109 protein-coding genes, 2 tRNA genes, 1 rRNA gene, 5 pseudogenes and 1 other annotated feature (1 of these 118 only partly in view) are annotated in these 113,240 nt (G+C 36.1%); of the genes and pseudogenes, 70 read left to right on the plus strand and 47 right to left on the minus strand.

The features are described 5' to 3' along the window. Nucleotides 1–329: the final stretch of an ABC transporter permease gene (locus A9178_RS12760; protein ID WP_068675896.1), read on the plus strand. It extends 439 nt beyond the left edge of the window; the window shows 329 of its 768 coding nt (coding positions 440–768); its start codon lies beyond the left edge, outside the window; the stop codon is at nt 327–329. A gap of 19 nt (nt 330–348) precedes the next feature. Continuing rightward, a complete protein-coding gene (locus A9178_RS12765; protein ID WP_068675898.1) occupies nt 349–1,347 on the plus strand; it encodes an ABC transporter substrate-binding protein in 999 nt (332 codons plus the stop codon). A 62-nt stretch (nt 1,348–1,409) separates the two neighbouring features. Here A9178_RS12765 and tadA read toward each other — a convergent pair whose 3' ends face one another. Further along, nucleotides 1,410–1,892 (minus strand): tRNA adenosine(34) deaminase TadA, encoded by a 483-nt coding sequence (tadA, locus tag A9178_RS12770; RefSeq protein ID WP_068675900.1) that lies wholly within the window; start codon nt 1,890–1,892, stop codon nt 1,410–1,412. Nucleotides 1,893–2,028: 136 nt separating this feature from the next. Between tadA and A9178_RS12775 the strand changes: the two genes are divergently transcribed. Continuing rightward, nucleotides 2,029–3,321: a glycoside hydrolase family 18 protein gene (locus A9178_RS12775; RefSeq protein ID WP_068675902.1), complete on the plus strand. Its 1,293-nt coding sequence runs from the start codon at nt 2,029–2,031 to the stop codon at nt 3,319–3,321. A 359-nt stretch (nt 3,322–3,680) separates the two neighbouring features. Here the strand turns inward: A9178_RS12775 and A9178_RS12780 are convergent, their stop codons facing one another. Next, entirely contained in the window at nt 3,681–4,115 is a 435-nt protein-coding gene (locus tag A9178_RS12780; RefSeq protein ID WP_068675904.1) for an Rrf2 family transcriptional regulator, read from the minus strand. 141 nt (nt 4,116–4,256) lie between these two features. Here A9178_RS12780 and hmpA point away from each other — a divergent pair, with 141 nt between their 5' ends. Next, the gene (gene hmpA / locus A9178_RS12785; RefSeq protein ID WP_068675906.1) at nt 4,257–5,483 is read left to right on the plus strand and encodes an NO-inducible flavohemoprotein; all 1,227 of its coding nucleotides are present in this window, start codon (nt 4,257–4,259) and stop codon (nt 5,481–5,483) included. 929 nt (nt 5,484–6,412) lie between these two features. Here the strand turns inward: hmpA and acsA are convergent. Both acsA and A9178_RS12795 read right to left on the minus strand, forming a co-directional pair. Further along, nucleotides 6,413–8,122 (minus strand): acetate--CoA ligase, encoded by a 1,710-nt coding sequence (acsA, locus tag A9178_RS12790; protein WP_068675908.1) that lies wholly within the window; start codon nt 8,120–8,122, stop codon nt 6,413–6,415. 168 nt (nt 8,123–8,290) lie between these two features. Further along, a tRNA-Arg gene (locus tag A9178_RS12795) sits at nt 8,291–8,363 on the minus strand. Nucleotides 8,364–8,493: 130 nt separating this feature from the next. On the opposite strand from A9178_RS12795, the gene A9178_RS12800 reads away from it, so the two are divergent. Both A9178_RS12800 and A9178_RS12805 read left to right on the plus strand, forming a co-directional pair. Next, nucleotides 8,494–9,135 carry a deoxynucleoside kinase gene (locus A9178_RS12800; protein ID WP_068675910.1) on the plus strand — a complete coding sequence of 214 codons (642 nt, stop codon included), beginning with the start codon at nt 8,494–8,496 and terminating at the stop codon, nt 9,133–9,135. A 6-nt stretch (nt 9,136–9,141) separates the two neighbouring features. Then, on the plus strand, nt 9,142–9,837 hold the full coding sequence (locus tag A9178_RS12805) for a deoxynucleoside kinase (protein WP_068675912.1): 696 nt from the start codon (nt 9,142–9,144) through the stop codon (nt 9,835–9,837). A 60-nt stretch (nt 9,838–9,897) separates the two neighbouring features. Here A9178_RS12805 and proC read toward each other — a convergent pair whose 3' ends face one another. Both proC and A9178_RS12815 read right to left on the minus strand, forming a co-directional pair. Beyond that, nucleotides 9,898–10,710: a pyrroline-5-carboxylate reductase gene (proC, locus tag A9178_RS12810; RefSeq protein ID WP_068675914.1), complete on the minus strand. Its 813-nt coding sequence runs from the start codon at nt 10,708–10,710 to the stop codon at nt 9,898–9,900. Nucleotides 10,711–10,938: 228 nt separating this feature from the next. Beyond that, nucleotides 10,939–11,031 (minus strand) — tRNA-Ser (locus A9178_RS12815). A gap of 297 nt (nt 11,032–11,328) precedes the next feature. Here A9178_RS12815 and A9178_RS12820 point away from each other — a divergent pair. The 6 genes and pseudogenes from A9178_RS12820 to A9178_RS18995 form a co-directional block, all read left to right on the plus strand. After that, nucleotides 11,329–11,784 (plus strand): YrvL family regulatory protein, encoded by a 456-nt coding sequence (locus tag A9178_RS12820; RefSeq protein WP_068675916.1) that lies wholly within the window; start codon nt 11,329–11,331, stop codon nt 11,782–11,784. A gap of 342 nt (nt 11,785–12,126) precedes the next feature. Continuing rightward, complete coding sequence (locus A9178_RS12825; protein WP_068675918.1) at nt 12,127–12,456, plus strand: PadR family transcriptional regulator; 330 nt, start codon at nt 12,127–12,129, stop codon at nt 12,454–12,456. Beyond that, a complete protein-coding gene (locus A9178_RS12830; protein WP_068675920.1) occupies nt 12,453–12,851 on the plus strand; it encodes a permease prefix domain 1-containing protein in 399 nt (132 codons plus the stop codon). The genes A9178_RS12825 and A9178_RS12830 overlap by 4 nt, the downstream gene beginning before the upstream one ends. Nucleotides 12,852–12,863: 12 nt before the next feature. Beyond that, entirely contained in the window at nt 12,864–13,490 is a 627-nt protein-coding gene (locus A9178_RS12835; RefSeq protein WP_068675922.1) for a hypothetical protein, read from the plus strand. A 63-nt stretch (nt 13,491–13,553) separates the two neighbouring features. Next, a complete protein-coding gene (locus tag A9178_RS12840; protein WP_068675924.1) occupies nt 13,554–14,606 on the plus strand; it encodes a serine hydrolase domain-containing protein in 1,053 nt (350 codons plus the stop codon). Nucleotides 14,607–14,634: 28 nt separating this feature from the next. Continuing rightward, nucleotides 14,635–14,784 (plus strand): annotated as a pseudogene (locus A9178_RS18995) (penicillin-binding protein); the annotation flags it as partial. A gap of 221 nt (nt 14,785–15,005) precedes the next feature. On the opposite strand, the gene serS reads toward A9178_RS18995, so the two are convergent. The 3 genes from serS to guaB form a co-directional block, all read right to left on the minus strand. Next, the gene (serS, locus tag A9178_RS12845) at nt 15,006–16,280 is read right to left on the minus strand and encodes a serine--tRNA ligase (RefSeq protein ID WP_068675926.1); all 1,275 of its coding nucleotides are present in this window, start codon (nt 16,278–16,280) and stop codon (nt 15,006–15,008) included. 47 nt (nt 16,281–16,327) lie between these two features. Further along, nucleotides 16,328–16,551 (minus strand) — a binding site (T-box leader). 56 nt (nt 16,552–16,607) lie between these two features. Continuing rightward, the gene (locus A9178_RS12850) at nt 16,608–17,936 is read right to left on the minus strand and encodes a D-alanyl-D-alanine carboxypeptidase family protein (RefSeq protein ID WP_068675928.1); all 1,329 of its coding nucleotides are present in this window, start codon (nt 17,934–17,936) and stop codon (nt 16,608–16,610) included. Nucleotides 17,937–18,117: 181 nt separating this feature from the next. After that, nucleotides 18,118–19,590, minus strand: a complete 1,473-nt coding sequence (guaB, locus tag A9178_RS12855; protein ID WP_068675930.1) for an IMP dehydrogenase — start codon at nt 19,588–19,590, stop codon at nt 18,118–18,120. A 183-nt stretch (nt 19,591–19,773) separates the two neighbouring features. On the opposite strand from guaB, the gene A9178_RS12860 reads away from it, so the two are divergent. Continuing rightward, entirely contained in the window at nt 19,774–20,730 is a 957-nt protein-coding gene (locus A9178_RS12860) for a YaaC family protein (RefSeq protein ID WP_068675932.1), read from the plus strand. A gap of 49 nt (nt 20,731–20,779) precedes the next feature. On the opposite strand, the gene A9178_RS12865 is transcribed toward A9178_RS12860, so the two are convergent. From A9178_RS12865 to dnaA, 8 genes are all read right to left on the minus strand, one after another. Further along, the gene (locus tag A9178_RS12865) at nt 20,780–21,877 is read right to left on the minus strand and encodes an HD-GYP domain-containing protein (protein ID WP_068675934.1); all 1,098 of its coding nucleotides are present in this window, start codon (nt 21,875–21,877) and stop codon (nt 20,780–20,782) included. 268 nt (nt 21,878–22,145) lie between these two features. After that, nucleotides 22,146–24,665: a DNA gyrase subunit A gene (gyrA, locus tag A9178_RS12870; RefSeq protein WP_068675936.1), complete on the minus strand. Its 2,520-nt coding sequence runs from the start codon at nt 24,663–24,665 to the stop codon at nt 22,146–22,148. A 218-nt stretch (nt 24,666–24,883) separates the two neighbouring features. Further along, nucleotides 24,884–26,803, minus strand: coding sequence for a DNA topoisomerase (ATP-hydrolyzing) subunit B (gyrB, locus tag A9178_RS12875; protein ID WP_231889850.1), 1,920 nt, complete (start codon nt 26,801–26,803; stop codon nt 24,884–24,886). A gap of 99 nt (nt 26,804–26,902) precedes the next feature. Next, a complete protein-coding gene (gene remB, locus A9178_RS12880; protein ID WP_068675941.1) occupies nt 26,903–27,184 on the minus strand; it encodes an extracellular matrix regulator RemB in 282 nt (93 codons plus the stop codon). Nucleotides 27,185–27,301: 117 nt separating this feature from the next. Further along, entirely contained in the window at nt 27,302–28,414 is a 1,113-nt protein-coding gene (gene recF, locus A9178_RS12885) for a DNA replication/repair protein RecF (protein ID WP_068675943.1), read from the minus strand. A gap of 6 nt (nt 28,415–28,420) precedes the next feature. Then, nucleotides 28,421–28,642: a S4 domain-containing protein YaaA gene (yaaA, locus tag A9178_RS12890; protein WP_068675945.1), complete on the minus strand. Its 222-nt coding sequence runs from the start codon at nt 28,640–28,642 to the stop codon at nt 28,421–28,423. Between the two features lie 436 nt (nt 28,643–29,078). Next, nucleotides 29,079–30,215, minus strand: coding sequence for a DNA polymerase III subunit beta (gene dnaN / locus A9178_RS12895; RefSeq protein WP_068675947.1), 1,137 nt, complete (start codon nt 30,213–30,215; stop codon nt 29,079–29,081). A gap of 191 nt (nt 30,216–30,406) precedes the next feature. After that, nucleotides 30,407–31,747 (minus strand): chromosomal replication initiator protein DnaA, encoded by a 1,341-nt coding sequence (gene dnaA, locus A9178_RS12900; protein WP_068675949.1) that lies wholly within the window; start codon nt 31,745–31,747, stop codon nt 30,407–30,409. A gap of 1,123 nt (nt 31,748–32,870) precedes the next feature. Here dnaA and rpmH point away from each other — a divergent pair. The 14 genes from rpmH (at nt 32,871) to A9178_RS12970 (ending at nt 45,316) form a co-directional block, all read left to right on the plus strand. Further along, nucleotides 32,871–33,005: a 50S ribosomal protein L34 gene (gene rpmH, locus A9178_RS12905; protein ID WP_010094630.1), complete on the plus strand. Its 135-nt coding sequence runs from the start codon at nt 32,871–32,873 to the stop codon at nt 33,003–33,005. Nucleotides 33,006–33,186: 181 nt separating this feature from the next. Then, nucleotides 33,187–33,528, plus strand: a complete 342-nt coding sequence (rnpA, locus tag A9178_RS12910; protein WP_068675952.1) for a ribonuclease P protein component — start codon at nt 33,187–33,189, stop codon at nt 33,526–33,528. An 89-nt stretch (nt 33,529–33,617) separates the two neighbouring features. Beyond that, a complete protein-coding gene (gene yidC, locus A9178_RS12915) occupies nt 33,618–34,397 on the plus strand; it encodes a membrane protein insertase YidC (RefSeq protein ID WP_068675954.1) in 780 nt (259 codons plus the stop codon). Next, nucleotides 34,394–35,011, plus strand: a complete 618-nt coding sequence (jag, locus tag A9178_RS12920) for an RNA-binding cell elongation regulator Jag/EloR (protein WP_068675956.1) — start codon at nt 34,394–34,396, stop codon at nt 35,009–35,011. Before yidC ends, jag begins: the two co-directional genes overlap by 4 nt. A gap of 151 nt (nt 35,012–35,162) precedes the next feature. Next, nucleotides 35,163–35,441, plus strand: coding sequence for a hypothetical protein (locus A9178_RS12925; RefSeq protein WP_068675958.1), 279 nt, complete (start codon nt 35,163–35,165; stop codon nt 35,439–35,441). After that, nucleotides 35,434–35,616, plus strand: coding sequence for a YozQ family protein (locus A9178_RS12930; RefSeq protein WP_068675960.1), 183 nt, complete (start codon nt 35,434–35,436; stop codon nt 35,614–35,616). The genes A9178_RS12925 and A9178_RS12930 overlap by 8 nt, the downstream gene beginning before the upstream one ends. Before the next feature lie 25 nt (nt 35,617–35,641). Continuing rightward, nucleotides 35,642–35,890, plus strand: a complete 249-nt coding sequence (locus tag A9178_RS12935) for an alpha/beta-type small acid-soluble spore protein (protein WP_068675962.1) — start codon at nt 35,642–35,644, stop codon at nt 35,888–35,890. A gap of 934 nt (nt 35,891–36,824) precedes the next feature. Then, nucleotides 36,825–38,201, plus strand: a complete 1,377-nt coding sequence (gene mnmE, locus A9178_RS12940) for a tRNA uridine-5-carboxymethylaminomethyl(34) synthesis GTPase MnmE (protein WP_068676104.1) — start codon at nt 36,825–36,827, stop codon at nt 38,199–38,201. A gap of 181 nt (nt 38,202–38,382) precedes the next feature. Beyond that, a complete protein-coding gene (mnmG, locus tag A9178_RS12945) occupies nt 38,383–40,269 on the plus strand; it encodes a tRNA uridine-5-carboxymethylaminomethyl(34) synthesis enzyme MnmG (RefSeq protein ID WP_068675964.1) in 1,887 nt (628 codons plus the stop codon). 201 nt (nt 40,270–40,470) lie between these two features. Continuing rightward, nucleotides 40,471–41,184, plus strand: coding sequence for a 16S rRNA (guanine(527)-N(7))-methyltransferase RsmG (gene rsmG / locus A9178_RS12950; RefSeq protein ID WP_068675966.1), 714 nt, complete (start codon nt 40,471–40,473; stop codon nt 41,182–41,184). 379 nt (nt 41,185–41,563) lie between these two features. Further along, nucleotides 41,564–42,421, plus strand: a complete 858-nt coding sequence (gene noc / locus A9178_RS12955; RefSeq protein ID WP_068675968.1) for a nucleoid occlusion protein — start codon at nt 41,564–41,566, stop codon at nt 42,419–42,421. Nucleotides 42,422–42,681: 260 nt separating this feature from the next. Beyond that, on the plus strand, nt 42,682–43,455 hold the full coding sequence (locus A9178_RS12960) for a ParA family protein (RefSeq protein ID WP_068675970.1): 774 nt from the start codon (nt 42,682–42,684) through the stop codon (nt 43,453–43,455). Beyond that, nucleotides 43,436–44,275: a ParB/RepB/Spo0J family partition protein gene (locus tag A9178_RS12965; RefSeq protein ID WP_068675972.1), complete on the plus strand. Its 840-nt coding sequence runs from the start codon at nt 43,436–43,438 to the stop codon at nt 44,273–44,275. The genes A9178_RS12960 and A9178_RS12965 overlap by 20 nt, the downstream gene beginning before the upstream one ends. A 336-nt stretch (nt 44,276–44,611) precedes the next feature. Continuing rightward, nucleotides 44,612–45,316: a DUF554 domain-containing protein gene (locus A9178_RS12970; RefSeq protein WP_068675974.1), complete on the plus strand. Its 705-nt coding sequence runs from the start codon at nt 44,612–44,614 to the stop codon at nt 45,314–45,316. Nucleotides 45,317–45,668: 352 nt separating this feature from the next. On the opposite strand, the gene yyaC is transcribed toward A9178_RS12970, so the two are convergent. Beyond that, nucleotides 45,669–46,289 carry a spore protease YyaC gene (gene yyaC / locus A9178_RS12975; RefSeq protein WP_068675976.1) on the minus strand — a complete coding sequence of 207 codons (621 nt, stop codon included), beginning with the start codon at nt 46,287–46,289 and terminating at the stop codon, nt 45,669–45,671. An 87-nt stretch (nt 46,290–46,376) separates the two neighbouring features. Between yyaC and A9178_RS12980 the strand changes: the two genes are divergently transcribed. From A9178_RS12980 to rpsR, 6 genes are all read left to right on the plus strand, one after another. Further along, on the plus strand, nt 46,377–47,408 hold the full coding sequence (locus A9178_RS12980; protein ID WP_068675978.1) for a YkvI family membrane protein: 1,032 nt from the start codon (nt 46,377–46,379) through the stop codon (nt 47,406–47,408). A gap of 232 nt (nt 47,409–47,640) precedes the next feature. Continuing rightward, nucleotides 47,641–47,841 (plus strand): DUF951 domain-containing protein, encoded by a 201-nt coding sequence (locus tag A9178_RS12985; protein ID WP_068675980.1) that lies wholly within the window; start codon nt 47,641–47,643, stop codon nt 47,839–47,841. 326 nt (nt 47,842–48,167) lie between these two features. Continuing rightward, complete coding sequence (ychF, locus tag A9178_RS12990) at nt 48,168–49,268, plus strand: redox-regulated ATPase YchF (RefSeq protein WP_068675982.1); 1,101 nt, start codon at nt 48,168–48,170, stop codon at nt 49,266–49,268. 178 nt (nt 49,269–49,446) lie between these two features. Beyond that, nucleotides 49,447–49,734, plus strand: a complete 288-nt coding sequence (gene rpsF, locus A9178_RS12995; RefSeq protein ID WP_068675984.1) for a 30S ribosomal protein S6 — start codon at nt 49,447–49,449, stop codon at nt 49,732–49,734. An 18-nt stretch (nt 49,735–49,752) separates the two neighbouring features. Further along, nucleotides 49,753–50,244, plus strand: coding sequence for a single-stranded DNA-binding protein (gene ssb, locus A9178_RS13000; protein WP_068675986.1), 492 nt, complete (start codon nt 49,753–49,755; stop codon nt 50,242–50,244). A 47-nt stretch (nt 50,245–50,291) separates the two neighbouring features. Then, a complete protein-coding gene (gene rpsR, locus A9178_RS13005; protein ID WP_068675988.1) occupies nt 50,292–50,522 on the plus strand; it encodes a 30S ribosomal protein S18 in 231 nt (76 codons plus the stop codon). Nucleotides 50,523–50,605: 83 nt separating this feature from the next. Here the strand turns inward: rpsR and A9178_RS13010 are convergent, their stop codons facing one another. Continuing rightward, nucleotides 50,606–51,088, minus strand: a complete 483-nt coding sequence (locus tag A9178_RS13010) for a DUF1189 family protein (protein WP_068675990.1) — start codon at nt 51,086–51,088, stop codon at nt 50,606–50,608. A 310-nt stretch (nt 51,089–51,398) separates the two neighbouring features. Here A9178_RS13010 and A9178_RS13015 point away from each other — a divergent pair, with 310 nt between their 5' ends. From A9178_RS13015 to dnaB, 4 genes are all read left to right on the plus strand, one after another. After that, complete coding sequence (locus tag A9178_RS13015) at nt 51,399–52,343, plus strand: YybS family protein (RefSeq protein ID WP_068675992.1); 945 nt, start codon at nt 51,399–51,401, stop codon at nt 52,341–52,343. 141 nt (nt 52,344–52,484) lie between these two features. After that, entirely contained in the window at nt 52,485–54,458 is a 1,974-nt protein-coding gene (locus A9178_RS13020) for a DHH family phosphoesterase (RefSeq protein WP_068675995.1), read from the plus strand. After that, on the plus strand, nt 54,455–54,901 hold the full coding sequence (gene rplI / locus A9178_RS13025) for a 50S ribosomal protein L9 (protein ID WP_068675997.1): 447 nt from the start codon (nt 54,455–54,457) through the stop codon (nt 54,899–54,901). Before A9178_RS13020 ends, rplI begins: the two co-directional genes overlap by 4 nt. Nucleotides 54,902–55,039: 138 nt before the next feature. Next, nucleotides 55,040–56,410, plus strand: coding sequence for a replicative DNA helicase (gene dnaB / locus A9178_RS13030; protein ID WP_068675999.1), 1,371 nt, complete (start codon nt 55,040–55,042; stop codon nt 56,408–56,410). 115 nt (nt 56,411–56,525) lie between these two features. Here dnaB and cdaS read toward each other — a convergent pair whose 3' ends face one another. After that, nucleotides 56,526–57,140, minus strand: a complete 615-nt coding sequence (gene cdaS / locus A9178_RS13035; protein WP_068676001.1) for a sporulation-specific diadenylate cyclase CdaS — start codon at nt 57,138–57,140, stop codon at nt 56,526–56,528. A 167-nt stretch (nt 57,141–57,307) separates the two neighbouring features. Here cdaS and yycF point away from each other — a divergent pair, with 167 nt between their 5' ends. From yycF to A9178_RS13065, 6 genes are all read left to right on the plus strand, one after another. Further along, nucleotides 57,308–58,012 (plus strand): response regulator YycF, encoded by a 705-nt coding sequence (yycF, locus tag A9178_RS13040; protein ID WP_068676003.1) that lies wholly within the window; start codon nt 57,308–57,310, stop codon nt 58,010–58,012. Between the two features lie 6 nt (nt 58,013–58,018). Continuing rightward, nucleotides 58,019–59,854: a cell wall metabolism sensor histidine kinase WalK gene (walK, locus tag A9178_RS13045; RefSeq protein ID WP_068676005.1), complete on the plus strand. Its 1,836-nt coding sequence runs from the start codon at nt 58,019–58,021 to the stop codon at nt 59,852–59,854. Beyond that, nucleotides 59,851–61,110: a YycH family regulatory protein gene (locus A9178_RS13050; protein ID WP_068676007.1), complete on the plus strand. Its 1,260-nt coding sequence runs from the start codon at nt 59,851–59,853 to the stop codon at nt 61,108–61,110. The genes walK and A9178_RS13050 overlap by 4 nt, the downstream gene beginning before the upstream one ends. A gap of 57 nt (nt 61,111–61,167) precedes the next feature. Next, nucleotides 61,168–62,106 (plus strand): two-component system regulatory protein YycI, encoded by a 939-nt coding sequence (locus A9178_RS13055; protein ID WP_068676009.1) that lies wholly within the window; start codon nt 61,168–61,170, stop codon nt 62,104–62,106. Beyond that, nucleotides 62,103–62,888, plus strand: a complete 786-nt coding sequence (locus tag A9178_RS13060; protein WP_068676011.1) for an MBL fold metallo-hydrolase — start codon at nt 62,103–62,105, stop codon at nt 62,886–62,888. The genes A9178_RS13055 and A9178_RS13060 overlap by 4 nt, the downstream gene beginning before the upstream one ends. A 75-nt stretch (nt 62,889–62,963) precedes the next feature. Further along, nucleotides 62,964–64,184: a S1C family serine protease gene (locus tag A9178_RS13065; protein ID WP_068676013.1), complete on the plus strand. Its 1,221-nt coding sequence runs from the start codon at nt 62,964–62,966 to the stop codon at nt 64,182–64,184. Between the two features lie 426 nt (nt 64,185–64,610). Here A9178_RS13065 and A9178_RS13070 read toward each other — a convergent pair whose 3' ends face one another. From A9178_RS13070 to A9178_RS13100, 8 genes and pseudogenes are all read right to left on the minus strand, one after another. Then, nucleotides 64,611–64,961, minus strand: a complete 351-nt coding sequence (locus tag A9178_RS13070; RefSeq protein ID WP_060668977.1) for a DoxX family protein — start codon at nt 64,959–64,961, stop codon at nt 64,611–64,613. 267 nt (nt 64,962–65,228) lie between these two features. Next, on the minus strand, nt 65,229–65,417 hold the full coding sequence (locus tag A9178_RS13075; RefSeq protein WP_047186199.1) for a hypothetical protein: 189 nt from the start codon (nt 65,415–65,417) through the stop codon (nt 65,229–65,231). A gap of 447 nt (nt 65,418–65,864) precedes the next feature. Continuing rightward, nucleotides 65,865–66,065 (minus strand): hypothetical protein, encoded by a 201-nt coding sequence (locus A9178_RS19185; protein ID WP_047186171.1) that lies wholly within the window; start codon nt 66,063–66,065, stop codon nt 65,865–65,867. 97 nt (nt 66,066–66,162) lie between these two features. Next, nucleotides 66,163–66,471: a hypothetical protein gene (locus tag A9178_RS13085; protein WP_068676015.1), complete on the minus strand. Its 309-nt coding sequence runs from the start codon at nt 66,469–66,471 to the stop codon at nt 66,163–66,165. Between the two features lie 309 nt (nt 66,472–66,780). Next, on the minus strand, nt 66,781–67,497 hold the full coding sequence (locus A9178_RS13090; RefSeq protein WP_047186169.1) for a ferredoxin reductase domain-containing protein: 717 nt from the start codon (nt 67,495–67,497) through the stop codon (nt 66,781–66,783). Nucleotides 67,498–67,687: 190 nt separating this feature from the next. Continuing rightward, a complete protein-coding gene (locus A9178_RS18690) occupies nt 67,688–67,888 on the minus strand; it encodes a hypothetical protein (protein WP_052771776.1) in 201 nt (66 codons plus the stop codon). A 294-nt stretch (nt 67,889–68,182) separates the two neighbouring features. Next, nucleotides 68,183–68,308, minus strand: a complete 126-nt coding sequence (locus tag A9178_RS19505) for a hypothetical protein (protein WP_255376722.1) — start codon at nt 68,306–68,308, stop codon at nt 68,183–68,185. A 232-nt stretch (nt 68,309–68,540) separates the two neighbouring features. Then, nucleotides 68,541–69,277: pseudogene (locus tag A9178_RS13100) on the minus strand (GTP pyrophosphokinase). A gap of 283 nt (nt 69,278–69,560) precedes the next feature. Here A9178_RS13100 and A9178_RS13105 point away from each other — a divergent pair. The 8 genes from A9178_RS13105 to A9178_RS13140 all read left to right on the plus strand — a co-directional run bounded on the left by A9178_RS13105 (nt 69,561) and on the right by A9178_RS13140 (nt 79,389). Continuing rightward, nucleotides 69,561–69,902 carry a YqzG/YhdC family protein gene (locus A9178_RS13105; RefSeq protein WP_068676017.1) on the plus strand — a complete coding sequence of 114 codons (342 nt, stop codon included), beginning with the start codon at nt 69,561–69,563 and terminating at the stop codon, nt 69,900–69,902. A 644-nt stretch (nt 69,903–70,546) separates the two neighbouring features. After that, the gene (gene dacB / locus A9178_RS13110) at nt 70,547–72,040 is read left to right on the plus strand and encodes a D-alanyl-D-alanine carboxypeptidase/D-alanyl-D-alanine endopeptidase (RefSeq protein WP_068676019.1); all 1,494 of its coding nucleotides are present in this window, start codon (nt 70,547–70,549) and stop codon (nt 72,038–72,040) included. Nucleotides 72,041–72,193: 153 nt separating this feature from the next. Next, nucleotides 72,194–73,363 (plus strand): TraB/GumN family protein, encoded by a 1,170-nt coding sequence (locus tag A9178_RS13115; RefSeq protein ID WP_068676021.1) that lies wholly within the window; start codon nt 72,194–72,196, stop codon nt 73,361–73,363. A gap of 93 nt (nt 73,364–73,456) precedes the next feature. Beyond that, nucleotides 73,457–74,677 (plus strand): hemolysin family protein, encoded by a 1,221-nt coding sequence (locus A9178_RS13120; RefSeq protein ID WP_068676024.1) that lies wholly within the window; start codon nt 73,457–73,459, stop codon nt 74,675–74,677. Between the two features lie 56 nt (nt 74,678–74,733). Then, a complete protein-coding gene (gene rlmH, locus A9178_RS13125) occupies nt 74,734–75,213 on the plus strand; it encodes a 23S rRNA (pseudouridine(1915)-N(3))-methyltransferase RlmH (RefSeq protein WP_068676026.1) in 480 nt (159 codons plus the stop codon). A gap of 270 nt (nt 75,214–75,483) precedes the next feature. Continuing rightward, nucleotides 75,484–76,170: a response regulator transcription factor gene (locus A9178_RS13130; protein WP_082918198.1), complete on the plus strand. Its 687-nt coding sequence runs from the start codon at nt 75,484–75,486 to the stop codon at nt 76,168–76,170. Further along, nucleotides 76,157–78,232, plus strand: a complete 2,076-nt coding sequence (locus A9178_RS13135) for a HAMP domain-containing sensor histidine kinase (RefSeq protein ID WP_231889851.1) — start codon at nt 76,157–76,159, stop codon at nt 78,230–78,232. The genes A9178_RS13130 and A9178_RS13135 overlap by 14 nt, the downstream gene beginning before the upstream one ends. A gap of 269 nt (nt 78,233–78,501) precedes the next feature. Continuing rightward, nucleotides 78,502–79,389 (plus strand): hypothetical protein, encoded by an 888-nt coding sequence (locus A9178_RS13140; RefSeq protein WP_068676032.1) that lies wholly within the window; start codon nt 78,502–78,504, stop codon nt 79,387–79,389. 197 nt (nt 79,390–79,586) lie between these two features. Here the strand turns inward: A9178_RS13140 and A9178_RS13145 are convergent, their stop codons facing one another. The 8 genes from A9178_RS13145 to A9178_RS13180 form a co-directional block, all read right to left on the minus strand. Further along, entirely contained in the window at nt 79,587–80,591 is a 1,005-nt protein-coding gene (locus tag A9178_RS13145; protein ID WP_068676034.1) for a hypothetical protein, read from the minus strand. Between the two features lie 163 nt (nt 80,592–80,754). After that, nucleotides 80,755–81,495, minus strand: a complete 741-nt coding sequence (locus tag A9178_RS13150) for a hypothetical protein (RefSeq protein ID WP_068676036.1) — start codon at nt 81,493–81,495, stop codon at nt 80,755–80,757. Nucleotides 81,496–81,541: 46 nt separating this feature from the next. Then, nucleotides 81,542–82,813 (minus strand): hypothetical protein, encoded by a 1,272-nt coding sequence (locus A9178_RS13155; protein ID WP_068676038.1) that lies wholly within the window; start codon nt 82,811–82,813, stop codon nt 81,542–81,544. A gap of 174 nt (nt 82,814–82,987) precedes the next feature. Beyond that, nucleotides 82,988–83,539, minus strand: coding sequence for a hypothetical protein (locus A9178_RS13160; RefSeq protein WP_068676040.1), 552 nt, complete (start codon nt 83,537–83,539; stop codon nt 82,988–82,990). A 559-nt stretch (nt 83,540–84,098) separates the two neighbouring features. Next, nucleotides 84,099–85,103: a FecCD family ABC transporter permease gene (locus tag A9178_RS13165; RefSeq protein WP_068676042.1), complete on the minus strand. Its 1,005-nt coding sequence runs from the start codon at nt 85,101–85,103 to the stop codon at nt 84,099–84,101. Then, nucleotides 85,100–86,110 carry a FecCD family ABC transporter permease gene (locus A9178_RS13170; RefSeq protein ID WP_068676044.1) on the minus strand — a complete coding sequence of 337 codons (1,011 nt, stop codon included), beginning with the start codon at nt 86,108–86,110 and terminating at the stop codon, nt 85,100–85,102. The genes A9178_RS13165 and A9178_RS13170 overlap by 4 nt, the downstream gene beginning before the upstream one ends. 112 nt (nt 86,111–86,222) lie before the next feature. Beyond that, the gene (locus A9178_RS13175; protein WP_068676046.1) at nt 86,223–87,134 is read right to left on the minus strand and encodes an iron-hydroxamate ABC transporter substrate-binding protein; all 912 of its coding nucleotides are present in this window, start codon (nt 87,132–87,134) and stop codon (nt 86,223–86,225) included. Further along, nucleotides 87,088–87,930, minus strand: coding sequence for an ABC transporter ATP-binding protein (locus A9178_RS13180; protein WP_068676048.1), 843 nt, complete (start codon nt 87,928–87,930; stop codon nt 87,088–87,090). The genes A9178_RS13175 and A9178_RS13180 overlap by 47 nt, the downstream gene beginning before the upstream one ends. Nucleotides 87,931–88,076: 146 nt before the next feature. Here A9178_RS13180 and A9178_RS13185 point away from each other — a divergent pair, with 146 nt between their 5' ends. The 10 genes from A9178_RS13185 (at nt 88,077) to A9178_RS13230 (ending at nt 99,222) form a co-directional block, all read left to right on the plus strand. After that, on the plus strand, nt 88,077–89,174 hold the full coding sequence (locus A9178_RS13185; protein WP_068676050.1) for an NAD(P)/FAD-dependent oxidoreductase: 1,098 nt from the start codon (nt 88,077–88,079) through the stop codon (nt 89,172–89,174). Between the two features lie 350 nt (nt 89,175–89,524). Then, nucleotides 89,525–91,009 carry a methyl-accepting chemotaxis protein gene (locus A9178_RS13190; RefSeq protein WP_068676052.1) on the plus strand — a complete coding sequence of 495 codons (1,485 nt, stop codon included), beginning with the start codon at nt 89,525–89,527 and terminating at the stop codon, nt 91,007–91,009. Between the two features lie 270 nt (nt 91,010–91,279). Further along, a complete protein-coding gene (locus A9178_RS13195; protein WP_068676054.1) occupies nt 91,280–91,780 on the plus strand; it encodes a hypothetical protein in 501 nt (166 codons plus the stop codon). An 85-nt stretch (nt 91,781–91,865) separates the two neighbouring features. Beyond that, on the plus strand, nt 91,866–92,756 hold the full coding sequence (locus A9178_RS13200; RefSeq protein WP_068676056.1) for an EamA family transporter: 891 nt from the start codon (nt 91,866–91,868) through the stop codon (nt 92,754–92,756). A gap of 811 nt (nt 92,757–93,567) precedes the next feature. Then, nucleotides 93,568–94,356: an SDR family NAD(P)-dependent oxidoreductase gene (locus tag A9178_RS13205; protein WP_068676058.1), complete on the plus strand. Its 789-nt coding sequence runs from the start codon at nt 93,568–93,570 to the stop codon at nt 94,354–94,356. A 197-nt stretch (nt 94,357–94,553) separates the two neighbouring features. Beyond that, nucleotides 94,554–95,303, plus strand: a complete 750-nt coding sequence (locus tag A9178_RS13210; protein WP_068676060.1) for an SDR family NAD(P)-dependent oxidoreductase — start codon at nt 94,554–94,556, stop codon at nt 95,301–95,303. Nucleotides 95,304–95,317: 14 nt separating this feature from the next. After that, nucleotides 95,318–96,052: an SDR family NAD(P)-dependent oxidoreductase gene (locus A9178_RS13215; RefSeq protein ID WP_068676062.1), complete on the plus strand. Its 735-nt coding sequence runs from the start codon at nt 95,318–95,320 to the stop codon at nt 96,050–96,052. Between the two features lie 78 nt (nt 96,053–96,130). Then, complete coding sequence (locus tag A9178_RS13220; RefSeq protein WP_068676064.1) at nt 96,131–96,547, plus strand: MarR family winged helix-turn-helix transcriptional regulator; 417 nt, start codon at nt 96,131–96,133, stop codon at nt 96,545–96,547. A gap of 133 nt (nt 96,548–96,680) precedes the next feature. After that, a complete protein-coding gene (locus A9178_RS13225; protein WP_231889852.1) occupies nt 96,681–98,366 on the plus strand; it encodes a HAMP domain-containing methyl-accepting chemotaxis protein in 1,686 nt (561 codons plus the stop codon). A gap of 133 nt (nt 98,367–98,499) precedes the next feature. After that, nucleotides 98,500–99,222 (plus strand): sulfite exporter TauE/SafE family protein, encoded by a 723-nt coding sequence (locus A9178_RS13230; RefSeq protein ID WP_068676067.1) that lies wholly within the window; start codon nt 98,500–98,502, stop codon nt 99,220–99,222. A gap of 95 nt (nt 99,223–99,317) precedes the next feature. Here the strand turns inward: A9178_RS13230 and A9178_RS13235 are convergent, their stop codons facing one another. Next, nucleotides 99,318–100,220, minus strand: coding sequence for a glycine betaine ABC transporter substrate-binding protein (locus A9178_RS13235; RefSeq protein WP_068676069.1), 903 nt, complete (start codon nt 100,218–100,220; stop codon nt 99,318–99,320). A gap of 329 nt (nt 100,221–100,549) precedes the next feature. On the opposite strand from A9178_RS13235, the gene A9178_RS13240 reads away from it, so the two are divergent. The 4 genes and pseudogenes from A9178_RS13240 to A9178_RS13250 all read left to right on the plus strand — a co-directional run bounded on the left by A9178_RS13240 (nt 100,550) and on the right by A9178_RS13250 (nt 102,039). After that, the gene (locus A9178_RS13240; RefSeq protein ID WP_068676071.1) at nt 100,550–100,774 is read left to right on the plus strand and encodes a DUF1659 domain-containing protein; all 225 of its coding nucleotides are present in this window, start codon (nt 100,550–100,552) and stop codon (nt 100,772–100,774) included. A 36-nt stretch (nt 100,775–100,810) separates the two neighbouring features. Beyond that, nucleotides 100,811–101,029 carry a DUF2922 domain-containing protein gene (locus tag A9178_RS13245; RefSeq protein WP_068676073.1) on the plus strand — a complete coding sequence of 73 codons (219 nt, stop codon included), beginning with the start codon at nt 100,811–100,813 and terminating at the stop codon, nt 101,027–101,029. Nucleotides 101,030–101,206: 177 nt separating this feature from the next. Next, a pseudogene (locus A9178_RS19700) lies at nt 101,207–101,305 on the plus strand (YvrJ family protein); the annotation flags it as partial. Nucleotides 101,306–101,610: 305 nt separating this feature from the next. Beyond that, entirely contained in the window at nt 101,611–102,039 is a 429-nt protein-coding gene (locus A9178_RS13250; protein WP_068676075.1) for a ferritin-like domain-containing protein, read from the plus strand. A gap of 106 nt (nt 102,040–102,145) precedes the next feature. On the opposite strand, the gene A9178_RS13255 is transcribed toward A9178_RS13250, so the two are convergent. Continuing rightward, nucleotides 102,146–102,433: a transposase gene (locus A9178_RS13255; RefSeq protein ID WP_156520769.1), complete on the minus strand. Its 288-nt coding sequence runs from the start codon at nt 102,431–102,433 to the stop codon at nt 102,146–102,148. Between the two features lie 64 nt (nt 102,434–102,497). Next, on the minus strand, nt 102,498–102,755 hold the full coding sequence (locus A9178_RS13260; protein ID WP_068676077.1) for a DUF3243 domain-containing protein: 258 nt from the start codon (nt 102,753–102,755) through the stop codon (nt 102,498–102,500). Nucleotides 102,756–103,009: 254 nt separating this feature from the next. On the opposite strand from A9178_RS13260, the gene sspJ reads away from it, so the two are divergent. From sspJ to A9178_RS13275, 3 genes and pseudogenes are all read left to right on the plus strand, one after another. Beyond that, nucleotides 103,010–103,162, plus strand: coding sequence for a small acid-soluble spore protein SspJ (sspJ, locus tag A9178_RS13265; RefSeq protein WP_068676080.1), 153 nt, complete (start codon nt 103,010–103,012; stop codon nt 103,160–103,162). Nucleotides 103,163–103,237: 75 nt separating this feature from the next. Then, nucleotides 103,238–104,191 carry a UV DNA damage repair endonuclease UvsE gene (gene uvsE, locus A9178_RS13270; RefSeq protein WP_068676082.1) on the plus strand — a complete coding sequence of 318 codons (954 nt, stop codon included), beginning with the start codon at nt 103,238–103,240 and terminating at the stop codon, nt 104,189–104,191. A gap of 30 nt (nt 104,192–104,221) precedes the next feature. Beyond that, a pseudogene (locus A9178_RS13275) lies at nt 104,222–104,401 on the plus strand (UV DNA damage repair endonuclease UvsE); the annotation flags it as partial. Between the two features lie 328 nt (nt 104,402–104,729). Here A9178_RS13275 and A9178_RS13280 read toward each other — a convergent pair. From A9178_RS13280 to A9178_RS13315, 8 genes are all read right to left on the minus strand, one after another. Continuing rightward, a complete protein-coding gene (locus A9178_RS13280; RefSeq protein WP_068676086.1) occupies nt 104,730–105,032 on the minus strand; it encodes a DUF378 domain-containing protein in 303 nt (100 codons plus the stop codon). 184 nt (nt 105,033–105,216) lie between these two features. Next, nucleotides 105,217–105,639: a pyridoxamine 5'-phosphate oxidase family protein gene (locus A9178_RS13285; RefSeq protein ID WP_068676088.1), complete on the minus strand. Its 423-nt coding sequence runs from the start codon at nt 105,637–105,639 to the stop codon at nt 105,217–105,219. Between the two features lie 537 nt (nt 105,640–106,176). Next, nucleotides 106,177–107,316: an IS110 family RNA-guided transposase gene (locus A9178_RS13290; RefSeq protein ID WP_068676090.1), complete on the minus strand. Its 1,140-nt coding sequence runs from the start codon at nt 107,314–107,316 to the stop codon at nt 106,177–106,179. A 126-nt stretch (nt 107,317–107,442) separates the two neighbouring features. Further along, entirely contained in the window at nt 107,443–107,850 is a 408-nt protein-coding gene (locus tag A9178_RS13295) for a YugN family protein (protein WP_068676092.1), read from the minus strand. Between the two features lie 59 nt (nt 107,851–107,909). Continuing rightward, a complete protein-coding gene (locus tag A9178_RS13300) occupies nt 107,910–108,860 on the minus strand; it encodes an AEC family transporter (protein WP_068676094.1) in 951 nt (316 codons plus the stop codon). Nucleotides 108,861–108,923: 63 nt separating this feature from the next. Then, a complete protein-coding gene (gene splB / locus A9178_RS13305; RefSeq protein ID WP_068676108.1) occupies nt 108,924–109,952 on the minus strand; it encodes a spore photoproduct lyase in 1,029 nt (342 codons plus the stop codon). Then, nucleotides 109,945–110,202, minus strand: a complete 258-nt coding sequence (locus tag A9178_RS13310) for a transcriptional regulator SplA domain-containing protein (protein ID WP_068676096.1) — start codon at nt 110,200–110,202, stop codon at nt 109,945–109,947. Before A9178_RS13310 ends, splB begins: the two co-directional genes overlap by 8 nt. A 418-nt stretch (nt 110,203–110,620) precedes the next feature. Next, entirely contained in the window at nt 110,621–111,211 is a 591-nt protein-coding gene (locus A9178_RS13315) for a TetR/AcrR family transcriptional regulator (protein WP_068676098.1), read from the minus strand. A gap of 185 nt (nt 111,212–111,396) precedes the next feature. Between A9178_RS13315 and A9178_RS13320 the strand changes: the two are divergent. Together A9178_RS13320 and A9178_RS13325 are read left to right on the plus strand one after the other, a co-directional pair. After that, nucleotides 111,397–112,167, plus strand: a pseudogene (locus tag A9178_RS13320) (SDR family NAD(P)-dependent oxidoreductase). 575 nt (nt 112,168–112,742) lie between these two features. Continuing rightward, nucleotides 112,743–113,240 (plus strand): 16S ribosomal RNA (locus A9178_RS13325); the annotation flags it as partial.

Below are 113,240 nucleotides of genomic sequence, written 5' to 3' on the forward strand. Positions count from 1 at the left end.
ATATAAAAGCAGCCCAAACAATGGGATCTACTGGAATTGATCTATTCTTCCGGGTTATTTTACCCGCAGCGGTTCCATATGCCGTCACAGGAAGTCGATTAGCATGGGCATTCGCATGGCGTGCCTTAATGGCGGGAGAGTTACTGAGTACAGGACCAGGACTCGGTTATACCTTGAAATATGCATCTGACTTTGGACGCATGGATATGGTGATTGCGATCATGGTAATTATTGGTGTTATTGGTGTTACCGTTGATATTCTTATTTTTCAGCGGATTGAAAATAGAGTCATGGTGAAATGGGGACTTGAACAAAAAAAAGCAGCATAATACACAGGGGGGAACAAAGGTGAAAAAAGGCTTGTTATTGATTACATTCATGCTCATCATAGGAGTATTAGCAGCATGTGGTGAGGATAGTGAAACTTTCGGTGGAAAAGAAGGTAAAGAAAAAATTATTATTGGCTATTTTCCAAATATCGATCACGCGCCAGCAATGGTTGCACGTGAAAAAGGATATTATGAAGAAGCGTTGGGAGAAGATGTTGAAATTGAATATCGTACATTCCCTGACGGCGGAACCTTTATGACCGCATTAAAATCGAATGAAATTGATGCAGGGTTAGTTGGGCCAGGACCTGTTTTAAACAACTATTCAAATGGAGCTGATGTCAAAATCATCGGTGGTGCATCAACGGGTGGCACAATGGTTGTTGCCAGCGAACAAAGTGGAATTGAGAGCTTAGAGGATATGAAGGGAAAAACATTCATCACACCAGGAATTGGCTGTACACATGACGTTCAGTTTGAAACATTTTTAATGGAAAAAAATATTGATAATTTAGCATCTGCACGTATTGGTGGTTCTTTAAAACATGTTACTGGTAATCCGGCAACATATCAAGGTATGTTTGAAACAGGTCAAGTAGAATTAGCGGCGGTTCCGGAACCTTGGGCATCTATTTTGATTGAAAACGGTGCAAATGCAGTTATAAGTACAGAAGAAATTGCATATGGGGAAGAACTTCCGAACGTCGTTTTTGTAGCTTCAGGTAAGCTAGAAGAGGAAAATAAAGAAATCGTTAAAGGCCTTGTGAACGCACAACAAAAAGCGGTAGATTTTATTAATGACAACCGGGAAGAAGCACAAGATATAGCGATCAAATCAATCAAGGATTTAACGAAACAGGAAATGGATAAAGAGATTGTAGCAAAAGCAATGGACCGCGTTACGTATACAACAGAAATTGATGAAGAAGTGTTAAAAGAATTTGGTCAATCTTCTTTTGAACTAGAGTTTCTTAAAGAAGCACCTAATTTTGACGGCTTAGTAGTCAAATATCCTTAATATTTCGGTAAAACCAACGTCGCGTTGAAATGTAGCTCTATAGAGTAGTCTTTTTTAAGTGTCTACTCTATAGGGTTTATAGGTTTCTCAGACTTTTTCTTCCTTCTCAATTCACGGAAAAAGTTAGTTAGCAGTTGTGAGCACTCAGCTCCTAAAACACCACTAGTCACCTCTACCTGATGATTAAATCGTGGCTCATCAAGTAAATTCATAATTGTTCCTGCACATCCTGCTTTAGGGTCTTTTGCCCCATAAACAACATGTGGGATTCTAGATTGAACAATAGCGCCCGCACACATTGGACAAGGCTCTAAAGTCACATAAAGTGTACAATCCTCCAATCGCCAGCTTTCAATCCTTTTATTTGCTCCCTCTATGGCAATTAATTCCGCATGGGATAAGGAGGATTGAGACGACTCACGTAAATTAAACCCTGAGGCAATAATTTCATCTTGATAAACAATGACAGCACCTATTGGGACCTCATTTAATTCACGAGCCTTTTGCGCTTCCTTCATAGCGACACGCATATATTTTTCATGCATTTTATCACAACTTTTCTATACTAAGTAATTAAATTATATCAAGAATCTTTTTCCATTAATATATTTCTAATGACATAAGTCCTCTAAAAATTTCATACAATTGGTAACAAACATTCATTTTAAAGGAGGAAGTTTATTGCAAATTCATGTTGTTCAGCCAGGAGATTCTTTGTTTCAAATAGCAAGTACATACCAATCTTCCATCGATGCTATTATCCAAGCTAATGAGTTAGAGGCTCCCAATCAACTTGTAATAGGCCAGTCCTTAGTTATTCCAATTGTTGGCCAGTTTTATTTTGTACAACCGGGGGATTCCCTTTTCTCTATTTCTAGAAAGTTTGGTTTATCTACTACCCAATTGGCTGCGATTAACAACATACCAGTTAATAATACCAATTTACCTATTAACTATAGACTATATGTTCCTCCCCCTATAAAGCGAGCGATTACCTCCATAGGTTATATCGAACCACTCGGCGGCTCTGTTTCTGAAAACCTAGAGAACGCAGCACGAAAGGCATCTCCTTATTTAACTTATTTAGCACATTTTAGTTACCAAATAAATCGGGATGGTACGCTCAGTCCACCTCCTACTGGTAATTTACCGCAAATTGCTAGGGAACATCGTACAGCACTTTCAATGGTCGTAACCAATTTAGAAGAAGGTGCCTTTAGTTCGGACTTAGCACATATTATATTGACCGTTGGGGCCGTTCAAAATACACTGTTGGACCAAATAGTCAATACCGCGACATCAGGTGGTTATCGTGATGTTCATTTTGATATAGAATTTGTTAAACCTGAGGACAGAGAGGCTTATAATGATTTTTTACGTAAAGCTAAGGCACGCTTATCGCAAGCTGGGCTTATTATGTCATCTGCCTTAGCCCCAAAGACAAGTGCAACACAACAGGGAATTCTATATGAAGCTCATGACTATAGAGCGCATGGGGAGATTAGTGATTTTGTCGTAATAATGACATATGAATGGGGATATAGTTATGGTCCTGCGATGGCAGTTTCTCCAATTAATGAAGTTCGTCGCGTCATAGAATATGCTTTGACGGAAATTCCAAAAGAAAAAATTATAATGGGACAAAATTTATATGGGTATGATTGGACCCTCCCATTTGTACAAGGGGGACCTGCAGCAAGAGCAGTAAGTCCGCAGCAAGCTATTGCAATCGCACGTGAGAATAATGCTGCCATTCAATATGATGAAGTAGCCCAAGCTCCACATTTCAATTATTGGGATTCAAAAGGAAATCAACATGAAGTGTGGTTTGAAGACGCAAGATCGATACAAGCAAAATTTAACTTAATTCGAGAGTTAGGTTTGCTTGGTATCGCCTACTGGAAATTAGGTTTGGCATTTCCACAAAATTGGCTATTATTAGGTGACCAATTCGACATTACAAAATTAGAGTAATTTATAAAGAGGTTGGGACATAACTAATGTGTTTAACCCAAAAGACGAACAATTCACTATTTAAGCGTAGGAAATATACGTAGACTCCTGTGGGAGGAAAGGCCTAGGTGAGACTACGTAGGGCGATAGCCTGGAGTAGGCTCAACAGCCGCCCACGGAAAGCGAAGTATATTTCCGAAGCGATTATTCGCTCAATCACGTTCGGATTTCCTGTGGTTAAAATACTTTTGTCCCACCCTCTTTTTTATTTTGACCACGTCCAGCTCCAGTGCTAAAGCCGTAGGGAGACCTCCTTCACCTTCGTACTTATACCCTTGTGGTGAAAGTCAACATCAACTCACTGTAAGGGCCCTTACGCTTTATATCCCCATAAGTTCTTTTAGTTCTTGCTCGTTTTCGATTAAATCCTGTAATGTAAATCCTTCTAAGACCTTATAAAAGGAATGTAATGCTTTATTTAAAACATGTTTTAATGTACAAGCAGGTGTAATTACACAATGGTTAGCCCCTTTATCAAAGCATTCTAATAGGGGGGATTCGTTTTCTAAAACTCGTACAAGCAAACCAATATTTATTTGATCAGCTGGCTTAGCAAGGCGAAATCCACCATTTCTCCCTCTTATGGTTTCTAGTAATTCTAGTTTATTTAATCCGTGTACTATTTTGCCAAGATGATTTTGGGAGATATTAAAGACCTGAGAGATTTCCTTTATACTAGCCAGTTCATGATCCGGCTTCATCCCCGTAAAAATTAATACCCGTAATGAATAATCTGTATACTTTTTTAGTTGCAACTTACCAACCTCGCTTTAACGCTTTCACAATATTGTAACACATTTCCCGTTTTCCCTATTGATACATTGTAAATATTTTTATTACAATAAAGATGTATCCTAAATACATGTTTAACCAATTAAAGAATGGAGTGGTTTTTAATGGCTACTGAAACATTATTATTAGATCAAAAAACAATTGAAACTGTAAAAGCAACTGTTCCAGCACTTCAAGAACATGGTAATACAATTACACAACACTTCTATAAAACAATGTTTAAAAATTACCCAGAACTAAAGAATATTTTCAACCAAACAAACCAAAGAAAGGGAGACCAACCTAAAGCACTGGCCAATACGGTTCTAGCTGCAGCAATGCATATTGATAACCTTGAGGCAATTTTGCCAGTTGTAAAACAAATTGGTGAAAAACACAGAAGTCTTAATATTAAACCAGAACATTATCCAATCGTTGGAGAAAATTTACTAATTGCAATTAAAGAGGTATTAGGAGATGCAGCTACAGACGACATCATGACTGCATGGGAGAAAGCATACGGTGTAATTGCTGATATATTCATCTCTATAGAAAAAGAAATGTATGAAGAAGTTGCAAACAAACAAGGTGGTTGGGTAGACTACCGTGACTTTAAAGTGGTACAAAAAGTAGAAGAAAGTGATGTTATTACCTCATTCTACCTTCAACCTGTAGATGGTGAGAAAATCGCAACATTTGTACCCGGACAATATATTACTGTAAAAGCAGAGATAGAGGATCAACCGTATAATCATTTACGTCAATATAGTTTGTCTTGTGCTCCAGGGCAAGATTACTATCGCATTAGTGTAAAACGTGAGGATGCAATGGGAGATAATCCGGCCGGTGTGGTTTCTAGTTTCCTACACAAGCATAAAGAAGAAGGAAGCATTATTCCGATCAGTGCACCAGGTGGGGACTTCGTTTTAGACCTGGAAGATAATCGTCCACTTGTCCTAATCAGTGGTGGTGTAGGGTTAACACCAATGATGAGTATGCTTGAAACAGTGATTAAAGAACAACCAGAACGTGAAGTACATTACATCCATGCAGCAAGAAGTGGAAAATTCCATGCTATGAAGGCTCGTGTCGACGAGATTACGCGTAATCACTCACAAGTGAAGAGCTATACTGTCTATGACAATCCAGTTGAAGGCGACCAATTCGATAAAGAAGGCTTTATTGATTATGAATGGTTGTCCACTATTTTACCATCCACTGATGCTGCATTTTATTTCTGTGGACCAAAAGGCTTTATGAGAGCTATGTACCAAAACCTAAGTAAATTTGGAGCGGATGAATCAGATATTCATTATGAAATATTTGGACCTGCTGACGATTTAAGTAACTAAGAACAGTAAAAATGTGAGCTTCCTAAGATAAAGGGTTCCATAATTGAGAGTAACTATTAAATAACAATATAATTAAGGGTGCAATCGCATAGCGTTTTGCACCCTTTTTAATAGGCATACCTATGTATTACTGCTAATCGGTGTGTAAAAACACGAGTAAATTAAGCGTTATTTACGAAGAAGATGCGGCTGAGGTCTATGATTTTATTGGTTATCTAAATATGAAACGGAGAAGATAAGCCATTGAGTGCCTGAGTGCAGAGAAATTATTGTCGTTCCGCTGCTCATCCGGGGAATGAGTGCCTGAACGTGGAGAAATTATTGTCGTTCCGCTACTCATAGAGGTAATGAGTGCCTGAACGCAGAGAAATTATTGTCGTTCCGCTACTCATAGAGGTAATGAGTGCCTGAACGCAGAGAAATTATTGTCACTCCGCTACTCATAAAGGCAATGAGTGCCTGAATGCAGAGAAATTATTGTCGTTCCGCTACTCATACGGGGAATGAGTGCCTGAACGCAGAGAAATTATTGTCGTTCCGCTACTCATAGAGGCAATGAGTGCCTGAATGCAGAGAAATTATTGTCGTTCCGCTACTCATAGAGGTAATGAGTGCCTGAGTGCAGAAAAATTATTGTCATTCCGCTACTCATAGAGGCAATGAGTGCCTGAGTGAAGAGAAAGAATTATGAAGATGATGTGTTCAACTTTATTTTTTTACTTTAAAAGTATTTTTGAATAAATACACTTAAACACTGTTGCTTTAGTTGAAAAAGTGATAGTAAACTTTTTAATCAAAAAAAATGCCCAGAGTTTTCTGAGCATTTTTACCTGCTATTGATATTTCTAATTTGTTGTTGAATTATTTCCTAATTAGTGTGTTCCTCTCCAACTGCCGTTACTCATAAGATCTCTCTTTTTTTTAAAGTCTTAATTCTCTAATGTCGAGGTATCACCCGTTGGCAGCCCTAGTTCCCAAGATTTAAGTAAACGTCTCATAATCTTACCGCTTCGTGTTTTTGGAATACTATCCTTTATTTCCATTTCACGCGGGGCAGCATGAGCACTTAAGCCTGTTTTTACAAATTGGCGAATGTCCTCCAATAATTCAGGTGATTCTTCATATCCCTCATTTAATGTAATAAATGCTTTTATGATTTCTCCACGCTCTGGATGTGGTTTACCAATAACGCCTGCTTCCGCTACCGCATCATGTTCAATTAATTTGCTTTCCACTTCAAATGGGCCAACCCGCTCACCAGATGTATTTATGACGTCATCCAATCTTCCTTGGAACCAGAAATATCCATCTTCATCACGATAAGCACTGTCTCCAGAAACATACCAGCCATTAATAAAATAACTCTCATATTTCCCAGGGTTATTCCAAATTTTACGCATCATTGCTGGCCATCCAGCTTTTATAGCTAGGTTGCCCATCTGATTTGGAGGCAACTCATTCCCCTCATTATCGACAATCGAAGCTTCAATACCCGGAATTGGTTTACCCATGGATCCAGGGCGTATTTCTAAGGCAGGTAAATTAACAATAAGTTGTGCCCCTGTTTCTGTCATCCACCATGTGTCATGTATTCTTAAATTAAATGCCTTCATTCCCCAGGTGATTACTTCAGGGTTAAGTGGTTCCCCAACACTCATCAAATGTCTAAGGGAGGTTAAATTATATCTTCTTAATTTATCCTCGCCATAGCTCACCAACATGCGTAGCGCTGTAGGTGCTGTGTACCAAACCGTAACTTTATTTTTTTCTAATGTTTGATACCAATCATCTGGAGTAAACCGACCACCTCGAATGACGTTTGTCACTCCATGTAACCAAGGAGCAAATATTCCATAGCTTGTCCCTGTAACCCAACCAGGATCGGCAGTACACCAATAAATATCATTTGGTTTCAAATCTAAAACCCATGATCCTGTTGCATAATGTTGAATCATCGCATTATGGACATGATACACTCCTTTTGGTTTTCCTGTTGATCCGGAAGTATAGTGAAGAATCATGCCATCTTCTAAATCAACCCATTCTACTTCAAAATCCTCTGAGGCCTCTTTCATTTCCTCTTCATAGTGAATATATTTAGTATCATTTATTTCCCCAACAATAATGACTTTCTCTAAATCAGGTAAGTCAGCTTGTGGGACTCTTTCAAGAAGATCAGGGGTTGTAATAAGTATGCGTGCTTCACTATCTTTTAACCGGTCTCGTACCGCCTGTTCCATAAAGGCTTCAAAAAGAGGACCCGCAACAGCACCTACTTTTAAAATACCAAAGAATGCTGTGTAAAACTCTGGACTTCTCGGCATGAATAAAAATACTCTATCCCCTTTTTCAGTGCCATATTTCTTAAGGATATTAGCAAATTTATTACTACCCTTACTTAATTGAGAGAAAGTTAACGTTTCTTCCCTCTCTGGAGAAGAATATAATAAAGCAATCTTATCTTTTGTAAGTGGATTTTCCGCATGACGGTCTACTGCCTCATACGCCATATTTACCTTTCCGGTCTCATACCAAGAGAAATTTCTCTTTATATCATCCCAAGAAAAGTGTTCACAGAATTCCTCATAATTCTTTAAGTTATAATCCCCATCTCTTACTGAAACTACTTTCATATCCATTACTTTCACCTCATCCTTTGAAATCGATTACAATTCTAATTAGATAAAATAATTGAAATATTTAGTATCATAATCCTATTTTAGAATATTTTGTGACAATTTTAAAGTGTGAAGTTTTAAAAATTAAAAAAAGCATGCTAAATAGATAAGCCTGCTTTTAATAAAAGACGGCCCCGGCAGGATTCGAACCTGCGGCACATGGTTTAGGAAACCAATGCTCTATCCCCTGAGCTACGAAGCCAACATGTAAAGTTAATACCTTTAATTATACATAAATTTCCGCAAAAAGAAAAGTATAAATCATCTTTCTATTATGTTAAAATAAGCTTTTGTGAGCAAGGTAAAGGCAAAAGTAGATTGGAGGGTTGGCTATGTCTGGTGTTCCTTTTATTGCCATTGAGGGTCCCATTGGAATTGGAAAAACCTCTTTAGCCCAAAAGCTTTCTAGTCATTATCATTTCTATCTATTAAAAGAAATCGTAGAGGATAATCCTTTTTTAGGTGAATTTTATGATGATATGGAGTCTTGGAGTTTTCAAACGGAGATGTTTTTCCTTTGCAATCGAATGAAACAATTAGAAGATATTCATAGAAACTATTTGTTAAAAAACAAATCTGTTATTGCGGATTATCACATTTCTAAAAATATGATTTTTGCCAATCGTACATTACAATCAAGGAAGCTTGAGAAATATAAGAAAGTATACGAAATACTAACGGACGATATACCAATGCCCAATATTTTAATTTACTTGTACGGAAGTATGGATACTATTTTAAAACGGATAAATAAGCGTGGAAGAGACATAGAGAAAAATATTAAATCTTCCTATCTCCTTGACCTTTCTAACGATTATGAGGCATATATTAGTCAGTTTGAAAGAGATAACCCAAGTATCCCGGTTATCCGGATTGATGGAGACAAGGTAGATTTTGTTCACATTCAAGAGGATCTGCAAATGATTATAAATTTAGTAGACAAACAACTTAGTAAGTTAGATAAAGGGGAGTAATGATGGATGGATCCTAGAGAACGATACTTAATACCGAGCGATAGTGTCATTACAATTGCTGGAACAGTTGGTGTTGGTAAATCTACCATGACCAATGCATTAGCCAATGCTCTCAACTTTAAAACATCCTTCGAAAAAGTGGATACAAATCCATATTTAGAAGATTTTTATCATGACTTTAAACGTTGGAGTTTTCACTTACAAATTTACTTTCTAGCTGAGCGTTTTAAGGAACAAAAAAAGATATTTGAATATGGTGGGGGCTTTATTCAAGATAGGTCTATCTATGAAGATACAGGAATCTTTGCAAAAATGCATTTTGAAAATGGAAATATGTCAAAAACGGATTATGAAACATACACCAACTTATTTGAATCCATGGTGATGACACCATACTTTCCTCATCCCGATTTATTGATTTATTTAGAAGGTCCGTTAGAAGCAATTTTAAAAAGAATAAATACTCGTGGAAGATCGATGGAGAAAAGCACCCCAGATTCTTATTGGGAGGAAATGTATCGTCGTTATGAAGAGTGGATCAATAATTTTAATGCCTGCCCAATTCTAAGGATAGATATTACAGATTATGATTTAATGAAGGAAGAAAACACCATCGAACCTATCCTAGAAAAAGTTGGACACTTTATTCAACAGTCTAGGTTACATTCCAACAGAATAAATAGAAAAATACCAGGGTGCTAACGAACACCCTAGTATTTTTATAGGTAACGATATTAGTAGTGAACTTCCTCTTTTAAAGGATTATTCTTTTCCTAATTCCTCTGACCGCTCCTTCGCTCCCTTTACACAATCCATCACAATCCGTTGAAAGTGGTTTTGTTCCAACACATGAATTCCTGCCTCTGTCGTGCCATTTGGGCTCGTAATTTTTTTCCGTAACGTACTAGGAGAGTCTTCCGATTGTTGCAACATTTCTCCAGCACCTTTTATCGTTTGCGTAATGAGTTCTTTTGCTGTTTGTGGGTCAAAGCCAGATTCTACAGCAGCCTTTTCCATTGCCTCCACCATATAGTAAAAGTAAGCCGGGCCACTCCCAGCAATTGCCGTTACGATATGCATGTCATCTTCTTTCACTAGAGTAGTTGTTCCAATGGTTTTAAATAATTCCTCTGCTATCATTAAATGTTCCTCTGAAGCATACTGACCTTTACTTAATGCAGTAGCAGAATGCCCAATCATTGCCGATGTATTTGGCATCACTCGAATAACAGGGGAATCCATTTCTAATTCCTTCGTTATCGTATCTGTAGAAATACCTGCAAGAGTAGAAATAATTAACTGCCCTTTATGGATAAACTCTTTTACCCCTTGTAAAGATTCATGAAGATCATATGGCTTCATCGCCAAAATAAGTATATCGGCTGATTGTATTGCCTTTTCTTTATCTTGTTCAGGTATTACTCCGTACGTTTCCTCTAAATATTCTAAGCGTTGTTTATTACTTCTATTCGTAACAATTATGTTTCCCTTTTCAATCTTTTCTGCATTTACGATTCCAGATAAGATTGCCTCAGCAATGGACCCTGCACCTAAAAAGGTTATGTTTTTATTCACTTCATTTTCCCCCCTAAAATAATTTAAAGTGAAACTTCCCTTCGTAGGAAACCTTTAGCCTAGGATTCCTTCTCTTTTGAATAAATATGTACTACTCGCCTACTATAAATTTATATGTTTAAAGTAATATATGCCCTTATTAATAAAAGGTCAGTATATTAGAAAACACCATTACAAATAAGTAACGGTGTTTTTTATCTCCAATATTATGTGCGCGTTATTTAAAAATGGAGGAGGTAGAGGGATTCGAACCCCCGCGCGGTTTGACCCGCCTGTCGGTTTTCAAGACCGATCCCTTCAGCCAGACTTGGGTATACCTCCGTAACGACAAGGATTAATATATCATCATTTGAAATGCATGTCAATAATTTTCTTAAAAAAGGGAGAGATTTCTCTAAACGGGCTCCGTTACTTAACGTAAACAAAAGGTTTCTATAAAGTATTCTGACTCCATGAAGTAAAATAAATGTAGAGATTGTGAAATAGTGTTCTTAAACTAACTGGCAGGATAATTCAATAGTGAAACATTACTTTTTCCAATTCGTATGTAAGATATAGTGACAAAATAACAGCGAATGATTATTATCTGCTTAGTATCTAAAAGAGAGTTGTATTTATATGTCTGACCATAATGATGATTCATTTCGTGATAAGAATATGAAACAAAAAGTAGGAACAATTGTGGGAGTAACACTTTTTATAGCCGTGATATTAGGTTTTATTATAGGGATTTACTTGTTTGGGATGGCGGGTATTTTTGAATTGCTTGGCGTTCAATACACTTCCGTTTGGTCATTGATTATTTTTGTTGTCAGTTTTTTTATTCTGGCTTCTATTGTCGAACTATTTTCTAAACCAATTTCTAATTTAATTACAGGGAAAATAACAGGAAAATTTGAAACTTTGTTTATCCAGTTTAGTATTCAAAGTCTATCTAATTTGTTATGTCTTTTTATAGTGGATGTGTTTATGGGCAGTATTACACTTACCTTGAAATCGGGGTTTATAGTTGCGATATTACTGACTTTACTTGAAATGACATTCGAAGATAAAGAAAATAAGAGTGAATCTTAGACAATCTGGTGCAATTGTTAAACAGAGCGATCAACAAATCCCGATAGTGGAAGGACTTCAATTATAGTATTAGTGATTATAGATGCTGCTTTTATGATGTGAATGTTTACCGTTAACATTCCGTAAATAATTTCTATTTATAATAAAGATTACAATAAATAATATTAATGAGTATATATAAAGCTAATTCCCTTTTCAGAATTATTCTGAGGGGTTATTTTTTTTATAAATTCCCATTCCTAAAATTTTCTATTTAAATCGATAATTACTTTGACAGGTAGAGTAATTTTGGTTATCATTACTCTGTTAGGTAGAGTAGTTTACGTACAAGGAAGTGTTTATTTGATAAGAAGTGATATAATTCGTGGTCATTTGGATTCGATTATTCTTTGCTTGGTCTTGGAAAAGGATAGATACGGGTATGAAATATCAAAAGAGATTAGTTTGCGTACTGATAATAAATTTCAAATAAAGGAAGCAACACTGTATGCCGTGTTTCAGAGACTTGAGAAGAAGGATCTAATTGAATCTTACTATGGCAGTGTTTCAAAAGGGGGAAAAAGAAAGTATTACAGAATAACAACTCTTGGAAAAGCATATTTAAAAGAAACTGCAGAAGAATGGAAGGTCACGAAGGAGATTATTAATTTATTTATGGAGGGATTAAATTGAATCAATTAAGAAAACATGTTGATGAGTTATTTAAAGAAATTCCGGATAGTGGGAAAAAAGCTACAATCATGCAAGAAGTCATGCAAAATCTTGAAGAAAAAGTTTTGGATCTAATGGAGCAAGGCAAAGCAGAGGATGACGCCATAAATAAAACAATCGTAGAGTTTGGTGATATTGAAGATTTAAAAAAAGAGCTTGATGTAAAACTACCAGCTAAAAACAACTTAAGAAAATTAAATTTAGGTTATTCTATTTGGGGAAGTCTTCTAATCAGTTCATTGTTTATATTCATTAATCTCTATTATACACCTAATGTTATATGGTTCGTGTATCCCACATTTGCTGTTTTATGGTGGCCTTTAACTATGTATTTTAGCTGGAAGAAAGCGAAATAGGGGGTGAGTTACTTGAGAAAATTAGAGCTTGGTTTTGTAGTAACAGGTAGTATACTTACTATTATATTTTTAATAGTAGTAAACTTTATAACAGGTTCTCACCATATTTGGTTTATTTATCCTGCAGTAGCATTATTACTTGGCCCAATTGGCATTTTCTCTCGAAAAAAAAAGAATTACACTTTATTTTCCATATTAACCAGCTTATTGCTTATATTGTTTCTTATCCTGGAGAACTATAGGAGTACTCCTGAATATCCGTGGTTTTTATTTTCAGTGGCTCCATTAATAGCGTGGCCAACTTTGGTGTATCTAGGTAATCAATTAAAAAGAGTGACAGTCGCAGTTATAGGTAGTGCGATTATTATCTTATATTATTTGATTTTAAATGTGTTTTTATCATCTGGATATCCATGGGTGATGTTTCCGGCGTTTGCTGTGTTATGGTGGCCGCTTACATTATATCATGTAAAAAGAAAGTCATATTTTAAATTCTCAATCTACGCAAGTTTAATGATTAGTGTATTTTTTATTAGTGTAAACATTATTTCTTCACCGCATGTAATTTGGGCAGTTTATCCAATTTTTGTTGTTCTTTGGTGGCCATTGAGTATGTATTATTTCGTTTATAAAAGATAACTTGAATTATGATTAAGATATTGAAAAGACAGACAAAACATATTTAGGTAGGGAGGAATTTTAGTGCAGAAAAAAATAAGAGAAATTGATTTAGGTTTAAAACATATTTGTGAAAAATACAATATTCCGGGAATATCAGTATGTTGGACAGATGCAAATCGTGCTGAGTGGAAAAATGTGTACGGAGTCCGAAGTGTGGAAACAGGTGAACCGTTACAAGATGATGACCAATTTCGAGCTGGAAGCACCACGAAAACCCTGATTGCAGTTATTATCATGCAATTAAAAGAAGAGGGAAAACTATCAATAAATCAAACGGTTAATACGATTCTGGATGGTGTGCTGCAACAAGAATCTACAATAACTATAAAACATTTACTTAATCATACGAGCGGATTGGAGGATTACCTTTGGGTTGAAGATGAGGGTCAACCAATGATATCCAAATTCGATACCGCACCAAAAATACAATTTACACCCGATCTGCTAGTTAAAGAAGCATTGCTGGCTTCTGGTCGCTTTGTACCGGGTGAAAGTTTTTATTACAGCAACACAAATTACATATTATTAGGGCTAATTATTGAAAAAGTAACAGGTGTAAAAATATCAGAAATTATAAATAAAAGAATTTTAGAACCTTTATTGATGAAACAGACATATTTTCCTAAGACATTTTCTATTAATACTTCTTACGCCAACGGACATTCTAAATTTACACAAGATTTCCAGCTATCGGATCAAATTGTCTATGAATATAAAGATTTAAATATTTCCCTTGCATGGACAGCAGGAGCCCTTGTTTCTACACCTGCCGACTTAAATAGATTTATGATTGGACTCTTTAACAAAAAAATCATCTCTGGAGAATCATTAGAAGAGATGATGACATTTAAAGAAACAGGCGATAATGGGCAAAGTTATGGGTTGGGCCTTTATCAATTTAAAGATCAACAAAAAATAGCAGTCGGACATCCTGGGGGTATTTCGGGCTATGAAACAGTCATGCTTCACTATCCAGCTGCCGATATTTATATGACTGTCATGATTAATCAAATGCCAGCTGGAGCAACTTCAATTGCTGACGAATTGTATGATAGTTTTAAAGTACTAGAATAATGATGATTTTTAGAAGAGAAATAAACTAATTGGGGAAAGGGTTCCAAAAGGTTCTTATCAAATTCTAGGAATAACGGGACCAACTCTTCTAGTAATTCCTGAATACAATGTTGTAGTCGCAAAAATGTATAACAAGCGATACAACTATGGAGGAGATAAATACCTTTACTACTTATGAGAATTTAGTAATTTAGTGGTTGATACTTTTCGGAGGTAAACATTGTGAAAAATTGTACTTAAACAAACGGGTGCTTTTCTTTAATAAAAACCCCATACTAGAGACAAACTTAACCCAGTTTCACTTATCTGTATATAGCATTTGCACTTGTGGGAAATAGAATAAAACTATACCTCAGTTCTTGCGCGAACTGAGATATAGTTCAATACGTACTAGTTTTTTTACTTCAAATATTCGATACCGCCCATATAAGGAACCAACACTTTTGGTATTTTAACGGAACCGTCTTCCTGTTGATAATTTTCTAAGATAGCCGCAACCGTTCTTCCAATGGCTAACCCAGATCCATTCAATGTGTGGACAAATTCTGGCTTCCCGTTTGCTTCTCTACGGAAACGAATTCCTGCACGTCTTGCTTGAAAATCTTCAAAATTAGAACAAGAAGAAATTTCACGATACGTATGTTGATTTGGAATCCATACTTCTATGTCGTACTTTTTAGCAGCAGTAAACCCTAAATCTCCAGTGCACATGCTCATTACGCGATAAGGTAATTCCAATAATTGTAGTACTTTTTCCGCATGATTTGTCAATGTTTCTAATGCTTCATAAGAATCTTCTGGTTTCACAAATTGAACTAATTCGACTTTATTAAATTGATGTTGGCGAATTAATCCCCTTGTATCGCGACCTGCAGATCCCGCTTCAGAACGGAAGCATGCACTATATGCCACATATTTTCGTGGAATATCATCTACATTTAAAATTTCATCACGGTGATAGTTGGTAACAGGGACTTCTGCTGTAGGTGCCAAGAAATAATCCCATTCTTCTAGTTTAAAGGCATCTTCTTCAAATTTTGGCAACTGTCCAGTACCTGTCATGCTTGTACGGTTTACAATAGATGGCGGTAGCATTTCTGTATAACCATGTTCATCCGCATGTAAATCCATCATAAAGTTAAGAAGTGCACGTTCTAATCTTGCTCCTAATCCTTTATAAAAAACGAATCGGCTTCCGGTAACTTTCCCTGCCCGTTCAAAATCCAAAATATCAAGACTTGTTGCAATATCCCAATGTGCCTTTTCTTCAAACTCAAAGGTTGGAGCTTCACCCCACCTGCGAACTTCCACATTATCGTCTTCATCTTCACCTACAGGAACACTTTCATGGGGAATATTAGGGATAGAAAGCATGATTTGTTGTAACTTCGCTTCTAATTCTTTTAATTCTTTGTCTAAATTGGCTATTTGGTCTCCTACTTCTCGCATTTCCTTAATGGCAGGTTCAGCGTCCTTTTTCTCCCTTTTTAGGACGGAAATTTGCTTTGTAGCCTCATTTCGTTTTGCTTTTAGCTTTTCTGTTTCTGCAATAAGCTGTCTACGTCTTTCATCGATTTCCCCAAAGTGGGCTAACTCTGATAAATCCTCTCCTCGATGAGTAAGTTTTGCCTTTACTTCTTCAAAATTATTACGTAAATACTTTAAATCTAACATGATGTTTCCTCCTTTAAATTTCATTAAAAAACTCCCGTCCCTAATAAAATAGGGACGAGAGTATAATTCCCGCGTTGCCACCCTTATTGAAGAGATAATCTCTTCCGGCTTTCACGTTGTAACGGCACTACCGGGTTTACCTACTAGGAAGTCATTCCTTTCTGTAAACCAGTTCAAGGATGGATTCACAGCATACTATCATCGATTTCCACCAACCATCGACTCTCTTTAGATAGGCGATACTGTTACTTATTCCTTTCAACACTGTTGATAAGGTTATTTAATTATAGTTATCATAATCAATTTTAAATGAAGATGCAAGTTAGACTAAAATAAACCTTTAATCCAGTCTACTGCAGATGAAAATATATTGGCAAAGAAATCACCGATTGCACCAATTGTAAGCATGAACCAATTTGCCTTTTCTACTGCTTGTTCTGTTACTACTGGTACAGAACCTTGATTATCTGAGATATATCCGTAATCATTTTCACCTTTATAAACAAGTTTAGCCTTTCCGATTACTGCCCCTTTTTCAATCGGTGCAATCAATTCACCATCTTCATTTAATTTGGACTCATCCAATTCATATTCAATCGTATACTGTTCAGCTTCGTCACCTTTAATTGGTAGGGTAATCCCCTCAGCTAAAGAGACCTCTACAGCATCTTCCTTCCCTTTGGATACGGGAATTGAGGTTTGCCCCTCTAGTTGATAGCCTTTAGGGAATAATTCCTCAGTCGTAAAGTTATTATAACCATAATCTAAAAGTTTACTTGTTTGTTGGAAACGTTGGGCCTCACTTTCTGTCTTCATCACAACAGAAATTAATCGTTTGCCATTTCTTACCGCTGTACCTGTAAAGTTATATCCTCCACTTTTCGTATATCCGGTTTTTAGGCCGTCTACACCTTCATAATAAAACTGCTTAAAGTTTACACCTTCATGTGGAAGCATTCGATTCCAGTTATCAATCACTTGTCCATCAAATGTTGTTTGTGGAATAGAAGAAGTCTCTAAAACTTCTGGGAAATCTTTAATAAGGTTATATGCTAATTTTGCTGTAGAACGAGCAGTTAATAAGTTTAAATCCTCTACACTTGTACCTTCTGGGTGGTTTCCGCCTAAATCTTTATTATCTAATCCCGAAGAATTAACAAACTTCGATTCAAGGCCCATGTCTTCAGCCTTTTTATTCATCAATTTAACGAATTCAGATTCAGAGCCAGCAACAAGTTCAGCAAGTGCAATTGTTGTTGCATTGTCTGAATTAATTGCCATCGCTTGATATAAATCTTTTACAGTGTATTGTTTATTTTGTTCTAAACCTACACCAGATAAAGAGGTATTAGCTGAAATAGCATAGGCATAATCACTAATTTGAGTAGTTGTATCCCATGAAATTTTCCCCTCTTTAATAGCCTCCAGTACCAAATACTCAGTCATCATTTTCGTCATACTTGCTGGAGGAAGTGTTACATCTGCATTTTTTTCATATAATACTTTCCCTGTATCAAAATCAACTAGAATGGCCGATTCCGCTTCTAAACCTAAGGATGCCTGGGCTTTTGTATTATTAGGTTGATAAGTAAAAATCCCTAATAAAACCGTTAATATAAAAAATAACGATACTATTTTCTTGTGGTGTTTAAACATGTTATACCTCCAAAAATTGCCTTTGTCTATTTTAGTCGTTTTTTATCTAATTTTACATACTTTGTTATTTTACCATAGCGTCTCAAAAAAAAATAGATGAGGAAAGTCCTCACCTTAAAATTTTTATATACTTTTCTTATCTAATTCTATTAACGTCGCTTATCCGTTGGTTTCGCTTTTCTTATTGAATAGAATAGTTTGGTGCTTCTTTTGTAATTTGGACGTCATGTGGATGGCTTTCACGTAAGCCTGCGTTCGTAATTCTTACAAATTGAGCATCATTTCGTAATGCATCAACGGTTGCCGTTCCACAGTAACCCATTCCAGAACGAAGACCACCGTTTAATTGGTGAATCGTATCTGCTAATGGCCCTTTATAAGGTACTCTTCCTTCAATACCTTCAGGAACAAGCTTTTTATTTTCTGTTTCGCCTTGGAAATAACGATCCTTAGAGCCGGCTTTCATAGCACCAACTGATCCCATACCACGATACACCTTATATTTTCTACCTTGATAAATTTCAGTTTCCCCTGGACTTTCTGTAGTTCCTGCAAACATACTACCCAACATAACAGCATGCGCACCTGCTGCTAATGCCTTAACGATATCTCCAGAATATTTAAGGCCACCATCTGCAATAACTGGTACATTATATTCTTGTGCCGCCATAGCGCAATCATTTACTGCTGTAATCTGTGGTACACCAACACCCGCTACGACACGTGTCGTACATATCGACCCAGGTCCAATACCAACTTTAACAATGGAAGCACCTGCTTCAATAAGTGCCCTCGTTCCATCAGCTGTAGCAACATTACCAGCAATAATAGTTAAGTCAGGGTATTCGTTACGTACTTCCCTTACCTGATCCAATACACCCTTAGAGTGGCCATGTGCTGTATCGATCACAATAACATCTACACCCGCTTCTACTAGCTTATCGATACGCTTCATTGCATCCTTCGTCACCCCAACAGCTGCACCGACTAAAAGTCTACCTTGAGCATCTTTAGCAGCATTCGGGAACTCAATTACCTTTTCAATATCTTTAATCGTAATTAAACCCTTTAACTTGTTATTTTCATCGACTAAAGGTAATTTTTCAATTTTATATTTTTGGAGGATTTTTTCCGCTTCTTCCAAAGTCGTTCCAACCGGTGCAGTAATTAAATTAGAACTAGTCATCACTTCAGAAATCGAAATAGAATAATCTTGAATAAAACGTAAATCACGATTAGTAATAATACCTACTAATTGTTGTTCTTCTACAGAATTAACAATTGGAACACCTGAGATTCGGAATTTACCCATTAAGTGTTCTGCATCATATACTTGATGTTCTGGTGTTAAGAAAAATGGATTTGTAATAACACCACTCTCCGAACGTTTAACACGATCTACTTGTTCAGCTTGTTCTTCAATGGACATGTTTTTATGAATAACGCCAAATCCGCCTTGACGAGCTATAGCAATTGCCATTTCAGCTTCTGTTACGGTATCCATCCCAGCACTTATAAATGGGGCATTCAATTTTAAACTTGATGTAAGCTCCGTACTTAATTGAACTTGATTAGGTAGAATTTCAGATTTTGCTGGTATTAATAGTACATCGTCAAACGTTAAACCTTCTTTTGCAAATTTATCTTTACGCAATGTAACTCCTCCTCCTCAAATTTAAAAGGTATTTTATAAAAGATGAATGACTAAACTAGTAGATGGTCCCTTAAATATTTCTCTATTTTTATATACAATACGCCAACTAACCACCTTTTTCAATAACATATTATTGGAAAATGAAAAGTAAATAGATTCTGAATATTACCTTAGGAGATTGTTATGAGTAAATCAGATGGATTTTTTTCATTTTTATCATCACAGCAAACCGCACAAGTTTATTTAAAAAGCTGTTATGAAAAGATAGAGGAACAGGATGTAGAAGTTAAAAGTTATCAAAATTATAATGCTTTATTATATTATCTTGATCATGGTAGAAAATTTTACGAAATAGGCCATGAGGTAGACGTTTTTGCGAAACCTGTTTTATATTTTTATGGACTAACTCACTTATTAAAAGCATGCTTACTAACAAAGCGACCTAATTATCCAGAATCTACCGTTTTATTGTCACATGGGGTTACATCTAGGAAGAGGAAAAAGCGTCATTATACATTTATGACAGATGAAGTCAAAGTACAACTTAATGGACTTTTTCCGTACTTTTCGGAGCATCTTTATTCTATTCATCCTATTCCTTTTGAAAAAATTCAAATGAAAGACTTATTTTCCCTCATACCAGAAATGCAGACCTTTTTTTCTTTCCAGGGAAATGAAACGATGATAGTCGTTGGTTCAAAGGAGTCTCGTATACTACAATTTCCTATATCCATACTCGATCATTATCATATTACGAAGGATTCCTTTCTCAAGCGAATTGGACCCTATTTATCAAAGATGACCCATATTGAAGAGCGTAAATCCGTTATTACCGTTCAGTTAGATGAAAGCCTAGAGTCATTTAATGGGCCTTTTTACAAACACATGAATGATGAAACAATCTATTTCCCGCTTAACAGAAAACATTTTCTACCCATATCCGAAGTTATGATTCACTATTTACTTCTATATAACTTAAGTATGCTTTGTCGTTATGAGGCAGAATGGTGGGGTGACTTATTATCATCAAAGCCGGAACTAGATTACCCTTTTATCTTACAATTCCTAGACATAACAGCAGAAAAAATCCCAAAGATACTAGAAAATGAATTATATGAAAATGTGCATAAGAACAATTAAATATGGCAATTCGTAGTAGTTTTACTAACAAATTGCCTTTTCTATTTCTCTAAAGCTTCTCTTCAATATAAAGATTAGGAAAGTTTTGCAGCGCTATTATTTCATTTGTTTGATCCATTCGTACCATTGGTCGTGTTTTGTAAGAAGGATTCATATAAACGATTTCTCCTACTTGTTGATTCGATAATTTCACTTTTGCCCCTATTTTAAGATTTATCATAAGCTGTGCGAATCTATTAACCAATTTGGAATTAAATTTTGTTATCCTATCCTTTTCAAGCTCTTCCACTGCTTGATAAAGGGATTTCTTTTCCTTACTTAATCGGTCGCTTATCGTAGCATGATAAACATCACAAACAGCAATAATCTGTGCATATTTATGTATCTTCTCCATCTTCACACCTAATGGATAACCACTTCCATCCAATCGTTCATGATGTTGTAATATAGCAAGTTTTACTTCGTCCTTAAGCGTAGAAATCGGTTCAACAAGTCGGTAGGAATAAGTAGGGTGTTTTGTTATCTCATTTTCATATTCGCCTTTATATATTTCCCCTTTACGGAAAACAATGTTTTGGTCTATTTTTGCCATGCCGCTATCACTCAAAAGCCCGGCTATCCCTATTTGTACCCATTCAGTCTTTTCATAATTAAGTTTTCTGGCTAAATAAGAGGCTAGTATAGAAACAGCAACACTATGAATATATAAATATTCGTTTCTGTTTCCGAATTTGGAAAGGACATGGACAAATTGATCTACCTCTTCGATCCTTTCTAATAATGGGGTAATTAGCTTCCTAACACGCAATATATCAAGGTGTAGTCCACTTTGTATCTCTTGATATAATTGCTTATAATTTGATACTACCTTTAGAAAGTGTTGGGAAAAGGGAATTTCTGTTGAACTTGTTTTTTTATCGTAGCTTTTCTCTTCGTTAACCTCTTTTTCTACTGGTAGTGGGTTAAAGGTAGTGCCGTCATTCAAATCTGATGCGACTGTTATTGATTCAATAAGAAACCCTTTTAATATTTCAATATGTTTTTCGGTTAGTACTGTATTTTTAGGAACAATAGGAGTTTTTGTTTTTCCGTAAACATCTTTTAATACGATACATCCTGGCACAAGTTGTGAAGGCTTTACCTGCATATAGATTCCCCCAGTTTATTTAAAAGGCTTAAGATTAAACAGTAGGTGGAAAATTTCATTCCTTCCTAGCTGTTAGAAAACTAAGGCAGGATAAGAAAGTTTATACTTTCTTATCTGCCAAAAAAAGAGGCTGGGACAAAAGCATTTTAACCACTTGATAACCGAACATGATTGAGCGAATAATCGCTCCGGAAATATACTTCGCTTAGATAGCGAATTGTTCGTCTTTAGGGTTAAACACTTTAGTTATGTCCCAGCCTCTTTTTCATTATTCGTCTATATTGTTATCTGTTTCTATATTCTCATTAGACTCTAATTCAGTAGCATCTTCATTTTCGGAATCATTTCCTTCTTCTTCCTCTTGTTCAATTTTAGCTACAGTAGCTACTTCTTCATCATCATGTAAGCGAATGAGTCGAACGCCCATCGTGCTTCTTCCCGTTATAGAAATATCTTCTACTGGAATACGAATGAGTACGCCTCCTACAGTAATTACCATTAAATCCTCTTCACCGTTCACTGTCTTAACAGCAGAGACATGTCCTGTTTTATCGTTTAACTTACATGTAATAACACCTTTACCACCACGGTTAATTCTTCGATATTCAGATTCCGGTGTTTGTTTCCCATATCCTTTATTTGTAACATGAAGAATATGGGAGCCTTCTTCTAGTACTTCCATCGAAACAACTTCATCGTCATCACGTAACGATATACCTCTTACACCCGCAGCAGTTCTACCCATTGCTCTAATTTGTGTTTCCTCAAAGCGAATGAGATATCCATGTTTCGTAGCAATCATAATATCTTTACTTCCATTGGTTAACTTAACAGAGATGAGTTCATCATCTTCACGTAATCCAACAGCAATAAGCCCACCTTTACGGATATTAGCAAACATAGATAAGGATGTTCGTTTCGTAACACCAAATTTGGTGGTAAAGAATAGATAAGCATCTTCCTTATACTCACTTACCGAGATGACAGCATTTACCCATTCTCCACTTTCTACTTGAAGCATGTTAATGATTGGTATACCTTTTGCTGTTCTCGAAAACTCAGGAACCTCATATCCCCTAGCTTTATAAACTTTACCTTTATTCGTAAAGAATAGAACCGTATCATGGGTAGATGTCGAAACTAAATGTTCTACAAAATCATCTTCATTGGTACCCATACCTTGGATTCCACGACCACCACGTTTTTGCGTACGGTAGGTGGAGGATGGAAGACGTTTAATATATCCCTTATGAGTCAATGTAATAACGATATTTTCTTCCGGAATAAGGTCTTCATCTTCAAAGAAGTCACTACCACCAATAACAATTTCAGTACGTCGATCATCATTATATTTATCCTTAATTTCTAATAGCTCTTCCCGGATAATTTCAAGGATTTTTTCATCATCTGCTAAAATAGCTTTTAATTCAGCAATCAATTTTTGCAACTCAGCATATTCTTCTTCAATTTTATCTCGTTCTAATCCTGTTAAACGTTGTAAACGCATATCCAAGATTGCTTGTGCCTGTTTTTCAGATAGATGGAATGTTTCCATTAAACCTGTACGTGCAATTTCCGTTGTCTTCGAATTGCGGATTAACGTAATTACTTCGTCGATATGGTCTAAAGCAATACGCAGTCCCTCTAAAATATGGGCACGTGCCTCTGCTTTCCTTAATTCAAATTCCGTTCTTCTTCTAATAATCACTCTTTGGTGATTTAAATAATGTACTAAGCACTCTTTGATGTTCAAGACTTTAGGCTGGCCATCAACAAGTGCTAGTGTATTTACGCCGAATGTTGTTTGCATAGAGGTCTGTTTATATAAATTATTTAAAACAACATTCGCATTTGCATCTCTACGCAATTCCACTACGATTCGCATTCCATTACGGTCAGACTCATCTCTAAGGTCCGTAATACCATCAATTCGTTTATCACGAACAAGTTCTGCTATTTTCTCAACTAATTTAGCTTTGTTCACTTGATAAGGTATTTCTGTAACGATAATGGAAGACTTCCCATTCGCATGTTCTTCGATATCAGCTTTTGCTCGAACCGTAATAGAGCCTTTACCTGTTTCATAGGCTTTACGGATACCACTTCTACCAAGAATTTGTCCAGCAGTAGGGAAATCGGGTCCTGGCAAATAGTTCTCCATAATGTCCTCAATGGTAATGTCTGGATCTTTACTTAATGCTAATACCGCATCAATGGTCTCTCCCAGATTATGTGGAGGAATATTGGTCGCCATTCCAACGGCTATTCCTGAGGTTCCATTGACTAATAAATTAGGAAAGCGAGATGGAAATACAACTGGTTCACGTTCCGATCCATCATAGTTATCTTGATAATCAATGGTATCTTTGTTAATATCACGAACTAATTCCATCGATATTTTGGACATTCTTGCTTCTGTATAACGCATGGCAGCGGCAGAGTCTCCATCAACAGATCCAAAGTTACCATGGCCATCTACAAGCATATAACGATAACTAAAATCCTGTGCCATACGCACCATTGTTTCGTAAACTGCTGAATCACCATGTGGATGATATTTACCAATTACTTCACCAACGATACGCGCAGACTTTTTATGAGCTTTATCTGAATGCATACCTAAATCATTCATCGCATATAAAATTCTGCGATGCACTGGCTTCATCCCATCCCTAACATCTGGGAGAGCACGTGATACAATAACACTCATCGCATAATCTAAGAAAGATGTTCGCATTTCTTTACTAATATTAATATCCTGTACACTAGGACGGCTTCCTTCAGCCATATGTTTTATACCTCCTATGAAAAGCTAAAGAGTAAACATTGGAAAAACTCACATTCGCACGTCCTTTAGTGAATGTTCGTCTTTCTTATAGTTGGAACATTAAAATTTATGCTACACCGAATTCGCTTCTCGCTTAAATTTATCCCTTCCAACGTATAAAAGAATGAGCTAATTTGCTCATTCATATATCTACCTTTACTTCTACCTTACCTATCTATTTAAATATCTAAATTCTTCACATACTGCGCATTTTCTTCAATAAATTGCCGTCTTGGTTCTACTTTATCGCCCATTAACATATCAAATACCTGATCCGCATCAATGGCATCTTCTAATTCCACTCTTAGTAATGTACGTTTTTCTGGATCCATTGTGGTATCCCATAATTGTTCTGCATTCATTTCACCAAGACCTTTATAACGCTGGATCCCAGGTTTTGGATTTTGAGGTAATTCCTCTACGATTTGTTGTAATTCCTTGTCATCATAAACATAGTGCAGTGTTTTCCCTTGTTTTATCTGATATAAAGGGGGTTGCGCAATATAAATATATCCATATTCGATTAATGGACGCATATAACGATAGAAAAAGGTTAATAGTAATGTACGTATATGTGCTCCATCTACGTCAGCATCCGTCATGATAACTACTTTATGGTACCTTGCTTTGGATATATCAAAGTCCTCAGAAATCCCAGTCCCTAAAGCTGTAATCATCGCACGAACTTCATTATTTGAAAGTATCCGGTCTAAACGTGCCTTTTCTACGTTTAAAATTTTCCCACGTAAAGGAAGGATAGCTTGGAAATGACGGTCTCGCCCCGATTTAGCAGAACCACCAGCTGAGTCCCCCTCCACAATATAAAGTTCACTGATGGATGCGTCTCTAGAAGAACAATCGGCTAGCTTACCAGGTAAACTTGACACATCTAAGGCACCTTTTCTTCTCGTTAATTCACGTGCCTTTTTAGCTGCCATACGGGCTCTTGATGCCATTAATCCTTTTTCTACAATGATTTTTGCAACACTAGGGTTTTCATAAAGAAATGTAGAAAATTTATCACTGAAAACAGAATCCGTTACCGTTCTTACTTCACTATTTCCAAGTTTTGTTTTCGTTTGTCCTTCAAATTGTGGGTTAGGATGTTTGATAGAAACAATGGCAGTAATTCCTTCTCTTACATCATCTCCAGTAAGATTGGCTTCTCCCTCTTTGATTAAGTTACTTTTACGTGCATAATCATTGATTACACGGGTTAACCCTGTTCTAAATCCAACTTCGTGTGTTCCGCCTTCATACGTGTGGATATTGTTAGCAAATGAGTATATATTTGTAGCAAATCCGTCATTATATTGAACAGAAACCTCTACAGCAATTCCTTGGTCTTCTCCTTCAGAATAAAAAGGCTCATGTAATACTTCTTTTTTGCTGTTTATATATTCAACATAAGATTTAATTCCACCTTCATAATGAAAACTTACGGGTTCTTGATCGTCCCTTTTATCTTCAAGGGATATTCTTAATCCTTTATTTAAGAAAGCTAATTCACGAACACGTTGGGTTAATGTTTCAAAGTTATATTCTAATGTTTCAGTAAAAATTTCTGGATCTGGCCTAAAATGGGTAACCGTACCTGTTATATCGGTTTCCCCAATTACTTTAATATCATTTTGTGGAATCCCTTTTTCATAACCTTGGAAGTGAATATTTCCGTCACGATGAACATAGACCTCCATATTAGCAGATAAGGCATTAACAACCGATGCACCAACTCCATGAAGTCCACCTGACACCTTATATCCGCCACCGCCAAATTTACCACCAGCATGGAGAACCGTCATAATAACTTCTAACGCTGGTCTACCTGTCTTCTTCTGAATATCTACTGGAATACCACGCCCATTATCTTTAACCGTAATACTGTTATCTTTTTCAATAGCAATCTCAATATGATCACAATATCCAGCCAAGGCTTCATCGATACTATTATCAACAATTTCCCAAACAAGATGATGCAATCCACGTTCAGATGTAGAACCAATATACATTCCGGGTCTTTTTCGAACGGCTTCTAACCCTTCTAAGACTTGTATTTGATCAGCATCATAAGCTTGTTCTGTTGTTGTATTTTCTTCCATTGCCATATCTCTCACACTCATTTCTTATGAAAACTAAATCTATTTTAAGAGGTTGTTCAAACCTCGATTAAATGATAGAAATCATGAATTTATTTACATTTATAGAGGGATTTCGTCTGAAAAATCTTTTTCGTTACTAATCCCTTGCTTAATACTAGTACGTTTTTTTAGTGTTGAAACGGAAACTGCCGTGTAATAAACTTCATTTTTTGTTATAATAATTGATTTCGCATTGCTTATTGGACCTATTATTTTCTTTTCCTTTTTCCAAGCTTGTATCATTTCTTCCATAATCACAGACGAAGAAATGATTTGATAATCAACAATCGCTATTACATCTCTAGTTCGAATAACATTACCGTTTCCAATATGGATAAACATTTTTCCAAATCCTTTCTACGACACACAGGACGTGCTAGTACAAACGCTTTATGGTGGGACGAGTAAACGGAGTCCCAGGACGTCGCGTTCTTAGCCTGTAAGGTCACTTCCCCCAGGTTAGATTTCGACACTACCATTACTCACACGAAATAGTTCGGCTTTTTTCAATGTTTCGTGGTGAATCCCGTCTACACTAGTAGTGGAAACAAAGGTTTGTACTTTTCCTTGAATGGTATTTAATAAATGTGATTGTCTATAATCATCTAATTCACTTAATACGTCATCTAGGAGTAATATGGGATATTCCCCAACTTCTTTATGAATCAATTCAATCTCAGCAAGCTTCAAAGATAACGCTGTTGTGCGTTGTTGCCCTTGTGAACCGTACGTTTGAACATCTTTCCCATTCACTAAAAAAATTAAATCATCACGATGCGGACCGATAAGTGTTGTACCCCGTTCTATCTCTTTTTCTCTTATTTCCTGAAATTTTTCAAAATAGATAGTATCTATTTTCTCCTTATTTTCATCGTCTGATACTTCTATTGACGCACTGTACTTGATTTCTAGCTTTTCTAGCCCTCTACTAATTCCATGATGAATCGAACTAGCCCAATCCTTTAATAAATTTAGAAATATAAAACGCTTCTCTAAAATAATAGCGGCATGTTCAACTAGTTGGTGTGTTAACACTTCCAACATCGTCATATCTGTTTTTTCTCTTCGTTGCATTTGTTTTAAAAGGAAATTCCTTTGTTTTAAAATCTTTTGATATTGTCCTAGATGATAAATATAAGTAGGCTGAATTTGACCCAATTCCATATCAATAAATCTGCGCCTAATCTGTGGCGGCCCCTTGACAAGAGTTAAATCCTCAGGAGCAAACATGACGATATTCATTGCACCGATATAGTCACTTAATCTCTTTTGTTCGAGATGATTCAATTTAGCCTTTTTTCCCTTTTTCGAAATAATAAACTCTAATGGAATGGATTGATTTCTCTTCTTTATTCTACCCTCTATTTTAGCATATTCCTTCTCCCATTGGATAAGTTCTTTCTCATGTGAAGTACGGTGAGACTTTGTGAAAGCTAATACATAAATTGCCTCCATCAAATTGGTTTTACCTTGGGCGTTTTCTCCGATGATGACATTTACTTTGTCATCAAATTCAATCGATTGACTCTCGTAATTCCGATAATTTCTTAACTCTAGCCTTTCTATGTGCATAATGAATTAGGCCTCATTTTTTACAATATAAGAACCGTGCTCTTCTATTTCTATGACATCATTAGGATATAGCTTTCTTCCACGTCGATGTTCTTTCTCATTGTTAACCATTACACCAACATCTTGTAAGTAAGCTTTAACCATTCCACCCGAATCAAAAATGTTTAGAAGTTTAATGAATTGTCCTAATGTAATATAATCCGTGCTAATCTTTACTTCTTCATGCAAGTTTCTCACCACAATCTGTTTTAGTATTTTTAAAGGTGTTCAAAAATTCCGGTGAAAATGACGCTTCGCATTTCTTCGTTGGCTTGCTTTTCCGTTCCTCACGTATTAATTGCATACGTTGCGATACTCAAAGCTACGCCGCCTTGAACTGCTCGGTCCTTTTCATCCTCCTTTTTGAACACGCACTTTTATGTCTATTAACCTTCTTATCCTTCTAAAACTTTTATATACCTATTTTACTAAAGTTTTTGCATTTAGGGAAGGTAAACCCCTAGAAAATAAAATAAAACGCTTAAAAAGGCATATATTTGATTTTTAGCATAGCGTTTTATTTAAAGAATAGAAAAAAGGAAATTAGTATAAACCAATTTCCTTTTTGTTTAAGATAGTTGAAAAAGTATGAAATCCTTATGCTAAAAGGGCGCTTCAGCTTTTCTTAGTACGTTCTTACCGGTAAGATCAATTGTAAAATAGAATCATCATTTACAGGACGGATAACAAATGGTCTCATTGCACCAGTAAATGCGATTGATACTTCATCGTATTCAATTGCTTTTAAAGCATCAATCATATATTTAGAGCTGAAAGAGATCTTTAATTCTTCTCCTTCCATTTGTTGAACCCCAATATCTTCCGTTACATTCCCGATTTCCGGTGAGTTACTACTAATTTCAATTAACTGTGACTCTAGCGTAGTTAATCGTACCACATTATTACGTTCTTCTTTTGCTAGTAAGGAAGCACGATCAATCGTACTTAAAAGTTCCTTTGTTTTAACTTGAATTTGAGTTTTATATTGATCTGGAATGAGACGTGACGTTTCTGGATAATTTCCATCTAGTAAACGAGATAGGAAATTTAAATATTTCGTACGGAACAATATTTGGTTATTCGTAACACTTATTTCAACCGTTTCTTCTGAGTCAGCTAATATTTTATTTAATTCGTTCAGACTCTTTCCAGGTACTACAATATTTTTAAATTCAAGATTTGTATTAGAAATAGGCACTTCTCTTGAAGCTAAGCGGTGACTATCTGTTGCGATAAACTTTAACACATTATTGCCTAAATTTAGATTAACCCCTGTTAGAATTGGACGTGTTTCCATCGTAGAAACAGCAAATACGGTTTGTTTAATCATACTTTTTAATAAATCTATTGGTATTTCAAAACTATCGTCTGTTTGAATTTTTGGTAGTTGTGGATATTCATCCGCATCTTGTCCATTTAGAATAAACTCTGCTTTACCAGAGCGAATCGTTACTTTTAAACTGGAATCAGATTCAATTTCAACTGTTTTCTCAGGTAACTTACGTACAATATCTGGAAAATATTTAGCTTGCAGAACAATACTTCCTTCTTCGATTTGTTCCACATTCACATTCCCATCTTCTTCTCGTGGAATATAAGATTCAATAGAAACATCTGAATCACTACCAGTTAACGTAATTCCATGTTCTTTAGCCTCTATCTTAATCCCTGTCAAAATAGGAATAACTGGTCGTGATGATACAGCCTTCATTACATTTTGAACACTAGAAATCAATTGTTCTCTTTGAATGATAAATTTCATAAAAATCCTCCTAGTTGGAAGTTCTATTTATATTATTTATTTATAAAAATATAATAATAATAGTAATAATACCTGTGATTATGTGGATAAGCATGATTTGCCGTTTAAGGACTAAGTTTTCCACATGTGGATATAATGTTTATAATCAAGACATTCCATTCACAATATTCACATGTGGATTAGTAGTATTATCATAATGGTGATTTAATAGTTTCTTTAAGATCTTCAATATCTCGATTAAAATCTGTATCTTTTTCTAGTAATTTAGATATTTTTTCATGAGCATGTATAACTGTTGTATGATCACGTCCTCCAAATTCCTCTCCAATTTTAGGTAATGAGAAGTCTGTCATTTCACGTGATAAATACATCGCTATTTGTCTAGGAAAGGCAATGGATTTCGTCCTTTTCTTTGCTGCAAAGTCCTCTAATTTAACATTATATTTTTCCCCAACTGCTTCTTGAATTCCAAGAATCGTTACTACTTTTGGTTTATTGGAAGGAATAATATCTTTTAATGCATCCGCTGCAAGGGAAGCATCAATGTCTTTATTTACTAGAGAAGAATATGCTACAACTCTTATTAGCGCCCCTTCTAATTCACGAATATTTGTATCGATTTGATTGGCAATATAAAGCATAACTTCATTAGGAATATCAAGTCCGTCCGCTTTAGCTTTTTTATTTAAAATAGCAATTCTTGTTTCTAGATCAGGGGGGGTAATATCGGTAATTAAGCCCCATTCAAATCGTGAGCGTAAACGATCTTCTAATGTAGGAATTTCTTTAGGTGGACGGTCACTAGAAATAATAATTTGTTTACTTTCCTCATGTAATGTATTGAATGTATGGAAAAATTCTTCCTGAGTTGATTCTTTTCCAGCTATAAATTGAATATCATCTATTAATAGAACATCAACGTTTCGATATTTATTTCGAAAATTAGTCGTTTTATTGTCCATAATCCCATCAATAAATTCATTCGTAAACTTTTCAGACGTAATATACACTACTTTAGCTTTGGGATTGTGTTCTAATACATAATGGCCAATCGCGTGCATTAAGTGGGTTTTTCCTAATCCCACCCCCCCATAAATAAAAAGAGGGTTATACGCCTTGGCTGGAGCTTCTGCAACAGCTAAAGATGCTGCGTGAGCAAATCTATTGCCGGCACCGATAACAAAAGTGTCAAACGTATACTTTGGATTTAACATTGTTTTTGGAAAATCATTTGCTGTACCTTTTGCCTTAGGGACAGGTTTTAATTCTTCTACTACTGGGGTTATATCCGGAATAATAAATTTCGTTTTTAGGCGTGATCCAGTTATTTCACCAATAATGTCAGAAATTAAATCAGTGTATTGGTTTTCTAGCCAATCCCTAGCAAATTCATTTGGAGCAGATACAACTAACGTATCTTTTTCTAGTGCTTCAGCTTTTGTATTTTTAAGCCATGTATCGAAACTAGGCTTACTAATCTTTTCTTCAATTTTCTCTAAAGTAGCAACCCAAAGCTCCTCAATATTTTCCAATACGGATTTCACTCCTTTTTAGAGATACTCGCATTCGCTCGTCTTTTGGCGAATGTGTTCGCTTATCTTATAAGAATAAGAAAGTATAAAAAAATTTCGCTTATTTTAACTTGTCTCAAGGAAGGCCACGTCGGGCTCCAGCGCCCAGCAACTAGCAGATCTTTTTGGTGGGGCAAGCGTTAGCGCAGTCCCAAACTTCACACTCCTTCACTACGATAAGTCAACATCGACTTAAAGTACTAAAGGAAGGCCGACTAAGTACGGCCTTTGCGGCCAACGTCGGCATATCCCTTTGAAGGGGCATGTTTCCTTTATCTCATTGCGGAGTGCTCCAGTTTGTACGTTGCTAAACGGGCGCTTGCGCCTTTGTTCTACTTGGGACGTTAAAATTTTAGCTGTATCTGAACCGCTACTTGCTAAATTTTATACCTTCCTAACGTGCAAAAAATGACAGAAAAAGCATCCCTCATTTCATACCGAATGATGGAAAAGGCATGCTGAATATAAAATATAGGATGGTTTTTATAGAATCCGTCTGTGGATAGTTAAATTATGAGTATAATAAGGTTAGATAAGGTTATATACGTTATCCACATAAATGTTTATAAAGTTGTTATAGTAGGTGTTAATAAATATCCACAGCTTATTCACAGTTTGTGGATAAATTATTTATCGATTATTTTTTCCACAAGTGAAAACATAAATATGATACCAAAAAAAACCTATGTGTGCAATGCTTTTTAGATACTTATCCACAAAGACTACTGCTTGTGCAAAATAACTATCCACACTACTATATTTTGTTATTTACCTGTCGATAATTGTTGTGGATAGAAAAAAGTTGTCGATTTTTTGTTAAGATGGGGTTGTGGATAATAAAAAGTGAGGGAAATTTGGATAGTGAAAAAGTGTTTTGGGAAAAGTGGATAAAATAGAATGAGGTGGATCTGAAATAGTGGATTCATTTTGTGTAGTAGGAAAAAATACTACTTTGAGAAGAAGATTAAAAAATAGATTTGACAAATTACCTAGATATTACGTATAATTACAAAGACTGTCTGGTAGATAAGTTATTAAAATTAACTTTAGATATGAAGTTTTCCCTTAGGGAGGTGCAAGATAAATGAAAAGAACATTCCAACCAAATAATCGTAAACGTAAAAAAGTACACGGTTTTCGCGCTCGTATGAGCACAAAAAATGGACGTAAAGTTTTAGCTCGACGTCGCCGTAAAGGAAGAAAAGTATTATCAGCATAGGCCACTGTTGACTCAGTGGTCTTTTTCTGCAAATTGGAAAGTATAACGAAGGCATTCGCCTAATTTAATAGCGAATGCCAAGTTTTTTAAATATATGGTTACATAATGAAAGATTGTACATATTTTTGATTGGTATCTAAAACAATAAGACAAGCTTGTAAGTGTTAGATAGGTGGTATGAATGAAAAAAAGATTTCGTATTAAAAATAACGAGGAATTCCAGTTTGTGTTTAAAAAAGGTAAATCTTTTGCTAACCGACAGCTTGTTATATATTACATAGAAAAACCTGAACAGAATCACTTCCGTGTAGGACTTTCTGTAGGTAAAAAAATAGGTAATGCTGTGACACGTAATAGAATTAAAAGATATTTGCGTCAAGCCTTTCAGGAATTGGAACAACAAATTAGATACCCACATGATATTGTAATAATTGCTAGGAATCAGACGAAAAATATGGGTTACGAAGAAGTGAAAAAAAGCCTAACTCATCTTTTATTTAAAGAACGTTTATTAAAAAGGTAAAATTTCCAGCTTAAAATAGAAAGTTATGTCTTTTTAATATAAAATATCAAGTAGTATGTAACCGTGTTTTTGGCAGAGGAGGAAAAAAAGTGCGCAAGAAGTATTTATTACTTCTGGCCTTTATTGGATTGATCGTATTACTTTCCGGCTGTACGGAATATGATCAACCGATAACGTCAGAAAGTGAAGGACTATGGAATGAGATTATTGTTTATCCACTTTCATGGGTAATTATAAAAATAGCTCAACTATTTAATAATAGTTATGGACTTTCTATTATTATTGTTACTGTTTTCCTTAGACTTTTGATATTGCCTTTAAGTGTAAAGCAAATCAAAAGTTCAAGAGCAATGCAGGAAGTTCAACCTAAATTACAGGAAATTCAGAAAAAATATAGCTCTAAGGATGCGAATACACAACAAAAACTTCAACAGGAAACAATGAAGTTGATGCAAGAGCATAATGTAAATCCGCTTGCAGGTTGTTTACCAATTATCGTTCAGATGCCGATCTTAATTGGTATGTATCATGCAATTGTTCGTACTTCTGAAATAAGTAATTACAGCTTTTTATGGTTTGAACTGGGATCACCAGATTATATTTTGCCATTTATAACAGGTATCTTTACCTTTTTCCAATCGAAGTTAATGATGTCAACGAATACATCTGCAAACTCTAACCCACAAGTTGCAATGCAGATGAAAATGATGCTATATGTCATGCCAATTATGATTACGGTTATGGCATTCATGTTCCCGGCTGCATTAGCATTATATTGGGCGACTGGTAATATCTTTATGATTTTCCAAACTATTCTTATCAATAAACCATTGATGAGTAACAATGATAGTGGAGGAGTTAAAAAGTGAAAGAAATAACTGCTAGTGGACAAACGGTTGAAGAAGCGGTCCAATCAGCTTTAGAGCAGTTAAACACCACGAAAGACCAGGTGGAAATTACCATCATTGATGAAGGCAAGAAGGGAATATTGGGTATTTTTGGCGCAAAACCTGCTATTGTAAAAGTGGAAATGTTACCTAGTCCAATTGAAGAGGCTGAAAATTATATTAAACAATGGACAACGAACATGAATCTAGATGTTGACATCCATACAACAGTAGATGGGAAACATGTCACATTCGAGTTAAATGGGGAAAACATTGCCATTATTATTGGAAAACGAGGTCAAACCTTAAATGCCCTTCAATATTTAGTTCGTCTTGTCATTAATAAACATAGTAAAATATATTATACTGTGACATTAGATGCGGAAGGCTATCGGGAAAGAAGAAGGGAAACGTTAGAATCCTTAGCTTCAAGAACGGCAAATAAAGTGATTCGCACCAAATCAAAAGTGGCCCTAGAGCCAATGCCAGCTTTTGAGCGGAAGATAATCCATAGTGTACTACAAAATATCCCTGAAGTTTCCACTTATTCCGATGGACAAGAGCCACATCGACACATTGTAATTAAACCATCTTAAGATTAAAACCTTGGAGGCCCTCCAAGGTTTTTTTTGTTTAAAAAATGAAAAATAGCATAAATTAATATCAAATTCCTTTTTCGATTATGAATGCATATGCGAGATAAATCGAATACTATGCATAATGACTAATGGAAAAAGGGGTTTTTTTATGGAGCAGTATACAGGAGAAATATTTAGTGGGGAATTCCCAGAGGGAAGTAATAATTTTTATTTAACACAAGTGAAAAGTATGGAAACAGGTTCTGAATTGTCATTAACTCAACTTATTCAATTACGTGAATACTTGGCAAAACATCAAGACAACTTCATGCTTACAGTTAATGATCAAATACCTGTCATGTTAGAACAAGAGGAAATGGATTTATTATTAGATGACCTCTCTAACATTTTAAATACAATAGAATTTGGAGGGACTGGACATGCCTAAAAGGAATAAAACAAAATCAGTAGGAGATAAGACATATCAACATTCGGACTACTATCGTAATGAACAGACTTCAAAAGGGATGGCAGAAACCCATGAACAAGTTTCCGATGCCTATATGGAAGGGACAATTGGAGAGGGCGCAAATAGTCTGGACGAAAAGCTACCACGAGAGTAACTTTTAAGAGAAAAAGGAGAAGAAAATGGCAAATCGAAATAAAATTCTTATCCCCGAAGCCCGAAAAGGCCTTGATCAATTAAAAGCAAAAGTAACAAATGCGAATAACCCTAATCAAGCTAAATACGAGGTTGCTAAAGAACACGGTATCCCGCTAAGTAAAGGGTATAACGGAAATATAAAAGCTAAAGATGCAGGAAAGATTGGCGGAAATATCGGTGGAAATATGGTTAAAGAAATGATTCAAATGGCAAAAAATGAATTAAATAAATGAGATTAAAGCTCTGCAAAACAATTGCAGAGCTTATTTCTATGGGATGATAACATTGTATTGTTTTTTGCAACTCATGAGGTAATGAGTACCGGAAAGGATGGAAATAATCATCGTTGCGCAACTCATAGGGGTAATGAGTGCCGGAAAGGATGGAAATAATCATCGTTGCGCAACTCATAGGGGTAATGAGTGCCGGAAAGGATGGAAATAATCATCGTTGCGCAACTCATAGGGGTAATGAGTACCGGAAAGGATGGAAATAATCGCGGTTGCGCAACTCATAGGGGTAATGAGTACCGGAATGAATGGAAATAATCACCGTTTGCGCAACCCAGGGATGCGATGAATGCATAAATACATGGAAAGAATCATCACTATAGCAACTCACCACTATTTAATTTTCTATTTCCTCTAGTTCTAAGTTTAGTTTACGGAATTCATTGTCACGAATATACTCTGGGGCTTACACCATTTTGATAATCCTTTTGGGATGATCCCAAGTTGTTTTAAACCTGCACAGTCTGCTAGTGAATTAGGTTACATGTTTACGATCACCGTGCTGCCTTCTACTTCTTCGGATAAATTGACTTCATAATGATATGAAGATGGAACTTGAAGTAGAGGGACAGTGGAAACGTAATTTTATTATCTTTCCTCCCTTTTTCAATTGCCCCATTATTGGTGGACAGAAATAAAAGCTTTTTCATGGAAAAAATATATAGTTGATAATTTTATATCCAGCGTTATAATTAGGTGTCTAGAACATTATCCACATGTTGATAACCCGTTTGTTGTTTTTTGGTTATACTTGTTGTTGTGGATAAGTTTATTCTTTTGAATAAATGTGTTATCCTATTATGTTAGTAACTGAAAAATTTAATGTTAATTATATAGATTAGTGTGGAGAAGAAAATGTTGGAGGTGAAGGTCATTGATGGAGACAGAAACAATTACGGCAATATCAACCCCGATAGGTGAAGGGGCGATTGCGATTGTTAGATTAAGTGGGAAAGAAGCAGTTCAAATAACGGCTAAAGTATTTAAAGGAAAAGATTTATTGAATGTGGATTCGCATACGATTAATTATGGAAAAATCATCAATCCGGAAACGAATGAATTAGTGGATGAAGTGATGGTTTCCATCATGCGTGCGCCTAAGACATTTACTCGCGAAGATGTAGTAGAAATCAATTGCCATGGTGGTATGGTGGCGGTTAATCGTATATTAGATATATTATTGTCGAATGGTGCTAGACTTGCTGAACCAGGTGAGTTTACGAAGAGGGCATTTTTAAATGGTCGTATTGACTTATCTCAGGCGGAAGCGGTAATGGATTTAATTCGTGCTAAAACAGATAAGGCGATGAATGTCGCACTAAAACAAATGGATGGTAGATTATCAGGTCTTATTCAACGTTTAAGACAAGACTTGCTTGAAACGGTTGCGCATGTTGAAGTGAATATTGACTATCCAGAATATGATGATGTGGAAGAAATGTCGCATGAAATGATGCGAACAAAGTCGAAAGAAGTTCATGCTGAAATAGAAAATCTATTGCAAGTGGCAAAACAAGGGAAAATTTTACGTGAAGGTCTTGGAACTGCTATTATAGGTAGGCCGAACGTAGGAAAATCTTCTTTAATGAATACACTTGTACAAGAAAATAAAGCAATCGTTACAGAAATTCCGGGTACGACCCGCGATATTATAGAAGAATATGTAAATGTAAGAGGGGTTCCATTACGATTAATTGATACGGCTGGTATCCGGGAGACAGAAGATATTGTTGAACGAATTGGTGTGGAACGTTCCAGACAAGTATTGAAGGAATCAGACCTCATTTTATTTGTTTTGAATTATAATGAAGAACTCTCAGAGGAAGATATTCATTTATTTGAAGCGGTAAAGGGTCTAGAATATATTGTGATTGTAAATAAAACAGACTTAGAGAAAAAACTGGATCTGGAAAAGGTAAGAGAATTTGCTAATGGCAGACCAATGGTTACTACTTCTTTATTACAAGAGGAAGGTATCGACGAATTGGAAAAGGCTATTGCCAATACGTTCTTCTCTGGTGAAATTGATACTGGCGATATGACGTATGTCTCCAATGTTCGACATATACAACTTTTAAATCAAGCTAAAAAGGCTTTGGAAGATGCGATGGAAGGCATTGAACTTGGGATGCCTTTAGATATTGTTCAAATAGATGTGACAAGAACATGGGAATTTCTTGGTGAAATTATTGGTGATACGGCTAGTGATAGTTTAATTGATCAGTTATTCTCACAATTTTGTTTAGGAAAATAAAATAATAAAGGTTGTTCAAAAAGGAGGATGAAAAGGACCGAGCAGTTCGAGGCGGCGTAGCTTTGAGTACTGGAACGTATGCAGTTAATACGTGAGGAACGGAAAAGCAAGCCAACGAAGAAATGCGAAGTGTCATTTTCACCGGACTTTTTAACACACATTAATAGAGAGGATGAAACATATGACATACAATGCAGGACACTATGATGTCATCGTTGTAGGTGCTGGGCATGCTGGGGTAGAAGCTGGTGTTGCGGCAGCACGAATGGGAGCAAAGACATTAATGCTCACACTTAATTTAGATATGATTGCTTTTATGCCATGTAATCCATCCATTGGGGGTCCTGCAAAAGGTATCGTTGTTCGTGAAGTAGACGCCCTAGGTGGAATCATGGGGAAAATGATTGATCAAACATATATTCAAATGCGTATGCTTAATACAGGGAAGGGCCCTGCTGTACAGGCATTGCGAGCACAAGCGGATAAAGCTTTATATAGTAGTGAAATGAAGAAGTTAATTGAAAATGAAAAGAATTTAACGGTTCGTCAGGCAATGGTGGAGGAAATCATTGTTGAAGACGGAGTATGTAAAGGGGTTATTACAGAATCGCATGCTGCTTACTATGCTGATGCAGTTATTTTAACTACCGGAACATACATGCGCGGTAAAGTGTTGATGGGAGACCTTGAATATGAAAGTGGCCCAAATAACCAACGTCCATCTCTTAAATTATCAAGTAATTTAGAAGCGCTAGGATTGGAACTAGTCCGATTCAAAACTGGAACACCACCACGTGTTAACCATCATACTATTGATTACTCCAAAACGGAGATTCAACCGGGTGATGAAAACCCTAAATACTTTTCATATGAAACAAAGGAAAATTTGGTTGAGCAAGTTCCATGTTGGTTAACCTATACGAATGAATTTACTCATCAAGTAATTAATGATAATTTAGGTTTATCAGCGATGTACTCAGGAGCTAAGAGAGGGACTGGTCCACGTTATTGCCCATCCATTGAGGATAAAATTGTTCGTTTTAATGATAAGCCACGTCATCAAGTGTTCCTTGAGCCGGAAGGAAGAAATACAGAAGAGGTTTATGTACAAGGGTTGTCTACTTCCTTACCAGAGGCAATTCAGCATCAAATCGTTCGTTCTGTTCCTGGCTTAGAAAATGCGGAAATCATGCGTCCTGGCTATGCGATTGAATATGATGCCGTTGTCCCAACACAATTATGGCCAACACTTGAAACGAAGACAATTCCAGGATTATTCACAGCTGGACAAATTAATGGTACTTCCGGATATGAAGAAGCGGCTGGTCAAGGGATTATGGCTGGTATTAATGCAGTTAGAAAGGTATTTGGCAAAGAGTCCGTTATTTTAGATAGATCACAAGGTTATATCGGGGTTATGATTGATGACCTTGTTACGAAGGGAACGAATGAACCTTATCGTTTATTGACATCTCGTGCAGAATATCGTTTATTACTAAGACATGACAATGCAGACCTACGTTTAACAGATATCGGGTATGAAATTGGTTTAATTTCAGAAGAACGTTATCAAAATTTCCTTAATAAAAAACGTTTCATAGAAGAAGAGAAAGCTCGTTTGAAAACCGTAACGATTAAACCAACTGAAACGGTTTTACAAATTATGAGTGAAGCCGGAGCATCTCCATTAAAAGAGCCGACAAAAGCATATGATCTATTGAAAAGACCGGAACTTGAATATGAAGATATTGAAGGGATGATTGAACCTAACCCTGAAATAAATGATGAAATTAAAGATCAAGTAGGTATTCAAGTTAAATATGAAGGGTATATTAAAAAGGCAATCGAACAGGTAGGACGTATGCTAAAAATGGAAGATAAGAAGATTCCAGAAAACATTGATTATGATGCTATTAGTGGTTTAGCAACAGAAGCTAGACAGAAGCTTAAGAGAATCCAACCATTGTCTATTGGCCAAGCATCACGAGTTTCTGGGGTGAACCCGGCAGATATTTCTATTTTACTTGTGTATATTGAGCAAGGACATATAGCGAGAGTTGCTAATTAATTGAAATTTGAGGCTGAGACAAAACTATAGTGTTTAACTATAAAGATGATCAATGTGCTATCTAAGCGAAGTATATTTCCGGAGTGATTATTCATTCAATCATGTTTGGACTTTATGTGGTTAAAATATTTATGTCTCAGCCTCTTTACATAATCTTTTTAGATGGATTCAAAAAAGTATAATAAGGGAGTTTATTACTCTATGAACCCAGAACAATTTCAAGAAGCGTTAAAGGAAAAGGGAATTGAATTAACAGAAAAACAACTAGATCAATTTGCCGATTATTATAAAATCCTTGTGGAATGGAATGAAAAAATTAATTTAACTGCACTAACAAGTGAAGAAGATGTTTATTTAAAACATTTTTATGATTCTATTTCTGCAAGTTTTTTCTACGATTTTACAAAGGAACAAACTTTATGTGACGTTGGAGCGGGAGCTGGTTTTCCAAGTATTCCTTTGAAAATTGTCTTTCCAAATATAAAGGTGACCATTGTTGATTCATTACAAAAACGGATTGGATTTTTAAATCATCTAGCAGCACAACTTAACCTAACAAATGTAGCGTTTTACCATGATCGTGCCGAAGCATTTGGAAAAAATAAGGATCATAGGGAATCATTCGATATTGTTACCGCTAGAGCTGTTGCTCGCATGTCAGTATTAAGTGAACTTTGTCTGCCATTGGTTAAAAAGGGCGGAACATTTATCGCGATGAAGGGCGCACAAGCAACGGATGAATTATCGGATGCGAAGAAAGCTATTGATTTATTAGGTGGAGAGGTAGAGGAATCCCATACATTCTTACTTCCAGAAGAGGAAAGTGAACGAAACATCGTTATGATTCATAAGAAAAGGAAAACTCCAAATAAATATCCAAGAAAACCTGGCACACCAAATAAAATGCCATTATAGTGAGCAAAGGCGCTGGATCCGGACGTGGCCTTCCTTGAGACAAGATATAATAATAAGCTAAATTTTTATACTATCCTATTCAGGAACAAAATTAACAAACATAAACTTCTTAACCTGCATATGTACAACCGGGCATTTGCCAAAAGGCTTGGCGAATGCCTACTTTATTCTAGAGTAACTTTTTGATGCTTTTCCAAGTCTATATATGGTAAAATAGAATGTGAGATTAATATCAATCTAGTCGTTTATAATTAGTGTCATATACTGAATATTTATTATTATGAAACTACTATATATATTTAAAACAAATTGTTTCACGTGAAACAATTTTTTACATAGATAAAATACTAGTCTTATAGAACTTAAGGTGGTGTCAAATGTGGTGCATCCTTTTAATCGGTTTTTTGGATTGGGCGATAAAACATCTTCCAAAGACACAGATGAGGAATCTTACCAGTCGGATGAAGTGATTCAACTTCCTGTAAAGGATATAATACCAAACCGTTATCAGCCAAGGTCTATTTTTGATAATGAAAAAATACAGGAATTAGCGCAAACGATTCATACACATGGGATGATACAACCGATTGTTGTTAGAAAATATGAAAATGATCAATATGAAATAATTGCTGGTGAGAGAAGATGGAGAGCTGTTCAATCATTAGGTTGGGAAACAATTTCTGCTATTATACGTGAAATGACTGATACAGAAACGGCTTCAGTTGCTTTAATTGAGAACTTGCAGCGTGAAGAATTAACCGTAATTGAGGAAGCCTTCGCATACTCTAAATTATTAGAAATGCATTCCTTAACCCAAGAAGCGTTGGCACAAAGGCTTGGAAAAAATCAATCTACCATTGCTAATAAATTGCGTCTTTTAAAACTTCCAAAAGAGGTGCAAGACGCTTTATTGAATAAATTAATTACTGAACGACATGCTAGAGCATTAATTAAACTCAAAGATGAAGAAAAGCAAAATGAAGTTTTACAATTTATTATTGAAAATGAATTAAATGTGAAGCAAACAGAAGAACGAGTTGCCAAAATGCAAGAACCGAAGGAACCAAAAAAGAAACGTCCGAAATTAAAGGGAATTAATAAAGATATCCGTATTGCGATGAACACCATTCGTCAATCATTGAGCATGGTTACCAAAACGGGTGTGGATGTAGAATCTGATGAAAAGGAATTTGATGAGTACTATCAAATAACTGTAAAAATACCGAAAAAGAAATAGCAATTATACATTTTTGAACCTAACCCATCTTACATTAATAAGGTGGGTATTTATCTACTTAAAACAAATATATATATCAATTTTTAGCAAAAAGTAGTTCCATATAGCTGAAACTTAACGTCCCAAGTAATAAGATTAGCTAACAGTAGGAAGGAAAGTATTTGCTAATTATATTAATATGAAAAATATGTTAATAAAATAACCGTTTTAATAGAAAGAGTGATAAAATATACAGTATATAGTTTTAGGAAGGTGTCAACATGGGGAAAATAATGTCCATCGCTAATCAAAAAGGTGGCGTAGGAAAAACAACTTCATCAGTTAATTTAAGTGCGTGTCTTGCTCACTTAGGAAATAGAGTATTATTGATTGATACAGATCCACAAGGGAATGCAACAAGTGGAGTAGGCGTTAATAAAGCAGATGTTAGTCATTGTATATATAATGTTCTTGTTGATGATTTGGAAGCTGAAGATGTTATCATTTCAACGGGTGTAAATAATTTAGATTTAATCCCAGCTACTATTCAACTAGCTGGAGCTGAAATTGAACTCGTTCCAGTCATCTCTAGGGAAATTCGTTTAAAAAGAGCATTAGAAAGTATAAAGGATTCTTATGACTATATAATAATAGATTGCCCTCCTTCTTTAGGTTTACTAACTTTAAATGCTTTAACTGCTTCAGATACAATCATTATTCCGGTTCAATGTGAGTATTATGCGTTGGAAGGTTTAAGTCAATTATTGAATACGATTCGATTAGTTCAAAAACATTTAAATAAATCACTAATGATTGAAGGAGTACTTTTAACGATGTTGGATGCCCGAACAAACTTGGGGCTTCAAGTAATCGAAGAGGTTAAGAAGTACTTCCAAGATAAGGTATATCAAACGATCATTCCAAGAAATGTCCGTTTAGGTGAAGCACCTAGTCATGGGCAACCAATTATTACGTATGATCCAAAGTCAAAAGGAGCAGAAGTATATCTTGAATTAGCAAAGGAAGTGATGGCTAGTGGCGAAAGGGTTGGGTAAAGGTATAAGTGCATTATTCCCAGAAGTCGAAGATGCAAGTAAAGCTTCCGTTCAGGAGATAGCTATTAAAGAGTGTAGGCCAAATCCGTATCAGCCTAGAAAAACGTTTCATGCTGATGCAATAGAGGAGCTAAAAGAGTCGATCATTCAACACGGTATTCTTCAGCCAATCATTGTACGTCAAAGTATTAAAGGCTTTGAAATTGTAGTAGGGGAAAGACGATACCGGGCTGCAAAAGAGGCTGGATTAGAGAAAATACCTGCCATCATTAAAGAACTAACGGATGAAAAAATGATGGAACTTGCTTTATTGGAAAATTTACAGCGGGAAGATTTAACGCCAATTGAGGAAGCTGAGGCCTATTCTAATCTAATGAATGAACTTCGAATCACTCAAGAGGAATTATCCAAGCGATTAGGTAAAAGTAGATCTCATATTGCTAATTTGGTCCGTTTATTATCATTACCAGAAACCATTGTTGCATACATTAACAACGGAGAGCTCTCCATGGGACACGGTAGGGCATTGCTTGGTCTAAAAGATAAAGAACAATTGACTCCGTTAGTTAATAAAATAAGAAGTGAGAAATTAAATGTAAGACAAGTTGAAAGATTAATTTCTTCTTTAAATGAAAGACAGCCAGTTAAGAAGAAGGGAAATCCCAAAAAAGATATATTTCTTGCAGAGAGGGAATCCGTTTTACGCGATCACCTAGGCACAGCTGTATCCATTCATCGAGGGAAACGTAAAGGCAAAATTGAAATAGAATTTTATACAGATGACGATCTAGAAAGAATTATTGAGTTGTTAGAAAAATAATATGTGATGGATGTAGGGGCTGGTGTAAGACATCAGCCTATTTTGGCAGTAAGGAAAGAATAAAATCTTTTCTGTCTGGGGCTCCGGTTACTTGCCCCACCGTAAAGATCTGCATAAGTGCAACTAGGGCATTGCCATAAGATTTGGCGAATGCCCTAGTTTTCTGATTTTTGAAACACCGGCACTGAATCCGGTTTTTAAAGACAAATTGTTCCACGTGAAACAATTTGTTATTCTTTAATAGTGGAAAACTAACAAAAAATACAAAAGTAACTCTTTTTACGTGTTAGTTCTTCATAAATAAAAATTCTTTAAGAAATAGGGGATGTAGGGAGAATGGCGTTATTTGGTACTTTAGTTAATGGAGGGCTCATTATTCTGGGGTCTATTATAGGTTTGTTTTTCACGAAGATTCCAGAAAGAATGAAAGAAACGGTTATGCAAGGAATTGGACTAGCTGTCATTTTGATAGGGTTGCAGATGGCCTTTTCCACTGAGCAGATTATTGTGGTTCTACTAAGTTTATTAACTGGTGGAATTTTAGGTGAATTAATTAATGTAGAAGAATGGCTCAATAGATTTGGAAATTGGCTAGGAAGTAAATTTACAACAAAAAATGATGAAATAAGTGTTTCACAAGGATTTGTTACAGCCACGTTAATTTTTTGTATTGGAGCGATGGGTATCATTGGTGCATTAGATGGTGGAATTAGAAATGATCATGAAGTATTAATTACAAAAGGGATATTAGATGGTTTTACTTCTTTAGTTTTAACGACAACGCTTGGACTTGGAGTTATATTCTCCGTTGTTCCTGTCGTATTATATCAAGGACTCATTGCATTATTTGCTACCCAAATAGAAAGGTTTTTACCAGAGGCATTTTTGAATGGGCTAATTACAGAATTAACTGCGGTCGGAGGGTTAATGATTGTAGCGATTGGATTAAACATGCTAAAAATTACCCAAATAAGAATTGGGAATCTACTACCGTCCATTGTTTCTGTGGTTGTCATATTTTACATATATCAGTTACTTTAGTAAATAAAATAAAGTGAAACTTCAATAAGTGGGGGTTTTCTTCTCAACCCCCACTTATTGTTAGTTGAACGAATCGGGCTTTTACTGGCTGTTGATCCCCCACTTACAATTCCTGTTATCTTTACGAATTCTTGAAGTGGGGGTCTTACAGTCAGTTAATGCGGGATAAATTATAAAAAAGATACACGTTCTAGGTTACCCCCATCATTCGTGTATCTTTTTGTCTAAATTAGTTCTGTATTTGTGGATTTATTGCAGGTAATCAGATGGTCGGCTATAAGCGCAATGTCGTATTGTAACGCCAGCACTACATCTTGTATGTCGAATCTTGCCATGGTTTGAAGCTTTCACCTTATATTGTTCGTTTTTCTTCTGAATTACTTCTTAATACAATGGACATGGGGTAGTGGTGTTTCAAATTATGGTCAATATAATCTAAAATACTAGCCAACTGTCTTGCCATATCCATGACAAACGATAGTCTTGTATTCTGTAATACTGAATATTCCATAAAGCCACCAATATTAACAACAGCAGTAATATGCATGTCACCAACTTGAGGAAGGGTTTTATTTAATGCAGCTCCTGGCTTTAGCGGCCCTTTAGCAGCAATTAAATGTCCTATGGAACTATTTTTCCCTAAGCAGGCGTCAATCGCGATAATGTAGGGATTTTTATGTTTCTCCATAATCATTTCCATTGTTTCATGGAGATTAGTTGCATGAACCGGTTGATGTAATGTTCCATATACCGTCATATGTTTCGGTTTTAATTCTTTTAAGAAGGTTCCAGTTAGCGGCCCCAATGAATCGCCTGTCGAACGATCCGTGCCAATACATACTATGACATAATCACGAGGAATCTCTGGCATCCAAGACATGATTTTTTCACTCATTCTTATATTTAAGGACGGATCCGTATATAACATACGGAAATTTTCATTTAAATTACTAAATCGTCTTTTTAGACTCATAGCTTATCCTCCAAAATCATATTGGTATAGTATACGGAAATTTTTATTTTTCTATACATGGATTATTTAAATATTGGAGGATATTAAATGATAAAAGCAGGCATAAAGTGGATGTTTTTGATCATCGGAACAACAATTGGGGCGGGGTATGCGTCGGGAAGGGAACTTTGGCAGTTTTTTGGCCATGAAAGTGGACTAGCCATTCTTTTGTTTGCTATCTTTTTTACCATTTGCTGTGCGGTCATTATGTATGTTAGTTACCATCATGAGTCTACTCAATATTTACCAGTTTTAAAGGATATTGTCGGAATACGTTTAACAAAGTTCTATGATATTATGATCTTTTTCTATTTGTTTTCCGTCACTGTCGTGATGATTGCTGGAAGTGGGGCTACAGGACAAGCCTTTAACTTTTCCAAATGGTGGGGAATTGTCATCATGGTGATAGCTCTAATTTTATTATTTATAAAAAATATAAATGGTTTGCTTTCTATTAATCTATTCATCCTACCCATTTTATTAGGTGGTTTAGTTTTTATTTTAATGAAGTTTATCATGGATCAAGATTTGAACTTGTTCTCACATTGGCATGAGCAACGAAACTGGACAGCGGCCTTTCCGTTTACCGCACTAAATATTTTACCTTTAATAGCAGTACTTGGTGCGGTAGGGGATAAGGTGAAAACAAAAGGGGAAATTTATATTGCAAGCATCGGTAGTGGAGTGATATTAGGTGCCATCTCTTACATTTATAACAATAGTCTTATTCAAATTGCAGATGTGATTTTATTATATGAAATTCCATTGTTTGCCATACTGAAAGACTATCCGTTTGAAATTTTAGTGTTTATGTCTCTTATGCTTTGGTTTGCTATTTTAACAACTGCTGCGTCTGGTGTGTTAGGCATTGTGACACGTATACAAGAGTATTTTAACCAACCATTTTCTTTACTTGTTATCGTAACACTTTTACTTATGATTCCCCTTACAACTTTCGGATTCTCTCAATTAATCAGTGTCTTATATCCAATATATGGTATTTTAAATCTATATGTTTTAACACGATTGTTGTTATTCCCGTTATGGCATAGAAGGGATAAGCGAAATAAAATACGATAATAAATCGATGAGCATTTCCATTCGTTTTAAGTTATAATAAATATAATAGAAAAAAACCAGTAATAAGAAAAGTAAGGCTTCGTATGTCATGACGTAAGCCTTACTTCTATGTATTTAGCAGAATCACATTCATTGGCAGGTAAGAAATAATGTACGTGTATAAGTGAAACACAAGGCATTCACCAAACCCAATTAGCGAATGCCAAGTTTTCTAAGAAAAGGAGTGGCTCAATTGGTAGAAAAAGAATTCGGATTAAATGATGTAGTACAAATGAAGAAGCCTCATCCATGTGGAGAAAATAAATGGAAAATCATTCGTATGGGCATGGATATTCGAATTAAATGTTTAGGTTGTGGACATAGCGTGATGCTCCCAAGAAGAGAGTTTACGAAAAAAATGAAAAAAGTGCTAGAAAGAGCAGAAACAGAATAAGGAAGAGATTGTTTTAGATAGACGATAATCTTACTAAAATGATAAAATAGCATAGTATAAGAGTGAAAAATTATAAATCGTCAGGTAAATAAAGCAAAAATAGGTATAGGTATCATGCCTGTTTTTGCTTTTTGTTTATTTGTCTTTCTTCGTACTAATAATCTATAATTAGATTATCGAACGCGTTCTTAGAAAACTTGGCGTTCGCCGAGCCTTTGGGCGAATGCTTTAGTTGCACTTATGCAGATTTTTACGGTGGAGCGAGTAATGGGAGTCCCACCGTAAAAATCTGCGATATGAAAGAATCCTTAAGGAGTGGAATTTTAATGGCATTAACAGCAGGAATCGTGGGACTACCAAATGTGGGGAAATCGACATTATTTAATGCAATAACGCAAGCAGGGGCAGAAGCAGCAAACTATCCATTTGCTACTATTGATCCGAACGTAGGAATTGTAGAAGTTCCTGATGAGCGTTTAAATAAATTAACGGAATTGGTGAAACCAAAGAAAACCGTACCGACCACTTTTGAATTTACTGATATTGCAGGTATTGTAAAGGGTGCTAGTAAAGGAGAAGGACTAGGAAACCAATTTCTTTCACATATCCGTCAAGTGGATGCTATTTGCCAAGTTGTTCGTTGTTTTGAAGATGAAAATATTACCCATGTATCAGGTAAAGTAGATCCAATTGATGATATTGAAGTGATTAACTTAGAATTAATATTAGCGGATCTTGAAACGGTGAACAAACGTTATCAACGTGTTGAGAAGCTAGCAAAACAAAAAGATAAAGATGCTTTAGCAGAATTCGATGTTCTTGCTAAATTAAAAGTTGGTTTAGAAGAAGAAAAACCAGCTCGAGCATTAGAGTTTGGTGAAGAACAATGGAAAATTGTAAAAGGATTACATCTATTAACAAGTAAACCAATTCTTTACGTAGCAAATGTTAGCGAAGATGAGGTGGCAGATGCCGATTCTAATAAAAATGTACAATTAGTAAGAGATTATGCTGCTAAAGAAAATGCAGAGGTAATCGTCATTTGTGCAAGAATTGAAGAGGAAATTTCAGAATTAGAGCAAGAAGAAAAAGAAATGTTCCTTGAAGAATTAGGCATCAGTGAGTCTGGTTTGGATAAATTGATTAAAGCTTCCTATAGTCTATTAGGACTTGCAACATACTTTACTGCAGGTGAACAAGAAGTTCGTGCATGGACTTTTAGAAAAGGAATTAAAGCACCACAAGCAGCTGGAATTATTCATTCTGATTTTGAACGTGGGTTCATTCGTGCTGAAACTGTTTCTTATGAAGACCTTTTAGAAGCGGGTACTATGGGACATGCAAGAGAAAAAGGAAAAGTCCGCTTAGAAGGTAAGGAATATTTGGTTCAAGATGGGGATGTCATCCATTTCCGCTTTAATGTTTAATTTTAAATGCTTGAACTTCCCCTTAAGAATAATACGTAACATAAATTAGGATCTCTCGAATACTTGTCTTTTATAAAAAAGTTTGATATAATACATCATTGTGAGTAATTAGTCGAAAATTGCTCCTTGCCCTTTTTTGAACAAAGAGGGCCGCTAAGACCAAAAGGAGGTGTAACGGATGAGAAAATATGAAATCATGTACATCATCCGCCCAGACATGGAAGAGGAAGCTCAAAAAGGTTTAGTTGAGCGTTTCAACACTGTTTTAACTGACAATGGGGCGGAGATTGAAAAAGTTCAAGAAGTAGGTAAAAAACGCCTAGCTTATGAAATTGAAGACTATCGTGATGGATATTATGTCTTGATTAACTTTAGTGGTGACGAGAAATCAGTTAATGAATTCGATCGTTTAGCTAAATTTAGTGATGATATTATTCGTCATATGGCAGTTCGAGAAGATGATTAATAATAAGGAGTGGTTCTGATGTTAAATCGTGTCGTATTAGTAGGCAGATTAACGAGGGATCCTGATTTACGTTATACACCAACTGGGGTTGCTGTTGCTAACTTTACTGTAGCGGTGAATCGCCCTTTTACGAATCAACAAGGAAATCGTGAAGCTGACTTTATTAATTGTGTTGCATGGCGCCGACAAGCTGAGAATCTAGCTAACTATATGAAAAAAGGAAGTATGGTTGGGGTAGATGGCCGCGTACAAACACGTAGTTATGATGGTCAGGATGGTAAAACTGTATATGTAACAGAAATTTTAGCTGAAAGTATACAGTTCTTAGAATCAAAAGGTTCTTCCATGGGAGGACAAAGTGCACCAGGGTTTCAACAGAATCAGAATCAAAATCAGAACCAATTTCAGCCTAATCATAATCAGTTTCAACCAAACCAAAATCAACAAGAGGACCCATTCAGTAATAATGGGGAGCCGATTGATATATCAGATGATGATTTACCATTCTAAAGGATCGCATTTTAGAATGAATGAATTTAACGGAAGGAGTGTTCTACATGGCAGCTCGTCGTGGTCGTGCTAAGCGCCGTAAAGTTTGTTTCTTTACAGCTAACGGAATTACACACATCGATTATAAAGACGTTGACTTATTAAGACGTTTCATTTCTGAACGTGGAAAGATTCTTCCTCGTCGTGTAACTGGAACATCTGCAAAATACCAACGTAAATTAACAAGAGCAATCAAACGCGCTCGTCAAATGGCTTTATTACCATACGTTGCGGATTGATCAAAAAAACCTCTAATCAATAACATGATTAGAGGTTTTATTTCGTTTAGGAAACTTTGCCATAAGGAAGGCAGCAATCAACTTTAATTTCTCTTTCTTGGATAGTGTAATATCATTCTACATAAAAGAACGATTGAATAAATAAAGGCTATCAATAAATAACTGTCATTTACTGTGAAAAATATGGAAATAATGGTGTATAGAAGAAATGGGATAGTAATGGTAAATGCAGTAATTTTCCATAATAAGGAGTAATGAAGTTTTCTATTTACTATTTTTGAAACTATTTTTCCAACGTATGACGTAAGAAAGATTACCCCAAACACTATAATCGTTAGTGGGAGATAATAAAAAATAAAAAAATAGATTAGTGTAAAAACGATATTCATATCTGATCCAAAGCTATCTAAGTCGGTTAAATTGTGGATGAAAGATGGAATGGAAGTAATGAGTAATATAAATAATATATAAAAGATAGCAATGTCTAATCCCACCCGATTAAGTTGAAACATGGCCTTTTTATTTGGAAGCTTTATACTATTTAAAAATACATTCCAGAAATTCATGAAGTTCATTCCTATTCTATAAATTAATGATAGCTATATTATAGTAGATTTCTTCGTTAAAATCGTATATAACCTCTTTATTTACATGTAATATTTTCCTAACATAGTGATTATGCTATTTACAAAATGTAACATTTAAAGTAATAGGGTTTTTGCGTTATAATGGAATGTAGGATTTAAAAGAAGAATAAAAATGAAACGGTTATATTTCCCCTCTAATTAGACAACAAATTCAGTAGTGTATGTTATTATATATAGGACTATTGAATAGGCGAATTTCCCTTTATAGAAGATTATTTGAGGTGCTATAATGAATCAATCTAAAAAAATAACGGATGGAACATTAATGATAGCCATCTATATGGTGCTATTATTTATTACTATCTTTGTTCCGTTTTTATCGATGATAAGTGTATTTTTGTTGCCAGTTCCTTTTGTTCTTTATGCAGCAAAATATAACTGGAAACCGTCCTTATTAATTTGGGTATTGGCTATTATATTTACTGTATTGTTTACATCTGTTTTCACTTTAGCAGTACCTATCGTGATGGGGATCGGCGGAATTATAATTGGTAGTGCAATCTATCGAAACTTATCCGCATATGAAACATTAGCAAGAGGTGCATTCGGCTTTGTAATTGGATTGTTATTACTTTTTGTAGCGATTCAAGTCCTTTTCCAAGTTAACTTCATGGCGGAATTACGTACCATGGTTTCTGAATCTGTAGAAATGAGCACGGCCATTCTTGAAAGTGTAGGGATACAAGGCCAAACAGAACAGTTTCAGGAATTAATGGAAATGCAAATACAGTACTTTGTCGTTATTCTACCAGTGCTTCTAATCGCAACGGCATTCCTGTTAGCTTTCATTAGCCAATGGATTAGTTATAAGCTGATAAATAGAATAGAGAAGGAGGATTTGTATTTCCCTCCATTTCGTACGTTGCGTTTTCCTACAAGCATACTTGGGCTGTATTTGATTGTAATTATTTTTTCCCTTTTCGAACTAGACACATCCGGTATTGTATATTTAATCATCCAAAATGCGAATGTGGTACTTAGTTTCTTATTAGCGATACAAGGTTTTTCCTTTATTTTTTATTACACACATCATAAGAAATTACCAAAATTTATACCAATTTTGAGTGTTATACTTACGGTGTTACTTCCTATCATATTTTTAACTATCGTACGAATTATAGGTATATTTGATATTGGTTTTAATATGAGGGAACGCTTGATGAGGAAAAAATAAAAGACAGGTGCTTTAAAGTGCGTGTTCAAAAAGAAGGATAAAAAGGACCAAGGTCGGCTAAATCCGCTATCGCCAACTAGAAACGTCGAAGTGTCATTTTTACCGGATTTTTTGAACAACCCCTTATAGGAGTTGAAATTTATGCCGAATATCCAAAAGAAACCTACACTTAGCAAGCATTTATGGGTAATCTATACGTTATCCGTAATACTGCTCGTATTGATTTGGTATTACGAGTGGGTGTTAGGTGTTTTTATGACCATATTACTCATAGCTTCCCTATACTATTCCATTCGGACGGAAAAAACGATGATAGATAAAACGGAAGCGTATATTTCAACGATTTCCCATCGGGTCAAGAAGGTAGGGGAAGAGGCACTTCTTGAAATGCCTTTTGGAATTATACTATTTAACGACGAGTACGATATTGAATGGTCTAATCCATATATGAATAAATTAAGTGAGAAAGACTCTATCGTAGGAGAATCGTTGAATATCATTTCTGAACAATTAATCCCTATGATAAAAGAGGATAAAGAAGAAATTTTGGTAGAGTTAAATGAATTAAAGTTTCTCACTATCATACGTAAAGAAGAAAAGTTATTATACTTTTTTGATCGAACGACGCAGGTGGAATTAAAAGCTAAATATGAAAATGATCAAACGATTTTAGCTGTTATCTTTTTAGATAATTACGAGGAAATCACTCAGAACATGGATGATACGGCTAAAAGCCAGTTGAACTCTGAAGTAACATCGGTATTAAATAATTGGGCTAATGAATATGGTCTTTATTTAAAACGTACATCACAGGAACGTTTTTTAGCAGTTGGAACGAAAGAAATATTACAACAGTTAGAAAAGGTTAAATTTGATATTTTAGATGTCGTTCGTGAGCTAATAGGGGAACAGAATAATCCTGTTACCTTAAGCATAGGTGTAGGGACAGGTAATCTTCCTTTACCTGAATTAGGTAAGTTAGCACAATCTTGCTTAGACCTTGCTTTAGGTCGTGGTGGTGACCAAGTTGCCATTAAAGATGAGTCTGGGAAAGTTCGTTTTTATGGCGGAAAAACAAATCCAATGGAAAAGCGGACACGAGTTAGGGCTAGAGTTATTTCCCATGCATTAACGGAGCTTGTAAAAACGAGTGATAATGTTATTATTATGGGCCATAAATCTCCGGATATGGATTCATTAGGTTCTGCAATCGGCATTTTAAATATTGCTAAAGCGAACGATGCAAAAGGTTATATCATATTCGATCCAAATGATGTAGATACTGGAGTTCATCGTTTAATAGATGCCTTAAAAGACGATGAAGAACTGTGGCAACATTTTATAGAGCCATTTGAGGCAGAGGAGATTATAACAAGCCAAAGTCTTATTGTTGTGGTAGATACGCATAAGCCATCTATGGTAGCTGATGCCAGTCTTTTAAATAAAACGGACAATACTGTGGTGATTGATCATCACCGAAGAGGAGAAGACTTTATCGGAAATCCGACATTAGTTTATATGGAGCCTTATGCCTCTTCTACTGCCGAGTTAGTTACGGAGTTATTAGAATATCAACCAAAGAGTTTGAAATTAAAAATGGTGGAAGCGACAGCCCTATTAGCTGGAATTATTGTTGATACGAAGAGCTTTACATTAAGAACAGGATCACGAACATTTGATGCAGCATCTTATTTACGATCAAGAGGAGCTGATACTGTCCTCGTCCAACAATTTATGAAAGAAGACATTGATTTATATGTAAGACGTGCTAAGTTAATTGAACGTGCCGAGATTTTCAACGATAATATAGCTATAGCAAAAGCAGAGTCAGGGGAAGTATATGGCCCTGTGTTAATCGCACAAACTGCTGATACTTTACTTACGATGACAGGCATTACTGCTTCCTTTGTCATATCAGAACGGGATGACGGTAGAATAGGAATAAGTGCCAGGTCATTAGGGAAAGTGAATGTACAAGTTATTATGGAAAAAATGAATGGTGGCGGTCATTTAACGAATGCGGCAACTCAGATAGAAGATACAACAATAGATGATGCTACCGAGTTTTTAAAAGATATTATAATGGAATATTTAGAGGGGAGAGAATCAAAATGAGAGTAATATTTCTTAAAGATGTTAAAGGAAAAGGTAAAAAAGGGGACGTAAAAAATGTTTCAGACGGTTATGCACGTAATTTCCTATTAAAAAATAACCTAGCTGAAGAAGCAACTTCCGGTAATTTAAAAGCATTAGAAGCGAAAAAGAAAAAGGATGCTGCACTAGAACAACAGGAGAAAGATGATGCAGTGGAATTAAAAGAGAAAATCGAGAATTTAACAGTAGAAATTAAGGCTAAATCAGGTGAAGGTGGTAGATTATTTGGTTCTATCACAAGTAAACAAATTGCAGATGTTTTAAATAAAAATTATGGATATCAAATCGATAAAAGGAAAATTGAGTTAAACCAACCAATCCGCTCTTTAGGATACACGAATGTTCCAGTAAAATTACATCAAGAAGTATCTGGAACGATTAAAGTGCACGTTGCAGAACAATAAAATGAAAAAAGGGAAATCGGCGTATTGCCGATTTCTTCTGTTCTTGAAACACATTACCTTCCATATCATTGCATCTAATCAACCTTCAACTAAAAGATAACTTTCTAAGAAGAACTAAAGGGAGAGAATAAGTAAACTATGAGCCAAACATGGAATGAACGTACACCGCCTCATAATATGGAGGCTGAACAATCCGTTATCGGTGCTGTCTTTCTAGAACCTGAAGCCTTCTCTACAGCTTCAGAAAAATTAGTTCCCGAAGACTTTTATCGTGCAGCACACCAAAGAATTTTCGCAGCAATGATGACACTTGCAGATCGTGGAGAACCAATAGATGTCATTACGGTTACGTCTTATTTACATGATGCTAAGCAACTAGATGAAGTTGGTGGAGTAGTTTATCTTACACAACTAGCTGAAAGTGTACCAACTGCGGCTAATATAGAATTTTATTGCAAAATTGTAGAAGAAAAGTCTCTTTTAAGACGTCTCATTCGAACAGCAACTGATATTGTGACTTCCAGTTTTGAAAAAGAAGATGATGTAGCAGATGTTTTGAATGATGCGGAAAAAGGAATATTAGAGGTTTCCAGCCGAAAAAACTCTGGTGCATTTAAATCTATTAAAGATGTATTAATAGATGTTTATGATAATATTGAGAAATTACATCAGCAAAATGGGGATGTAACAGGTATACCAACTGGCTTTAGGGATTTGGATAAAATTACTTCAGGTTTCCAACGAAATGATCTTATCATTATTGCAGCACGTCCATCAGTAGGTAAAACAGCATTTGCTCTGAATGTAGCGCAAAGTGTTGCCGTGAATACGGATGAAAATGTCGCGATATTTAGTCTGGAAATGGGTGCTGATCAATTGGTTCAACGTATGCTTTGTGCGGAGGGAAATATTGATGCCCAACGATTACGTAATGGACATTTAGAGTCAGAAGACTGGATTAAATTAACGATGGCTATGGGGTCTTTGTCTAATGCAGGAATTTATATTGATGATTCCCCTGGTATACGGGTAAGTGAAATCCGTTCTAAATGTCGTCGTTTGAAACAAGAACATGGTCTAGGTATGATATTGATAGATTACCTGCAATTAATTCAGGGAAGCGGAAAATCAGGAGAAAACCGTCAACAAGAAGTTTCTGAGATTTCGAGATCCCTAAAAGGATTAGCGCGTGAATTAAATGTGCCACTAATCGCATTATCACAGTTATCTCGTGGAGTAGAATCACGTACAGATAAACGACCGATGATGTCTGACTTACGTGAATCAGGAAGTATTGAGCAGGATGCGGATATTGTTGGATTCTTATATCGTGATGATTACTACGATAAGGAATCCGAAAAGCAAAATATCATTGAAATCATACTTGCGAAACAACGTAACGGCCCGGTCGGTACCGTTGAGCTTGCTTTTGTGAAAGAGTACAATAAATTCGTAGACTTAGATCATCGATATAATACAAGTGATATCCCACCTGTAGCAATGTCCTAAATCAAAAGCGGGCGCTAGAGCTAGACGTGGCCATTCCTACGACAAGATTTAATAAGTTAAGTGTTTATACTCTTTTACCGAATAACATAAAACAGCCTGAGTGATAGGCTGTTTTTTATGTTAATCCTTTTGTCATAATAGGATATAAACTACCATTTATAGCAAATGTGGCTCTACCTGTTTCTTCAGATACAACAAGTACTAGTGCGTCCGTTAATTCTGTAATTCCGATTGCGGCACGATGTCTCGTTCCAACTTTTAAATGGACTTCTTGTGTTGACACAGGAAGAACATTCCCTGCTGAGACAATCCGATCGCTACAGATCAACACCGCCCCATCATGCAAGGGATTCCCCGTATAAAAGATAGACTCTAGTAAAGGGGAAGATAACTGGGCTTGAACGTTAATTCCAGAATGAACAAAGGAATCTAAGGGATCATGGCGTTCGATGACAATAAGTGCTCCATGGTTTCGCTCAGATAGATGTTGAATGGCGGTAGATAATACTTTAAATTGATCGGTAAAGGAAGCGAGAAAACTCCGTAAATAAAAAGATGCTGCATTTACTTGAACATCGTGAAAGAGTTGATGAATCTCTTCAAAATCATTTAGGATATCTGTTTCCGTAATGTCGGTATGTTCGAGTACATCATGGATTTGGTTAGATAAAATTTCTAGATTCCCTCTTAATTGTGTAATAAGAGGAATTGGCAAATTTGCATTGGACATTTAGGTAACACCTCATATATTTATATAGTATATATTTTTTGCTATAAGATAATTATTATACAAAGTTACAAAGAAACGTATTTAATTTGGGGAAAATAGCCCAAGTAAAGACATATTGTTCAATTTACGATAAAATAGAGTAAGCAATTGTAAAAGGAAGTGAGAGAATGGCTCAGAAAATTTTAGTAGTTGATGATGAACAACCAATTGCAGATATATTACAATTCAACCTAGAAAAAGAAGGATATCAGGTTATTTGTGCATACGATGGGGATGAAGCCACCAAATTAGCAGAAAGTGAAAAGCCTGATTTAATTTTATTAGATATTATGCTTCCAAATAAAGATGGAAATGAAGTATTACGTGAAGTTAGAAAAACACAAACGATGCCAATCATTATGTTAACGGCGAAGGATTCCGAAATTGATAAAGTATTAGGATTAGAACTCGGAGCGGATGACTATGTGACAAAGCCTTTTAGTAATCGTGAATTAATTGCCCGAGTAAAGGCGAATTTACGAAGACAGCAAGTTCCCGATGTTGAACCGGAAAAGGAATCTAGCGATATAGAAATTGGTAATTTAACGATACATCCAGATGCTTATGTCGTATCTCGAGATGGAGTTCAAATAGAACTTACTCACCGAGAATTCGAATTACTACATTATTTAGCCCGTCATATTGGCCAAGTCATGACTCGTGAACATTTACTTGAAACGGTATGGGGCTATGATTACTTTGGTGATGTTCGTACAGTGGATGTAACCGTTAGGAGACTACGTGAGAAAATAGAGGAGAATCCAAGTAACCCGACTTGGATTATTACCCGACGAGGTGTTGGGTATTATTTACGTAATCCTGAACAGGAGTAATGTTTCATGAATAAAGTTGGTTTTTTCCGTTCCATACAATTAAAATTCATTATTATATACATCTTATTACTAGTATTAGCGATGCAAGTAATAGGTACCTTTTTTATGAAAAAGTTAGAAGATGAGCTCTTAATGAACTATACCGAATCGATTAGTGAACGTATGGACTTGCTAAGTTATAATCTAGAACAAGCTTTTAATAAGGAAAGAACAGAAGACGGGGAAGGACTAACATTACACGAAGAAGTTCAGCAAATAATAGAGGAGATCAGTGTTGATACGGCATTAACAAGTATTCAGGTAATTAATAATCAAGGCCGTATTATTGGAACAAACGATCCTAATTATCAGAAGGATATAGGTAAGAAGACGAGTCAAGATATTATTGATAATGCATTATTCTTTAATTCCTTTAAAGACGATATTATGTTGGATGAGGAATCACAAGAACGTGTATATGTGCAAGCATTACCCTTATATGACAAAGAAGGTACAGTTATTGGTATTATTTACGCAAAAGCACCAATACAAACTGTTTATGACCAATTAAATGAAATCAATGACATCTTCATCCAAGGTTCTATCTTAGCTATAAGTGTTTCTGCCTTTTTAGGTGTTTTAGTAGCTAGAACGATTACGAAACCAATTATGGAAATGCGCAGACAAGCACAAACAATGGCTAAGGGAGATTTTACACAAAAAGTAAATATATATGGGAAAGACGAGATTGGCCAGTTAGCAGAGACTTTTAATGATTTAAATAGTAGATTAAAACACTCCTATGCCACTATCGAAGAAGAACGGCGGAGGCTAAGTTCGGTCCTGTCGAACATGTCAGATGGAGTTATTTCAATTGATAAATCTGGAATCATTACGCTGACAAATGAGTCTGCCGGAAGATTGATTGGCGTAAATCCAGATGATATTATCGGGGATTACTTTTTAGATGTTCTACAATTAGAAGATAAAATTGTGGATATAACGGAGCTCCAAGATAGTGGTTCCATTATTATCGATTTTAGTGAAGAGGATGAGCCTTTATTAATTCGAGCTAACTTTTCTACCGTAGTTGATGATGAGGATGAAATAACTGGGTTTATTGCTGTTTTAAGTGATGTGACAGAACAAGAAAAGGTGGAACAAGAACGGCGAGAATTTGTTTCCAATGTATCTCATGAATTACGAACACCTTTAACGACGATGAAGAGTTATATTGAGGCATTAACGGAAGGGGCTTGGCAAGATAAAGACATTGCCCCACGCTTCTTAAATGTTGCACAAAATGAGACAGACCGCATGATTAGAATGGTCAATGATTTATTGCAATTATCGAAGCTCGATCAAGATGAATATCCGATGCATAAGGAACGAACAGAATTTATAGGTTATTTTCATCACGTCGTAGATCGATTAGAAATGAATATCCCAGAACAACTGACGTTTATACGTGAACTACCTAAGGGACTCTTTTATGTTTGGATAGATAAAGATAAAATGACCCAAGTATTGGATAATATCATTTCTAATGCCATTAAATATTCTCCAGAGGGCGGAAAAATCCGTCTCAAAGTAGAACAGAAAAGACACCATCTGTTGATAAGTATAAAAGACGAAGGAATAGGAATAGCCTATGATAAATTAGACAAGATATTTGAACGTTTTTATCGTGCTGACAAGGCTAGGTCAAGAAAACTAGGTGGAACAGGTTTAGGATTAGCCATTACAAAAGAACTAATCGAGGCCCACCACGGTAAGATTTGGGCTAAAAGTAAAGAAGGTAAAGGGACGACGATTCTCTTTACACTTCCGCTGATGAATCAGAAGCGGAGGGGTGGAAGATGAAACTTGAAACGATAAAATCATTTATTTTAGTCTTTTTAATTGGAACTAGTTTATTACTTACGTTTGGAATGTGGAATTATCAGCCAAGTGTTCAATTATTAAGTGATGCGAAGCCTGAAGACTTTAGTCTAAATGGTACCGAAGAGTCTGTCCGTACACTTATTGAACCAAGACAAATTATTTTCCACCATTTCAATCAGCACTATGGATTCACAGTCCCAGTAGAACAAAGTAATTTCTTCAAGGAAATTCAACAATGGGTATTATTTAATTTTGAATTGAAAAAGGTAGAAGAAAATAATCACGAACATGATGTGGAGATTACTTTCCCTACCCCTTTACCAATGGAAATATTAGATAGTCTTTTTACATTTCAAGTAACCAATCTAGAATTACCAATATGGTCGTTTCAGAAAGTATATTTCACGTTGGATAAGGAATTACGCGTTATAAGAGTTGAGTTTCTTTCTATTGATGGAAGGGACAAGGCTGTTGCGGTTATCCAAGATGGAAAGAACTTTGAACAATTAGCATCCTATTTAGATAATCAAGACCTTACTAGATTCTCCGTATTTAAAAATGGAAATGGTGAGTCTCTCTATATTCCTGAAGGCCCTATACAATTAACGAGGCAAACTAAGGCGTTTAGTAAGATTAATGCGAATAATTTAGTTGATGTGTTATTTTCGGATCCTTCTATTGTAAGGCAATCGAATTATTCTAATATAGGGACTACGTATTTTACCGATAGTAGCCAAATGAGCGTTACGCAAGATGAAGCAAGAATAGAGTATATTAGCCCAGGTGCGATTAATGAAACGTTAGAACCCCTATTTGCGGAAGACTTATTAAATAAAAGCATTTCGGATATAAACTCGTATCAAGGATGGACAGAAACATTTAAATTAATGGATATGAACACAAATGAAAATGTCATTCGTTATCAAATGTTTTATAATGGCTATCCGGTATTTAGTCCTTTAAGCATCATGGAACAAAGATGGGGACAACGATTAATAGAGTATAATCGTCCGCTTTTCCGTAGCAATAACTCACTTAATGATAATGAAGTTACACTACCAACCAGTGATAAGGTCTTAGTTTATCTAGAGAAAAATTATAAACTTGAGGATATAAACGATATACAAGTTGGTTATCAATTAATTTATGACAAGGATAAAAATATTATTATTTATGAACCATGTTGGTTTATGCAGCAGCAATATAATAAAGAGTGGATTCCAATTCATCCTTAAAAGGTTGTTCAAAAAGTCCGGTAAAAATGACACATAATAAGAAAGGGGGACTAAGAGATGCAATGGGGCCATATAAAAACACTATTTATCCTTAGTTTCCTAATTCTTAACATCTATTTAGTTTTTCAATTTGTTCAGAAGCAGCAGGATGCAGATTTGGGGATTATATTTAGTCAGGAAACAACAATCGAAGACCAATTAGAAGCTGATAACATTAAGATTCCTAAATTGGATATGAATGTAAAAGAAGAAACCTATATTTTAACTTCAGAAAAGGTTTTTGACGAAAAGGAATTAGAAAAAATCCAAAATAAAGATGACCGACAAACAGTTGTTATTAATGGTAATTTTATTGTTTCGCAATTGGAAGAGCCAATACCGATTCCAAAGAATGCTTCCAATCAGGAAATATCTGATTTAGTGAAGGGTCAAATATTTTTCCCAGACGAATTCGTATATTGGGATTGGCATAAGGAATTAAATGTATTGATTTTCTTCCAGCAAATTGAAGGTCGTACGGTGTATTATAATGAGCATGGACCAGGGCTTTTGTTGGTTTATTTGAACGATAAAAATGAGATAACACATTATACGGAAACCTTACTAAATAAAACAGATGCCCAAGGTTCAGGTTCTAAGCCATTAATTCAGCCAATGCAAGCTATTGAAGCATTATATAATTCAAACGATTTACATCCGAATGAAGAAGTAACAAAAATAAAATTAGGATATTATTCAAGGTTAATTGAAGAGGGAGAGCAAGTATTTGCTCCAACATGGAATGTAACGGTAAATGGAGAGCGTAACTACTTTATTAATGCTATTGAGGGATTTATTTTTTCCAGCATTGATAAAACGTTTCTTGATACGATGATTGAAGATAACATCTTTAAGATTCATTCTTTAAATGATGAAGAAGAAAAGGAATTTGAACCCTTTTTAGACATGTTAAACAAGAAGCAACAGTTCAAAAATCGGAGTGAAATAGAAAAATGACTTTACGTTTTAGTGTGTTGGCATCTGGAAGTACAGGAAATGCCTTTTATATCGAATCAGAACAACAGAAGTTATTAGTCGATGCGGGCCTAAGCGGCAAGAAGCTTACGGAGTTATTTCAAAAAATCCAGGTAGATCCAAATGATCTATCTGGTATTTTAGTTACCCATGAGCATAGTGATCATATTAAAGGACTAGGGATTTTTGCACGTAAATATAATCTACCAATCTATGCAAATGAAAAAACGTGGAAAGCAATGGATAAGTCGATTGGGAAAATTTCAGTAGATCAAAGGTTTTTATTTCAAATGGAAGAGGTTAAGACCTTTGGAGATATGGATGTGGAATCATTTGGCGTATCCCATGACGCAGCGGAACCAATGTTTTATACGTTTCGCAGTAATGGCAAAAAGATAGCACTTGTAACGGATTTAGGTTATGTATCGGAGCGAATTAAGAAAACGGTAGAAGATGCAGATGCCTATATCTTTGAAGCGAATCATGATGTGGAGATGCTTCGAATGGGTAGATATCCTTGGAGTGTAAAACGCCGCATTTTAGGGGATTCTGGTCATGTTTCTAATGAAGATAGTGGACTAGCATTAGCAGATATCATAAGCAATCGTACAAAACGAATTTATTTAGCTCATTTAAGTTTAGATAACAATATGAAAGACTTAGCACGTATGTCCGTTGATCAAGTCCTTCAAGAACGTGGAATTAACATAGATTTACATGATACAGATCCCGAAGAACCAACATCATTATATGAAGTAAGTTAATTTTTCCCGTGTATTTTCCCAAAAAGTAGGAAAACTACTGTGTAGAAAATACTACTAATAAATGAGGGAAAATATATGGGCTATTATAATGACGGGTATCCGCCAAATCCGCATCGTAGAAAAAAGCGGAAATATAATTGGATTTTATCCATGTTAGTTGGATTAGGTATTGGGGTTTTCGTTGCGGTGCAAGTGATACCAACTTTCAGCGAGCCACAAAGTAAAAGGATAGATAGTTTTAATAAAGTGAAAACGGAACAGAATGGGAAAGGTGAGTTTCCTGCTGAAATTATGAATACTTCTGTAAATGTAGATGTCTCTACGCAAGTAACAGAAATAGTGAATAAGGTTACGCCGGCAGTTGTTGGTGTATCGAATCTTATGGAAAATGTCGATTATTGGCATCAATCAGAAGTAACGGAGGCAGCAACTGGATCAGGGGTTATCTATAAAGTGAAAGACGGAAATGCCTATGTTGTGACAAACCATCATGTTATCGAAGGTGCGGATGAAGTTGAGGTTGTATTATACAATGAAACTTCCATCCCAGCTGAAATAATCGGAAGTGATATTTTCACTGATTTAGCTGTTTTACGAATGGACGCTTCAAATGTAGAAAAAGTAATAGATATCGGTTCATCCGGAAACGTCAAAGTAGGTGAGCCAGCTATTGCAATAGGAAACCCCCTCGGTCATATGTTTTCAAGTACGGTAACACAGGGGGTAATCAGCGGAAAAGAGCGTACGATACCCCAGGATTTCGACCAAGATGGAAGATCTGATTGGCAAGCAGAAGTAATTCAAACAGATGCTGCAATCAACCCTGGTAACAGTGGTGGAGCACTGATTAATATTTCCGGTCAGCTAATTGGTATTAACTCCATGAAAATTAACCAAGAAGCGGTGGAGGGAATTGCCTTTTCCATCCCTATCGATTTTGCACTGCCAGTGATTAATGAATTAGAGAATACCGGAGAAGTGGTTCGGCCATACTTAGGCGTAGAAATCTATTCACTAGATGAAGTCCCGCAAGCGGAATGGAAGGATACTTTAAAACTACCTAAGGATGTAGAAGGCGGAGTATATGTTTGGACTGTCGAACGGTTATCCCCGGCTGATAAAGCTGGTTTAAAGCAGTTGGACGTAATTACTGCACTAGATGATAAACCAACAATGTCGATGATTGATTTACGCAAGATTTTATATCAAGAAAAGAAAATTGGGGAAAAGGTAAAAGTAACCTATTATCGCAATGGAAAACGAAAAGAAACAACTTTTGAACTCGGAGCACAATAAAGAACAAAAGCGGAAGCGCCCTTACAGGCTAAGAACGCGACGTCCTGTCGCAACGCCTGTACTAGCACGTCTTGTGCGTCGTAGCGACGTACGGAGGTGAGGGAAGCCTCGCTAGTCGCTGGGCGCTGGACGTGTCCTTCTTTAAGAAAGAATTTAATAAGCTCATTTGTATACTTCTGTTCATAAATTTATACACAAGAAAACAGCTATCTTCGGGATGGAAGATAGCTGTTTGTTATTCACAGGTATTATCCACAGCGTGTGGATATACCTGTAGATAAATACAATATATGGTATAGAAAGAATGTTCGGCAACAAAATAACTACGAACATTTGTGCATATGTTGATAAGTTTGTGGATGAATAGAAATAATGTGGAATAAAAGTGCTGTTATTAACTAATTATCAACAGATTTCCAATAATGGTTAATTGTATTTATAAACTGCTAACAATAAAAGAAGCATTACAAAATCTAGCCTAGCTTCAAATAAGAAGTGTAAGAAGGCTCCACTTGAAAGCAGAGGTAATTTGGTCAGAAGAACGGCAGCTAACATAATAACAATTAGTATGGACGAAGCCTTTCTTATATACATTCGGGCACAAATTAAAGTCCCACACACAATTTCTGCTATTGCAACGAGAAACAATAAGAGTTCTGGATAAGGAATACCTAAATTCGCAAAAATTATTTTAAAATCACCATTAATTAATTTAATAACTCCTGATGTGATAAAAACGTAGCCAATTGCATAACAAACCCACCTTGTCATCTGCATCTCCTTCTCAACCCCCTAAATACATTATTACTATATTCATATGCTTGAAGGTGGACAACATTGACAAGCAGTTAAGGTGTTTCCTGTTTTTGTGGATATCTTAAATGGTTACATAGAAAAAATACCAGCCTACTTAATGCGAAAGAGACTGGTATTTTTAATGATCAATATTAAATGGTATAGTCCTATTTCACTTAAACTTACCTTATGGTGAAAGGTGCTATCGTTTATTCAAGATTAGCAGTCTATTGCGATAGAAAAATCACCCTATCTTTCCTTTTTCCTTTTACTCCAATCATATGGTTTGTTTATCCACTTCCCAATAGGATAAATTAAAAATAAAAGCACAGAAAAAATAATGTTGTCAACCCAATGAATGTCACTGTTAAAAATGAATTGCTTTACGGTTAAAAAAAGAAATGCAATTATTGGGATTCCAATATTCTTTTTAAACATACTATCCTCCCCATAAGAAGCTATAATTTATTCCTTCCTTTATAAGTAAAAAATAAAAAAAGTAGAAAGATTATCCCCAAGCTTTTGTTATAAGTCTTTTTACAACTTTATGTATGTGTTATGTTCAGCCATTTCATAATGGATTCCGTTATCTCTTCTTTTTACTCTGTTTCCTTGTATTTAATATAACCATGCCTCCAATAATCGCAGAAAAAACAGCCAAGAAAACTATTATGAGTTCATTATCCAACATAATCACCTCGTGTATTTGAAAGTATTTATTTAGGCTAACTCCTTAACAAACTTGACCTTTAGCTCCATAATTCATAATAATAAGTAAAACTAATGAGCAATGATTACACAATTTCCTTTTCAAAAATAAGCTGCAACTTTAATGTCAGTCCATTATAAATCTACTTCCCAAAACAACAGTATTACCAGCACTAATCAATTAATAATAAATACTGAAATCAATAAACTGATTGCAACGGAAATATATGCGATTTGTATGGTTATGTACATTGTAAATTCAAGGGTTGAAAGTTTTCTTTGTTTTTTAGTCCTTTCTAAATGTCGTAAATAGAATGCGGAACTCAAAACAAGTAATGCGCTAGCAACTGCACGTAAAATTTCTACAAAGATGATCAAGTATATTAGCCCCTTTCCCGAACATTGGAACTAAAATTTGGATTTTAGTAATCTAAGCTTAGTTCCCCGATATCCCTTCAGTTTTAAATTATTTTCACTATGGAGCAAAGCTGATTTGACCAGTGAACAATAAGATAATCACAATGATCCAAAATATAAAGAAAGACGATGAGAGGATTAAAGAAATAATAGGGATTACATTTTTCTCCGTTTTCTTAACTATTCCAATGAGGGATAGTACGATGCCAGTTCCCGTAAGTAAAAATGTTATATTATCCCCAACTGAATTCCCGATATTTGCTATTCTTGTCGGCGTTATAAATACAATAAAAAAGCAAATAATGCCATTAACCAAAGAAATATAGCTAATGATACTATGCTTCTTTGATGTAATATTGTTCTTCAAATAATCACAGCCCTCCTGGTCACAGTTGCTCCTTTTTCATGCAGTCGGCGAGAAAAGGCTCGGCCAATCTCCGAACGCCCTCCTGGTCACTAGCGCCACCTTGTTTTCAAAATGCTTCATTTGCTTTGTCATTATAATGTGTCTCCTTATTAAACAAATCCTGCCCGCTCACTTAATCTCTCCTTCCCATACTAACATAATATTCGAATAACATTTTTGTATAAAAGAAAAAGACGCCTTCCTATTAAAGAAAAGCGCCCATTAATGGAATATCTAGTTAGTATTTAACAAGAAAATATTTTGACTCGCTTAAATGGATAAATCAAATGATAAAAACTCAGGCAGTTGTTGTTCACGCTTGTCAAGCATAATCTGTTCTGGTTTGATGCCCTGCTCACGTAGTACTTCAATGTTCTGCACGAGGAATTCATCACTACCGACAACATAGAAGAGTCCATCCTTGTCTGCAGCAAGACTTTTCACTTCTTCATAGTAGTCTTTACGGTTATCGACAAACTGTGATGTAAACTTCTTGTCAGGCGCGGATTCAAAAATATTAGGGAATAAGAATTCTTTTGCTGAATCAATGTTCAGGGAATGAATTTGATTGACGTTGTCAGCACGTTCGAAATAATCAAGTACAAGCGGTCTAAAAGTTGCTAGGCCAACACCCGATGACAGCAGGTAAACATTTTTGTTTTCTCTTTTAAGTGGTACATTCGAATGGGTTTTAAATATTGCAACTTCATTGCCGACTTCAAGGTTTCTTAAAATCGATTTAAACTCAGAGCACTGCTCTCTGATGCGTGTTGTGATACCGATTGAATTTTCATGTGGTAAAGTGGAGATGGACATGTGGCGAATTAGGCTGCGATTTGGTTTATCTCCGGCATTAAAACCTTCCAGTCCGAAGTGTGTATGGGAACCTTCTTCCCATGTAAAGTCTTCCGGACAGTCAAGGAGGTACGTTTTAACTTCAGGCGTTTCATCAATAATTTTATTTATTTTAGTCCAATATATTTGCATTATATCTTCTCCTAACTCAATTATTTGTATCGTTACTATCTAATATACAACAATTGATAATAATTCTCAATTAAACGGATTGGTTATTCAGATTCATTATCAGCATATTTTTGTAACCTACTTTCAAAAGTGTTTTTCTAGATAATGGCCCGCTGCTGAACAGGGATCAATTAGGTAATTCCACAATCACTCATTCTTTTACAACTAATTCAAAAGATTCCTCGTTACCGTCCCATTTCACTTCAACATGAACGACCATATCCTTTCTCATAATCGCTCCAGATCCACCACCCCTTGAAGTAAACTCTTTAACAGAGACAGGTTCATCAAAGGTTTCCGATAAACTACCTCCTCCAGTTGGACCGTTATATTCATAATCTAATTGTTTCATGGAAGCTATTTCGTTTAAATCTCCTTTATATGTTAACTTAAAGGTATACTCATCTTCACTTGAATACGTGTTTATATCATCGGCATCTTTACCCCATACTTCTTCTGCTTTATATATTAATTCAGCCGACCAGTATTTTCCTTCTCCTACAAATAGATAGTTATGTTGAGTTACCTCTTCATTGTTAGAACAGGCACTTATTAACCCTGTAAATAGAACTAATATAATTATTCTTTTTATTCGAAAAACCCCTCTCCATATATCGATTGCTGTTAAACCGTTGCACTAGTTAGCTTATTGATTTTCCTTTATTTCTTTTAATAAATTTATGATTTCCTCATTTTGTTTAGATGCCTTTCTAAGATGCCCTTCTACTGCTAAAAGTGTGATAACTATGACGACAAAGCCAATGAATATCAATAAAAATCCTCCTACTAATCTGCCATTAAGTTAAGTGTCTTTTTATACAATATTACCATAATGGTTCACCTGTTTAGGGAAAATTAAGACAATTAATTTAGGATTGGCTTCTAAATATTTTAATAAAAAAACTATCCTTAAGAAATGTGAGGATAGTTTTTGGCTAGGGTGTTTAAAGTATTTAGTTTTTACTATAGGAAAAATTTATATAGATATCCTTCTTAATTCATCTTCACTGTTCGGATACATCCATATCTTTCAACATCTGTATCATCATTTCCCTCGGATTAAATAACAGTTCTTCCGTATCAGTTGATGTATCATTTCCCTTCAAAATATTAATTTCATTATTAATATGCTCCATTTTGCGATCAAGCTCAGCTACAGTATCTGCAGCTTCTTTTAATTGCCTAGTTAAATGCTCAGGCACTTGCTTATTGTACTTATAGTAAATCTTATGTTCTAAACTCGCCCAGAAATCCATTGCAATCGTACGTATTTGCATTTCTACATACACATGTATTTTACGGTCTGACATGAAAACGGGAATCTTCATGATAATATGGAGGCTTTGATAACCATTCGATTTTGGATGTTGAATATAGTCCTTCACTTCTATTACTTCAATATCAGATTGTGCTTGTATCATCTTGCTAATCCGATAAATATCAGATGCAAACGAACAAATAATTCGGATTCCTGCGATATCCTTAATATTTTCTTGAATGGCCTCTAATGATAAAGGTAAGCTTTTCCTTTGTACTTTTTTAAAAAACTCTCGGCTGATTTCACACGTGTATTTACGTGCTCAATAGGATTGTAATCATGTACTAAACGAAATTCCTCTTTCAATATATTCACTTTCGTACTAATTTCATCTAATGCAAATTTATAAGCCATGCCAAATCTTGTAATCTTAATGCGTAATTCATCTAATGTTTCTTTATTAATTGGTTCATGTGATGCCATTGTATTTATAGTTCCTTTCTATAAGGGAAAAGTTTTGACTCTGATAAGGTAAATCGTAATTTTGATTACTATCATCATTATAACTTGTAGGGCATAAGAAAAAAATCGTGGGCGTGGATTTCAGTAGGTATTGTAATCAAATATTCTTATTTCATAAAGGCTATTTTTCGACAGAACTTACAAGAAATATGTCGATATTCCCCGGGAAATGAAAAATATTTCCGAAACGCTACATAGTAAATGGTTGAATTGCAAAATATAAAATTGGGAGGAGGATGAAGTAATGAGAAAGGTTATTTCAGCAATTACAGTTTTATGTATTTTAATGATTGGATCTATTTCGTTTTTTTCATTATGGGAGCCAATTCAAGCACAGGAAGAGGCGATTCCTTCCTATGCAAAATGGGGCAGAATGGCCATGAAAGAAACGAGTAAGAAATATCCAAATGCACAAATTATTGATTATTTACATGTTGGGAAGAAGACGAAAGGTGACAACGCAGTAGAACAATTTAAACTATGGTTAAAGGAAAATAACAGGGAATTTGGTGTGTTGATTGATATTGAATTTCATCCCGATACAGATGAAGTCATATCTGTAAATTTTAAAGAGGTTAATCAATAAAGCGGTCGGTTTATTCTTATTGCTTGCCAGGGGACTTATAAAAATCCACAATGTCGGGATTTAGCATTGGTGTACTAGATATCAGTACTTACGCGGCATATATCAGCACTCACACCTGGGATATCGGCGCTCACGCAGCAAATATCAGCGCTCATGCTCGAGATATCAGCACCCGTCCGCTATATCAGCATTCACACCCGGGATATCAGTACTCACGCATCAAATATCAGCGCTCACACTTGAGATATCAGCCCACGTCCGCTATATCAGCATTCACGCTCGAGATATCGGCACTCACGCATCAAATATCAGCGCCCACACTCGAGATATCAGCCCACGTCCGCTATATCAGCATTCACAGCCAGGATATCGGTACTCACGCATCAAATATCAGCAATCATCCCCCGGGATATCAGCACACGTACACTATATCAGCACTCACAGCCAGGATATCAGTACTCACGCATCAAATATCAGCACACACACTCGAGATATCAGCACACGTACGCTATATCAGCATTCACAGCCAGGATATCGGTACTCACGCAGCATATATCAGCACTCATCCCCAGGATATCAGTACACGTAATGCTATATCAGCATTCACTCTCCGACTATCAACAATAATATTGTAGGTGTTCAAAATGTTTATTAAAAGGTACATAAAAGTTTTTCTCTTCATCTTATTTTTTGCTCCACTTTTTAATATTGAATTGATTCATGCTTCTGAAAGTATCACCTCAGAAATAAATCCATCATGGTCATTGGAAGAAAAGATAAATAAAATATTTGAGGATGAGCGACTACAAGGTTCTATAACTGGTATAAGCGTGAGGAAAGCAGATACTGGGGAGGAAATATACTCTCACCATGGAAATATACGTTTGCATCCTGCTTCTAATATGAAAATATTAACAGCGTCCACTGCCTTAGAAGTTCTAGGACCAGACCATAAATTCAAGACAAAGGTTTACACGGACGGTGAGCTAGTTGGTGGGGTTCTAAAAGGAAATCTATATATACAAGGCGGAGGCGACCCAACGTTACTAAAGGAAGATATAGATGAACTTGTTAACCATTTAAAGAAATTAGAGGTTCGGAAAGTTGAAGGGGATTTGGTTGCAGATGACACTTGGTATGATAATATTCGACTATCCCAGGATCTGAATTGGTCGGACGAACCATTTCATACGGGGGCGCAGATTTCGGCCTTAACGCTTTCGCCGGATAAGGACTATGATGCGGGAACAGTAATGTTAGAAATAATTCCTGGGAAACGACAAGGGGATGTTGCCCAAGTAAATGTCATTCCTAATACAGATTATGTGAAAGTTTTGAATCAGACAAGAACAGTTCATAAAGATGAGAAAAAACAACTAACAATAGATAGAGTACACGGAGAGAATACAATCATAGTAGAAGGTGATATACCTATTGGGACATCTAAAGAAAAAACTTGGGTGGCTGTATGGGACCCTACTAGTTATGTATTAAATATTTTTGCATCGTCACTTAAAAGTAATGGGATCTCTTTTTCATCGGAATTGGAACAACGATTGGATGCGGTTCCTAAGGACGCAACGTTATTAGTAGAAAATCAGTCAATGCCCTTAAAGGAATTGTTACTTCCCTTTATGAAATTAAGTAATAATACGATTGGTGAAGTGTTAGTTAAGGAGATGGGTAAGGCCGTTCATGGGGAAGGGAGTTGGGAGAAGGGGCTTGCAGTTATGGAAGAGTCTATAATAAATCTTGGTATGGATCCGAATCTTTTTCTACTTCGTGACGGCTCAGGAATGTCCCATAAAAACTTTGTTTCTTCCAGCGAATTAACGAAGCTTCTTTATGAGATTCAACAAAAAGATTGGTTCACAGTGTTTGAAAATTCACTTCCCGTAGCAGGTGAGTCGGAAAAATTAGTAGGTGGAACACTTCGAAGCAGAATGGACAATCTAAAGGGGAATGTAAGAGCTAAAACAGGATCCATTACCGGTGTACAAACCTTATCTGGTTATGTTACGAATATAAATGGTGAAAAACTAATCTTCTCTATATTAAATAATAATTATATAGAAGATTCCATGTCAGCCATTCAAGATACAATGGTCACTATTCTTGCAACACATAATTTAAATTAAAAGGGAATCTAACAGGATTCCCTTTTTCGCTTTGTTTACGGACTAAAATTTTCCCCCTTACCAATTTATGTAATTCCCAGAGTAATAAAATTATTAATTTTAGCTTATATAGTTTAAAATAAAACTATGTTTAAATGAAAAAGGAAGGTACGTATGACGGAAGAGAATATAACTCGTTTACATATGAATCATAAGGAAATTATTCTTATTGGAACGGCACATGTTTCCAAGCAAAGTGCCGAACAAGTAAAAGAAGTCATCGAAGCAGAAAAGCCAGATTCAGTTTGTATTGAATTAGATGAAGCGCGGTACCAATCAATTAAAGAAGGTAACTCTTGGAAGGATATGGACATTTTTAAAGTGATAAAAGAGAAACGTGCAACGCTTTTATTAATGAACCTCGCCATATCTTCCTTCCAGAAAAGAATGGCTAAGCAATTTGGAATCAATGCCGGTCAGGAAATGATACAAGGGATGGAATCGGCTGAGGAAATTGGTGCGGAATTGGTTCTCGCAGATCGTAATATTCAAATTACGTTTGCAAGAATATGGGGAAACCTAGGATTGAAAGGCAAATCTATTCTTTTAACGCAAATAATGGCCAGTATTTTTAGTAAAGAGGAAATTTCCGAAGCAGAATTAGAAAAAATGAAGCAACAAGATACAATTAATGCGATGCTTCAGGAATTTACAGAACACTTCCCAAGACTCAAAAAACCATTAATTGATGAACGAGATCAATTTTTATCCCAAAAGATAAAAACAGCTCCTGGGGACAAGGTAGTAGCTGTATTAGGTGCAGCACATGTTCCCGGCATAACGAAGGAAATAGAAAAAAATCATGATTTAGAAAAACTGTCCATACGACCGCCAAAGTCGAATGTACCAAAAATTATTGGATGGTCCATACCAATTCTAATTATTGCCATGATAGCTTACACATTTATTTCAAACCCAGCAGCAGGTTGGCAGCAGACCATTAGTTGGGTTTTATGGAATGGTTCCTTTTCCGCATTAGGAACTCTTTTTGCATTAGGACATCCTTTGGCCATTGTCACATCCTTTATCGCTGCTCCTATTACTTCATTGAATCCACTACTGGCAGCTGGTTGGTTCTCTGGAATTGTCCAAGCTTATTTTAGTAGACCAACTGTACGGGATTTTGAAAATCTAGCTGAGGATGTATTTACGGTTAAGGGATTTTGGCAAAACAAAGTATCACGAGTATTATTAGTTGTTGTTTTGGCAAACATTGGTAGCTCTGTTGGTACGTTTGTTGGAGGATTTGATGTTGTACGACTATTCTTAGATAATTTGTTTTAAATTGGAATAGGTAAGGAATACTATTCATAGCGCCCAATAAATCATATAAAAATAAATATAAGTTTTTATGGAGCTTAAGGAGGAAATAAGCCCGTGATCATTGCGATCATTTTCTTATTATTTGTTTCATTTTTCTTTTCGGGAAGTGAAACAGCATTAACAGCAACAAATAAAATGAAATTACAGACAAAAGCGAATAACGGTGATAGGAAGTCAGAAAAGCTTTTAGACTTGGTTTCCAAACCTAGCGAATTTATAACTTCGATTCTTATAGGGAATAATATTGCGAATATACTTCTACCAACTTTAGTTACAACGATAGCGATCGAATACGGATTTAATATTGGATTGGCATCCGCTATTCTGACTATTACCATTATCGTTTTTTCAGAAGTACTCCCGAAATCGATAGCAGCTGCATTTCCCGATAAAATTGCAGCAATCGTGTATCCGGTTATTCGCTTTTTTGTCATTATTTTTAAACCAATCACGATTATTTTAAATAGTTTAACGGGATTCATCACTAGGGCCCTATCGAAAGGGAACCCGGAAGATGTTTCTATTTCAAAAGAAGAGTTTCGAACGATGATTGATATTGCTGATTCGGAAGGGACATTCGGGAAAGCTGAATCACATCGGATACGTGGGGTCCTTGATTTTCAAAATTTGAATGTAAAAGATGTATTAAAGACACCACGAGTAGATTTAGTGGCACTACCAATCAACGCTACGTATGAGGAAGTAAGAGAAGTAGTCCTTCAAAACCCATTTACAAGATATCCAATCTATAGAGAAGATATTGATAATATTATCGGGGTATTTCATTCTAAATATTTAATCCAATGGTCATTAGAACCCGAAAAACCACTTAAGCAATTTAGCGATATTGATCCATTACTCGTCTATGAATTTCATTCGGTGGAATGGGTGTTTCTCAAAATGACAAAGGAAAAGAAACATATGGCGGTTGTATTAGATGAATATGGTGGTACAGAGGGAATATTGACACATGAAGATGTGATTGAATCCATGATTGGATTAGAAATTTCAGATGAAATGGATTTAGATACCGATGCTTTAGTTGAAAAGCTAACAGAAACCGAAATTGTTTGTGACGGTAAAATCACGCTTCATCGGTTAAATTCCATCTTTCATACAGACATTCCCGAAGAAGAAGATGTGTTAGCCGGTTACTTACTAAAGGAATTAAATGAATTCCCTGAGGAAGATGAAGTCATTGAGCGGGAGAATTTAACCTTTAAGATTATGGAAATCGATAACCGCACGATTAAAAAAGTACAAATTATAAAATAAGTAGAGAACCCCATTTTATATAAAGTGGGGTTTTTTTAGGCGGAGGTACGAAGGAAATGAAAATTACTATTGTATCGGTGGGAAAACTGAAAGAAAAATATTTAAAACAGGGAATCCAAGAATATTTAAAAAGGTTATCAGCCTATGCAAAGGTCGATATTATCGAAGTAGCAGATGAGAAGGCACCAGAAAACTTGAGTGAAGCGGAAATGGAAGAAGTAAAACGGAAAGAGGGAGAGCGTATCCTGTCCCATGTCGGGGAAGATACATATGTATTTACGCTTGAAATTAAAGGAAAGATGCTAACTTCTGAAGAGTTCGCAAAAAAATTAGACGACCTAGCGACATACGGTAAAAGCAAAATTGCATTTATCATTGGTGGGTCGCTTGGCATTAGTAAAGAAGTGCAATCCAGAAGCGACATGGCGATATCCTTCTCAAAAATGACGTTTCCACATCAGGTCATGCGGTTGATTTTATTGGAGCAGGTGTATCGGGGGTATCGGATAAATAGGGGGGAACCGTACCATAAATAGGTGCGGTTTTTATGGTGTTGGAAGATTGAGATAACTATTCTAAATATTAATTAGATGTTAAATGTGAAAACATTATGCTTTGATTTTCATTTCATTAAGATAGGATTACCATGCATCGGTCAGCTTATAGCTGGCCTTTTCCTTTAATATTAGGAAAATCTTAAGAATTACATAAAGAGTTTGTTAAGATTTAATTGGTATCATTCTCTTATGGTAAAGAATAGAGGGGAGACATGGTATGGTTGATTACATATGTAGGAGTGAATGTTCATGAATATCTTGGTTTGTGATGATGATAAGGCGATTGTGGATGCCATTGGGATATATTTGGAAAATGAAGGTTATCAAATATTCAAAGCTTCGAACGGAGTTGAGGCGATTGAAATCACCCAGGAAAATGAGATTCATCTTGTTCTTATGGATATTATGATGCCGAAGATGGACGGGATCCGAGCTACGATGAAAATTAGGGAGGATCATAATATCCCCTTGATTATGCTTTCGGCCAAGTCGGAGGATTACGACAAAATCCTCGGTTTGAATATTGGAGCGGATGATTATATTACGAAACCATTTAATCCTCTGGAGCTAATCGCAAGGGTTAAATCACAGCTAAGAAGATATACAACTTTAGGGAGCCTTGAAATGAAGACAAATGTGTATCAAACCGGTGGGCTCGTCATCGATGATGAACGCAAAGTCATCACTGTTGATGGAGAAGAGATCCATCTAACACCGGTACAATATAAGATTTTAAAGCTTCTAATAGCGAATCCCGGAAAGGTATTCTCGATTGAGGAAATCTATGAAAAGGTTTGGAATGAGCCAGCCTATAATCCAGAAAATACCGTATCCGTTCATATTCGAAAAATACGAGAAAAAATCGAGATCAATCCAAAAGAGCCAAAATATTTGAAGGTGGTGTGGGGAGTTGGGTATAAAATTGAAAAAATTTAGCCACGCAGTTTTAACAAAAATCATTGTGTTTATCATCATGATCAGCTGTTTTACAGGGATCATGAAAAATATTATAGATGTAGAAATCATAAATGAAGCTAATTATAGTTCTGCGTTTGAGGCCGATTACTTCCTAAGTAAGGAATTTATTATCGAAAATGAAGCTGTAATTAGTGGTCTTACAAGACTTATCAGTGAATATAAAAGTGAAGAATATATTTTGAACGGCGGGACGATTAGTGAGGATGAAATTAGAATGGAGGAGGATAACCTATACGACTCTTTCCGATGGAATTCCCGAAGCTATAATCCAAACTTAAGTGAAGCACAAAATTATGAAATTTTTAAAAAGGAATATGCAGATAAGCTAGCTAAGGCAAGGGAACAGCTAATTAAAAATGATTTAAGAGAATTGCATTTCATCATGCAAAACATAGCAGAGCATGAAGGCATGATATACTATGCAACTGATGGCAAAACGGTATATTCAAATACATCGATGAAGGAAAAACAACAGTTTAAAAAATATCCAGCATATATGGTTTTTGAGAAATATAAACAAGAGATTTATCCGGAAAATGTAACTGAAAATGAGTATTTTCATAGGATTGAAGGCTATAAAAATGAATTGAATCCCGAAACTGATATCGTTTATGTTGCTTTTAGTGAGGACTATTTAAATCTTAAACAAAAAGAGTGGAAGGAAGACAAAGAAGTAGCTACAAAAGGTTTAATTCTTTTACTCGCATTTACCATAGGTTTTACTTTGTCATTTGTTTACCTTGCACTTGTTGTTGGGAGAAGGTCCTTTCAGGAACGGGAGCTACACTTGAATTTTGTTGATAAATTATATATTGATATTAACATCCTGCTATGTATAGGACTTATTGGGCTTTGGGGTGCAATTATGGACAGCGTGAATATTCAAAGTATGGATGTCATAGTTTTCCCAGTTACAATCCCGATTGCAGCAATAGGGTTTGCATTTATTCTTTCATTGGTAAAACATATCAAAAATCGAACGTTCATCAAGCATTCTCTTATTTTTACGGTTATTTATTTGATCTATAAATTCATAAAAAATGTATATGACAGTGGAGGTACTGCTGTTAAGACGGTATTAATTGTGATTGGCTATCCGATTTTGGTGGCAGCGACGTTTTTCATTTTCCCAATTACGTTAGGGGTTGCAGCTTGGTTTGCCTATAAAAAGGTTAAGACGTTCAATGCCATAAAAGAAGGTGTCGAGCAAATCAAGGGTGGAAATCTCCATCATACGATTGAGGTAAGTGAAAAAGGGGAGCTAGGAAATCTTGCGTCAAATATTAACAGCATCGCAGACGGACTGAAAAAAGCGGTCGCCAGTGAGCTTAAAAGTGAAAGACTCAAAACAGAGCTCATCACCAATGTATCCCATGATATCCGAACACCATTAACTTCAATTATTACTTATGTCGATCTATTAAAAACGGAAAAAGACCCTTCAAGGGTAGAAGAGTATATCGAAGTATTAGATCAAAAATCAAAACGACTTAAGGTCCTGACAGATGACTTATTTGAAGCAGCAAAGGCATCAAGCGGAAATATTCCAGTGAGTCTTGAGAAAATTAATATTGTGTCATTAATCACCCAGGGGTTTGGGGAAGTAAATGATAAAATTGAAGAAATGAACCTAGAATTTAAGCTAAATCATCCAGTGGAAAAAGTGTATGTAACAGCAGATGGAAAATTACTATGGAGATCTATCGAGAACCTATTGTCTAATATTTTCAAATATGCCCTCAAAGGGTCAAGGGTGTATATCGATATTGAGGATGAAAGCGACGGCATTCGACTAACCTTCAAAAACATCTCGGCACATGAATTAAATATCTCAGCAGACGAACTCATGGAGCGATTCAAACGAGGCGACGAAGCAAGAACAAGCCAAGGAAGTGGGTTAGGACTGTCCATTGCCAAAAACCTCATTGAAATTCAAAAAGGGAAATTTAACATACATGTTGATGGAGATTTATTTAAAGCAATGATCTATTTACCTAAACATAAATCCAATAATGAATGATTGATACGTTTTTAAAAATCATAGAAGTGGAATAGGATATCAATGGATGTCCTATTCTTTTTTACGTCGCTTTGTTGTTAAAGTAGATAAGTCTCAGATGCGGGCTCGTTGCAAAAATCTCAGGTATATAATTCGGAGCGCTGTCTGATTAAAAATAAACTGCCACTTAATTAAGTGGGGGGAACCGTATCACAAATAAATGGGTTTAAGGGATGATGTTGTTGTAATAGAATGGAAGGAAATATTCAAAAATAAAAGGAATGAATGAGATGCTATTTGAGACAATGTTAATGTTGAGTACGAATCCTGATAAAGTAGCAAGTACTTATCAAGCAGCAAGTGAGATTTGGGATGATATTTTTGCAACAGAATTTAATAAGATTGTTGAAGAAGAAACGGAGGACTATATAAACAAATCGGAGACGATGGATTTAGAAGACCATCTTGATATCCACTTAGATATAATGGTAGGTGATAGACTAGCAAAAGTTTTAACAGAGAGACAAGAAGAATTTAAAAAGAAAGTCGGATTAGGGCTTTATGAAGATGTATTTGCTTCGCTTGGATTTCTCCGTTTTTACAAAAAATATAGTCACGATGTAAATCGAATGGAAACTAGCTTTCTCATTAGAGGATTTAGACGTAGTGATTGTCGCTTATCTATTCAACATAAAGCCGAAAAGTTTTGGGAATTTGTCAGTTATCGTAATTGTTATGGTGATCAGGGGATGATTAATTTAATGGTTGAAACCATATTAATGTTGAGCAAAGATCCTTATAAAGTGGCAGAGGCTTACAAAGCAGGAAGTAAAATATGGGGAGATATATATTCGTCAGATTACTCGAAGATCTATCGAGAAGAAACAAATAAAATGATGGAATCATACGCTAAAAGTTACAAAACTAGAATGAGCGAAAGAATGGCTGAAATTTTACCTGCCAGAGAGGCGGAGTTTAAAAAGCAATGTGGAGATGGCTTATATGCGGAGGTTATGGCCGTTTTAGGTGTTTTATTTTTCTATGACGCTCAGCATGGACTGACAGGAGAGGCGGGTGCAGGTGGAGCACGGTTCCTAAAAGCAATTCGTCTTAGTAATTGCAGTGAAACGGTTAAAGATAAATTTGAAGGATTTTATAAACGAGCGAGGAAGGGATAAGTGGCTCTACCCTACAAGAGAGTTCAATAATTGGTCAGCCTATGATTGGATTGCGGTGCACGTCATTTCCCGAATATCGACTACAATATCCATCATTCGGTTTTAGTGAATATTAAATAAGTGTCTGTCATCACTCGTATGTTGTGGAAGTTATCGGCTTCATTCGGGTGATGACAGTGGATTGCAAAGCTTGTTAATTATAAATCCCGTGCATTCCGCTTTGCTTCATTAGCTTCATGTTGCATTCTCATTGCTCTATTAAGTTTTTCATCCGTGTAATGTGTATTAGGATTATATATGGCTTGTTTTCCTGCATGTTTCCAGGCGTAAGCAGCTTCTTTCTGTTTTTGTTTTGCTTTCCAGTGTGCCTCATCTTTTGCTTTCTGTTTATCATTTGAACTGCTAGATCCACCAAAAGCGGCCCTACCTCCTGAAGATGATCCGCCTCCTGAAGGTGAAAAGATAGCAACCAAAGCCATTATCGCACCCCATACAGCCAGTACAACCGCTTTAACCGTCTTTATGAGCGACCGTTTCAGCAGCAAATACAATAATGCTCCTTTAACAGAACCTGCCTTACCTTTTCCTAAGATCTCTATAATTTCATCCTTATCCTTAGCACTTTTAAACTTGGAGTCATACATCCCTTGTTCTATGTCGTGTAATACTTCTTTATTCGTGTTCGTTATCTTTATCATAAACTTATTAATAAGGATTACCAAAAAGAATGTGATGGCTAGAACAACAATCGTACTAATCAATGGTAATACCACATAATCATCCATATATTTTTGACTGATATAGGTAATTAGCCGCATTCCGATATATTGAAGGAAAAAATAACCTAATACGATTCCATACACACTATACCACTTAAAGCTTTTCTCCTGACCTAACATTCTATTAGCTTTCATTGCCTCTGCTCCATTACTTGGAGAACGTGAAATGAAACCTTTTAATCTAAGGAATCCTTTTATCACCAAAATGCTCAATAATGCTGACGGAATCGCTAATAGTATTCCAAGTAAACCAATTGAATAGTTATATGTATAAATGGATGAATTATCGATATTCATCATATATGTTAATCCATTATTCACAACATCATTCAATATTTTCGTTAAAAGTAAAGTCAAGACTAAGAATGGTATTGTTTTGCCTTTTACAATTTCCTTTACTGTCCATGAATATTTATTTCCCATTACGCTTTTCCCCTTCTATACAACTATGTGTAAATACGAATATGATTACGTAAAATGACCCACCATGGCACACGTGGTTGGGAGACTTGGCGGGTTATTACTTTGTGCTGGCTTTAATATGAAAAGATGTACGCCCGCCATCCAGGCATGAAATAATTCAGGCCTATATTCCCTTTTTGATGGATAACACAAGACCTAAGCGGGCAGGATCTGTCCAGCTTTCAAATCCCTCAAGGGGCTTCCAACAATCAAGTTCCCCCATATCATAGGAATGCGGGGTCGTTATACCAAAAATCTTCTTCGCATCAATGGTATCAGCCATTGTCCAATTGCAGCCAAATGAATCATTTACCATCGCAAGGACAAAATGCACCATCGAAGTGCCATCTAATAGAACACCTTGATTTTCCGCCAATTGGAATGGCTCGTCATTACCAGAGATTTTACCTGCATTATACAATTCGTCTGCTTTCGCTTCGATAGCGCCTTTTCCCCCGACCATGACATAATAATACGTATCCTCCGTTTCGGTTAATTCAACTAATCGAATCGAATGAGTTCCCACGTAGATACCAACGTTATCTAGAAATTCAGTAGCTATATTCGTTATATGCGTTGTGACACCATATATTTGGTCGACTAAAACCATGGATGTTTTCCCTGATGCGGTATAAACAGTTGGATCTTTTTCAAAAGAATGATGGAACGGGATATAGCCAAAGTTTTCCCTAACTGTATCAAACATTAACTCTGAATTTTTTGTTGGTACCATTTGAACAAAGTTATTATTTATGGTAGACATATCTTTAGGGATAAATGTCCCTAAATTATAAATACCACCAGTCTCCATCATCTGTTGATATTCCATTCGTTCCGTGTGAAATATTTTATTTTCTCTTATCATGACTATTCCTTCTTTCGTTTTTTTATTTGGAAGGTGTACCTCTCCATCAGATCCCGGAGTACGTTTTTCCTCCTTCTTTTTTCCTCAGCCAACTAAATCCATCCCCTTTTGTTATCGTTGCTACATCGATTGGACCACCTACCATTTCGGAATAGGCGGAAAAGTCTCTTTTTAAAGTCGATATTTGTAACAAGGACTCCGCTAAATGTGCCAATTCTATTGTAGATGAAGATTCGACAACTTCTAACATTGGGTCGATAAACTTTTCACGTTGATAATAGAAAAGCTCCTTTTTATATGTATCATAAACTTGCATGGATGCAGCAGACATTTTTCCCTGTATTTCCTCCCAATCCGCCTCATCATGAAGGTGATCCTTTACTTGTTCTGCCCAAGTATCCGTTAGCATGGCCAATTGGTTTTTAAAAATGGTCCCAATAAAGTCTTCTATATCCGCATGAATACCATCTAGGAAACCTTTAACCCTATCTCTTTTAGCAAGTGGGAAGATGATTCCATGTATTTGATGATTTATTTTTTTCTTCTTAATAAAATACTTATTTTTATGATTCACCTTCCCGTCAATGATTAATAGATAGACAGTTGGGTAGATTTCCTTCTTACCATATCCAGCGAAAATAATCCCAGAAAATTTATCGGAGAAATCCTTTATGATAGATTGAATCATCACCTCTGTTATTGCATCCATCCATTCATCTTTAAACAGATGCCTTTCAAACTTCTGTTCAAGTAATTCACTTACATTCCCTGCATACTTTCCAACTAATTGTACATAATCGTTAGAATTAAAACCTTTTGGATATTCTTTATCTGTAAGTTCCCGCCTTCTTTTACTTAAGTATAATTCTGCTTGTTCCATATACATTTCTTGGACTTCATTTGGTTGTTTTTCCTTGCCTAGTTCACGGTAAAGACGCTTATGTTTCTGGGATAATTCATGATGTAAACGTGTCATATTGGAAGATAAAGTATGGTTAATATGTCTTTCCTCATTTTCTTCATCCATAAATTCATAGAATTCGTTCTGATGGAGGAACTTTAAGAAGTCTTCCATATATTCCTTTACGGTGTCAAATCCACGAACATCTAATTTACGATTATATACTTTGATTAGCGCTTCCCATGGAATATGGAACATCGCGTTAACGCCATATGTCATAACGCCGATATTATGTCTTTCTGAAAGCGGGAATAGTTTATCTGCGGCATCCGATACTTTCTTTCCCTTCATAGAAACTGCACTGTCTGTAGCTAAAGCAATTCCACCTGTATTCATTATTACAACTTGAGTCGTCATTCAAGTCCCCCTTATTCAAATAGTTTGTAAATGACCCTAGCATATAATGATGCTTGATTCTATTAAATCCAACGGCAAATTGAGATAGCGTAATAGAATAATTGTACGGCTGTAAACCCACATTGAATGAGTTTCACTTTATTGGAATATCTTCTTGTATTTATGTTTTCTTATCTAGTCTTCCAATTCATCAAACATATCTAGGTTCATATCCCCTTTTTTATAAAGCCTTTTGTATTCTTCAAAGATTAACTTATCGATTAAACTACTGTTCGTGTGGTTCGTGTCAATTAACAGCATTTCTAAATACCAGCTTGTTTTCTCGGATATATAAATTTTCTTTTGAATTTTTTTTCCTCCGACATCTTCACCAACAAGCTCTGGGAAAAAACCCCTTATCCTATTAACGGAATCTTCATCCGTATCAGGAGAAGAAAAAACTTCACTTGCATATTGGATGGCAGTATCATAAGGAATAGGTATGATTTTTACATCTTCTACATTTTGCCACTCTATTTTTGGATCAATATCATTATTGTCCACAGCCACAAGCCCAACAAATTCGCTTTGTGTGTAAAAGAAATATTTACCACTTTTTGTTTTATAAAGCTGTTTAAGTTTTGTTACGGTTGCATCTTTTCTATGTTCATATGCTACCGATACCTGTTCACAAATTTTTTTGGCTGTTTCGGTGTTGTAAACAGCACCTTCAATAACCTTTTTCATGTTATCCCCTTTCGTTTTTTGAGTTAGTACTAAGTCGGTAATTTAACTATAAGATAGAGTTAGTACTAAGTCAATATTGTTTTATTAAAAATTAAATTTATTATTAAGAATCGCAGAAATTTAAGGTCCATTCGCTGGAAGTGACACAAAGAGACTTGCTTCAAGCTATGGTCATCCTATAAACATGATTGGAGAAGTAATTCGAAGAGCGGGTTGTGGTTTATTCCCCCCTTAATGTTTATCCGTACATACAAAAAAGCAAAAATAGTACAGAACATGTTCTGTACTATTTAATGTTAGATATTGTTTCTCCCTATTATATATCGGGTTATCCTCTTCACGAACTTTAAGCCGTATTACATCTGCTAATGATGCATCCCAAATAACTTTAATCCATCCTTTAAATTAAATATAAATCATTTACTAATGAAAAATATGTTGATAAAAATTCATTCATGATAGTCCATAAGTTAGAAATGGAATAGATATTTAGTCCATTTTTCCACTAATTATACAATTAAACTTTTAAAGCCTGATTAGTCAGCCTCTCCCTAGTCCTCTACCTTCTCAACAACAAATAAACAAAATAAGGAGCACCAATCAACGATACCATAATTCCCGCCGGTATTGTGGTGTCTATAATATTCCGCCCAACTGTATCAGCAAATAATAATAACCAACCACCTAGTAAAATAGCAATTGGAATAAATAGTTGATTTCTAGGCCCAACTAAACTTTTTGCAATATGTGGCGCCATTAGCCCGATAAAGCTAATACCACCTGTGACAGAAACAGCGGTAGCTGCTAATGCAATAGCAGTTAAAAGTAAAACGATGCGCTCTTTCTCAATGGAAAGCCCGACTCCAATGGCAACAGGGTCACTTAATTCTAAAATGTTTAGGCGATTTGCCTTGTACAAAGTAAATGGAATCAATATGACTAACCAGGGAAGGAGAGCCAAGACAAATGGCCAATCGGTCCCCCAGATGTTACCTGCCAACCATTTGGCTATGAAATCGACTTTATTTCGTTCGGCAGAGGAAATAATGACAATCAAAGCTCCGGAAAGTGCTGTAGAGAACCCAACTCCGATGAGGACTAAATTTACAGGTTGTAAACCATTATTTTTCCCGTAAGCAAACAGATAAATTAGGAATCCCGTTATAATTGCACCTATAAATCCAACAACTGGAATCATATAAACAAATGATCCAGCTTCAGTAGGGAAAAATAAAAAGAAGACGGCAATGGCAACCCCTGCTCCTGAATTAATCCCAATAATGCCTGGATCTGCTAAATCATTTCTTGTTATTCCTTGTAATATAGAACCAGATAATGCAAGTGCCATCCCTGCAAGTAGCGTAATTAATATACGTGGCAAGCGAATGGAGTACAATATAAATTCCTCTTTAAAGCTTCCTTGACCTAATATCGTATGGATGAGTCTATCAAAAGATAAACTAGCAGATCCTATTCCCATTCCAATAATAACAGTGGCCATAATAAGCAGTAGTGAAATCAATAATATTATTCGCTGCTTTCTGATTAGTGTTGAATGTATCATAGGAGTACTTTTCCTCCTTTTCGTACGATGATAAGGAAGAATGGTAAACCGAGCATAGAAATGATTGCTACAACAGGTGTTTCATATGGAGCATTTAATGTACGACCAAGTGTATCTGCAAATAGCATGAAGGTGGCTCCAACAATCGCCGACATTGGTAAAATAAAACGATAATCGGTTCCAACAATAGCCCGAACAATATGAGGAACCATCAGCCCAATAAAGGTCATATTTCCAACTAAAGCAACAGATGCTCCTGAGAGAATAATAATGGCAATAAATAAAAGGATTTTAATTCTGATGATATTTTGCCCTAAGCTAATTGCAACCTCTTCGTTTAAGCTGAGAATGGTAAGTTGTTTAGAAAGAAAAAAGGAAACGACAATCCCAATAATAATAAACGGCATAATAATTTGCAGTTGACTCCAATTTGTCCCTATCATTCCTCCTGCAGTCCACATCGAGATATCTTTAGAAGTTTTAAAATAAAGGCCGATCCCCTCGGCGACAGCATATAAAAAGGCAGAAACAGCAGCCCCAGCTAATACAATACGAAATGGAGAGAATCTGCCTCTTTTCATCGAATCAATTCCAAAAACTAATGTGGCACCGATAGCAGCGCCAATAAAACAGGCAATCATCGTCAGGAAGTAATTGGCTGCTGGTAGAAAAGCAACGGTAACCGATAAAGCTGCGTAAGCTCCGGCAGTTAAGCCTAGTAACCCTGGGTCAGCCAACGGGTTGCGGGTTAAACCTTGCATCATTGCACCAGACACAGCAAGAGCTGCACCAACAACAATAGCAGCTATTTCACGAGGTAAACGAATTTCACGGATAATTGAAATGTGTTCACTGGTCGCGGAAGTTGTAAAAGCCAACCATATATCTTTAACCGAGACATCTGCAGCACCATAGATCATCGCTATAAAAAACATCCCGATAAAAAACAAAACTCCTAATATAAGTTTGAATGTAAACGAGGTAAAAAATATACTTTTCTTCATCATTCGGCTTGCACTTATCCTTTCATAGAATGGAAAAAGGGTTAACGGAAAAAGGAATTAATGTAATGTTCCTTTTTGGCGCCCCCCTCTCCTATGAATCCCTGCTTTTAAAATGTTAATTACCTAGAAATGCCTCTTTAAATTGTGCTAGTTGCTTTTCAAGTGTGACTGGATCATTAAATGATGCCCCTTCACCCTGCATTTCAATAACATTTCCATTTTGAACTGCTGGGATGTTCTTGTACGTATCTGTTTCTTGGAAGGATGTATCTGCATCCGAGTATTTACTTAAAACTATATAATCTCCCGCATATTCTGGAAGCACTTCAGCAGATAGCGTATAATATCCTGATTCTAATGCTCCTTCTTTTACCTTTTCAGGCATCTCTAGTTCCATTGTTTGATACAAGATTTCTGTTCCACGTGCAAAGTTATCACCGTAAACATAAAGGCTTTTTCCATATGCTTCGATAACAGATACGGTCGAATCTTCTCCAATTTTTGCACGAACATCTTCCCCGATTTCTTCTGCACGTTTTTTAAAGTCATCAACCCAAGCTTTGGCTTCCTTTTCTTTGTTTAGTAGCTTCCCAATTTCTATATGCTGTGTTAAATAATCTACTTTACCCCATGTATACGTAACAGTAGGTGCGATACTTTTAATTTTATTCAGATTATTAACTGTTGATAACGCGATAATTAAATCTGGCTCTAATTCAATAATTTTTTCTAAATCATCTTCTGAGACTTCTGCAACATCTTTTAATTCATTTTCAAAGGTTGGATTGTTTTTAGACCAAGTATCAACTCCAACAACATTAACTCCTAAATGTAAAACGTTTCCGGTGTAGCCTGAAAGAACAACAACCCTTTGCGGATCAGCTGGAACCTTAATTGGACCAGTTTCCGACACGTATGTAATTGTTTCCGATTTTGTTGAACTGTTCTCCTCCATTGTTGCCCCTGCATTGCCACATGCACTAATTAAAATTAGCAGTAGTAAACATGGGATTAATAGTTTCTTCATGTTTATTTTCCCCTTTCAGTAAATTATAAGTAACACACATTGGTTTATTCGTTCTTGGATCACGGTCAATCACAGCGTCAATTTGAAAAACTTCCCGGAGCACTTCAGGAATAATAATCAACTCAGAAGCTCCAGCTTTTACAATTTCTCCGTCTTTTAGCGCAATGATATAGTCAGCGAAACGGGCAGCTTGATTTAAATCATGAAGTACCATAATAATGGTTCTGTTTTGTTCTTGATTTAATTGTTGTAATAATTCTAAGACCTCAAGCTGGTGAGCCATGTCTAAATAGGTTGTTGGTTCATCGAGAAAAATAATATCTGTCTCTTGTGCAAGTGCCATAGCAATCCAAACACGTTGACGCTGACCTCCAGAAAGCGCACTGATCGGACGATATTTAAAGTCTGATGTGCCAGTAACCTCAAGCGCCCAATCAATGACTTCATAATCTATCTTTGTTAAACGACCAAAGCCTGATTGATAGGGGAATCTTCCATAGGATACTAATTCACCAACAGTTAAACCACCAGCACTATCGGGAGATTGTGGCAAAATGGCCATTTTTTTTGCCAAGGTTTTTGAATTTTCTTTTGAAATATCTTTCCCATCTAATAGAACAGAGCCTGCTTGATGCGGAATAATGCGTGTAATAGCTTTCAATAAAGTTGATTTTCCACAACCATTGGCTCCGATGATGGTTGTGATTTTTTTATCTGGAATTGCCAAACTGAGATTTTTTACAATTAAACGATCACCATAGCCAATACTTAATTCTTCACTAGATAGGCGAATCATCTTTATTACCTCCAAAATAAAGTATGAAAAAAAATTAAATGATAATGATTATCAATATCAATTATATATGTTAATATATATTTTAAAATACAATATGTCAATATTTACTAAATAATAAAAATACATTTGGGTTGGAGTGAATGATAATGAAAGAAAAGGATGTATTTGATGTAACGATTATTGGTGGAGGACCAGCAGGGTTATATTCAACCTTCTATAGTGGCTTAAGAGAAATGAAAACAAAACTGATTGAATATCAGTCAAAACTTGGTGGGAAAATTAATGTCTATCCAGAGAAGATGATTTGGGATGTTGGTGGAGTACCGCCAATTCCAGGAGAAAAGCTGATGGAGCAGTTAGTAAAACAAGGCTTAACCTTTTATCCAACGGTTGTATTGAATGAAAAGATAGAATCAATATCTCGTAATGAAGATGGAACATTTTTATTAAGGGCTGCATCAGGTCAAAAGCATTATTCGAAAACGGTTATTATAGCCGTTGGGGCTGGAATTTTAAATCCCAAAAAGCTGGAAATCCCAGGAGCAGAGCGGTTTGAAGTTGCTAATATTCATTACACAATCACTTCACTTATGAAATTTAAAAATAAAACCGTAATGATCTCTGGTGGTGGAAATACTGCTATTGACTGGGCAAATGAATTAGAGTCTATAGCGAATAAGGTGTATATCACTTATCGAAAGGAGTTATCCGGTCATGAAGCACAGGTTACACAATTACTGAACAGCTCTGTTCATTGTTTGCCTCACACTAGAATTACCAAACTGGTAGCTAGTGAAAATCATGAAAAAGTTAAAAAGGTCGAGCTGACAAATCAAGAAACAGGGGAGAATACGTATATAGATATTGATGAAGTTATTATTAATCATGGTTATGAGCAAGATACCAGCCTACTAAAAAATAGTGAATTAAATATAGAGATGGCAAATGATTTTTATATTGCTGGTAATCCTAACAGTGCATCTTCAATTGAAGGACTATATGCGGCTGGAGATATTCTTAAGTTTGATGGGAAGCTGCATTTAATTGCTGGTTGCTTTCACGATGCAGCGAATGCTGTTAATCAAGCAAAACATTATATTCAACCGAAAGCTGAGAAATTTGCAATGGTATCTTCACATAATGACATTTTTCAAAAGAGAAATCGGGAATTAGTTAAAGAAATGATAATGGGAAATCATGCTGTATGGAATCATAAAGTGGTAAAGCATGCAGATAAACAATAAAGAGTTGTATTTTTGAATTAGAGGGTCTTTATTGAAGCTACTTCTTTAGTAGTATCACGAAGAACCGTAACACAAATAGACACACCTTTTACATCAATTTCACTGAACTAAAAAGAAAAGTGCCAGGCACATAAATCATTCGAAATGGTTTACGTGCCTGGCACCTTTAATTACCCGGGAACTTACCGATAAATATAATAGTATGACTCACTTCCAATTGGTGGGAGGCGTCAAACAATAGCATAAAATATCGACCATTGTACAAAGCATCCAGCATTTCGAGGATATGTTACAAATGGGGTTGATTTCTCGTATGCGTAGAAAAGACTTCTGGAGAGGAACCAAGACAAATGAATAAAAGACGAGATAATTACGATACAAAGCGTGTTCACAAGGTGAATTTAATTCTTATCATAGGCCTAGTAATTTCTATTATTACCCCTATTATAATAGCCCGGGGATCTGCATTTCCCATTACATACATCATCACAGGTTTCGCTGTTATTTTAATCGCCGTTATTAATTACTTCTTGCCAATCAATGATTATGTTAAAGGTTTCATCATGGCTGCCGTACCCGGTTTTATCGTTGTTGCGCTTTTTTACATTGATGGTTTCACACTCAATAAACATTACATGTTATTTTTGACTGTTGCGATGGCCGCTTTATATTTGAAAAAAGAACTGATCGCCACTTTCACTCCTTTGTTGAATATTATCCTGATCATTACTTATTTCATCAATCCAACAGGCATGCTTGGTACGAATGACAATTTAATTGGCTTCATCACCGTCATGGCCGTTTTACAAGGTATTTTTGTTTCGCTTTATTATATGGCACGATGGGGTCGTCGATTAGTTGATGAAGCAGCGGAAAAAGAGCAAAAGGCAAAAGAGTTATTGCATAAATTAGAGGGGACCTTCCTTTCAGTGGAAGAAGGTAGCATCACACTTGATAACAATATCGGCATTTTCCAAAAGAATATGAACAACATTCATCATTCTAGCCAGATGGTTCTTGATTCCACCACGCAAATTGCTTCTGCGATATCAGAGGAAGCGAACAGCATCAATGTGATCAACGAAATGATGGCCCAATCCGTTGAAAGCAAGAATGAAACATTGGCTATTTCAAAAGGCTTAATCGAAAACTCATCTGAAATGAATGTGAAAATACAAGCGGGTCATGAAAAAATTGCTGAAGTCAATTCTCATATGGAAATGGTCAATACGAGCATCCAAATGACAAATGAAACAGTGTCTGATCTCAGTAGCAGCTTACAAATAGTCAATGAGCTTTTACAAGGAATCAAAGACATTGCTGATCAGACAAATCTGTTGGCATTAAATGCAGCCATTGAATCAGCTCACGCTGGTGAACATGGAAAGGGATTCGCCGTCGTTGCTCAGGAAGTGCGAAAACTCGCTGAACAAAGTGCTGACATCACCGTGGAAATATCCGAGGTGACCAAAACCTTGTTCCAAAAAGCCCACGCAGCCAAAATGAAATCTGAAGAAGGCGAAACAGCTGCAGAGGAAGGAAAGGAGCTCTTGCAGGAAATTTCCAGTGATTTTACAGATATCAAAGACTCCTTTGGGACAACCAATGAACAAATCAAAGAAAGTATGAATCAGGTTAACAGAGTTATTGGTTATTACAAAGATATTCAAGAACGAATTGAAACGGTTGCTAATATCTCTGAGGAAAATACTTCGTCGACACAGGAAATCGTCGCTACGATTGAACAAGAACATGAATTGATTACTGGTATGAACACAAACATCATCGAAATCATCGAACTTAGCGATAAATTGAAGCAACTTACCGCTCGATAATATGAGATAATGGGCTAGATACTGGTGATATATTTGAAGAAGATACGGTAAGGTTCTGGGGAGCGCCAGTTGGAGAATATTCATTTGAAAATGTTTCAGGTGGATCAACAAATGCTTAAGTATTCTTTGGCTCACACTTAGAAAAAGTAAATTAGGTTCAAAATCCCCCTTTTTGAGGGGATTTTTTGTATCATTAGGTCTAAAGTGACTGAAGAAATAAAGCTTAATCATTGGTATAATTTAGTTAAAATGATTAGGGGGATCATTTTCATGTGGCATAATATCTTTTTCGACCAAAACCACCATTTTCAATGGGCGAGTATAGCTGCAATAATTTCATTTTTAGCTCTTTGTACAACTTCAGTTTCTGTATTTTTAACATACAGACAGGGGAAGAAGAATCGGAAGTCTACTACTTTAGTAAATTTGCGTATTGAGGAATTAAAAGAGCTAAGGGAAGAGGCTGCTTCACTGAAACTAGTAATAAATACTTTTTTAAATAAACGAGAATTAGAACTACCAGTCTGCGAAACAATAAAAAAAACGGACCCGATACTAAATGAATTACATGATCAGTTAAATAAGATGTCTTCCAAATTATATCGTGAAACATATCATGCAATCGAATTAGGCAACTGCATATCCTTATATCAAATGAAATTAATGGATACAGAAAAAGTGGGGCTATTAACTGATTTGTTAGTAGACGTAGATGAAGCGATTAGAAAATATTCCAAAATAGAATATGAGGAAATAGAAAAACAGATTTAGCGGGGAACTAGGTACTTGGTAAAGAAACCTTTTATGGACTTTTATAAAATATAAGAAAAGTATTTTTTTTACTGGGGTGAGCAATATGAAGGGAAAATTGTCTCCTTTTTTAATTGTGTTAGCGGCAATTCTTTGGGGGACTACTGGTACAACACAAGCACTTGCGCCAGATACAGCACATCCGGTTGCTATTGGGGCAACACGCTTAGCGGTAGGAGGTTTATTTTTATTATTGATTGTTCTAGTAAGAGGGCAATTAAATTTTAAGGATTGGCCAATAAAGACAACGATATTGGCTTCCTTATGTATGGCGATGTATCAACCCTTATTTTTCTCTGCAGTTGCCATAACAGGGGTGGCCATTGGGACTGTGGTAGCCATAGGAAGTGCGCCTATTCTATCAGGCCTCTTAGAATGGATGTATTTAAAAACTCGCCCATCAAAAGTGTGGTGGTATTCTACTCTCCTATCCATTTTAGGATGTCTCATGTTGTTTATGAATAAAGAATCCGTATATGTAGACCCTGTAGGAATATTATTGGCTTTAGGAGCTGGTTTAACATTTGCAAGTTATACGCTTGTGAGTAGAGATATGGTTCAAAACTACTCATCCTTATCCGTAGTCGCAGTAGTTTTCACACTTAGTGCAATCTATTTATCCCCATTTTTATTTATTTTCGATATGTCTTGGATCATGAGTTTCCGCGGAATGGGTGTCAGCCTTCAACTTGGAATTATGGCGACTGGGATAGCATATTTTCTTTTTGCCAAAGGTCTCGCCCATGTTTCATCATCAACTGCAGTTACACTTGCTTTGGCAGAACCATTAACTGCGGCATTATTAGGGGTATTTCTATTAGGTGAAAATTTAAACGTAACCTCTTGGTTAGGGATTTTTCTATTAATGCTAGGTATCGGAATATTAATAGGCTCTTCCAAAGGTTCCAGTGGTAAAAGTGGAAATAGGGTGGCTTAGAAGTGGAAGCTTTATTTGAATAATTCTTTAATTATAAAGGACAAGGGTGGGCCTACTAGACGTCTTAGTGGAAGCATCAAAGAATAACGCAATGGTCTTGTAAGTAGTTCAAATAGCGTGGAGAATATTCTAAATCACAGGATAAATAGCACACAAAAAAGCTTGAGGGAATTTTTCACCTCAAGCTTTTTAACTTTAATAAAAAGTACTAGTTAGTTCAGGTGAAAGGTTCACAATGATTTCCAAAAATTATATCTTCATTTACCACTGAGTTGGGTATAAATTATTGTTGTTTGCCCAAGAATGAAAATCAAAAAGGATATTGATTACGGGATTTTTAAAAGATTGGTGGTAGGCAGTGTTGTAGCTCTATCAATTGGAATGACAATCTTTTTATCAATTGGTGTAAATAGGTTAAATTTTATTTCTTTATAATACAGGGCGAGTTGTGCTTCTTAGGTAATGCTATGGTGTTTGCATTTTTATTGCGTTATTAATATTAATTTAGTAATATTTAGATGTTAAATAGTTAAACATCTAAATGTTTTAGATGGAAATAAATGATGAAGGGCTATAGGATAGGTCATTTTAAGTTTTCTTGTAAAGTTTTTTTCCATGTCTTATTATTTTCAGGACAACAATCACGATAGGAATGTTAGCGTTTTTATGTTATAGAGCTGTTGAAAAGCCAGGATCAGAGGTGGTTCTATTATTAGAACAAAGGTGATTCTACCGTATGGCAATATTTGCACTTTCATCGTTGTTTTATATCCTTTTAAATACTGGTGCCAAGGAAAGGTAGGAAATATGGATGGGAAGAGTAGAAAACAAGGTCGCATTATTAACAGGAAGTGCCTCAGGAATCGGTTTATCTACTGCGCAGTTGATGGCAAAGGAAGGTGCAAAGGTTGTCCTAGCTGATTTCAACCTAGAAGGGGCAAAACATGCTGCTGAGGAAATCCGCGCAAACGGCGGTGAGGCGGTAGGAATCTTCGTTGACGTGGGTGATGGTAAGTCGATTGAAGAGGCTGTACAATTTACCGTTGATCATTATGGAAAATTGGACATTCTGTTTAATAATGTAGGGCTGACTAATATTAAAAAAGACTTGGATGTTGTTCATATAGATTTAGAAGAATGGGATAGGCTGTTAAATGTCAACTTAAAAGGTGTATTAATGGGGTGCAAATATGCTATTCCTCACATGATTAAAGCTGGTGGCGGATCAATCATTAATACGGCCTCTATGGCAGGTTTCTTCGGTGATTCCATCCGGTCAGCATATGGCGCATCCAAAGCAGGGGTCGTCAATTTAACGAGATATGTAGCAACTCAATATGGTAAAGAAAATATTCGTTGTAATACGGTTGCTCCTGGGCTAATTTTAACTCCAGCTGCGAAACGAAATATGTCAGAGGAATTGTTAGGTACTTTTGCCAAATACAATGCATTGCCATACCACGGTGAAGCAGATGATATTGGCTATACCGTTTTATTTTTGGCATCAGATGAGTCGAAGTTTATTACGGGACAAACAATACAGGTAGAAGGTGGGCATTATATTGCCAACCCAACAGTTCCAGACTTCAACGCATTATAAGGCTGAATTACGCTTATGTTGTATAAAGAAAGAATTTAACGGGCAGTTATATAATTTTACTCTATGCAATTATCGCTATGTTAATCATTAATATTGGCTGTGTATTTATAGCCTTCATCAGTAAGCAGAAATTAGTGAAACAAGGTTTCTGGACAGAATAATTCAGTAAAAAACAACAAGAAAAGGAGAGAATAATCATGAGATTAAAAGGAAAAGTCGGAATCGTAACAGGTAGTGCATCCGGGATAGGTAGAGGAATTGCGCTTGCGATGGCTAAAGAAGGCGCTCATATCGCGGTTGTTGATGTGAACGAAGAAAAAGGGCAAGAGACATTAAAAGAAATTAATCAGCATACAGAGGGAATGCTTTTCATTAAGGATATTTCCAAACAGGAAAATGTAGCAGAAGTTGTTCAAGCAGTGGTAGAAAAATTCGGCAAGCTTGATATTCTTGTGAATAATGCGCATGTTTCCAGACAAGCGAATTTCACAGAAACAACACAAGAAATGTTTGATTTATCTTTTAACACAGGTTTCTATCCGACCGTTCATTTTATGCAAGCAGCATATCCAGAATTGAAAAAGACGAAAGGTAAAGTGATTAACTTTGCTTCTGGTGCAGGATTAAATGGACAAACAACTCAAACTTCCTATGCAGCAGCGAAAGAAGCAATCCGAGCAATTTCCCGTGTAGTGGCAAATGAATGGGGACCAGAAGGAATAAACGTTAACTTGATTTCGCCAATTGCATTAACACCTGGAGTAGAACAATGGCGCAATAGTGCACCAGAACTGTATGATACGATGATTGAAGGTATTCCATTACGTCGCTTAGGTGATCCTGAGGCAGACATCGGGCGTACCGCTGTATTTTTAGCAAGTGACGATGCAAATTATATTACTGGACAAACCATTATGGTCGATGGTGGTTCCATTAAATTACGATAAGGGGTGTTTTATAAATGGGTAAATTAGATGGTAAAGTAGCAATTGTAACAGGTGGAGCTTCTGGTATTGGAGAAGGAATGGTAGACTTATTCCAACAAGAAGGTGCCATTGTTATTGCAGCAGATATTAATGAAGAAGCACTAGAACGTGTCAGTGAAAAAGAAAATGTCCACGGTATGAAATTAAACGTTTCATCCGATGAAAATTGGGCAGATTTTGCTAAGCAAGTAAAGGAAAAGTTCGGTAAAATTGATGTGCTTGTCAATAATGCTGGTATTTCTTCGGAGAAACCGTATAAAGACATTGACTTGGATGATTGGCAAAAGATGTTGGCAATCAATGGCTTCGGACCATTTGCTGGAATGAAGCATATTGCGCCAATCATGGCAGAGCAAAAGAGTGGATCTATAGTTAATATCTCCTCTTATACTGCACAAATAGGTCAAGGGTTTAACCATTATTCTGCATCAAAAGGAGCAGTTCGTGCCATTTCTAAAGCGGCTGCGACAACATTTGGTAAACAAGGGGTACGTGTCAATACATTATTCCCAGGTATTATCGAGACACCAATGACACAAAGCCTAAGTACATCGAAAGACTTGCTTGATCAATTAATCAAAGCTACACCTTTACAACGTCTTGGGAAACCAGCTGACATTGCAAAAGCGGCGTTATTCTTGGCGTCAGATGATTCTTCCTATATTACAGGAGCTGAGATTATTATTGATGGCGGCTTTTCTGCTCAATAATATGGTAAAATAAGAAAAAGTAATCCCCTAGATATTTAATCTGGGGGATTCTATTTAGGGGAAGGCAGGGATTGTGACGTGCAGGAAAAAACAGTTTTTGAAATCATACATAATATGGATAAGGTGACAAATAATCTAATTGTTCAGTGGAATAAGGTTTTTAATGAAGACCTAGGAGTATCACATATTCTTGTCTTGGGTCATTTATTTACAAATGGAAAAAGTCGTCCCTCCGATATGGCAAAAACACTAGGGTTAACCCCACCTACAGTTACGCACTTAACGGAAAAACTAGTGAAAAAGCAGTTAGTTACCCGCTCATTCGATGAAAGTGACCGTCGTATCGTTTATTTAGAAATCACGAATACGGGGGAAACTCTTCTAAAACAGGCCAATGAAGCAGGGCAAATTTTAAGAAAGGAATTGTTTGGTAAGCTGACGGATGAGGAGCAACAACAAATGTTGCACATCTACAGAAAACTAAATAACGAATGATGCAAAAGAAGCGCAGTTTAAGTAGTAGCTTCTTTTTTCTAATGAAAGGGTCGGCGCCCGAGCGCACTAAAGTGATAAAGAAGCGAGGGACTAACTCATAGGTTACCACTAAACAGAGTAGGAGATGAATAACATGATGGGATATTTCAAAAGTATTCGTTCCAAGATAATGTTTGGATTTGGAATACTGATTGCACTTGTACTAATATTGGTATTACTAAGTTATCTATCGATTGACAAATTGAATAGTAATACAGAAGAAATTGTTGATGAGAAAATGGAACAATTAATTCTTGTAAAAAATCTATCATTTAATATGGCTCAAAGTGAATCGATGGTAAATGGATATTTTACATACAATGACCAAGAATTAAAGCCGCAATTAGAGGGAAGTTTGAAAAAAACAGATGAGCTTGAAAAAGAGATTTTGAGTTTGAATCCATCTAATGATTTGCAAAGGCTCACTGATAAAAAGAATACGTGGGTTGATCTTGTAGAAAAAGCTATGGCCGAACATGAATTAGGCAATACGCAAAAGGCCCATGAATTGTTGAATGATGCTAGGCCTTTATCTGATGAACTAGTAGCTGAGTTGGAAGAACTATCTCAAGGTAGTGAACAGGAAATAAAGGAGCAGGGTAAAGACTTTCTTAGTTATGGTCATTCCAACATGACTTTTATTATCATTGTTTCCGTTGTTATATTAATCGTTTCCATTCTGGTTGCCCTTAAAATTTCAAAATCTATATCCGCTCCTATACGAGTTGTCATGAAACGGATGAATGAATTGGCAAAAGGGGATTTAAGTCAAGAGCCTTTAGAGGAAACTAGTAAAGATGAAATCGGGCAGCTTATTAAGGCAACGAATTTGATGAGCAGTCAGAACCGTCATTTACTGAACCAAATTGTTGAGGTATCTAGTTCGGTATCCAGCCAAAGTGAAGAATTAGCACAATCAGCAAATGAAGTGAGAACTGGAACGGAACAGATTGCCATTACGATGGAGGAACTTGCATCTGGTTCAGAAACACAAGCGAATAGTGCAAGTAATCTTTCTTCAGCCATGGGAACATTCACGAACAGAATAGAAAGAGCAAGTGAAAATGGAGCGCATGTCCTAGATCATTCTGATAGCGTGTTAGTTATGACAAATAATGGTAGTGAATTAATGGATACATCCACGGAACAAATGATTAAAATCGACCGAATTGTGAGAGATGCTGCGGAAAAAATGGACAAATTGGATCACCAATCAAAGGAGATTACCAAACTTGTTTCTATCATAAAGGATGTTGCAGAGCAGACCAATCTCTTAGCACTAAATGCAGCGATTGAGGCAGCTAGAGCAGGAGAACACGGCAAGGGATTTGCAGTTGTTGCGGATGAGGTGAGAAAATTAGCAGAGCAGGTTGCCTCCTCTATCAAAGAAATAACAGGCATAGTGAGTACTATACAAGCGGACTCTAGTCATGTAGCCGATTCATTGAAAGAGAGCTATTCTGAAGTAGAACAAGGAACCGCTCAATTAGAAACGACAAGTAAAACGTTTAAAGAAATTGGTGTTGCGGTTTCTGATATGGTGCAAAGGATGAAAGGAGTGTCAGCCGACTTATCGGACATTGCGATGAAGAGTCAGGACATGAATGCCCAAATAGAAGAAATCGCATCCGTTTCCCAGGAGTCTGCAGCTGGCGTAGAGCAAACCGCCGCTTCTGCGCAACAGGCGGGCAGCTCTATGGAAGATGTAACAGGAAGTTCAGAACAACTTGCCGAATTGGCTGAGAAGTTGAATGAATTAGTAAGACTATTTAAATTGTAGGTGGGACATAGGGACAGGTACACCGTCCCGTTTTCACACAACTTATCAGAGACTAATAATGGTCAGTCCCCTGCCGCACTAAAGTGACAAGGAAGTGAGGGACTACCCTACATACTAAAAAAGTTGGTGTCTTATGGAAGTAATAGTATTTATTATAATTATTCTAATCGCTTCCGTACTTCAAACGAGTACAGGATTTGGATTTTCCATTTTGGCTACACCTTTTCTTCTTCTAATATTTGAACCTACTGAGGCAATTCAAATAAACTTAATCTTGTCTTTAGTCATATCTTGTGCCTTAATAATGAAAATTAAAAAGGATATTGATTATGGGATTCTTAAAAGATTGGTGATAGGAAGTGTTGTAGGTCTGCCTGTCGGAATGACAATCTTTTTATCAATGGATGTAAATAGATTAAAGTTTGTAATAGGCCTTATTATCACCGTATTAACAATAATACTTATCCTTAAGTTTCGAATTAAGCAGAATAAGAAGAAAGATTTAGTTGCAGGTGGGCTTTCAGGATCACTCACAACAAGTATAGGGATGCCTGGGCCACCATTACTATTATATTTTTCAGGAACAGATACCCAAAAAGAAAAATTACGAGGTACTACATTAGCATTCTATTTGTTTATTTATTTTGCCAGTTTAATCATCCAGGTGGTATTTGCAGGAACAAATACGACAATCTGGGTATCCAGTGTATGGGCGTTACCTTTGGTGTTTGCAGGTATGTATTTGGGGCAACTATTATTTAAACGGATTAATCAACATATTTTTCGGATATTTACATATATCATCCTATGGTTTACAGGGATGTATTTGCTGATTGAGAGTTTGGGTTTATTGTAATTGTAACAAAAGGGACATAGGGACAGGTACACCGTCCCATTTTCACACAACTTATCTGAGACGAGGTACTGTCCCTTCGTCCCTTTTTTTCATTGTCATTTGATTGGTAATTCTTCAATGCTGTCAATATCCATATATTCCGGTACAACGAATCCTTGTTGGGCGCCTTCAAGATTAGGTCCGAGGTCAACGATTACATCTTTGTATTGCTCATAATAGGAAGCTGCACCTATAGGCAGCCAGGCGATTAACATTCCATCGACTTCACCTTCCGAAAGACTCTTAAATGCGATCCCCATATCGAGCGGGGTCAATTCGACATTGTATCCCAATTCTTCCAGAACAAGAGCAACAACATTTGTTGATGATATTTCTGTTTCGTAATTCGTATAAGCTAGTTCGATTGTTTCGTTATCAACGGATTTAATATCTTTCGTCCAGGAATTCACTTTATCTTGATTGTTTTCGATCCACTCTTCTGCTGCTTCACGCGGCTCCACACTATCATCTTGCCCAAATTTCGCCATCACTTCATTCATATCTTCCACTTCCCAGTAGAAGTTGTCCAAGAACTGATAGGCGGACAGAAAATCATCCTCAAGCCCATCTCTTACCATCGTATGTATATTTTCTGATTCCCCTAGTGTTCCTTTTGGGTCCTCCAAAAACTTCAAATCATATTCGCTAAACATCCAATGCGGCTGCCATAGAGTTACCACGATTGGTTCTTCATTCTTAATCGCATCTTGCAATTCCGTTACCATCGCCGGCTCTGAGCTTGGTAACAGTTCCAGATCCAAGTTGTATGATTCAACGGTTTCTTTCGCAATATTCATTGTCCCGGACCCCGGTTCAATTCCAACAATTTCTGTAATTTCAACTGCTTTATTCGTTTCTTCATTAGAACTTTCATTAGCAGCTTCTCCTTGACAACCTGCAAGCATTAGGAGAATACCTATGCTAAAGACGGTGATTTTCTTTTTGAATAATGACTTCATTATTTCTGTAAACACCCTTTCACTAAGATTTTCACAACCTACTTTGTACTGAATTTTTCGCCTATTTGCCAACTATAAGACGTATGATAAGGCAAAGTAATGAAAAGTGCAAAGCTCATTCCAGCCGGTTTCAGTCGATTTAGCAAGTATATGTTACTTAGTGAAGCTCAGAGACAATTATTGTCAAAATTTCATCTATATTTGAATGTTTTGGTGATTTTTTGGCTCCATCACCTCGAAGAAAAACTACGATGGAAATAAACGTTCCCTTCCAATCCCCCACACCTCCATTCCTTTCGATTGTATAAGTGAAAGGTGGTGAGGTATAAATGGCAGTATTCAAATTAACCAAGTCTACTTTACAACTCGTTTTAAATGACGGGAATGATTTGAAAACCGGTATGCCACTATACAAGTCCAAAAGTTTCAACAATGTGAAACTTGCTGCAACAGCAGATCAACTTTATGCGGTGGCACACGCTTTTGCCGGCTTACAAGATCGCCCATTGTACAACATCGTTCGCAGAGACACAGCTGACGTTATAGTGGGGTAACTCACTAACGGAAATTAAAGGAAGGGAGGGCTACATTTGAGAAAATTAGAGCTTAAATTTACAAACGAGGATGGAAAAGTGGTTACGTATTCGCTAGAAAATCCAATTGAACCAGTAGATCCTTCAGCAGTAAGTGCTGCAATGGATACAATCATCAACGAAAATGCTTTTACATCAACTGGTGGAGATTTAGTGGAAAAACACAGTGCCCGAATTGTGGAAAACACAGTGGAAGAAATTGATATTGATATTTAACTTTAGAAAATAGACCGGCGGATAGTTATCGCTGGTCTATTTCTTTAAAAAAGGAAAAGGAGGAATTTCTATGGCAAATCGGAAAGTATAAAATTTCTCTCTGCATAAGTACAACTACGGTATTCGTCTAAAGGCTTGGCGAATACCAAGTTTTCTAAGAAGCTTGGGTAGTATTCATCAGAGGTAGGTTTCCCTGTTGCGGTCACGTTTTATTTACTACACCATGTCGAAGGGAAGCTAAATAAGTTAATAGGTGGTGAGGGATTGATCCTATAAGCCATAAAACTAGATTCGGTCAACCCGGATTTAATTTTTAAAACGTTTCCGCGCTGCAAGAAATTCGCGTTTCCATCTTGCTTTGTTATTGATATGCATAAGCACGTATATCATATAGTAATATCCCAACTTGTTAGTGGATTAAATTCCCTCTTGAATGGTCTCATAGACTAGCTCAATCCGCCCGTTTGCTTGTGGGACGAGGGACCTGTCCCCATGGCTCTTGTCCCCATGGCTCTTATTTTGAATAAATATTGCCTTAAAAGAAAAAGATAAATAAATAATGCTAAAGGGAGGTAAATATATTGAATAATGAAGTAGTAATCAAAGAACTAAACGCGTATTTAAAGGGAGAATATATGGCAATACATTCGTATGAACAATTCATCGAACAAGTAACCGAGCCATCTGTTAGAACGGAACTGCAACGTATTCAGCAGGAGCATAAGGAACATGCTGCAAAAATAGCGGAGAGAATACAGGATCTTGGTGGTAGGGCTGTCAATGATAATGGGGTAAGGCTTTCTATGATGGAAGGAATGATGCGATTAAAAGGAACCCCTGATACAGTGGATGGGATATTAAAGAACGCTATTAAAGGGCAAGAGATGGGTATGCAAAAGACTGAAGAAATAGTTAGAGGAGATTTAGATCCAGAAAGCAAAAAAATGGTAGCAGAAAATTTAGATGAAGACAGGGAACATATTAACCAATTAAACAACCTTATTCAATGACAATACGCAACTAAAAATTAAAACGAATTTAATCTAGTTGGGAATCTTTTTCGAATTCCAACTAGATTATTTTTTTACATTTTCCTTAACATAAAAGTATGTAAAGTTAATTTTCCCTCATCGTTAAAATCAGCAATCGGTAAAGAACATATACTCCAATATACGAACCGGTGATTAAGAAATAAGGGTTTAGAAAGATCTTATGAATATTTGTCATTAACACGGTATTATCTATTATAATCTGATAAATGGATAATGAAGAGATATTTGCGAATACAAGTGTAGCTATGATTGCACTTAAATTAAATACAAAGCGAAATCTTATCCATTTCCTCTGTAAAAAGAACATGATTAATGGGAATACTACACTTCCTAATACCAATAAAGCCTTCAAAACATCATCTCCTAAAATGATACAATAGGAAGAGGGATGAAGTCTAACATCATCCCTCTTTCTACTATTTAGATGTTGAGTTTTTAACTAAATTAACCATCGTACTAGCTAATACTTGTTTTTGACTTTCATCGGCTGCATTCCATAGGTCTGCAAGTAATCTTTGCTCGCCGTTTTTAGGCTCTACATTGGCTGCGAGGTAGTCACCAACCTCAGAAGCAATATTATTTATTGCTTCATTATCCATTCCGTTTTGTTGCGCATTTTGAAGACGTTCACCAAGAAATTGTTTCCATCCCTCAAAGTTGTTTAGAACTGACATAGCTATCCCTCCATTTTTGCGATTCAAAATTTTACTATTGTATCCATCCAAGAATATAAGTCAAAATGGATGGCTTACGGGGGTAACACAAGCTTATTATGTAATTTTAAATGGTTTTATATACACGAAATTAATTATTTACAAGACCTTAAAATAAAATGAATTTATTCAAAAAGGATAGGGAAAGAATAATATAAGTGTCTAGTCCTTAAATATTGGGGATAGACATAACAATTTAAGTTGGAGGTATAATGATGGCTAATAAACGACAAAATGCACAAGCAATGAATGCTAAAAACATGCAAGCTTTTCAAGGGTCGTTGGAAGATGCAGAAAAGGCTTTAGCAGGAGACCCTTTGCAAGAGGCTGTTAGAAGAAAAAAAGGTGCGCAACAATTTAACATGTAATTAATAAAAGAGGCAGTTCATTATATGGAGAACTGCCTCTTAATGTTATCTTCTAGTAAGGAGAGATAGATATCGATGAAAATTCGATTTGGTTATGTAGCGAACGCTTTAGGTTTGTGGGATGTAAGCCCCTCAAAAACATTAACGTTTAAACGGTATCAAATTCTTCCTAAACAGGAGAGATTGGAGAAACTCAAAACGATTACTGCACAAAATTTATTTCATACGAAACGAATTTTGCATTATAATATTGCCCACGAAATTAAGTTATATCGTTTTTCAAGCTCCATTGTTCCATTAGCTACTCACCCAGAAGTATTGTGGGATTTCATTACCCCATTTATAAACGAATGGAGAGAACTTGGGCAACTTTTACAGCAATATCAAATAAGACCAAGTTTTCATCCTAATCAATTTACCCTTTTTACAAGTACGAAAGAACAGGTAACTAGGAATGCAGTGACAGATATGGACTATCACTATAAAATGCTTGAAGCGATGAATGTTTTAGAGAATGGAATCATTAATATTCATATTGGGGGAGCTTATGGAGATAAAGTGAAGACATTACAAAGATTCCACCAAAATCTTAAACAGTTGCCAACAACGATTAAGAAAAACATGACGCTTGAGAATGATGACAAGACCTATAATGTGGAGGAAACATTAATGACGTGTGAAAAGGAAAACATCCCAATGATACTCGACTACCATCATCATATGGCAAATAAAATGGAAGGAGAACTCTCTCGTTATTTACCTCGTATCTTTAACACTTGGAATGATTCGTATAATATTCCGAAAGTACATATCTCTTCACCTAAGTCTGATCAAGCTTACCGTTCCCACGCCGATTATGTCTCGATTGATTTTGTACTTCCATTCTTGAAATTGGCAAAAGAGCTGAATCAAGACTTCGATATTATGATTGAAGCGAAACAAAAGAACCTGGCAATGCACAGACTTGTCGAAGAAGTAGCTTCCATCCGAGGTGTTAAACGAATAGCGAGTGCTACGTTGGAATGGTAAAAGTTATTAATTATAAATGAGGTGTAACGAATGACACTGATACGGCTTGGCTATGTTGCAATGAGTATGGAGCTGAAAAATGCATCCCCATCCAAAACAATGACGTTCTCCCAATTCCAGAAAATTGATAACAGGAAAGCTGCCATTCGTAAATTGGAACGTATTGCACTCGAAAATTTAGAAAATACGCTTAGAATGTTAAAACATAATTAGGATTTGTATAATGAGCAAGATGATGATGGTAATCAAATACAAGTGGGATACTTAGAGAAAAGATGAGGCCCTTGATAGATTAATGGAAGAAGTCAAAATAAGAAAGAATGTGGAAATTATTGGTGAATCTTCCTTTTACACAAAATAAAGGGAATATTATCAAGAAATAAATAAGTAAGAGGTCGAGACAAAAGTATTTTAACCTAATAAAATCCAAACATTATCGGAGCGAGCGAATAATCGCTCCGGAAATATACTTCGCTTAGATAGCGGATTGTTCGCCTTTAAGGTTAAGCACTTTAGTTATGTCCCAGCCTCTTACTTATTACATTTTATCTAGATCATCGTTTCGTTTCTTCTTGTTAGAAGTGTTTAATTCATTTCCAAACTCAGTTCCATAATTTAATCTTCCTGTCTGAACAGAGTTTCTTTCATCCGATGATTCAAATAACAAGGTTAAACAAAATAAACTACTCAATCCCACTAAAGAATAAACTACTCTAGAGAGTGCGGCATCTTGCCCACCAAAAATTGCTGCAACTAAGTCAAATCGGAAAAGCCCAATTAGCCCCCAATTTACTCCACCTATTATAGTTAGGGTTAATGCTATTCGTTTTAAGGTTCCCATATTTTCACCTCCACAAAACCTCAATAAGAGTAAAAGCTCCTTTTATATTTTGCTATTGTTCTTTTTTTATACGTAAGCAAAAGACAATTGAAGGGAAAGCAGAGGTGAGATCCCTTATTTAGTTTGAGGGGTCATATACTAGGATATGGGAAAGCCCTAATTAGTGAATAGTTAAATTCATCTATTATAATTCCAACGTTTGAGAAGGACTCCCCTTTTTGTTTTTAAGGCGAATTTGTTTCGGTTTAATTTCGAGGACAATTAAATTAGGGTCATTAGGACCATCAAACCAATTCTTCATATTGTCGTCCCATAATTTCATTTTTAATTCCTCATCCTCTTTAATTGTTACTTCGCCTTCATACTCAACATAGGCATCACCAAATCCGTTACCGTCATATCCAAGTAGTATATGTGTATTTGGATTTTCTGTAACTTCTTCGGATTTATCGGTATCCTTACTTGTTGGGGTATAAAGTGTTAAATCCTTATGAAAGAAAGTCATGTACCTGGCGTGTGGCTTATTTCCTTTAACAGTTGCCATAATACCTGTTTTACTGTTTATGATGATATTTTCAATTGCATTTCTTATTTCTTGTTGGTTCATCAGAATTCACTCCTTTAGGTCGGTTTCACTGATATGAACGAAAATTACAAGTTCTAGCTCAAAATTTCGCATAAGATACTATTTTTGGCAATACGAAGCTAGAAGCACTAAATTTAGTGTTTCTCATAGAAAAACTTTATATGGAGTGGTGGGCATGATAACCTTAAGGGTGTAGTCAAATGTATTTCTATATTTGGCTCTTGGCGTAAGAATCATGCCCACAGAGGCTCCATGTCAAGTTTTTCGGTTCTCAAGTAGAGAATCATTATTTTGCAGGTTTAAATTGTTGAGCACACGGCACGAAGGCAAAACTACTCTACGACGGTGAGCATACTGATATCCGTGGGTTTTCACATTTTATCTTTCCGTCTGGGGAGCTTCCGCGAACTTTATACGTGAGTCAGCCCGAAATCTCGACTGTCACAAGTGAAACTCGTGGATTCTCCTTTCCGGCTTTAATCTTTGCCTCCGAGCCCTAAGCTCAATGCCGTTTATTCCCATTTCGAATTGTAAATCCTTATAAAGACATATCTAAAATTATTTAGCTAAAGATGCTCTAGCTTGATCTCTTTCTATTTCTACTGCTTGTGCAATTGCCCAAACAAAACCAGCTAGTTCTCTGGCTACGGCTGTAACCGCCTTTCCAGGTGCCTTTCCTCTTTCAAGTAATTGACGATATTTGCTATGCAAACGTTTTTGTGCTTTCCATGATATAGATGTAATAGAAGCAGGTTGACCTTCTTGTCTTTTCTTTAGGTTACCTTTAACCACTGGTACATATCGATAACTCCAAGCGGATTCAATTAACAGCCAACGAACATGTCTATTTCCTGTTTTTGTTATTTTCCCTTGTTTCCTTGATTCACCACTAGAACTTTCACTTGGTACGAGTCCATTATATGCCATAAATTGACCAGCCTTTTTAAAGCGACGGAATGAACCTATTTCTGCGACAAGAGCTGTGGCTGTAAGAACACTTATACCACGTAACACTTGAAGTGCTTGGATCATTGGTGCATGGAAACCTTCTTCCGCTTGTACTTGGATTTCTTTCTCTAAACGTTGCATGCGTTGTTCTATTTCTACTATTTGTTGACGATATTCGTTAAATACAGATTGTGACACGGAAGATTCAAAAGTTAACGAATCTATCCATTCGCGATAGGCATACGTCCAATTCTTTTTAATATTTTTAGGCCGATGAATTTCCCAACGCATTAGAAATTTGTTTAAACGATGCTTGGCGCGTAAAAGATCCTCTTTTGCATCTTCTCTAGCACGAACCAAATCCCGTAATATTTCATCTTCTTTTGTAGGAACATAAATCGAAGTCAATTCGTTTGCACGATATAAACTTGCTAAACGCAAAGCATCTCTTCTATCTGTCTTTACCCGATCCCCGGGCTTTTGTGGAGTAAGTGACGGAGCAATTACTTCACATTCGATTCCAAGACTTATTAAAAGGCGATATAGTCCATAGCCGGTAGGACCAGCTTCATAACAAACCTTTAGCTGTTCTGGTTCGCCTAATTTTTTCATTAGCTTTCGAACCGCTTCTGGTCTATTGGTAATCATTCCTAAGAATCTTGGCTCCTTATCTCTATCTGCATCTGCAATTGCGACAGCAATTTTTTCTTTTGATACGTCTAAACCTACGTATTTTGTGTTATCCTTCATATTAGTGGCTCCTTTCGTAATGTAGCACTGATTTGGTTTTCTTTGTAATTCAGTATTGCCAAATTAACCTACGAAATTACGATTAAGGAGCCATTTTCGTTCATGATAACTTTTGGAACAACCTCTTCATAACTTATTTAATATATCCCCAATTGCCTCCTCGCCAAACTCCTGCCATTTACTTTTATCATGAATATAACCGTCCTCATCAAGTGGTTCTTGGAATTGGTTGAAGCCAGATGCAGTGAGTAGCGAATTCGTGTCTTTGTCCAGTCCGACATTAACAACATGCTTGATTACAAATGGTTTTTGAAACTCAATCCATGCGTCTCTTCTATCTAATTCACCCTCAAGCACTTGAAAAGGCATCCGAACATAAATTGTTTCGCCACCCTCTCGATGCATGATACCATCGAAAATCCCGCTGTCATAATCCCAGTTGCCCCCCATATTAAAACCGTACTTCCTAAGAGTTTGTTGCGCATGACCAAAAGACATTTGTTTACCTTCTATATCAGATTCCAAATGTATCATCGAATTCTCCTTTTATATGTTTTCCAATATTATTAGCAATAATAGGAAATCCATACATATTAAAGGTAAAAATAGGGATATAGCCATTGTAATAACCAGTAAAGTAATGGGATTGTAAGAATACAAAGCAAGGTCGTAAGCAGCACTCCAAATGACGCAAATGAAGCATCTCCACCAAACTTTTGAGCATAGACAGAAGTCGTGGAGGCACTCGGCATGGCAGATGTTAGCACTGCAATGATGATTAACGGGTATGGTACTTGAAAAAAGAGGAAAATAAACAAAAACAACGGTAGGATGAGTAATTTAAATCCAGCTGCAATCCAGATATAAACATTTATACTATATTGGTGTAATTCATGTAATTTTATGTCTGCCAGCAAACTACCTATCAATATCATGGATAATGGAATGGTCATTTTCCCTACACTTTCAAACGTATCTAATAGCGAAACAGGCCAATTAAATGGGAGAAACAACATAAGTAACCCGACCAAAGTGGATAGAATACCAGGATTCAAAAACAATGCTTTCCAGTTTATGCTTTGTTCGCTTTTAGTAAAAAGGTAAATGCCATATGTCCAAATTAAAATCAAATAACAGATATTAAAAAGGGTTAAGTAAATAATCCCTTGTTCTCCCATTAATATATAGCTAATCGCAAATCCTATAAAACCCTGATTTCCGAAAATAATTAAACTTTCATAAACACTTTTTTGCTTCATAGGTAGTGCGGCCTTTCTTCTAAGCAATAATGCGATAAAAACAGATATACTCAGTATGAAAATGGACATGGTAAGTAACCAAGCAAAATCTATAAGAATATCTTTTGAAAAGTCTGTATGAAGCGAGTATAAAATCAATGCTGGTAAAGTGATGTATAGCATCATTTGCGTGATAACTTGGTTTGCATGAGAAGTGAGTATATTTACTTTTCGGCTTGTAAAACCAATCAAAGCCATGATATAAAGGGGTACCATCGCTTGTAAAAATGCACTTGTAGATTGCAATTAGCCCTCTCTCCTTTCTCTAATGTTTTAGCTTATGAATCTAGAGGAGAGAAGGTACTATTGTTAAGTAAAGTATTCAATTTTGGCATTAGGGAAAAAACGCTTCACATAGCCACCTATCGTATCTTTAATAGCTTCTTGTTGTTCGTCCTGATATACATATTTGTAAATCCCATACCGTCCCCATTTTGTTTTCCGTTTGGATTCATCGAGTTCAAGCTTTGTCATGGGATAATTTTCTTGAATTACTCGTTTCGCTGGTTTCGTAAAACGGTGCTGAATCATTTCAAAGGTTAAATCTTTCCTAGCAAAAGCCGGTAGCGATGCCTCCAATTTTTCAAACATTTCTAGATACCCTTCTTCCCAACCATCGTGAAGATAGATTGGGGCAACGATAAAGCCCAATGGATATCCAGCTTCAGCTACTTTGGCTGCTGCCTCAATGCGTTCATGCAATCGAGAAGTTCCCGGTTCAAAGTATTTGATAATGTAATCGTCATTAATACTAAAGCGAAAACGTGTTTTACCCTGATGATCTGCATCCAATAGATGATCGACATGAGCAAATTTTGTAACGAAGCGGAGTTTGCCATGCTTAGACCTGCCAAAAAATTCAATAGCTTGTTTTAAATGATGTGTTAAATGATCTACACCTACAATATCGGATGTGCAAGATGCTTCAAACCTCGTGCTCTCCGGAGCCCGTTCAACCATATAGTTTTGTGCCGCTTCAAAAATTTCATCGACATTTACATAGGTGCGGATATAAGGCTTACTCCCCATGGTGGTTTGCAAGTAGCAATAATGACAATGACCCATGCAGCCAGTAGCAAGTGGAATCGCATACTCGGCTGAAGGTTTGGATGTATCGAATTTTAACGTTTTGCGGACACCAACCACCAGAGTAGACTTCGCGTTTCGATATTTTTGGAAATGGTTTTCTCCCGGCAAATTACGAATTTGATTATGGGATGTTGTCTTCCTTATTTCAATACCCATATCCTCAAATTTTGAAATTAACCTTTGCCCATTTGGATATTCCAATGCCCGCGGTTCTACATAAACTAACTGAGGCACAAACGGTTTAACCATAGTAATCACCGTTTTCAAAGCCACCAAATGCTTCTTGATAAGCTGTTTCCGCCTCTTCCTCTGACGTAAAAATAGCAAATTCATCCGTCAATGGATAGTAATTGTCATGCGAAAAGAGAGCTAATTTATTAGGGTTTTCTGGATGTTGTACAATTGCTGCCTGCTGAACATGTGCAACATCCTGTGCATGGGGATTCCGTATAATAATATAAACAATTTCTCCAGGACCGTAGTTTGATTCTGTATTCATTACTTCACCTAATTTCTTTTAATTTATTCGGTCCTTATTATTCCACGGATAAGGAAAATTATGACTGACTGTAATAATAATGGATGAAAATAAAGCGGGGTTTTATCAGGAGAGGTTTTAGTCGTTGTTAAAACTGGAGAATGAATGGAGATTGTAAAGAGAAAGAAACCACGGTCCCTGACTGCATGTTTTACCACTACACCGTGTAGAAGGAAAATCATTTGCGTATGATGGACGAGTTTTTAAATGTTACTTCTTGGAAAGGAATTTTTCTTTTGAGGTGTGAGTTGGAATCTTAATATGATTGTCTAACACCTTGCTGGGGATGAGTAATAACCATTTCTCTATATAGAATGGTTATTATGATCAAATAGATAAAAAGAGAATCGGCATGAGATTAACCGATTCTACATTTCAACTAATCTTTCACATAAAATCCTTCCGTAGAAGTAACCATCAATTCAATAATTTGCTTAGACATGTATTCTGGCTCCTCCGAAAAGTCCTCTTCAATCCACCGAATAATTAATCCCGCTACGCCGTGTGCTCTGTAAATGTATAACCATTTTTGATCAAGGATGGTCCCTTCTTTTAACGTGTAGTCATACTCCGCAATGAATAGTTCCTCTATTGCTTTTGCCATCTGATAACGAAAATCTACCCGAATATGATCGCTCAATAACAATCGAAAAAGTTTGGCATTTTCTTTAAAGTAATGGAATAACGTTATATCTTCTGCATTCATTTTATGGAAATTAACCTTTTTAATCGATTCATATGGAACACGGATTTGATGTACCATTTCATCCAGTACATTTTGAATAAATTCATCTAGTAAACTATCTTTTGTTTTAAAGTTTGCATAAAAGGTTCCCCGATTATAATCCGCTTTTTTCACAATTTCCGATATTGTTATTTGCTCAAAGGGTTTTTTGTACAGTAAAGTTAAAAACGCTTCTTTGATCGCTGCTTTTGAACGTTGTACCCGTTTGTCAAGATAATCCTCCATCCTCTCTCATCTCACTTCAGTAGAATTCTAACAACTAACTATATTTTACAACTATTAACGAACGAAAAACACCAAATTGTTCATTATTCGACATTTTATGTATTTTGTTGATTGAGTTAGTATATTGAATTTAGATAAAATAAATATGCAAGCAGTATAGTATAAATCTTATGGGGGTAATAAATATGACATTTCCAGTATTAGAAGGAAAGGTTGCTATCGTTACAGGTGCAGCGATGGGGATGGGAGAAGCTACTGCTAGACTTTTTGCGGATGCAAAAGCAAAAGTCGTCATTGCAGATTTTAATGAAGAAAAAGGAAAAGAAGTTGCAGAATCTATCAAGTCGAATGGCGGAGAGGCGGCGTTCGTTAAAGTCGATGTATCCAATTCAGAACAAGTACAAGGAATGGTAAAATTTTCCGTAGATACGTATGGTAAATTAGATGTAGCAGTAAACAATGCTGCTCTAACTCCAGACGGTAAACCAGCAGCTGAATTTGATGAGGACTACTAGGATCGTTTAATGTCTGTAGATTTAAAAGGTGCGGCTCTTTGCCTGAAATATGAATTACAACAAATGAAAGCACAGGGAAAAGGTGGGTCGATTATTAACATTTCTTCTGTTAGTGGATATCGCCCACAACCAAACAACATCGCATACGTTGCTGCTAAGCATGGCGTCGTTGGTATGACGAAGGTAGCGGCATTAGAAAATGGACCAGAAAACATTCGTGTGAACTCAGTTGCGCCTGGTGCGATTGATACACCAATGCTTCGTGGTGCCTTAGAACAATTTGGCTTCACGGAAGAAGAATATGCACCACAATTGAGCCTACTAAATCGCTTTGGTCAGGCGGAAGAAATTGCCCAAGCATCCCTATGGTTAGCATCTGACGCATCGTCTTATGTTACAGGTACAACGATTCATGCCGATGCAGGGTATACTTCCCGTTAATTACGATATTATAAAAATCCGCCGTTTCTAAAATGGTGGATTTTTATGTTATAGTCGGTCCAGTTTGTACGTTGCTAAACGAGCGCTGCACCTTCGATGAAGTAGAGGGGGAATTTAAATAACATCTTTATTACTAAATCGACACGAAGTTTTTTAGAGTAGGTGGAATAAATATATTTATATGAGGTTCTTTGAAATCTCCCCTTCAATATATAGTGAAAAAATAAAGCGAAAAACAACGTTATTTTAATTATATATTAATATAATAGGGTTGCCTTAATTGTTCATTCATGATATATTATATTTCTGCCATAAAACGACTAATTAAGTCATTAAAAAAATGATTGACTTTCTGTTTTATAGTGTGGTAAGATATTTCTTGTCGCTTTTAAATTATCTTTGTTATAGAGGATGATTTAAAAGAAAAAGAGATTGACTTTAGATGGTCAATTTGATATAATGTTACTCTGTCACCTCAAACAGCGGTGACGATTTGATCTTTGAAAACTGAACAAAACAATCAATATGTCGAATGAAATATGCTAGTCAAGTTTAGAGCAAGAAAGCTCATCTATTTTTTGGAGAGTTTGATCTTGGCTCAGGACGAACGCTGGCGGCGTGCCTAATACATGCAAGTCGAGCGATGGAAACTAACATTATCCCTTCGGGGATGAAGTTAGTGGAAAGAGCGGCGGACGGGTGAGTAACACGTGGGCAACCTACCTGTAAGACTGGGATAACTCGCGGAAACGTGAGCTAATACCGGATAATACTTTTTATTGCATAATAAGAAGTTTAAAAGGCGGCGTAAGCTGTCACTTACAGATGGGCCCGCGGCGCATTAGCTAGTTGGTGGGGTAAAGGCCTACCAAGGCGACGATGCGTAGCCGACCTGAGAGGGTGATCGGCCACACTGGGACTGAGACACGGCCCAGACTCCTACGGGAGGCAGCAGTAGGGAATCTTCCGCAATGGACGAAAGTCTGACGGAGCAACGCCGCGTGAGTGAAGAAGGTTTTCGGATCGTAAAACTCTGTTGTTAGGGAAGAACAAGTATGATAGTAACTGATCAT

Source organism: Oceanobacillus sp. Castelsardo (genome assembly GCF_001659985.1).
In the GTDB taxonomy this organism is placed as follows: Bacteria; Bacillota; Bacilli; order Bacillales; family Amphibacillaceae; genus Oceanobacillus.

Excerpts from the sequence above, each read along its gene's own strand:
- A9178_RS13090 (WP_047186169.1), bottom strand. The coding sequence starts at position 67,497 with ATGCAAATATATTGGACTAAAATAAATAAAATTATTGATGAAACGCCT.
- yyaC (WP_068675976.1), bottom strand. The coding sequence starts at position 46,289 with ATGAGTCTAAAAAGACGATTTAGTAATTTAAATGAAAATTTCCGTATG.
- A9178_RS13215 (WP_068676062.1), top strand. The coding sequence starts at position 95,318 with ATGGGTAAATTAGATGGTAAAGTAGCAATTGTAACAGGTGGAGCTTCT.
- mnmG (WP_068675964.1), top strand. The coding sequence starts at position 38,383 with ATGACATACAATGCAGGACACTATGATGTCATCGTTGTAGGTGCTGGG.
- A9178_RS13280 (WP_068676086.1), bottom strand. The coding sequence starts at position 105,032 with ATGGGAACCTTAAAACGAATAGCATTAACCCTAACTATAATAGGTGGA.
- A9178_RS13210 (WP_068676060.1), top strand. The coding sequence starts at position 94,554 with ATGAGATTAAAAGGAAAAGTCGGAATCGTAACAGGTAGTGCATCCGGG.
- walK (WP_068676005.1), top strand. The coding sequence starts at position 58,019 with ATGAATAAAGTTGGTTTTTTCCGTTCCATACAATTAAAATTCATTATT.
- A9178_RS12980 (WP_068675978.1), top strand. The coding sequence starts at position 46,377 with ATGATAAAAGCAGGCATAAAGTGGATGTTTTTGATCATCGGAACAACA.
- A9178_RS12970 (WP_068675974.1), top strand. The coding sequence starts at position 44,612 with ATGGCGTTATTTGGTACTTTAGTTAATGGAGGGCTCATTATTCTGGGG.
- gyrB (WP_231889850.1), bottom strand. The coding sequence starts at position 26,803 with ATGGAAGAAAATACAACAACAGAACAAGCTTATGATGCTGATCAAATA.
- A9178_RS13205 (WP_068676058.1), top strand. The coding sequence starts at position 93,568 with ATGGGAAGAGTAGAAAACAAGGTCGCATTATTAACAGGAAGTGCCTCA.
- A9178_RS12805 (WP_068675912.1), top strand. The coding sequence starts at position 9,142 with ATGGATCCTAGAGAACGATACTTAATACCGAGCGATAGTGTCATTACA.
- A9178_RS12935 (WP_068675962.1), top strand. The coding sequence starts at position 35,642 with ATGGCAAATCGAAATAAAATTCTTATCCCCGAAGCCCGAAAAGGCCTT.
- rlmH (WP_068676026.1), top strand. The coding sequence starts at position 74,734 with ATGAAAATTACTATTGTATCGGTGGGAAAACTGAAAGAAAAATATTTA.
- A9178_RS13225 (WP_231889852.1), top strand. The coding sequence starts at position 96,681 with ATGATGGGATATTTCAAAAGTATTCGTTCCAAGATAATGTTTGGATTT.
- A9178_RS13160 (WP_068676040.1), bottom strand. The coding sequence starts at position 83,539 with ATGAAAAAGGTTATTGAAGGTGCTGTTTACAACACCGAAACAGCCAAA.
- A9178_RS13140 (WP_068676032.1), top strand. The coding sequence starts at position 78,502 with ATGCTATTTGAGACAATGTTAATGTTGAGTACGAATCCTGATAAAGTA.
- rnpA (WP_068675952.1), top strand. The coding sequence starts at position 33,187 with ATGAAAAAAAGATTTCGTATTAAAAATAACGAGGAATTCCAGTTTGTG.
- A9178_RS13195 (WP_068676054.1), top strand. The coding sequence starts at position 91,280 with ATGTGGCATAATATCTTTTTCGACCAAAACCACCATTTTCAATGGGCG.
- A9178_RS13285 (WP_068676088.1), bottom strand. The coding sequence starts at position 105,639 with ATGAACCAACAAGAAATAAGAAATGCAATTGAAAATATCATCATAAAC.
- A9178_RS13290 (WP_068676090.1), bottom strand. The coding sequence starts at position 107,316 with ATGAAGGATAACACAAAATACGTAGGTTTAGACGTATCAAAAGAAAAA.
- rsmG (WP_068675966.1), top strand. The coding sequence starts at position 40,471 with ATGAACCCAGAACAATTTCAAGAAGCGTTAAAGGAAAAGGGAATTGAA.
- A9178_RS12860 (WP_068675932.1), top strand. The coding sequence starts at position 19,774 with ATGAGTAAATCAGATGGATTTTTTTCATTTTTATCATCACAGCAAACC.
- dnaB (WP_068675999.1), top strand. The coding sequence starts at position 55,040 with ATGAGCCAAACATGGAATGAACGTACACCGCCTCATAATATGGAGGCT.
- A9178_RS13295 (WP_068676092.1), bottom strand. The coding sequence starts at position 107,850 with ATGATACATTTGGAATCTGATATAGAAGGTAAACAAATGTCTTTTGGT.
- A9178_RS12960 (WP_068675970.1), top strand. The coding sequence starts at position 42,682 with ATGGGGAAAATAATGTCCATCGCTAATCAAAAAGGTGGCGTAGGAAAA.
- ychF (WP_068675982.1), top strand. The coding sequence starts at position 48,168 with ATGGCATTAACAGCAGGAATCGTGGGACTACCAAATGTGGGGAAATCG.
- mnmE (WP_068676104.1), top strand. The coding sequence starts at position 36,825 with ATGGAGACAGAAACAATTACGGCAATATCAACCCCGATAGGTGAAGGG.
- tadA (WP_068675900.1), bottom strand. The coding sequence starts at position 1,892 with ATGCATGAAAAATATATGCGTGTCGCTATGAAGGAAGCGCAAAAGGCT.
- A9178_RS13130 (WP_082918198.1), top strand. The coding sequence starts at position 75,484 with ATGAATATCTTGGTTTGTGATGATGATAAGGCGATTGTGGATGCCATT.
- A9178_RS13315 (WP_068676098.1), bottom strand. The coding sequence starts at position 111,211 with ATGGAGGATTATCTTGACAAACGGGTACAACGTTCAAAAGCAGCGATC.
- A9178_RS12800 (WP_068675910.1), top strand. The coding sequence starts at position 8,494 with ATGTCTGGTGTTCCTTTTATTGCCATTGAGGGTCCCATTGGAATTGGA.
- ssb (WP_068675986.1), top strand. The coding sequence starts at position 49,753 with ATGTTAAATCGTGTCGTATTAGTAGGCAGATTAACGAGGGATCCTGAT.
- A9178_RS13190 (WP_068676052.1), top strand. The coding sequence starts at position 89,525 with ATGAATAAAAGACGAGATAATTACGATACAAAGCGTGTTCACAAGGTG.
- A9178_RS13010 (WP_068675990.1), bottom strand. The coding sequence starts at position 51,088 with ATGAATTTCTGGAATGTATTTTTAAATAGTATAAAGCTTCCAAATAAA.
- rpmH (WP_010094630.1), top strand. The coding sequence starts at position 32,871 with ATGAAAAGAACATTCCAACCAAATAATCGTAAACGTAAAAAAGTACAC.
- A9178_RS13075 (WP_047186199.1), bottom strand. The coding sequence starts at position 65,417 with ATGTTTAAAAAGAATATTGGAATCCCAATAATTGCATTTCTTTTTTTA.
- A9178_RS13065 (WP_068676013.1), top strand. The coding sequence starts at position 62,964 with ATGGGCTATTATAATGACGGGTATCCGCCAAATCCGCATCGTAGAAAA.
- uvsE (WP_068676082.1), top strand. The coding sequence starts at position 103,238 with ATGAAAATTCGATTTGGTTATGTAGCGAACGCTTTAGGTTTGTGGGAT.
- A9178_RS13155 (WP_068676038.1), bottom strand. The coding sequence starts at position 82,813 with ATGACGACTCAAGTTGTAATAATGAATACAGGTGGAATTGCTTTAGCT.
- rpsF (WP_068675984.1), top strand. The coding sequence starts at position 49,447 with ATGAGAAAATATGAAATCATGTACATCATCCGCCCAGACATGGAAGAG.
- yycF (WP_068676003.1), top strand. The coding sequence starts at position 57,308 with ATGGCTCAGAAAATTTTAGTAGTTGATGATGAACAACCAATTGCAGAT.
- A9178_RS13175 (WP_068676046.1), bottom strand. The coding sequence starts at position 87,134 with ATGAAGAAACTATTAATCCCATGTTTACTACTGCTAATTTTAATTAGT.
- A9178_RS13055 (WP_068676009.1), top strand. The coding sequence starts at position 61,168 with ATGCAATGGGGCCATATAAAAACACTATTTATCCTTAGTTTCCTAATT.
- A9178_RS13235 (WP_068676069.1), bottom strand. The coding sequence starts at position 100,220 with ATGAAGTCATTATTCAAAAAGAAAATCACCGTCTTTAGCATAGGTATT.
- A9178_RS13150 (WP_068676036.1), bottom strand. The coding sequence starts at position 81,495 with ATGATAAGAGAAAATAAAATATTTCACACGGAACGAATGGAATATCAA.
- A9178_RS12865 (WP_068675934.1), bottom strand. The coding sequence starts at position 21,877 with ATGCAGGTAAAGCCTTCACAACTTGTGCCAGGATGTATCGTATTAAAA.
- cdaS (WP_068676001.1), bottom strand. The coding sequence starts at position 57,140 with ATGTCCAATGCAAATTTGCCAATTCCTCTTATTACACAATTAAGAGGG.
- A9178_RS13200 (WP_068676056.1), top strand. The coding sequence starts at position 91,866 with ATGAAGGGAAAATTGTCTCCTTTTTTAATTGTGTTAGCGGCAATTCTT.
- A9178_RS13260 (WP_068676077.1), bottom strand. The coding sequence starts at position 102,755 with ATGTCAGTTCTAAACAACTTTGAGGGATGGAAACAATTTCTTGGTGAA.
- serS (WP_068675926.1), bottom strand. The coding sequence starts at position 16,280 with ATGTTAGATTTAAAGTATTTACGTAATAATTTTGAAGAAGTAAAGGCA.
- A9178_RS12930 (WP_068675960.1), top strand. The coding sequence starts at position 35,434 with ATGCCTAAAAGGAATAAAACAAAATCAGTAGGAGATAAGACATATCAA.
- A9178_RS13180 (WP_068676048.1), bottom strand. The coding sequence starts at position 87,930 with ATGATTCGCCTATCTAGTGAAGAATTAAGTATTGGCTATGGTGATCGT.
- A9178_RS13105 (WP_068676017.1), top strand. The coding sequence starts at position 69,561 with ATGAGAAAGGTTATTTCAGCAATTACAGTTTTATGTATTTTAATGATT.
- A9178_RS13170 (WP_068676044.1), bottom strand. The coding sequence starts at position 86,110 with ATGATGAAGAAAAGTATATTTTTTACCTCGTTTACATTCAAACTTATA.
- A9178_RS13020 (WP_068675995.1), top strand. The coding sequence starts at position 52,485 with ATGCCGAATATCCAAAAGAAACCTACACTTAGCAAGCATTTATGGGTA.
- remB (WP_068675941.1), bottom strand. The coding sequence starts at position 27,184 with ATGTTTATCCATATTGGAAACGGTAATGTTATTCGAACTAGAGATGTA.
- A9178_RS13070 (WP_060668977.1), bottom strand. The coding sequence starts at position 64,961 with ATGCAGATGACAAGGTGGGTTTGTTATGCAATTGGCTACGTTTTTATC.
- A9178_RS18690 (WP_052771776.1), bottom strand. The coding sequence starts at position 67,888 with ATGAAACAATTAGATTATGAATATAACGGTCCAACTGGAGGAGGTAGT.
- A9178_RS13145 (WP_068676034.1), bottom strand. The coding sequence starts at position 80,591 with ATGGGAAATAAATATTCATGGACAGTAAAGGAAATTGTAAAAGGCAAA.
- sspJ (WP_068676080.1), top strand. The coding sequence starts at position 103,010 with ATGGCTAATAAACGACAAAATGCACAAGCAATGAATGCTAAAAACATG.
- hmpA (WP_068675906.1), top strand. The coding sequence starts at position 4,257 with ATGGCTACTGAAACATTATTATTAGATCAAAAAACAATTGAAACTGTA.
- A9178_RS13060 (WP_068676011.1), top strand. The coding sequence starts at position 62,103 with ATGACTTTACGTTTTAGTGTGTTGGCATCTGGAAGTACAGGAAATGCC.
- dnaN (WP_068675947.1), bottom strand. The coding sequence starts at position 30,215 with ATGAAATTTATCATTCAAAGAGAACAATTGATTTCTAGTGTTCAAAAT.
- splB (WP_068676108.1), bottom strand. The coding sequence starts at position 109,952 with ATGGTTAAACCGTTTGTGCCTCAGTTAGTTTATGTAGAACCGCGGGCA.
- A9178_RS12850 (WP_068675928.1), bottom strand. The coding sequence starts at position 17,936 with ATGTTTAAACACCACAAGAAAATAGTATCGTTATTTTTTATATTAACG.
- A9178_RS12925 (WP_068675958.1), top strand. The coding sequence starts at position 35,163 with ATGGAGCAGTATACAGGAGAAATATTTAGTGGGGAATTCCCAGAGGGA.
- A9178_RS13230 (WP_068676067.1), top strand. The coding sequence starts at position 98,500 with ATGGAAGTAATAGTATTTATTATAATTATTCTAATCGCTTCCGTACTT.
- rplI (WP_068675997.1), top strand. The coding sequence starts at position 54,455 with ATGAGAGTAATATTTCTTAAAGATGTTAAAGGAAAAGGTAAAAAAGGG.
- rpsR (WP_068675988.1), top strand. The coding sequence starts at position 50,292 with ATGGCAGCTCGTCGTGGTCGTGCTAAGCGCCGTAAAGTTTGTTTCTTT.
- A9178_RS13115 (WP_068676021.1), top strand. The coding sequence starts at position 72,194 with ATGACGGAAGAGAATATAACTCGTTTACATATGAATCATAAGGAAATT.
- acsA (WP_068675908.1), bottom strand. The coding sequence starts at position 8,122 with ATGGATATGAAAGTAGTTTCAGTAAGAGATGGGGATTATAACTTAAAG.
- A9178_RS13050 (WP_068676007.1), top strand. The coding sequence starts at position 59,851 with ATGAAACTTGAAACGATAAAATCATTTATTTTAGTCTTTTTAATTGGA.
- A9178_RS13015 (WP_068675992.1), top strand. The coding sequence starts at position 51,399 with ATGAATCAATCTAAAAAAATAACGGATGGAACATTAATGATAGCCATC.
- A9178_RS12820 (WP_068675916.1), top strand. The coding sequence starts at position 11,329 with ATGTCTGACCATAATGATGATTCATTTCGTGATAAGAATATGAAACAA.
- A9178_RS13165 (WP_068676042.1), bottom strand. The coding sequence starts at position 85,103 with ATGATACATTCAACACTAATCAGAAAGCAGCGAATAATATTATTGATT.
- dacB (WP_068676019.1), top strand. The coding sequence starts at position 70,547 with ATGTTTATTAAAAGGTACATAAAAGTTTTTCTCTTCATCTTATTTTTT.
- A9178_RS13310 (WP_068676096.1), bottom strand. The coding sequence starts at position 110,202 with ATGAATACAGAATCAAACTACGGTCCTGGAGAAATTGTTTATATTATT.
- A9178_RS13240 (WP_068676071.1), top strand. The coding sequence starts at position 100,550 with ATGGCAGTATTCAAATTAACCAAGTCTACTTTACAACTCGTTTTAAAT.
- gyrA (WP_068675936.1), bottom strand. The coding sequence starts at position 24,665 with ATGGCTGAAGGAAGCCGTCCTAGTGTACAGGATATTAATATTAGTAAA.
- recF (WP_068675943.1), bottom strand. The coding sequence starts at position 28,414 with ATGCACATAGAAAGGCTAGAGTTAAGAAATTATCGGAATTACGAGAGT.
- A9178_RS13185 (WP_068676050.1), top strand. The coding sequence starts at position 88,077 with ATGAAAGAAAAGGATGTATTTGATGTAACGATTATTGGTGGAGGACCA.